At 70.7% G+C, this 115,343-nt stretch carries 98 protein-coding genes (1 of these 98 cut by a window edge); 64 read left to right on the forward strand and 34 right to left on the reverse strand.

Annotation, left to right across the window (positions count from 1 at the left end; genetic code table 11):
* Nucleotides 1-2,911, reverse strand: partial view of a DUF6531 domain-containing protein gene (locus ACGH7X_RS25045; protein WP_399888139.1) — the 5' portion only. 1,706 nt of this gene lie to the left of the window's left edge; 2,911 of the gene's 4,617 nt are visible here — the first part of the coding sequence; the start codon lies at nt 2,909-2,911; its stop codon lies beyond the left edge, outside the window.
* Between the two features lie 274 nt (nt 2,912-3,185).
* Between ACGH7X_RS25045 and ACGH7X_RS25050 the strand changes: the two genes are divergently transcribed.
* The 7 genes from ACGH7X_RS25050 to ACGH7X_RS25080 all read left to right on the forward strand — a co-directional run bounded on the left by ACGH7X_RS25050 (nt 3,186) and on the right by ACGH7X_RS25080 (nt 9,896).
* Nucleotides 3,186-3,851 (forward strand): hypothetical protein, encoded by a 666-nt coding sequence (locus ACGH7X_RS25050; RefSeq protein WP_399888141.1) that lies wholly within the window; start codon nt 3,186-3,188, stop codon nt 3,849-3,851.
* Entirely contained in the window at nt 3,839-4,876 is a 1,038-nt protein-coding gene (locus ACGH7X_RS25055; protein ID WP_399888143.1) for a hypothetical protein, read from the forward strand. The genes ACGH7X_RS25050 and ACGH7X_RS25055 overlap by 13 nt, the downstream gene beginning before the upstream one ends.
* A 131-nt stretch (nt 4,877-5,007) precedes the next feature.
* On the forward strand, nt 5,008-5,325 hold the full coding sequence (locus ACGH7X_RS25060) for a hypothetical protein (RefSeq protein ID WP_399888145.1): 318 nt from the start codon (nt 5,008-5,010) through the stop codon (nt 5,323-5,325).
* Nucleotides 5,322-6,677: a putative T7SS-secreted protein gene (locus ACGH7X_RS25065; RefSeq protein ID WP_399888147.1), complete on the forward strand. Its 1,356-nt coding sequence runs from the start codon at nt 5,322-5,324 to the stop codon at nt 6,675-6,677. Before ACGH7X_RS25060 ends, ACGH7X_RS25065 begins: the two co-directional genes overlap by 4 nt.
* 705 nt (nt 6,678-7,382) lie before the next feature.
* On the forward strand, nt 7,383-8,045 hold the full coding sequence (locus ACGH7X_RS25070; RefSeq protein ID WP_399888149.1) for a hypothetical protein: 663 nt from the start codon (nt 7,383-7,385) through the stop codon (nt 8,043-8,045).
* A 41-nt stretch (nt 8,046-8,086) separates the two neighbouring features.
* Nucleotides 8,087-8,962, forward strand: coding sequence for an LLM class flavin-dependent oxidoreductase (locus ACGH7X_RS25075; RefSeq protein ID WP_399888151.1), 876 nt, complete (start codon nt 8,087-8,089; stop codon nt 8,960-8,962).
* Between the two features lie 58 nt (nt 8,963-9,020).
* On the forward strand, nt 9,021-9,896 hold the full coding sequence (locus ACGH7X_RS25080; protein WP_399888153.1) for a class I SAM-dependent methyltransferase: 876 nt from the start codon (nt 9,021-9,023) through the stop codon (nt 9,894-9,896).
* A 21-nt stretch (nt 9,897-9,917) separates the two neighbouring features.
* On the opposite strand, the gene ACGH7X_RS25085 is transcribed toward ACGH7X_RS25080, so the two are convergent.
* Entirely contained in the window at nt 9,918-11,156 is a 1,239-nt protein-coding gene (locus tag ACGH7X_RS25085; RefSeq protein ID WP_399888155.1) for a winged helix DNA-binding domain-containing protein, read from the reverse strand.
* 936 nt (nt 11,157-12,092) lie between these two features.
* On the opposite strand from ACGH7X_RS25085, the gene ACGH7X_RS25090 reads away from it, so the two are divergent.
* The 3 genes from ACGH7X_RS25090 to ACGH7X_RS25100 all read left to right on the forward strand — a co-directional run bounded on the left by ACGH7X_RS25090 (nt 12,093) and on the right by ACGH7X_RS25100 (nt 16,103).
* A complete protein-coding gene (locus ACGH7X_RS25090) occupies nt 12,093-13,418 on the forward strand; it encodes a PhoH family protein (protein WP_399888157.1) in 1,326 nt (441 codons plus the stop codon).
* Nucleotides 13,419-13,856: 438 nt separating this feature from the next.
* On the forward strand, nt 13,857-14,552 hold the full coding sequence (locus tag ACGH7X_RS25095; RefSeq protein WP_399888159.1) for a transglycosylase SLT domain-containing protein: 696 nt from the start codon (nt 13,857-13,859) through the stop codon (nt 14,550-14,552).
* 153 nt (nt 14,553-14,705) lie between these two features.
* A complete protein-coding gene (locus ACGH7X_RS25100) occupies nt 14,706-16,103 on the forward strand; it encodes an AI-2E family transporter (RefSeq protein ID WP_399888161.1) in 1,398 nt (465 codons plus the stop codon).
* A 66-nt stretch (nt 16,104-16,169) separates the two neighbouring features.
* Here the strand turns inward: ACGH7X_RS25100 and ACGH7X_RS25105 are convergent, their stop codons facing one another.
* A complete protein-coding gene (locus ACGH7X_RS25105) occupies nt 16,170-16,706 on the reverse strand; it encodes an alkyl hydroperoxide reductase (protein ID WP_399888163.1) in 537 nt (178 codons plus the stop codon).
* A gap of 6 nt (nt 16,707-16,712) precedes the next feature.
* Nucleotides 16,713-17,267: a peroxiredoxin gene (locus tag ACGH7X_RS25110; protein ID WP_399888165.1), complete on the reverse strand. Its 555-nt coding sequence runs from the start codon at nt 17,265-17,267 to the stop codon at nt 16,713-16,715.
* Between the two features lie 138 nt (nt 17,268-17,405).
* Between ACGH7X_RS25110 and ACGH7X_RS25115 the strand changes: the two genes are divergently transcribed.
* Nucleotides 17,406-18,344 (forward strand): LysR substrate-binding domain-containing protein, encoded by a 939-nt coding sequence (locus ACGH7X_RS25115; RefSeq protein WP_399888167.1) that lies wholly within the window; start codon nt 17,406-17,408, stop codon nt 18,342-18,344.
* Nucleotides 18,345-19,492: 1,148 nt separating this feature from the next.
* On the opposite strand, the gene ACGH7X_RS25120 is transcribed toward ACGH7X_RS25115, so the two are convergent.
* The 5 genes from ACGH7X_RS25120 to ACGH7X_RS25140 form a co-directional block, all read right to left on the reverse strand.
* Nucleotides 19,493-21,835 (reverse strand): ABC transporter permease, encoded by a 2,343-nt coding sequence (locus ACGH7X_RS25120; protein WP_399888169.1) that lies wholly within the window; start codon nt 21,833-21,835, stop codon nt 19,493-19,495.
* The gene (locus tag ACGH7X_RS25125) at nt 21,832-22,521 is read right to left on the reverse strand and encodes an ABC transporter ATP-binding protein (protein ID WP_399888171.1); all 690 of its coding nucleotides are present in this window, start codon (nt 22,519-22,521) and stop codon (nt 21,832-21,834) included. The genes ACGH7X_RS25120 and ACGH7X_RS25125 overlap by 4 nt, the downstream gene beginning before the upstream one ends.
* On the reverse strand, nt 22,518-23,042 hold the full coding sequence (locus ACGH7X_RS25130; RefSeq protein WP_399888173.1) for a PadR family transcriptional regulator: 525 nt from the start codon (nt 23,040-23,042) through the stop codon (nt 22,518-22,520). The genes ACGH7X_RS25125 and ACGH7X_RS25130 overlap by 4 nt, the downstream gene beginning before the upstream one ends.
* A gap of 161 nt (nt 23,043-23,203) precedes the next feature.
* Nucleotides 23,204-23,479, reverse strand: a complete 276-nt coding sequence (locus ACGH7X_RS25135; RefSeq protein WP_399888175.1) for a hypothetical protein — start codon at nt 23,477-23,479, stop codon at nt 23,204-23,206.
* Complete coding sequence (locus tag ACGH7X_RS25140) at nt 23,476-24,414, reverse strand: SPFH domain-containing protein (protein ID WP_399888177.1); 939 nt, start codon at nt 24,412-24,414, stop codon at nt 23,476-23,478. Before ACGH7X_RS25140 ends, ACGH7X_RS25135 begins: the two co-directional genes overlap by 4 nt.
* Before the next feature lie 248 nt (nt 24,415-24,662).
* Here ACGH7X_RS25140 and ACGH7X_RS25145 point away from each other — a divergent pair, with 248 nt between their 5' ends.
* Nucleotides 24,663-26,984, forward strand: coding sequence for a transglycosylase domain-containing protein (locus tag ACGH7X_RS25145; protein WP_399888179.1), 2,322 nt, complete (start codon nt 24,663-24,665; stop codon nt 26,982-26,984).
* 78 nt (nt 26,985-27,062) lie between these two features.
* Here ACGH7X_RS25145 and ACGH7X_RS25150 read toward each other — a convergent pair whose 3' ends face one another.
* The 4 genes from ACGH7X_RS25150 to ACGH7X_RS25165 all read right to left on the reverse strand — a co-directional run bounded on the left by ACGH7X_RS25150 (nt 27,063) and on the right by ACGH7X_RS25165 (nt 33,408).
* Complete coding sequence (locus tag ACGH7X_RS25150; RefSeq protein ID WP_399888181.1) at nt 27,063-29,177, reverse strand: SpoIIE family protein phosphatase; 2,115 nt, start codon at nt 29,175-29,177, stop codon at nt 27,063-27,065.
* A gap of 297 nt (nt 29,178-29,474) precedes the next feature.
* Entirely contained in the window at nt 29,475-30,185 is a 711-nt protein-coding gene (locus ACGH7X_RS25155) for a DUF402 domain-containing protein (protein WP_399888183.1), read from the reverse strand.
* 76 nt (nt 30,186-30,261) lie between these two features.
* The gene (locus tag ACGH7X_RS25160) at nt 30,262-31,647 is read right to left on the reverse strand and encodes a class II fumarate hydratase (protein ID WP_399888185.1); all 1,386 of its coding nucleotides are present in this window, start codon (nt 31,645-31,647) and stop codon (nt 30,262-30,264) included.
* 93 nt (nt 31,648-31,740) lie between these two features.
* A complete protein-coding gene (locus ACGH7X_RS25165; RefSeq protein WP_399888187.1) occupies nt 31,741-33,408 on the reverse strand; it encodes a fumarate hydratase in 1,668 nt (555 codons plus the stop codon).
* Between the two features lie 189 nt (nt 33,409-33,597).
* Between ACGH7X_RS25165 and ACGH7X_RS25170 the strand changes: the two genes are divergently transcribed.
* Nucleotides 33,598-34,278, forward strand: coding sequence for a DUF1707 domain-containing protein (locus ACGH7X_RS25170; protein ID WP_399888188.1), 681 nt, complete (start codon nt 33,598-33,600; stop codon nt 34,276-34,278).
* Between the two features lie 104 nt (nt 34,279-34,382).
* Nucleotides 34,383-34,760 (forward strand): WhiB family transcriptional regulator, encoded by a 378-nt coding sequence (locus ACGH7X_RS25175; RefSeq protein ID WP_003973931.1) that lies wholly within the window; start codon nt 34,383-34,385, stop codon nt 34,758-34,760.
* A gap of 244 nt (nt 34,761-35,004) precedes the next feature.
* Here the strand turns inward: ACGH7X_RS25175 and glpX are convergent, their stop codons facing one another.
* Nucleotides 35,005-36,036: a class II fructose-bisphosphatase gene (glpX, locus tag ACGH7X_RS25180; RefSeq protein WP_399888190.1), complete on the reverse strand. Its 1,032-nt coding sequence runs from the start codon at nt 36,034-36,036 to the stop codon at nt 35,005-35,007.
* A gap of 125 nt (nt 36,037-36,161) precedes the next feature.
* Between glpX and ACGH7X_RS25185 the strand changes: the two genes are divergently transcribed.
* On the forward strand, nt 36,162-36,695 hold the full coding sequence (locus ACGH7X_RS25185; RefSeq protein ID WP_399888192.1) for a DUF4245 domain-containing protein: 534 nt from the start codon (nt 36,162-36,164) through the stop codon (nt 36,693-36,695).
* A gap of 67 nt (nt 36,696-36,762) precedes the next feature.
* Here the strand turns inward: ACGH7X_RS25185 and ACGH7X_RS25190 are convergent, their stop codons facing one another.
* Nucleotides 36,763-37,353: a malonic semialdehyde reductase gene (locus ACGH7X_RS25190; protein ID WP_399888194.1), complete on the reverse strand. Its 591-nt coding sequence runs from the start codon at nt 37,351-37,353 to the stop codon at nt 36,763-36,765.
* Nucleotides 37,354-37,617: 264 nt separating this feature from the next.
* Here ACGH7X_RS25190 and ACGH7X_RS25195 point away from each other — a divergent pair, with 264 nt between their 5' ends.
* Entirely contained in the window at nt 37,618-37,839 is a 222-nt protein-coding gene (locus ACGH7X_RS25195; protein WP_399888196.1) for a DUF4287 domain-containing protein, read from the forward strand.
* On the opposite strand, the gene ACGH7X_RS25200 is transcribed toward ACGH7X_RS25195, so the two are convergent.
* Genes ACGH7X_RS25200 through ACGH7X_RS25210 form a run of 3 tightly spaced genes read right to left on the reverse strand, consistent with a single transcriptional unit; the run spans nt 37,836 to nt 40,753 of the window.
* Nucleotides 37,836-38,096 (reverse strand): exodeoxyribonuclease VII small subunit, encoded by a 261-nt coding sequence (locus ACGH7X_RS25200; protein WP_399888198.1) that lies wholly within the window; start codon nt 38,094-38,096, stop codon nt 37,836-37,838. The two genes, ACGH7X_RS25195 and ACGH7X_RS25200, sit on opposite strands and share 4 nt — an antisense overlap.
* Nucleotides 38,097-38,105: 9 nt before the next feature.
* Nucleotides 38,106-39,314, reverse strand: a complete 1,209-nt coding sequence (xseA, locus tag ACGH7X_RS25205; protein WP_399888200.1) for an exodeoxyribonuclease VII large subunit — start codon at nt 39,312-39,314, stop codon at nt 38,106-38,108.
* Nucleotides 39,315-39,361: 47 nt separating this feature from the next.
* Entirely contained in the window at nt 39,362-40,753 is a 1,392-nt protein-coding gene (locus ACGH7X_RS25210; RefSeq protein WP_399888202.1) for an APC family permease, read from the reverse strand.
* Nucleotides 40,754-40,857: 104 nt separating this feature from the next.
* Between ACGH7X_RS25210 and ACGH7X_RS25215 the strand changes: the two genes are divergently transcribed.
* Together ACGH7X_RS25215 and ppgK are read left to right on the forward strand one after the other, a co-directional pair.
* Nucleotides 40,858-41,910 carry a 4-hydroxy-3-methylbut-2-enyl diphosphate reductase gene (locus ACGH7X_RS25215; protein ID WP_399888204.1) on the forward strand — a complete coding sequence of 351 codons (1,053 nt, stop codon included), beginning with the start codon at nt 40,858-40,860 and terminating at the stop codon, nt 41,908-41,910.
* A 29-nt stretch (nt 41,911-41,939) separates the two neighbouring features.
* A complete protein-coding gene (gene ppgK, locus ACGH7X_RS25220; RefSeq protein WP_399888206.1) occupies nt 41,940-42,680 on the forward strand; it encodes a polyphosphate--glucose phosphotransferase in 741 nt (246 codons plus the stop codon).
* 10 nt (nt 42,681-42,690) lie between these two features.
* On the opposite strand, the gene ACGH7X_RS25225 is transcribed toward ppgK, so the two are convergent.
* On the reverse strand, nt 42,691-43,290 hold the full coding sequence (locus ACGH7X_RS25225) for a DUF6542 domain-containing protein (protein ID WP_399888208.1): 600 nt from the start codon (nt 43,288-43,290) through the stop codon (nt 42,691-42,693).
* A 177-nt stretch (nt 43,291-43,467) separates the two neighbouring features.
* Here ACGH7X_RS25225 and ychF point away from each other — a divergent pair, with 177 nt between their 5' ends.
* Nucleotides 43,468-44,556: a redox-regulated ATPase YchF gene (gene ychF / locus ACGH7X_RS25230; protein WP_399888210.1), complete on the forward strand. Its 1,089-nt coding sequence runs from the start codon at nt 43,468-43,470 to the stop codon at nt 44,554-44,556.
* A gap of 449 nt (nt 44,557-45,005) precedes the next feature.
* Here the strand turns inward: ychF and ACGH7X_RS25235 are convergent, their stop codons facing one another.
* Both ACGH7X_RS25235 and ACGH7X_RS25240 read right to left on the reverse strand, forming a co-directional pair.
* Nucleotides 45,006-45,788, reverse strand: coding sequence for an NAD(P)-binding domain-containing protein (locus ACGH7X_RS25235; RefSeq protein ID WP_399888212.1), 783 nt, complete (start codon nt 45,786-45,788; stop codon nt 45,006-45,008).
* The gene (locus tag ACGH7X_RS25240; protein ID WP_399888214.1) at nt 45,785-46,756 is read right to left on the reverse strand and encodes an alpha/beta hydrolase; all 972 of its coding nucleotides are present in this window, start codon (nt 46,754-46,756) and stop codon (nt 45,785-45,787) included. The genes ACGH7X_RS25235 and ACGH7X_RS25240 overlap by 4 nt, the downstream gene beginning before the upstream one ends.
* Before the next feature lie 131 nt (nt 46,757-46,887).
* On the opposite strand from ACGH7X_RS25240, the gene ACGH7X_RS25245 reads away from it, so the two are divergent.
* Complete coding sequence (locus ACGH7X_RS25245) at nt 46,888-47,529, forward strand: TetR/AcrR family transcriptional regulator (RefSeq protein WP_399888216.1); 642 nt, start codon at nt 46,888-46,890, stop codon at nt 47,527-47,529.
* Here ACGH7X_RS25245 and ACGH7X_RS25250 read toward each other — a convergent pair.
* Entirely contained in the window at nt 47,508-48,092 is a 585-nt protein-coding gene (locus ACGH7X_RS25250; RefSeq protein WP_399888218.1) for a class I SAM-dependent methyltransferase, read from the reverse strand. The two genes, ACGH7X_RS25245 and ACGH7X_RS25250, sit on opposite strands and share 22 nt — an antisense overlap.
* A gap of 55 nt (nt 48,093-48,147) precedes the next feature.
* Here ACGH7X_RS25250 and ACGH7X_RS25255 point away from each other — a divergent pair, with 55 nt between their 5' ends.
* From ACGH7X_RS25255 to ACGH7X_RS25335, 17 genes are all read left to right on the forward strand, one after another.
* A complete protein-coding gene (locus ACGH7X_RS25255) occupies nt 48,148-48,936 on the forward strand; it encodes an AraC family transcriptional regulator (RefSeq protein ID WP_399888221.1) in 789 nt (262 codons plus the stop codon).
* Nucleotides 48,937-49,051: 115 nt separating this feature from the next.
* The gene (locus tag ACGH7X_RS25260; protein ID WP_399888224.1) at nt 49,052-50,026 is read left to right on the forward strand and encodes an alpha/beta hydrolase; all 975 of its coding nucleotides are present in this window, start codon (nt 49,052-49,054) and stop codon (nt 50,024-50,026) included.
* Entirely contained in the window at nt 50,026-51,273 is a 1,248-nt protein-coding gene (locus tag ACGH7X_RS25265; RefSeq protein ID WP_399888227.1) for an acyltransferase, read from the forward strand. The genes ACGH7X_RS25260 and ACGH7X_RS25265 overlap by 1 nt, the downstream gene beginning before the upstream one ends.
* A 104-nt stretch (nt 51,274-51,377) precedes the next feature.
* Nucleotides 51,378-52,445, forward strand: a complete 1,068-nt coding sequence (locus ACGH7X_RS25270; protein WP_399888231.1) for a fatty acid desaturase family protein — start codon at nt 51,378-51,380, stop codon at nt 52,443-52,445.
* A gap of 57 nt (nt 52,446-52,502) precedes the next feature.
* Nucleotides 52,503-53,741, forward strand: a complete 1,239-nt coding sequence (locus ACGH7X_RS25275) for a sensor histidine kinase (protein WP_399888235.1) — start codon at nt 52,503-52,505, stop codon at nt 53,739-53,741.
* On the forward strand, nt 53,738-54,412 hold the full coding sequence (locus ACGH7X_RS25280) for a response regulator (protein WP_399888238.1): 675 nt from the start codon (nt 53,738-53,740) through the stop codon (nt 54,410-54,412). Before ACGH7X_RS25275 ends, ACGH7X_RS25280 begins: the two co-directional genes overlap by 4 nt.
* Nucleotides 54,413-54,553: 141 nt before the next feature.
* Nucleotides 54,554-55,399 carry an ABC transporter ATP-binding protein gene (locus tag ACGH7X_RS25285; protein ID WP_399888241.1) on the forward strand — a complete coding sequence of 282 codons (846 nt, stop codon included), beginning with the start codon at nt 54,554-54,556 and terminating at the stop codon, nt 55,397-55,399.
* Complete coding sequence (locus ACGH7X_RS25290; protein WP_399888243.1) at nt 55,396-57,939, forward strand: FtsX-like permease family protein; 2,544 nt, start codon at nt 55,396-55,398, stop codon at nt 57,937-57,939. The genes ACGH7X_RS25285 and ACGH7X_RS25290 overlap by 4 nt, the downstream gene beginning before the upstream one ends.
* Before the next feature lie 189 nt (nt 57,940-58,128).
* Nucleotides 58,129-58,761, forward strand: a complete 633-nt coding sequence (locus tag ACGH7X_RS25295; RefSeq protein ID WP_399888246.1) for an RraA family protein — start codon at nt 58,129-58,131, stop codon at nt 58,759-58,761.
* Nucleotides 58,758-59,906 carry a pyridoxal phosphate-dependent aminotransferase gene (locus ACGH7X_RS25300; protein ID WP_399888249.1) on the forward strand — a complete coding sequence of 383 codons (1,149 nt, stop codon included), beginning with the start codon at nt 58,758-58,760 and terminating at the stop codon, nt 59,904-59,906. Before ACGH7X_RS25295 ends, ACGH7X_RS25300 begins: the two co-directional genes overlap by 4 nt.
* Nucleotides 59,907-60,030: 124 nt before the next feature.
* On the forward strand, nt 60,031-60,648 hold the full coding sequence (locus tag ACGH7X_RS25305) for a TetR/AcrR family transcriptional regulator (protein ID WP_399888252.1): 618 nt from the start codon (nt 60,031-60,033) through the stop codon (nt 60,646-60,648).
* Nucleotides 60,649-60,874: 226 nt separating this feature from the next.
* The gene (locus ACGH7X_RS25310) at nt 60,875-61,687 is read left to right on the forward strand and encodes an alpha/beta fold hydrolase (protein WP_399888255.1); all 813 of its coding nucleotides are present in this window, start codon (nt 60,875-60,877) and stop codon (nt 61,685-61,687) included.
* Nucleotides 61,684-62,808 carry a DUF3500 domain-containing protein gene (locus ACGH7X_RS25315; protein ID WP_399888258.1) on the forward strand — a complete coding sequence of 375 codons (1,125 nt, stop codon included), beginning with the start codon at nt 61,684-61,686 and terminating at the stop codon, nt 62,806-62,808. Before ACGH7X_RS25310 ends, ACGH7X_RS25315 begins: the two co-directional genes overlap by 4 nt.
* A gap of 70 nt (nt 62,809-62,878) precedes the next feature.
* On the forward strand, nt 62,879-64,690 hold the full coding sequence (locus tag ACGH7X_RS25320) for a gamma-glutamyltransferase family protein (protein WP_399888261.1): 1,812 nt from the start codon (nt 62,879-62,881) through the stop codon (nt 64,688-64,690).
* Nucleotides 64,687-65,475, forward strand: a complete 789-nt coding sequence (locus ACGH7X_RS25325) for a YoaK family protein (RefSeq protein ID WP_399888265.1) — start codon at nt 64,687-64,689, stop codon at nt 65,473-65,475. Before ACGH7X_RS25320 ends, ACGH7X_RS25325 begins: the two co-directional genes overlap by 4 nt.
* 13 nt (nt 65,476-65,488) lie before the next feature.
* Nucleotides 65,489-66,886 carry an MFS transporter gene (locus ACGH7X_RS25330; RefSeq protein ID WP_399888267.1) on the forward strand — a complete coding sequence of 466 codons (1,398 nt, stop codon included), beginning with the start codon at nt 65,489-65,491 and terminating at the stop codon, nt 66,884-66,886.
* Complete coding sequence (locus tag ACGH7X_RS25335; RefSeq protein WP_399888270.1) at nt 66,883-68,079, forward strand: FAD-dependent monooxygenase; 1,197 nt, start codon at nt 66,883-66,885, stop codon at nt 68,077-68,079. The genes ACGH7X_RS25330 and ACGH7X_RS25335 overlap by 4 nt, the downstream gene beginning before the upstream one ends.
* Nucleotides 68,080-68,155: 76 nt before the next feature.
* Here ACGH7X_RS25335 and ACGH7X_RS25340 read toward each other — a convergent pair whose 3' ends face one another.
* Together ACGH7X_RS25340 and ACGH7X_RS25345 are read right to left on the reverse strand one after the other, a co-directional pair.
* A complete protein-coding gene (locus ACGH7X_RS25340; RefSeq protein WP_399888273.1) occupies nt 68,156-68,665 on the reverse strand; it encodes a DinB family protein in 510 nt (169 codons plus the stop codon).
* Nucleotides 68,666-68,722: 57 nt separating this feature from the next.
* A complete protein-coding gene (locus ACGH7X_RS25345) occupies nt 68,723-69,349 on the reverse strand; it encodes a class I SAM-dependent methyltransferase (protein ID WP_399888276.1) in 627 nt (208 codons plus the stop codon).
* A 110-nt stretch (nt 69,350-69,459) separates the two neighbouring features.
* Here ACGH7X_RS25345 and ACGH7X_RS25350 point away from each other — a divergent pair, with 110 nt between their 5' ends.
* From ACGH7X_RS25350 to ACGH7X_RS25390, 9 genes are all read left to right on the forward strand, one after another.
* Nucleotides 69,460-70,032: a helix-turn-helix domain-containing protein gene (locus tag ACGH7X_RS25350; protein ID WP_399888279.1), complete on the forward strand. Its 573-nt coding sequence runs from the start codon at nt 69,460-69,462 to the stop codon at nt 70,030-70,032.
* 68 nt (nt 70,033-70,100) lie between these two features.
* The gene (locus tag ACGH7X_RS25355) at nt 70,101-72,284 is read left to right on the forward strand and encodes a DEAD/DEAH box helicase (protein WP_399888282.1); all 2,184 of its coding nucleotides are present in this window, start codon (nt 70,101-70,103) and stop codon (nt 72,282-72,284) included.
* A gap of 415 nt (nt 72,285-72,699) precedes the next feature.
* Nucleotides 72,700-73,881, forward strand: coding sequence for a DUF4190 domain-containing protein (locus tag ACGH7X_RS25360; protein ID WP_399888285.1), 1,182 nt, complete (start codon nt 72,700-72,702; stop codon nt 73,879-73,881).
* Nucleotides 73,882-74,028: 147 nt separating this feature from the next.
* Nucleotides 74,029-74,781 (forward strand): GntR family transcriptional regulator, encoded by a 753-nt coding sequence (locus ACGH7X_RS25365; RefSeq protein ID WP_399888288.1) that lies wholly within the window; start codon nt 74,029-74,031, stop codon nt 74,779-74,781.
* A gap of 374 nt (nt 74,782-75,155) precedes the next feature.
* Nucleotides 75,156-75,347 (forward strand): SPOR domain-containing protein, encoded by a 192-nt coding sequence (locus tag ACGH7X_RS25370; protein ID WP_399888291.1) that lies wholly within the window; start codon nt 75,156-75,158, stop codon nt 75,345-75,347.
* Nucleotides 75,348-75,386: 39 nt separating this feature from the next.
* Nucleotides 75,387-75,818, forward strand: a complete 432-nt coding sequence (locus tag ACGH7X_RS25375; protein WP_399888294.1) for a (deoxy)nucleoside triphosphate pyrophosphohydrolase — start codon at nt 75,387-75,389, stop codon at nt 75,816-75,818.
* 112 nt (nt 75,819-75,930) lie between these two features.
* Nucleotides 75,931-76,359 (forward strand): ATP-binding protein, encoded by a 429-nt coding sequence (locus tag ACGH7X_RS25380; RefSeq protein WP_399888297.1) that lies wholly within the window; start codon nt 75,931-75,933, stop codon nt 76,357-76,359.
* Between the two features lie 291 nt (nt 76,360-76,650).
* On the forward strand, nt 76,651-79,245 hold the full coding sequence (locus ACGH7X_RS25385; protein ID WP_399888300.1) for a SpoIIE family protein phosphatase: 2,595 nt from the start codon (nt 76,651-76,653) through the stop codon (nt 79,243-79,245).
* Nucleotides 79,246-79,486: 241 nt separating this feature from the next.
* Nucleotides 79,487-80,665, forward strand: coding sequence for a glycoside hydrolase family 18 protein (locus ACGH7X_RS25390; protein WP_399888304.1), 1,179 nt, complete (start codon nt 79,487-79,489; stop codon nt 80,663-80,665).
* Between the two features lie 15 nt (nt 80,666-80,680).
* On the opposite strand, the gene ACGH7X_RS25395 is transcribed toward ACGH7X_RS25390, so the two are convergent.
* From ACGH7X_RS25395 to ACGH7X_RS25410, 4 genes are read right to left on the reverse strand one after another with little or no spacing between them, the layout of a single operon-like run.
* Complete coding sequence (locus ACGH7X_RS25395) at nt 80,681-81,448, reverse strand: succinate dehydrogenase/fumarate reductase iron-sulfur subunit (protein WP_399888307.1); 768 nt, start codon at nt 81,446-81,448, stop codon at nt 80,681-80,683.
* Nucleotides 81,445-83,379 carry a fumarate reductase/succinate dehydrogenase flavoprotein subunit gene (locus tag ACGH7X_RS25400; RefSeq protein ID WP_399888309.1) on the reverse strand — a complete coding sequence of 645 codons (1,935 nt, stop codon included), beginning with the start codon at nt 83,377-83,379 and terminating at the stop codon, nt 81,445-81,447. The genes ACGH7X_RS25395 and ACGH7X_RS25400 overlap by 4 nt, the downstream gene beginning before the upstream one ends.
* Nucleotides 83,379-84,215, reverse strand: coding sequence for a hypothetical protein (locus tag ACGH7X_RS25405; RefSeq protein ID WP_399888312.1), 837 nt, complete (start codon nt 84,213-84,215; stop codon nt 83,379-83,381). The genes ACGH7X_RS25400 and ACGH7X_RS25405 overlap by 1 nt, the downstream gene beginning before the upstream one ends.
* A gap of 35 nt (nt 84,216-84,250) precedes the next feature.
* The gene (locus ACGH7X_RS25410) at nt 84,251-84,541 is read right to left on the reverse strand and encodes a hypothetical protein (RefSeq protein ID WP_399888314.1); all 291 of its coding nucleotides are present in this window, start codon (nt 84,539-84,541) and stop codon (nt 84,251-84,253) included.
* A gap of 334 nt (nt 84,542-84,875) precedes the next feature.
* Here ACGH7X_RS25410 and ACGH7X_RS25415 point away from each other — a divergent pair, with 334 nt between their 5' ends.
* The 12 genes from ACGH7X_RS25415 (at nt 84,876) to ACGH7X_RS25470 (ending at nt 102,288) form a co-directional block, all read left to right on the forward strand.
* A complete protein-coding gene (locus tag ACGH7X_RS25415; protein ID WP_399888317.1) occupies nt 84,876-87,119 on the forward strand; it encodes an ABC transporter family substrate-binding protein in 2,244 nt (747 codons plus the stop codon).
* Nucleotides 87,120-87,295: 176 nt separating this feature from the next.
* Nucleotides 87,296-89,203: a translational GTPase TypA gene (gene typA, locus ACGH7X_RS25420; RefSeq protein ID WP_399888319.1), complete on the forward strand. Its 1,908-nt coding sequence runs from the start codon at nt 87,296-87,298 to the stop codon at nt 89,201-89,203.
* Between the two features lie 930 nt (nt 89,204-90,133).
* On the forward strand, nt 90,134-91,165 hold the full coding sequence (locus ACGH7X_RS25425; protein WP_399888322.1) for an ABC transporter permease: 1,032 nt from the start codon (nt 90,134-90,136) through the stop codon (nt 91,163-91,165).
* 114 nt (nt 91,166-91,279) lie between these two features.
* Nucleotides 91,280-93,082, forward strand: a complete 1,803-nt coding sequence (locus tag ACGH7X_RS25430; protein WP_399888325.1) for an ABC transporter substrate-binding protein — start codon at nt 91,280-91,282, stop codon at nt 93,080-93,082.
* A 114-nt stretch (nt 93,083-93,196) separates the two neighbouring features.
* Nucleotides 93,197-94,174 carry an ABC transporter permease gene (locus tag ACGH7X_RS25435; RefSeq protein WP_399888328.1) on the forward strand — a complete coding sequence of 326 codons (978 nt, stop codon included), beginning with the start codon at nt 93,197-93,199 and terminating at the stop codon, nt 94,172-94,174.
* Between the two features lie 10 nt (nt 94,175-94,184).
* Nucleotides 94,185-95,246 (forward strand): ABC transporter ATP-binding protein, encoded by a 1,062-nt coding sequence (locus tag ACGH7X_RS25440; RefSeq protein ID WP_399888331.1) that lies wholly within the window; start codon nt 94,185-94,187, stop codon nt 95,244-95,246.
* A 27-nt stretch (nt 95,247-95,273) separates the two neighbouring features.
* Nucleotides 95,274-96,419: an ABC transporter ATP-binding protein gene (locus ACGH7X_RS25445; RefSeq protein WP_399888334.1), complete on the forward strand. Its 1,146-nt coding sequence runs from the start codon at nt 95,274-95,276 to the stop codon at nt 96,417-96,419.
* Nucleotides 96,420-96,661: 242 nt separating this feature from the next.
* Nucleotides 96,662-98,302, forward strand: a complete 1,641-nt coding sequence (locus tag ACGH7X_RS25450; RefSeq protein ID WP_399888337.1) for an ABC transporter substrate-binding protein — start codon at nt 96,662-96,664, stop codon at nt 98,300-98,302.
* Nucleotides 98,303-98,311: 9 nt separating this feature from the next.
* A complete protein-coding gene (locus ACGH7X_RS25455; protein ID WP_399888340.1) occupies nt 98,312-99,235 on the forward strand; it encodes an ABC transporter permease in 924 nt (307 codons plus the stop codon).
* Nucleotides 99,228-100,244, forward strand: a complete 1,017-nt coding sequence (locus tag ACGH7X_RS25460; protein WP_399888343.1) for an ABC transporter permease — start codon at nt 99,228-99,230, stop codon at nt 100,242-100,244. Before ACGH7X_RS25455 ends, ACGH7X_RS25460 begins: the two co-directional genes overlap by 8 nt.
* A 9-nt stretch (nt 100,245-100,253) precedes the next feature.
* Nucleotides 100,254-101,237: an ABC transporter ATP-binding protein gene (locus tag ACGH7X_RS25465; RefSeq protein WP_399888346.1), complete on the forward strand. Its 984-nt coding sequence runs from the start codon at nt 100,254-100,256 to the stop codon at nt 101,235-101,237.
* Nucleotides 101,230-102,288, forward strand: coding sequence for an ABC transporter ATP-binding protein (locus ACGH7X_RS25470; protein WP_399888349.1), 1,059 nt, complete (start codon nt 101,230-101,232; stop codon nt 102,286-102,288). The genes ACGH7X_RS25465 and ACGH7X_RS25470 overlap by 8 nt, the downstream gene beginning before the upstream one ends.
* 136 nt (nt 102,289-102,424) lie before the next feature.
* On the opposite strand, the gene ACGH7X_RS25475 is transcribed toward ACGH7X_RS25470, so the two are convergent.
* The gene (locus tag ACGH7X_RS25475; RefSeq protein WP_399888352.1) at nt 102,425-104,578 is read right to left on the reverse strand and encodes a prolyl oligopeptidase family serine peptidase; all 2,154 of its coding nucleotides are present in this window, start codon (nt 104,576-104,578) and stop codon (nt 102,425-102,427) included.
* A 186-nt stretch (nt 104,579-104,764) separates the two neighbouring features.
* On the opposite strand from ACGH7X_RS25475, the gene ACGH7X_RS25480 reads away from it, so the two are divergent.
* The 5 genes from ACGH7X_RS25480 to ACGH7X_RS25500 all read left to right on the forward strand — a co-directional run bounded on the left by ACGH7X_RS25480 (nt 104,765) and on the right by ACGH7X_RS25500 (nt 112,212).
* Nucleotides 104,765-104,959 carry a hypothetical protein gene (locus tag ACGH7X_RS25480; protein ID WP_121749054.1) on the forward strand — a complete coding sequence of 65 codons (195 nt, stop codon included), beginning with the start codon at nt 104,765-104,767 and terminating at the stop codon, nt 104,957-104,959.
* Between the two features lie 78 nt (nt 104,960-105,037).
* Entirely contained in the window at nt 105,038-105,448 is a 411-nt protein-coding gene (locus tag ACGH7X_RS25485; protein WP_399888355.1) for a DUF3592 domain-containing protein, read from the forward strand.
* Between the two features lie 124 nt (nt 105,449-105,572).
* Nucleotides 105,573-109,169, forward strand: coding sequence for a DEAD/DEAH box helicase family protein (locus ACGH7X_RS25490; protein ID WP_399888358.1), 3,597 nt, complete (start codon nt 105,573-105,575; stop codon nt 109,167-109,169).
* A gap of 158 nt (nt 109,170-109,327) precedes the next feature.
* On the forward strand, nt 109,328-110,617 hold the full coding sequence (locus ACGH7X_RS25495; RefSeq protein ID WP_399888361.1) for a restriction endonuclease subunit S: 1,290 nt from the start codon (nt 109,328-109,330) through the stop codon (nt 110,615-110,617).
* A complete protein-coding gene (locus tag ACGH7X_RS25500; protein WP_399888363.1) occupies nt 110,614-112,212 on the forward strand; it encodes an N-6 DNA methylase in 1,599 nt (532 codons plus the stop codon). Before ACGH7X_RS25495 ends, ACGH7X_RS25500 begins: the two co-directional genes overlap by 4 nt.
* A gap of 122 nt (nt 112,213-112,334) precedes the next feature.
* Here ACGH7X_RS25500 and ACGH7X_RS25505 read toward each other — a convergent pair whose 3' ends face one another.
* Both ACGH7X_RS25505 and ACGH7X_RS25510 read right to left on the reverse strand, forming a co-directional pair.
* Nucleotides 112,335-112,544: a DUF397 domain-containing protein gene (locus ACGH7X_RS25505; protein ID WP_399888366.1), complete on the reverse strand. Its 210-nt coding sequence runs from the start codon at nt 112,542-112,544 to the stop codon at nt 112,335-112,337.
* Nucleotides 112,541-113,425, reverse strand: a complete 885-nt coding sequence (locus ACGH7X_RS25510) for a helix-turn-helix domain-containing protein (RefSeq protein WP_399888369.1) — start codon at nt 113,423-113,425, stop codon at nt 112,541-112,543. The genes ACGH7X_RS25505 and ACGH7X_RS25510 overlap by 4 nt, the downstream gene beginning before the upstream one ends.
* 228 nt (nt 113,426-113,653) lie before the next feature.
* On the opposite strand from ACGH7X_RS25510, the gene ACGH7X_RS25515 reads away from it, so the two are divergent.
* Nucleotides 113,654-114,061, forward strand: coding sequence for an ATP-binding protein (locus ACGH7X_RS25515; protein ID WP_399897335.1), 408 nt, complete (start codon nt 113,654-113,656; stop codon nt 114,059-114,061).
* A gap of 111 nt (nt 114,062-114,172) precedes the next feature.
* Here ACGH7X_RS25515 and ACGH7X_RS25520 read toward each other — a convergent pair whose 3' ends face one another.
* From ACGH7X_RS25520 to ACGH7X_RS25530, 3 genes are read right to left on the reverse strand one after another with little or no spacing between them, the layout of a single operon-like run.
* A complete protein-coding gene (locus tag ACGH7X_RS25520; protein ID WP_399888371.1) occupies nt 114,173-114,496 on the reverse strand; it encodes a hypothetical protein in 324 nt (107 codons plus the stop codon).
* The gene (locus ACGH7X_RS25525) at nt 114,493-114,840 is read right to left on the reverse strand and encodes a hypothetical protein (RefSeq protein ID WP_037760336.1); all 348 of its coding nucleotides are present in this window, start codon (nt 114,838-114,840) and stop codon (nt 114,493-114,495) included. Before ACGH7X_RS25525 ends, ACGH7X_RS25520 begins: the two co-directional genes overlap by 4 nt.
* Nucleotides 114,841-114,870: 30 nt before the next feature.
* Nucleotides 114,871-115,206: a hypothetical protein gene (locus ACGH7X_RS25530; protein WP_399888374.1), complete on the reverse strand. Its 336-nt coding sequence runs from the start codon at nt 115,204-115,206 to the stop codon at nt 114,871-114,873.
* Between the last annotated feature and the right edge of the window lie 137 nt (nt 115,207-115,343).

A 115,343-nucleotide genomic window follows, 5' to 3' on the forward strand; every position in this document is an offset into this window, starting at 1 on the left:
CCAGCTGCACGCCGGGCCCCGCCACGTGGCGGACCTGGCCGATTGGGTCGTACGCGTAGCGGACGACCCCTTCCGACGCCCGCTGCTCGGTGATCCTGCCGAAGTCGTCGCGAACGTACTCGGTGGTCTCGTTCGCGCCGTTGGTCTGGCCGACGAGGCGACCGATCGCGTCGAAGCGGTAGCTCTGTACGCGCCCGGAGAAGTCCCGCTCCCGGACCATTCGGCCGGCCTGGTCGTAGAAGTACTCCCAAGCGGCGCCCTGCTGGTTGGTCACCGAGGTGACGCGCATCTGACCGTCATAGGTGAACCGCAGTCGTGAGCCATCGGGGTCAGTGCGGGACACGAGCAGGTCGAAGCCGCCGTACTCGAAGCGCGTCACCCGGCCTTGTGCGTCCGCGTGCTCGACGAGGTTGCCCTCGGGGTCGTACCGCCGCCGTTCAGTGGTGCCGTCCGGCAGGTCGAGCCCGAGCTGTCGGCCTTCCGGACTCCATATGAGCCGGGTGACCTGCCCCTCGGGGCTCGTGTGCGCGACAATCCTGCCGAACGCGTCGCGCGCGTAGCGGGTGACGCCGCCCTCGGCGTCGGTGGCCCCGAGGGGGAGCCCCGCTGCGTCGGGCTCCAGCAGAGCGGTGCGTTCGAGTGCGTCGGTGACCGCTAGGAGTGCGCCGTCATCGCGGTACCGGTAGCCGACACGGGCGCCTGTGGGGTCGGTCTCGGCGACCAGGTTGCCGCGACTGTCATACTCCGTGCGCCAGGTGTGGCCGTCGGCCTGCACAACCGCGACGGGCTGTCCCCACGCGTTGTTCTCGGCCGTCTCTCGCAGGCCGTCGGGCCGGACGACGGCGGTGGGCGCACCCAGGGAATCGTAGGAGTAGCGGGTCGTCCGGCCCCTCGCGTCGGTGCGGCTGAGTAGGCGGTCGTACCGGTCCCAGGTGGAGCGCGTGGTGTGACCGAGCGGGTCGGTGACGGCGATGAGCTGGTACAGCTCGTTCCACCGGTACGTCGTGGTGTTGCCGAGGGCGTCCGTGTAGCGGGTCTCCTGGCCTACGGTGTCGTACGCGACGCTGCACCGCAGCAAACCGTCGGTGCTCTCGCCGGCGACACAGCGGTCCTGGTCGTCGTAGGTGAAGCGGTACTGGTAGCCATTGCGATCGGTCCAGGAGGTAATGCGCCCGCGGTCGTCGTAATCGAAGCGCAGAGGCAAGCCGCTGGAGTCGCCGACGGCGACGAGGTCGCCATCGGGGCTGTAGTCGAAGCTTCTGATGAGTGTGCCGAGAGAGCCCTCGGCCGGATCACGCAGGCGCAGGGCGGTGACGCGTCCGCCGTCGGTGTCCACGTGGACGTGCCTGCCGCCGGCGTCCCGTACCGCGACCGGTGCCCCGTCGGTGTCGCGGTCGATGTCGACCCGATAGCCGTTGCGGTCTGTCAGGGCCACCAGGGGAAGGGTGAACGCCTGCTCGTCCTGGGCCGGTTGCCGCAAGGGAGCGAAGTGGCGGGTGACTCCGGTGAGCGGGTCGGTGATGCGGAGGGGCGCTCCGGGTGTGCCATCCCAGTCGAGGGGGAGGCGCGGCCCCTCCGTCGGCATCACGGACGTACCCGGAGACGGGACCGGGTACAGGAGGATCATGCCGTCCTCAACGGCGAAGGCGGCGCCCTCGTCGTCCAGAACGAGGCGTTCATCGAGCGTGGAGGCCCAGGAAGGGCCGAAGGAGCGCCCTGACCGGTAGGTCGACAAGTGGGTGCGTCTCAGTGTTAGGGGGAGCAGGCCCGGGAGTTCGACATCGGTCTCGGCCATGTACATCTCGCCGGAGACCATGTCGATGGGGTCGCCGTTCAGGCAGCGGCCCTTGCCCGGCTTGGCCGCCGCCAGGGCGTCGTCTGCCTCCCTGCGCAGGCCCTTCTTGCTCAGCCCCTTGGCCGTGGCTTTCAGGCCACCCGCACCCAGCGCCTTCGCACCCTTGGCGAGTCCGCCGAGGGTGGTCAGGCCCTTCATGCCGGGTATGCAGTCCAGGGCGGCCAGCCCCACGTCCCACAACGACGCTTGGCCCTTGCTGTATTTGTAGAGCGTGTCTGCGAGGACGACGAGGGCTGCGACGAGGACGATGGCGCCCAGGATCGGACCGCCGATGATCATTGCGACGATGCCGACGACGGCGACGACGACCTTGCAGACGGCGACGATGTTGTCCCAGTTGTCGGAGAACCAGTCGCCGACGTCCTCCCACCACGACCGGTTCTGAATGCCGGCGTCGGACGCCTCGTCGATCTTGTTCTTGGCCTCGCGGGCCGCGTCGTCACGCATCTTGCGCGCGTCCTCGGCCATCTTCTTCGCCGCGTCCAGCGCACCCTGCGCGGAGTCGACGGCCGACTGCGCATTCGTCTGCGCGGTCTTGGCGTGCTGGGCATCACGGGTGGCGGCGCGGACCTTCGCCTCGTCCGGCTTGTCCGCGTCCGACTTGCTGCCGGTCGGGTCGTCCTTGTACTTGTCCGCCTCCTTCGACGCCCGCGTCACCCACGAGTCCGCCGAGGACAGCTTCGACTGCGCCGAGGACAGGTCGGCCCGTGCCTCCCGCGCCTTGACCAGCGCCCTGTCCGCCAGGGCCTGCGCCCGCTCCAGCTTCGGCCAGAAGTCCGTGAGCGCGTCGCCGCACATCCCGTACGACTTCTCCAGCTTCTTCAAGTTCTTCGGAACGCCGGAGAACTCCTCCTTGAAGACGGTCGCCGACTTCCCCGCCCACTCCGCCAGCGTGCTCTCACCCGCCATGCCCTTCACCAGACGCAACGCCTCGGAGACGTCGTCGGCGAAGTCGTGCAGCGTCTTCGCGAGCGTGCGCACCCGCTGCGGATCACCCGGGGTCGGGTCCTTGTCCAGGTCCAGGACATGCCAGTCACTCGGCCTGTGGCCCACCATCCCGCAACCCCCGTCAGCCCACGCGCATCAACAACAACCCGTATGCACACGTGAACTTACAAGGCGCGGGCATTCGAAGAAAGGCGTGCCCGACAGGTACCGGACGATAGAAGACCGCCAGTTGTCGAGCAGTCGTAGTGGCCGAACAAGCCCGGTCCGCGCTAATTGAAGCCACAGGACACCGCACGCGACAGGCTTGGCACTGGTGTCCCTCGGCCCCGCTGGATAGCGTTGCTTCGCTGAAGAGAAGTCTCGCCCTCCCCAGGAGCTGACAGTGAATCGCTGCCGCCCCACCTTGCTCGCAGCGCTCACGCTGACCGCCGCTGCGGCCTTGACACTGTCCGCGTGCGGAAGCGACGACGACAGTTCCGGCGACAACGACAAGATCGCGGGGGCGGACACCGGCAGCGATCCGTCGGTCTCGCCGAGCCCGTCCCGCTCGAACACTGGAGCAGCCGACCGACCCGAGGTGGAGCTTCCGGCAGACCTGAAACTGACCTTCGAAGGTACTGAGACCGGAGACCCTGTGAAGGACGCTGTACTTGCCGACAGCGCGGAGCGGATGCGTGGCCTAGACGCCGCGATCGCCGGAACGGACCCCGAGAGCAAGGCGATCGGCTTCTACAACACAGGTAAGGCACTGGAAGCAGCCGTGTCGTGGGTCGGGCAGTTCGAACAGGCCAATGCCACTGTGACCGGTGAGGTTCGGTACTTCGATCGGAAGGTGACGCTCAAGGACAAGTCCTCTGCGGTCCTCACGTTCTGCGCGGATGAGAGCAAGGGCTTCAGCAAGGACAAGAAGACCGGCAAGGTCGCCAAGACGCCTGTCACAAAGAACAGCTACGTCCTGTACAACACCCGGCTCGACAAAAACGCCGACGGTGTCTGGCAGGCATCGCAAATCATCTCTACGAGGGGGGCGGCCCAGTGCCAGCCGTAGTGAGGGTGTCGGTGTGCGCGGCCGTGTTGGCGGGTGTCACGGTACTGGCCTCAGGCTCGACGGCTTGGGCCGACATCGTGCCGGGTGGCGAGGGCACGGGGTCTGAGACACAGGTGAGTGGAGGCAAGGAGAACCACGCGGTTTCGGCGACCGCCGGTGCTGTCGTTTGCGAGCGTTCCAAGAATGGCTCGGGAGAGTCCGTCGGCCCCGTGGCTGCTGCGACGGACTGGACGCCACCCGCTTGCTACTACGCGCCGAAGTACACCCCGGAGCAGCTCCGGAAGGTCAAGGAACCTGTCTGGGAGGCCGGGTCGACGGGCTACCAGTGGGATGCAGAGCAGCGCGACAAGTACGTGAACGGGCATCCGTACAAGGACTTCAACAAGGAGAAGGCCGGCGAGGGTTACTGGTGGGACTCCTATGTCGCCGTCGGACGGGAAGGTGACCCGGGGGCGCTCGACTGCACGAAGGAAACCTTCTGGGTGGACACCGGTGACGACCCCCCGGCGGACATTCCCGAGGCGATCACGCCGGAGGTTCTTGCCCAGCTCGCCTACGCCGAGATCCGCGTACCCACCACCGAGGTGGACCTGGCGCCCGAAGAAGCGACGAAGGTGAACCTCCCGACGTGGGCCTGGCTCGACGCGGCGACGTTCAAGCCCGTGTCGGTGACGGCTTCCGTGCCTCTCTTGGGAGTCGAGGCGACCACCACGGCGGAGCCGGTGTCGGTGAAGATCGACCCGGGTACGGCGGACGCCGAGACCTATCCGGCCGCCGGGGTGTGCGAGTTCGCGGACGGCAGCATCGGTGAGCCCTACGCGCAGGGAAAGGCCGACGAGACTCCGCCCTGCGGCGTGAAGTACCTCCGTTCGTCGGGCGATGGGTCGTACCAGCTCAAGGCCACGGTCACCTGGAAGATCCACTGGACGGGTACCGGCGTCGCGGGCGAGCAGTCGTTGCCCGAGGGTGACTTCGGCGGAGAGCAGGACGTCGTCGTCCAGGAGATTCAGGCCGTCAACCGCTGATCGGCGTCACCAGTCCTCCGTGCGGAATGTGATCCCCCGTAGAGGGGGCGGCAGCCGGACGCGCGCCACGAAAACCGGATGTCGTCGTTCCTCTCATCGGTGCAGGTGGACCGGTGAGAGGGGACGGGCACATGGCGGAGCGGCTTGCCGTTGACGGGGACGAACTCGGTCGGTTCATGAAGTCGCTGAAGGCGTCCTCGACTTCCCTCAGGGGTGTCCGGAAGGCCTTGTCGGACGCCACGATCGTCGGCCTCGGCACGGATGACCTCGACTCGGCGTGCGAGTCCTTCCAGAAGGACTGGAAGTACGGCTCCGAGGAGATCGGAAAGCAGACGGAGGACCTTGCCGACATCATCGGCAAGAGCAAGGACAGTTACCTCGAGGTCGACAAGGCGCTCGAGGCGGCGGTGCGGAAGTCGCGCGGGGCCGAAGCCGGCGGCGAGAAGTGACCGTCACGGCCGGCAACGACCAGTACGGTGCCGCTCTCGATCCGCGGTCGCGGGCCGATCTGGGGAAACCGCAGGGGCTCAAGTCGGCCCCGCCGATCCCGAACCCCGGGTATCCGCACCTCGGCTTCAATCCGGTGCCGGGGGACACGGAGAGCGTGCGGGGGCTGGAGAAGAAGCTCACTGGGTGCGCGAAGGTTCTCCAGGAGACGTACGACCTCGTCACCAAGCTTCTCGACGGCAGCTACTGGAAGGGCGACGCGGCCGTCGCCTTTCGCGAGCAACTCGACGGCGGCCCCTTGCCGCTGAACCTCAAGAACGCGGCGCACTCGATCCGCAAGGCTGCGAGGCAGTTGGACCGCTGGGAGGGCGAACTCGACGACTTCCAGCGGCGGGCCGGGAAGCTGGAGGCCGACGCGAAGGAGGCCCAGGCCGCGGTCGACCGCGCACAGGGGCGCGTGGACAAGGCGGGCGATGATCCCGGCCAGAAGGAAGGGGCCGATCACGACGCCGCGCAGAAGGCGCTCACGCGCGCGAACGGTGACCTGGAGGACGCCCGCGCCGAGCTGAAGAAGATCATCGGCAAGGCGAAGAGGCTGGCCGAGGAGCACGAGGAGAAGGCCGGGTACCGGGCGGGCAAGATTCGCGACGCCACGAAGAAGTTGGTGCCGCATGAGCCGGGGTGGTTCGACGAGGTACTCGACTGGCTGGGCGACAACCTGCCGGACATCCTCAGCTTCACGGCGGGGCTTATTGGGGTGGCGGCGCTTCTTCTGACTGGACCGCTGGGGTGGAGTATCGCGACGGGCGCCGCGCTCATGCTTACGGCTTCAGGGCTGAGTGCTGCAGCACTCCTGCTTCGGCTCAGCGATTCCGAGGTTCGCGCTTCACTCCTGGATGGCATTACCAAGGGTGAGTTCGATGCCGACTTCTGGAGCAATGCTGTCTCTGTGGGGGCGGATGCAGCAGGGGCGCTACCGGGTGTGGGAGCCGTAATCAAGGGCGGTGTCAAAGCTACCCGCACCATCCAGACAGGCGGTCACTCTCTTGATTTCTGGCAGAAGGCCGCCACGTACGGGTCGAAGTCCTTCGAGGAAGCTCAACTCATTGTCGGACTGGAGAATCAGTTGGTAGCGCGAGCCGTGCGTGGCTTCAGTGACCCTGTGAAAGCAGCAAGCGCCGTCGCTGTAAGTTCGGGTGTGACCGGGGTCGTCACTGGTGCTTACGGTCTGTACAACAAGGCGGTGGACGCAGAGGACGACGGCATCAAGGATGGAGCTGTCGCGGGCATTGATGGATCTCGCCTCATTCTCGACAACGGCGGAATCATTGGCCTCGTTCGGCACGTCTTCTGACGCTACGGAGAAGGAGCGAAGGACAGTGAACCCTGCCGTCTGCCCCACCGCGTGGGACCACGGTCGCACTCGACGGGCCTGGGCCTGTCACGTGGCCCTGAATGTCATGGGAGGTATCGGGTGGGCCGCCTGCTGGGTGCTTCTACTGGCTATGTCTACGTACACATCTCAATGGGCCGTATGGGTTTGCATGCCGTACTTTCTCTATGGCCCGTACCGGGTAGCCGCTCATGCGAAGATTGTCCTGACGGCATTTCTGATGAGGCGAATCCTTCGCACGTATCCCTGGCAAATCATGCACGATATTCCGCGAGGGATTATCGATCGTCCTGAGGTGGCTAGTAGTCAGTACGGTTGGTTCGAGTTTACCAACCCAGCCCGCCGGGACCATCGGCTGCCGCTTGTTTTCTCCTCCCATCTCGGCACGCTGTGGTGGGCGAGGCGTATGACTCCACGAGCCAAGCCCGATTTGAGAGCCCAGATCGAAACGGTCTGGTTTGCTGGTGACCCCCGTTTCATTGGAGTTGTTGCGGTGCCTACCCGGAAGGCTACGGCGCCTCGGCATATGCATGTCATTGAGCAGCGAATCGGGGAACGGAGTGGGCAAAGCTTCACTGACTGGTGTGCGACTCCTGACGACATCGAACGCGGCCGACGCGCAGGGGTTCGCCCCGTCCAACTCTGAGTTGAAGTGAGAGAAGTGTTGTGAGTACCCCAGCGATTCTGCTCCACGAGTCTGTTGATGATCCTGATGCAGAACTGTGGTTCGCCGAACCAGCCGGCTTCGTGTCGCTGCCGTTCGATGCGTTGCTTGCCCAACCTGGTTCTTCAGAGGCCGAAACGATGCGCGAGGCCTTCGCCCCGTTGCTCGCGGCGGCGCCCAGTGAAGTAGTGCGTCAGCGGGTTGTCGCGCAACTCGCCCAGGGGCAGCAGGTGCTTGGGGTACTGCGTGGTTTCGGCACGGTGCACTGCTCGGTCGGTCTGCATCGCGACGACATCGATGCGACGAGTGCACACCTGCTGTCCCTCTTCACCATCTCCTGGCGCGACACGAACGTCGCTCCACGTGGCGTCACCGCGGCCCGCGCCGCCACGCCGGCCAAGGGGCACACGCAGATCGCCTTCGAGGAGCTTCCCTGCGGCCCCGCGGTCCTCAGCGAGACCACCTTGCGTTTCGCCGCTGAGAGTGGGATGCCCCAGCTACCCCTCCTCCAGATCCATGCCCACCTTCCCCACCCCGACTGCAAGCGGATGGCCGTGTTCACGTTGAGTACTACGGCGGTGGCGCGTCGGGTGGAGTACCGGGCGATGGTGCGGCAGGTCGTCCGGACGGTGTGTTTTGAGGACCCTCTGGGGGCGGCGTCGTAATGGTGTTGTCCGGCGGGCCGGGGTGCGGGTAGGAAGAGGCCATGACTGGACTCGGCGCCGTGTTTCGTCCACAGCTTGCCCCCGAGCGGCTGCGTGCCGTGGCTCGGGTTGCCGATGAGGTGGGGCTCGAGGAGTTGTGGTTGTGGGAGGACTGCTTCCGGGAGGGCGGGATCTCCACCGCCGCCGCTGCCCTCGCGTGGACGGAGCGGGTGCGGGTCGGGGTCGGGCTGTTGCCCGTGCCGTTGCGGAACGTGGCCCTCACCGCGATGGAGGCCGCCACGCTGGACCGGATGTTCCCCGGCCGAGCCGTCCTCGGGGTGGGGCACGGGGTGCAGGACTGGATGGGGCAGGTCGGGGCGCGGGTCGAGTCGCCCGTCACGCTGTTGCGGGAGTATCTGGTGTCGCTGCGGGCTTTGCTGGGCGGGGAGCGCGTGACGACCGAGGGGCGCTACGTCCGGCTCGACGGCGTCGCGCTCGACTGGCCGCCGGAGCAGGCCGTCGAGGTGTTCGCCGGCGCCACCGGACCCCGTTCGCTGCGGCTGACCGGTGAGGTCGCCGACGGGACCGTTCTCACCGCGAACACTCCGCCCGACGGGGTGCGCCATGCCCGGCGGCTCATCGACGAAGGGCGCGCGGCGGCCAGGCGGACCGGGGCGCACAAGGTCGTCGTGTATCTCCTTGCCGCCACCGGGGCGGGCGCCCGTGAACGCCTTCGGGCCGAGCTGGTCGCCGAAGGTGTCGGGGCCGTGTCCGATCTCGGGGTCGCCGGGGACGCGGGGGCCGTCGCTGAGGCCGTGCGGCGGTTGGCCGACGCCGGGGCCGACACCGTGATTCTCCAGCCGACCGGCGACGAGCCCGATCCGGAGGGGTTCGTGCGGTTCGCCGCCGAGCAGGTCCGGCCCCTGGTAGTGGCCTGACTCGAGCCACTTCTCCAAGTTCGTTCGTCGTCCATTTCCTTGGATCGGATCCGCCCCCATGGCGCAGGCTCGCCCCAACCCCAACCCCAACCCCAACCCCAACCCCAAGCCCAGTTCCCGTTCCTTCGACGACCTCGTGGACGAAGGCGCCTCCGTTCCCACCGAAGGGTGGGACTTCTCCTGGTTCGAGGGGCGGGCCACCGAGGCGCGGCCGTCGTGGGGGTACGCGCGGTCCATGGCGGGGCGGCTGGGCGAAGCCACGGCTGTACTGGACGTGCAGACCGGGGGAGGGGAGGTGCTGGAGTTCGCCCTCGATGCCGCCGGTCCTCAGCGATCCCCTCTCGTCGTCGCCACCGAGGGCTGGGCGCCCAACGTCGACAAGGCCACCGGGCTGCTGCGCCGGCACGGCGTGCCGGTGGTCGCCTCGGCCGACGACGCGCCGCTTCCCTTCGCGGACGGCGCCTTCGACCTGGTCGTCAGCCGGCATCCGGTCGAGCCGCACTGGGGCGAGGTCGCCCGTGTGCTCGCGCCCGGCGGCACGTACTTCGCCCAGCACGTCGGGCCGGCCAGCGTCTTCGAGCTCATCGAGTACTTTCTCGGGCCGCTGCCGGAAACCAGTCACCACCAGCGGCATCCCGGGCGTGAGCGTGCCGACGCCGAAGCCGCCGGGCTCGAGGTCGTGGACCTGCGGGCGGAGCGGCTGCGGATGGAGTTCCGTGACGTCGGCGCCGTCGTCCATTTTCTGCGCAAGGTGGTGTGGATGGTTCCCGGGTTCACCGTCGAGGCGTACCGGGACCGGCTGCGTGCACTGCACGAGCGCATCGAGGCCGACGGACCCTTCGTCGCCCACAGCTCCCGTCACCTCTTCGACGTGCGTAAGCCCAAAGCCAAGCCCGAAGCCAAGCCCGACGCCAAGTCGGACCTCAAGCCATAACACCGTCGAGCGGCGTGCCCCTCACGCGTGCGCCCCCACCGTCACCTCCCCGATCACCAGCTCCGCCTCCGCCTCCAGTACGTCCCCCACCCGTTCCGCCCACGCCGTCAGTTCCCGTTCCTGCCGTGTCGTCAGGCGTCCCAGGGGCTCGGCCGTGACGGTCGTACGCCTGCCCCGGCGTCGCTGGTGCCAGACGCCCGCCACGACCCCGTCCACCAGGAGTACGGGGAAGTTGCCCGCCTGCCCGCCCGCCAGCGCCCGCTGGTAGGCGGCCCCCGGGAAGAGCAGCTCCCGAGGTTGCGCGGCGATGACGTACGCGTCGAAGTACGGCAGCAACCGCACCCCGCGCGTCAGCTCGTCCCGTTCCTGGCCGTCCGGGAAGTCGGTGTCGCCGGCCACCACCCACGCCGGCGTGCCCTCGAAGCGGACCTCCTCGATCTCGCCCGCGGCGGCCAGCTCGGCGTAGCGGGCCCTCGCCCAGCCGGGCGGGGCGGCCAGCCAGCGGGCGAAGTGCTGGGGTGTCGCGGGTCCGTAGGCGTGCAGGTAACGGCGTACGAGGAGCCGCGTCGCCTCCTCGGGCGGCAGCGGGGTGAAGTGGGGCGGGCGGGTGTACGTCACCTTGCGGCCGCGGTTCGGGCCGAAGGAGAGGGCGCCGCACTGGCCGGCCCGGTGGAGTACCTGTCGCCAGCGCGGCCACATGGTCTGGAACGCCGGCATCACCGGGTCGCCGGCCCAGGGACCGGTGCGGGCGACGACCTCCTCCCCGAGTTCGTCGATGGTCAGGAACGTGCCGTCGAGCGCGTCGCCGATGGCCGACACGACCTGCTCGGCCCGTTCTTCCGTGAGGCGTACGTCGGCCGGGAAGGCGGAGGTGCCGGTGGGGATCGCGGGCAGTGCGGCGCACCACATCGGCAGGTCGGAGGCCGGGAGCAGGTGCACCGTCCCGCGCGGGCCGTGCGTCTTCACCAGCGAGGGCGGTGGGGCTGCCGGGACCGGGGCCGCGGCAGCCCCGGTGGACGCGGTGGGCGCTGCGGGCGAAGCGGTCGGCCACAGGGCGCCGCGTACGTCCGCGCGGGTCACGCCGTCGGCCCGCAGGCCGACCGAGAGCTCGGCCGCCGACAGTACCTGGGCGTGGACGCCGAGCATCGCGGCGGCCACGTCGGCGACGGGCGTGCCCGTTCGGGCGGACATGGCCAGGAACTGTCGTTCGAAGCGTCGTGCGCTCGCCGCGGCCCAAGTGATCCCCGTTGTCCTCGTCATGAGATGACGTTAGGAGAGCAGTAGGTCAGATCAGGTCCTATTCATTGCCGGAGAGGGGATCTTCCGGGCGTAAGTGGCGCACCTTCGCAAATATTCGCGCGGGCGATGGCAGGGTGCGGAATCGCCCGGCAATCCTCACAGGGTTTCCACATCGTTATTCACCGTTGTCCTCTTCGGGTCGAACCAGCCCGCCTGGTCGCGTAAGTTCGGAGCCAGGTAATTCGCGTGAGCAAAGCTGCGCGTGCGGCACCGCGCAGCGGAGGGGGCTGCGCGGTGCCGGGTCAAGTGAGGGTGCGATGTCGGCGTCACTCGGATGGGGGAAGCGGGTTCGGCCGAGAGCCGGTCGCGAGTCCGGGAATCCGCTGTGATTTGGCCATGATTCAGGGCGGAATGAGGGCTTCCGTGGTCATCCGGGCGTTGCCGGACGACTTCGGAGAGTAGTTGTGGCACGCCGATGCACGCAGCATCACTTACAAAGGGTTATGGTGGAAACCCCCCCTCGGGCCGGTCCGTATCCCCCCCCCACGGACCGGCCCGTTTTTTCTGCCCGCTCGCGGACGCTCCCGCGCCGCAGCCTCCCGCGGTACGCCCGTAACGAGGAGTTCACCGGTGCGCCGTCCTGTGTCGTGGCATGGCGGCGCTTGTTCGAGGGCATAAGCCAAGCAGGTCGATGCCCGAACCACGGGTGTCGGATCTCAGCGGACGGCACGGAGCCGTCCGCCCGGGAGGCCCTTTGCACCAGCCCCACCGTGCGGTCACGGCACGGAAGACGCGGCGGAGGACCGGTCCACGGCCCGCGCCAGTGCAGGGCGGCCCCAGGGGCCTGTCTGACCCTTCCCGTCCGGCAGGCCGCAGACCGGTCGGCTCGTTACCGCCCTCCCGGCCCAGCGTCCACTCCGTCGCTCCCCGACCTCTTCCGAGGGGGTACGTCCTTCCGTGGTGACCAGCACAAAGCGCCACAAGCCCGATAGGCGCACCTACGTTCTCGACACCAGCGTCCTGCTGGCCGACCCGAACGCTCTGAACCGCTTCGACGAGCACGAGGTCGTGCTCCCGATCGTCGTGGTGACGGAGCTGGAGGCCAAACGGCACCATCCCGAACTCGGCTACTTCGCCCGGCAGGCCCTGCGCCTGCTAGACGAGTTCCGGGTACGGCACGGTCGCCTCGACGCCCCCATTCCGATCGGGGATCTCGGCGGGACCGTCCGTGTCGAGCTCAACCACTCGGACCCCAGCGTGCTGCCCAGCGGCTACCGCCTGGGGGACAACGACTCCCGCATCCTCGCGGTCGCCCGCAATCTGCAGGCGGAGGGATTCGACGTCACCGTCGTATCGAAGGACCTCCCGCTGCGGATCAAGGCGTCCTCCGTCGGCCTCCTCGCCGAGGAGTACCGCGCCGAGCTGGCCATCACGGACGCCTCCGGCTGGACCGGAATGTCCGAACTCACCCTGCCGGGTGAGCAGGTGGACGTGCTCTTCGAGGAGGGCCGGATCTACGTCCCCGAGGCCGCCGACCTGCCGGTGCACACCGGTCTGACCATCCAGTCGGAGCGCGGCAAGGCCCTCGGCCGGGTCACGCCCGACGGCAACGTCCGGCTGGTGCGCGGCGACCGGGAGGCGTTCGGCATCAAGGGCCGCAGCGCCGAGCAGCGGATCGCGCTCGACCTGCTCCTCGACCCGGACGTCGGCATCGTGTCGATGGGCGGCCGGGCCGGCACCGGCAAGTCGGCGCTGGCACTGTGCGCGGGGCTGGAGGCCGTGCTGGAACGCCGGCAGCACCAGAAGGTGATGGTCTTCCGGCCGCTGTACGCCGTGGGCGGGCAGGAGCTGGGCTATCTGCCGGGCTCCGAGGCGGAGAAGATGAGCCCCTGGGCGCAGGCGGTCTTCGACACCCTGTCGGCGGTCACCAGCCGGGAGGTCATCGAGGAGGTCACCGCCCGCGGCATGCTGGAGGTCCTTCCGCTCACCCACATCCGCGGCCGTTCGCTGCACGACGCGTTCGTGATCGTGGACGAGGCCCAGTCGCTCGAGCGGAACGTCCTGTTGACCGTGCTGTCCCGGATCGGGGCCAATTCACGGGTCGTACTCACCCATGACGTGGCACAGCGGGACAATCTGCGGGTGGGCAGGTACGACGGAGTGGTCGCTGTCGTCGAGAAGCTGAAGGGGCATCCGCTCTTCGCGCACGTCACCCTGACGCGCTCCGAGCGGTCCCAGATCGCGGCCCTCGTGACCGAAATGCTGGAGGACGGCCACATCTGACCCGTCTGTGACCCGTCCGAGAACTCCGACCCGACAAGGGCCGGTTACCCGACAGTCGGCGCCGTCCGGAAAGGCCAAGAGCCTAGCCGGGCGGCGCCTCGGCGTGTGCGGGTTTCCGTGAATCCCCTGGACCAAACGGGATGTGAGCTTTCACACGCAACACAGAATTGCCTCACCCCGCAGGGTTACGGCAGAGTCTCAGTCCTGTCAGGCCCCGCATACGACGCATGTGTACCCCCAGCGGTACGGCACCACAGAAGCACCAGAGCCAACTCCATAGCCGAGTCGTATGCCGCCCGAGCACCACGCGGCGCTCCCCGCTGGGGAGTTGTCCACCGGGCCCGTGTCTCCCGTGACCCGTAGTTGGGGAGGCCAGTGCCAGGGGCACGATTGCGTCCGCGAGGGTCACCGAAGCGGGCGATGCTGGAAGGAAACCGTGTGAGCCGGATCTCGGTCCGGGGATTCGCAGTGGCCTCGGCCACGGCGGTCACCGCTGTCGGAAGCGTCGTCGGAGTTGCCTCGGGCAGCGTCGCGCAGAACAACGACGCGGAGGCCACTGCAGCAGGCACGACGCTGCTTGCGGACATCCCCATGGGCGAGCAGGCGCAGGTGCAGACCGCGTCCCTGACGCAGCAGGCCGACGTACAGGCCATCGCCGCGGACGCGAGCGCCAAGAAGGACGCCGAGGCGGCGGCCCGCAAGGCAGCGGCCGACACCGCCGTGGCCAAGCAGGAGAAGGCCAAGCAGGCGGCCGCGGAGGCCAAGAAGCGCGAGGCGGCGAAGCAAGCGGCCAGCCGCGACGCCCAGCGCGACTCCACCAGCTTCGCCGTCCAGAGCTCCTACAGCACCGGCCAGATCCAGGCGATGGCCCGTCAGATGGTGCCCAGCGGCCAGTTCCAGTGCTTCAGCAACATCGTGGACCACGAGTCCAGCTGGAACTACCAGGCCGTCAACGCCTCCTCCGGCGCCTACGGCCTCTTCCAGGCGCTGCCGGCCGGCAAGTACGCCTCGGCGGGCGCCGACTGGCGGACCAACCCGGCCACCCAGATCAAGTGGGGCCTCAGCTACATGGACAACCGCTACGGCAGCCCGTGCGAGGCCTGGGGCTTCTGGCAGGCCAACCACTGGTACTGAGCCCGCCGTCCGCCCGGCGCGGTCCACCGCTCAACCTCGCGAAGCCCCTCACCGTCCTACGGTGAGGGGCTTTCGTGCTCCCGCCATGTACGGTCGGACCCGAAACGGCTCCAGGGGGGAGTGGTGGGGAAAGACGGGGGAAGAGGACGGATCATGTCGCGAGTGCCAGGGTGGCTCGGCCGGCTCGGCGCCGGACTGACGCAGATGAGCGAGCGGTTGGACCAGCGTCGCGAAGCGGCGCGGCGGGACGACGCCGACGACGGACCGACGCCGCCCTCCGACCACGTGCCGCGGGCCCTGGAGGACACGGGCACGGACACGGCACCTGAACACGCCTCCGCGCAGCAGCACCCGGTCGCGGTCCACAACCGCCCCGACCCGGCACAGGCCGTGCCCTGGGGAGTACGGGTCGCCGCGGAGGCCGGATGGCGGCTGCTGGTGCTCGCGGGCACCGTGTGGGTGCTCATGCGGGTCATCAGCGCCGTACAGCTGGTGGTGCTGGCGTTCGTGGCCGCGCTGCTGATCACGGCGCTGCTCCAGCCGACCGTGGCCTGGCTGCGCCGGCACGGGGTGCCGCGGGGACCGGCCACCGCCCTGACCGCGATCCTCGGGTTCGTGGTGATGGGGCTGATCGGCTGGTTCGTCACCTGGCAGGTCATGGAGAACATCGACAATCTCTCCGACCAGGTCCAGGACGGCATCGACGAGCTGCGCAACTGGCTGCTCAACAGCCCCTTCCACGTCACCGACAAGCAGATCAACGAGATCGCCAAGAGCCTGCGCGACGCGGTCGGCGCCAACACCGACCAGATAACGTCCGCCGGCCTCGAAGGCGTCACGGTCGTCGTCGAGGCGCTCACCGGCATCCTGCTGGCCGCCTTCTCCACGCTCTTCCTGCTCTACGACGGCAAGCGCATCTGGCAGTGGTCGCTGAAGCTGGTGCCGGCGGCCGCCCGGCCGGGCGTGGCCGGTGCGGGCCCGCGCGCGTGGCGGACGCTGACCGCCTATGTGCGCGGCACGGTGATAGTCGCGCTGATCGACGCCATCTTCATCGGCCTCGGCATCTACTTCCTGGACGTGCCGATGGCCGTCCCGCTGGCCGTGTTCATCTTCCTGTTCGCCTTCATCCCGCTCGTCGGCGCGGTCGTGTCGGGCGCGCTCGCGGTGGTCGTGGCACTGGTGACGCAGGGCATGTTCGCGGCGGTCATGACGCTCGTGGTGGTGCTGGTGGTGCAGCAGATCGAGGGCCACATCCTGCAACCGTTCATCCTGGGGCGCGCGGTGCGGGTCCATCCGCTGGCGGTGGTGCTGTCGGTGGCCGCCGGCGGCATGGTGGCCGGCATCGGCGGCGCGGTTGTCGCCGTACCGCTGGTGGCGGTGACCAACACCGTCGTGGGCTATCTGCGGGCGTACTCCCGCGAGGCCGCCGTACGGCATACGCCGAGGCCGCACGGTGCCACGTCCACGGACGCCTCACCGGCGATCGATCCGCCGCCGGAGCCGCCCCGGCCGCCGGAGGCCGATCCGCCGTCCGACACCTCCCCGGCGTGACGACGCGAAGGGCCCCGCTCACCTCTCGGTGGGCGGGGCCCTTCGCGTCGTGTGAACGGGAGTCGCCTACTCGGCGGCCAGGACCGCCTCGGCGTCCAGCGTGACGCCGACGGCCTCGACCACGGCGGCGATCTTGAACGCCTCCTGGACGGTCTCGCGGTCGACACCGGCCTTGCGGAGCACCTGCTCGTGCGAGTCCAGGCACATGCCGCAGCCGTTGACGGCGGACACCGCGAAGGACCACAGCTCGAAGTCGACCTTGTCGACGCCCGGGTTGCCGATGACGTTCATCCGCAGGCCGGCGCGCAGGGTGCCGTACTCGTGGTCCGACAGCAGGTGCCGGGTGCGGTAGAAGACGTTGTTCATCGCCATGACGGCGGCGGCCGACTTGGCGGCCTTGTACGCCTCGGGTGTGAGGTTGGCCTTCGCCTCGGGCTCCAGTTCGCGCAGCACGATGGGGGAGCGGGAGGCGATGGCGGTCGCCAGCACGGTGCCCCACAGCTGCTGGGCCGGGAGGTCGGAGTTGCCGATGACCGAGCCCAGGTTGAGCTTCAGGTCCTTGGCGTAGTCCGGTACGGCGGACTTCAGGGAGTCGAGGGACATGTCAGCTCACTCTCCCGAGAGCAGCGCGACCGGGTCGAGGGTCTCGTCGCCCTTGCTCCAGTTGCACGGGCAGAGCTCGTCGGTCTGCAGGGCGTCGAGGACCCGCAGGACCTCCTTGGGGTTACGGCCGACCGAGCCTGCGGTCACCATGGTGAACTGGATCTCGTTGTTCTGGTCCACGATGAACACGGCGCGCTTGGCGAAGCCGTCCTCGCCCTCGATGCCGAGGTCGCGCATCAGCTCGTGCCGGGAGTCCGCCATCATCGGGAACGGCAGGTCGGTCAGGTCGGGGTGGTCCTTGCGCCACGCGTGGTGGACGAACTCGGAGTCGCCGGAGAAGCCGAGGACCTGGGCGTCACGGTCGGCGAACTCGTCGTTCAGCTTGCCGAAGGCGGCGATCTCGGTCGGGCACACGAAGGTGAAGTCCTTGGGCCATGCGAAGACGACCTTCCACTGACCCTCGTAGGTCTTGTGGTTGATCTGCTCGAACTCCTTGCCCTTCTCCAGCGAGACACAGGCGGTCAGATCGAACTCGGGGAACTTGTCACCGACAGTGAGCACGCGCTCTCCAAAAAGTGCAGCGAGGAAACACCCGGATTGCGGGCGTTTCCCACGGGTTGGACGTTAATGATGTTGGCACAGGGTGCATTGATTAGTGAAATAGCTACACTCGGTCGAGTTGATCGGAGGTGGCTATTAGTGACAGGTAGGAAGAGGCAGCCCAGCCTCGCCCAGCTGCGGGCTTTCGACGCGGTCGCCGAGCATCTGCATTTCCGCGATGCCGCAGCCGCGATCGGGATGAGCCAGCCGGCGCTCTCGGGCGCCGTTTCCGCCCTGGAGGAGGCACTGGGTGTCACCCTCCTGGAGCGTACGACGCGCAAGGTGCTGCTCTCGCCGGCCGGTGCACGGCTCGCGGTGCGGACCAAGGCGGTACTGGCGGAGGTGGGCGCGCTGCTGGAGGAGGCGGAGGCGGTACGGGCGCCGTTCACCGGGGCGCTGCGGCTCGGGGTCATCCCGACGGTGGCGCCGTACCTGCTGCCCAGCGTGCTGCGCCTGGTCCACGACCGCTATCCGGACCTGGACCTCCAGGTCCACGAGGAGCAGACCGCGAGCCTCCTCGACGGCCTCACGAGCGGCCGCCTGGACCTGCTCCTGCTGGCGGTGCCTCTGGGCGTGCATGGAGTGACGGAACTCCCGCTCTTCGACGAGGACTTCGTCCTCGTCACCCCGCTCGACCACCGGCTCGGCGGCCGGGAGGGCCTCTCGCGTACGGTGCTGCGCGAGCTGAAGCTGCTGCTGCTCGACGAGGGGCACTGCCTGCGCGACCAGGCGCTCGACATCTGCCGGGAGGCGGGCCGCGCGGGTGTTCCGGCGACGACCACGGCCGCCGGGCTGTCGACGCTGGTGCAGTTGGTCGCCGGCGGCCTCGGCGTGACGCTGCTGCCGCGCACCGCGGTCCGCGTGGAGACCTCCCGCTCCAGCCAACTCCTCACCGCTTCCTTCGCCGACCCGGCCCCCACCCGCCGCATCGCCCTCGCCATGCGCACGGGCGCGGCCCGCTCGGCCGAGTACGAGGAACTGGCCTCTGCTCTGCGAGAGGCGATGCGGGACCTCCCGGTCCGCACCATCCCCGACTGACCGCCCCGTCACGCCGGGCCCGGGCCGGACCGCCCTGTCACGCCGGGCCCGGGCCGGACCGTCCTGTCACGCCGGGCCCGGGCCGGAGCGTCCGGGCTGCCGGGGCCCGGGCCCGGTCCCCGGGCTCACGCCCCCGGGCCCGTGCCCCGCCCCGGCTTTCGGGCCTCGGTGCCCCCGGCCTTCGGGTCGCCGCCTGCGGTCTCCGAGCGCCGGTCCCGGCGTCCGAGCGTCGGCCCCCGGCCTTCGTGCCCCCGGCTTTCGGGTTCCCCGGCCTCCGTGCCCCCGGCCTTCGGGCTCCCCGGCCCCCGGCCTTCGGCCCACGGCCTCCGTGCCGCCGGCTTTTGGGTCGCCGCCTGCGGTCTCCGAGCGTCGGCCCCGGCCTGCGGCGTCCGGTTCAAGGCGTGTGGGGTCCCTTGCCACCGCATGGCCCGGGGCGCCCCGGCCTCCGAGTCGCCGGCTTCCGGGTTCCCCGGCCTCCGTGCCCCCGGCCTTCGGGCTCCCCGGCCCCCGGCCTTCGGCCCACGGCCTCCGTGCCGCCGGCTTTTGGGTCGCCGCCTGCGGTCTCCGAGCGTCGGCCCCGGCCTGCGGCGTCCGGTTCAAGGCGTGTGGGGTCCCTTGCCACCGCATGGCCCGGGGCGCCCCGGCCTCCGAGTCGCCGGCTTCCGGGTTCCCCGGCCTCCGTGCCCCCGGCCTTCGGGCTCCCCGGCCCCCGGCCTTCGGCCCACGGCCTCCGTGCCGCCGGCTTTTGGGTCGCCGCCTGCGGTCTCCGAGCGTCGGCCCCGGTCTGCGGCGTCCGGTTCAAGGCGCGTGGGGTCCCTTGCCACCGCTTGGCCCGGGGCGCCCCGACCTCCGAGCCGCCGGCTTCCGGGTCCCCGGATCCCTGCTCCAAGTCCCTGGCCTCCGGGCTTCCGGGTTCCTGGTCTCCGGCCTCATCTCCGGGTCCCTGATCTTCGGGCCCGGCCTCGGGTTTCCGGGCCTCCCGCCCCCGGCCTCCCCGCCACCTGCCCCGGTCTCCGTCCGTACGTGCCCCCCACGCGTCTCCGCCCGGCCGGGGTGAGGGACCGGCCCTGTGGGCGGTGGTCCGGTGCCTCGGTCGGGCGGAGAGGGTGGAGGGCTGTGGGGTGGGGGCCCGGCGTGTGGCTGCGGAGTTACTCCGTGCGCAGGCCCTCCGCTCGCATCAGCCGGAGCAGGGGCGGGAGGCTGCACAGGGTCACGACCAGGACGACCGCGGCGCCGATGCCGGTCATGGACAGGACGCCGGTCCAGTCGACGTGGACCGGGGTGCCCGTCATCTTCAGGAGCACCGTGCCCAGGGTCAGCCCCACCACCGAGGCCAGCAACAGGCCCAGCACGATGGGGATCGCCGTCTGCCACAGGACCGACAGGCTCAGCGTGCGGCGCCGGGTGCCGAAGGCGACCAGGGCCGACAGCAGCTTCTTCCGCTCACGCAACTGCTCCAGCTGCGAGACCAGCAGACTGGCGCCGATCAGCGCCAGCACACAGGCCGCCCCGACGAACAGGCCGGTGCGGATGGCGTCGAACCTGTCGGTCCGCTCGGTCTCCGCCCAGGTCACGGCGTCCGCCAGCGGGTCGATGGCCACCGTGGTGTTCCGGACCAGGTCGTGCACGTCCGGCACCGACTCGTCCAGTTGGAGGTAGGCGTGCCCGTCCAGCGCCGGCGCGAGCGCCTCCGGCATCGCCTTTCGCGTGATCAGGAAGCCGCCCCGGTCGGTATCGGCCAGCAGACCGGTACGCGGCTTCGCGGCCTTGACGCCCTCCGGCACCGTCCAGGAGATCTCCGGGTTCTTGGGGCCGCCCTCGTAGGACGGGTCCACGTAGAGCTTCCGGCCCGGCGTGGCCAGCTTCGACACGTCCTCCCCGGCGTCCCACTCGGCGCCGTGGACGGCGAACACGTCCCCGTCGGCGCACGAGGGCAGGTTGGCGATCTCCCGCAGCGACGCGCATTCGCCCACGGTCACCGTCGTGCCGTGGTCCGGGTCCTGCGGACGGTCGCCGAGCCAGCCCTCGGAGTAGCCGAAGACCGCCTTCACGCCCTTCGTGTCGCGGAACTTCTCGACCGCCGGGGCCATCGGGACCCCGCTCGACAGTTGCGCCTCCATCTGCGCCTGCGACACGTCCTGACCGGTGGGCTTGGTGTAGTCGTCGTCCACGCCGGCGAACAGCATCTGCAGCGCGATCGCCCCGGCGACGGCCACCGCGATGCCGTTGACCATCCGGGCCGCCGTGCCGCTGCTCAGCTGCAGCCTGCGCACGGCCAGCTGCCAGGCCACGCCGCCGGAGCCGAGCCGTGCGACGACGGCCTCCACGATCCACGGCAGCAGCGCGGTCACGCCCACCAGGAGCAGGACGACGCCGCCGGTCACCAGGTACTGGTTGAAGTCGCCGTTCTCCCGCCCGTTGCCGATCATCGGGTAGAGCATGGCCAGTCCGGCCAGCGGCAGCAGCAGCCGCCACCACAGCCGGCGCCGCGCCGGACGCCCGGCACGCACCACACCGAGGGGCTCGATGACGACCCCGCGCAGCGCGAACAGCGTCACCAGCACCGCCGCCGCCGGCACCGCGACCGCGACCAGCAGGGCCAGCAGCGGCGAGGGGTTGAGATAGCTGGGGAACACGCTGATGCGGAACACCTCGGCGGAACCCGCCAGTTGCCGCCCGACCATGAAGAACCCGGCGCCGAAGACCAGGCCCAGGACCGAGCCGGCCAGAGCCTCACCGGCGGCGATGCGCCGGGTCATGCGGCTGTCGGAGCCCACCAGCCGCAGCGCCGCGAGCCGCCGGTCCCGTCGCTCGCCACCGAACCGTACGGCGGCGGCGATGAACACCGCGACCGGCATCAGCAGCACCACGAAGACGACGAGGATCAGCAGGAGCAGCACCGGGTCGGACTGCTCCTCTCCCGGATCCGGGTCGCCGAACCGGTCGATACGCTCGATCCGGCCCGCGGTGATGTGCTCCGCGAGACCCTCCGCGCCCCGGTAGTAGGCGAGTTCGGCCGAGCCGATCAGCCCGTCCTCCGCGATCGTGCCGACGATCCGGTCCGGCAGCCGCTCGCGCAGCAGCGCGCCGGAGTCCGAGTCCAGCAGCTCCTTCAGCGCGGGGGAGACCACCATCTCGCCCACCGCGGGGAACTTCTCCACCCCCGGCGGCAGCGGTGCCCGCGGCCCCTCGGGCTCCAGGGCCCGGCCCCGGACGTCGTCGTCGCGGAAGTCCTCGTCGACGTCGGCGATCACGAGCGTGTCGTTCGCCTTCGGCATCGGGTCGGTCGAGAAGGTGATGTCGGAGCGCGCCGCCTCCCGGTCGTGCCGGACGGTGAGCGCGTTGGGCAGCGCCGTCGTCAGCAGCAGCAGCGCCACGCCGAGCCCGACGCCGATGGCCGTCAGTACGGCCCGCGTCCAGCCCTCGCGCCCGCCGGTGAAGGCGAAGCGGACGCCCAGTGTCAGGTCGGCGGTCCACTGGCGGACGTTCATACGACCCGCTCCATGTCCCTGGACTTGCCGTCGCGTACGACGATCTCGCGGTCGGAGTAGGCGGCCACCCGTGCCTCGTGGGTGACCAGGACGACGGCCGCGTTGGTGGAGCGGGCGGCGTCCGTGAGGAGTTCCATGACGCGCTCCCCGTTGAGGGAGTCCAGCGCGCCGGTCGGCTCGTCGGCGAAGAGCACACGCGGGTTGGTGACCAGCGAGCGCGCCACCGCGACCCGCTGGCCCTGACCGCCCGAGACCTCGCTGGGCCGCTTCTTCCTCAGGTCGTCGACCTCGAGGCGCTCCATCCACGTCAGCGCGGCCCGCTCGGCCTCCTTGCGGGAGGTGCCGTTCAGCCGCAGCGGCAGGGCGACGTTCTCGACGCAGGTCAGCTCCGGCACGAGCTGGCCGAACTGGAAGACGAACCCGAAGTCCGAGCGGCGCAGCGCACTGCGCTGGGCGTCGCTCATGGCGGACAGCTCACGCCCGTTGTACGTGATCGTCCCCGAGTCGGGCGGGACGATGCCTGCGAGGCAGTGCAGCAGCGTCGACTTGCCGGACCCCGAGGGGCCCATGACGGCGACGACCTCGCCGGGGTGGATGGAGAACTCGGCGCCGTCGAGGGCGAGAGTGGGGCCGTAGGCCTTGCGCAGCTGCTCGGCCGCGAGCAGCGAACCAGCGGGAGGAGTCATCGGGTTACCGCCTCACGGAGCTTGTCGAGGCGCGCGGCGGTGAGTTCCAGCCAGCGCAGGTCGGCCTCGAGATGGAACAGGGCGTGGTCGCAGATGAGCTGGTCGGCGAGGTCGCCCTTGCGCTTGCGGTCGGTGAGGATGCGCATGCTGCGCAGATGCTCCGAGCGCTGGGTGTCGAGGATGTCGGCGGCGTCGCGGTGGGTGAGCAGCGCCAGGACGACCTTGGTGTAGAGCGTCGACTGGAGGTACGGCTCGGGCTTCTCCGGCGTGGCGAGCCACCGCTGTACGTCGGTGATCCCGTCGTCGGTGATCGCGTACCGCTTGCGCTCGGGACCGCCGCCCGTCTCTATGCCGTCGACGACGACGAGGCCGTTCTTCAGCAGGCGGGACATCGTCGAGTAGACCTGGCCGTAGTGCAGCGGCCGGTCGTGACCGAACTTCTCGTCGAAGGCGCGCTTGAGGTCGTAACCGTGGCGCGGCCCGGACTCCAGGAGTCCCAGGAGGGTGTGACCGATGGACATGCGGAGCACTCTACACACGGTGTATACCCGGTATGTATACGCGATGTGCAGAGATCATGGCGGCGCGTACGGGATCGCAGGTCGGGCGCGGTTGTCACGGTTCCGCTACGACGGAAGCCGCGCCTGCGCGAAGGCGGCGGCGCGGCTTCCGTCCGGCTCCGCTACGTCGGTGGCGCGGCCCCCGGGCCGCCCCTCGGCGGGCGTCCCCGGCGCGGCAGCGGTCCGGTGTCGCCGGGCAGGCGGCCGGCCTCCGCCAGGGCTCTGCGGAGCAGGAACTCGATCTGGGCGTTGGCCGAGCGCAGTTCGTCGCCGGCCCAGCGGGCCAGCGCCTCGTACACCTGTGGGTCCAGCCGCAGCAGCACCTGCTTGCGCTGCTGCGGCCGACGCTTCGGGGCCGGACCCTCGGGCGGGACCGAACCCTCGGACGGGGTCGTCACTGGTAGAGCGTCCCCGTGTTCAGGACCGGCTGGGCGGCGCGGTCCCCGCAGAGCACGACCATCAGGTTGGACACCATCGCCGCCTTGCGCTCGTCGTCCATCTCCACGATGCCCTGCTCGCTGATCCGGGCGAGCGCCGCCTCGACCATGCCGACCGCGCCGTCCACGATCTGGCGGCGGGCCGCGACGACCGCGCCGGCCTGCTGCCGCTGGAGCATCGCCGAGGCGATCTCCGGCGCGTACGCGAGGTGGGTGAAGCGGGACTCGATGATCTGCACGCCGGCCGCCTCCACGCGCGCGTGCAGCTCGACGGCGAGCTTCTCGGTGATCTCCTCGGCGTTGCCCCGCAGCGAGAGGCCGTCCTCGTCGTGGGCGTCGTAGGGGTACTCGATGGCGATGTGCCGCACGGCCGCCTCGGTCTGGGTGGAGACGAACTCGATGTAGTCGTCCACCTCGAAGGTGGCCTGCGCGGTGTCCTCCACCCGCCACACCACGACGGCGGCCAGCTCGATCGGGTTGCCGTAGGCGTCGTTCACCTTCAGGACGGCCGTCTCGTGGTTGCGCACCCGCGTCGAGATCTTGGTGCGCGAGGTGAAGGGGTTCACCCAGCGCAGTCCGTCCTGCCGGATCGTCCCCCGGTACCGCCCGAAGAGCTGCACCACGCGGGCCTCGCCCGGCGCGACCATGTTCAGCCCGCACATCGCGAGGAACGCGGCCAGGGCGATCAGGATGCCGCCGATGATCAGGACGGCCTTGCCGCCCGTCGAGGCGACCGCCGTGGCGGTGACGATCAGGCCGGCGCCGACGAGCAACCCGACCAGTCCGAGCAGCAGCGCGAAACCGCCGCCGATGCTGTGTGCCTGGTTCTCGCGCACCCGCGGCGCGGGCATCTCGGGCACATCCGCGGTGACCTGGGGGGCATCGTGCGTGGACATAGGTGGTTCCCCGTTCTCTCTTTGCTTGCTAAGTGATATCACTTTACCCGCAAATGACAACCCTGCACCCCTCTCGTACGTCGGTTCCTGTGGAACGGGTGCTGATTCTCACGTCCGTACAAGGCTGGATCAGTTGCCGTTTGTCACATCTCCCGGTGTTAGCTTTCTGAGCTGACCTGAGCGACGAACCTGTGCGACGCGTGAGCGAGACGCGCCCACAGATGACCGAAGCGGAGCGGATCGGACCCATGGGGCGAGCGGAAGAGAGAAAAGCGCGACAGCGCGGTGGACGCCGCGCGGCGCCCAAACGCCGCCGTTCGTCGGGCGCGGGCGGCGACGCGGGCGGGAAGAGCCGCATACGCCGGCTGTTCACCTGGAAGAAGATCCTCGGGACGATCTTCGGGCTCTGCCTGCTCGGCATGGGTGCCTTCATCGTGCTGTACATGGTGATCGAGATCCCCGAGGGCAACCCCGAGGCCGACCTCCAGAGCAACGTCTACAAGTACAGCGACGGCAGCGTCATGGCCCGCACCGGCGAACGCAACCGTGAGATCGTCGACTTGGCCAAGGTGCCCAAGGACGTCCAGCGCGCCTTCGTCGCCGCGGAGAACAAGACCTTCTACAAGGACGCCGGCGTCGACCTCAAGGGCACCACGCGCGGTGTGCTCAACACCCTCTCCGGCAAGGGCGCGCAGGGCGGTTCGACGATCACCCAGCAGTACGTCAAGAACTACTACCTGAGCCAGGAACAGACGGTCACGCGCAAGCTGAAGGAACTGGTCATCTCCCTGAAGCTGGACCGGGAGAAGTCCAAGGACTACATCCTCGCCGGCTACATCAACACCAGCTACTACGGCCGCGGCGCCTACGGCATCCAGGCCGCCGCGCAGGCCTACTACCGCGTCGACGCCGAGGACCTGACGGTCGAACAGGGCGCGTACCTCTCCGCGCTGCTCCAGGCGCCCAACCAGTACGACTGGGCGATCGCCAGCGAGACCGGCAAGAAGCTCGTCCAGGATCGCTGGAACTACGTCCTGGACAACATGGTCGAGCAGAAGTGGCTGAGCGCGACCGACCGGCAGGGCATGAAGTTCGCGGTGCCCAAGGAGCCCAAGGCCGCCGCCGGCATGGAGGGCCAGACCGGCTACCTCGTGGACGCGGCCAACTTCGCGCTCAAGAAGCAACTCGTCGCCCAGGGCACCGCCGAGGACATGGAACAGGCCAAGGCCCTGGTGGACCTCGGCGGCTACACCGTCACCCTCAACATCGACAAGAAGAAGCAGGCCGCGCTGGAGAAGTCGGTCAAGGCCAAGCTCACCAGCAAGCTGGACCCCGGCGAGCGCAAGGTCGACGCGGACGTCCAGGCCGGTGCCGTCTCCGTCGACCCGAAGACCGGCTCCGTGGTGGCCATGTACGGCGGCGTGGACTACCTGAAGCACTTCACGAACAACGCCACCCGTGACGACTACCAGCCCGCCTCCACCTTCAAGCCGGTGATCCTCGCCGCCGCCGTCGACCAGGACGCCGAGACCCAGGACGGCGTGCCGATCACGGACAAGGCCGTCTACGACGGCGACAGCGAGCGCCCCGTGATGGACGGCGACCAGGAGGTCGGCTTCGCGCCGCCCAACGAGGACGACACGGACTACGGCGACATCGACGTCCAGGAGGCGATGAACAAGTCCGTCAACTCCGTGTTCGCGCAGATGGGCATCGACGTCGGCATGACCGAGGTCATGAAGGTCGCGGGCGAACTCGGCATGGACACCGAGGGCGAGCAGGCCGTGCCCGCGCAGACCCTGGGCAGTATGGGCGCGAGCCCGCTGGAGATGGCCGGCGTCTACGCCACCTTCGACAACCACGGCAAGAAGGTCACCCCGGCGGTCGTGAAGTCGGTCGAGCACAAGGACCGCACCATCGAGATGCCCGACCCCATCGGCGGGGAGATCATCAGCCGGGAGGCCGCCGACACGGTGACCTCCGTGCTCACCGGCGTGGTCGACGACGGTACGGCCAAGACGTCCGTGCGGGAGAACCCGCTGCGCGACGGCCAGGAGGTGGCCGGCAAGACCGGTACGTCGGACAACAACAAGTCGGCCTGGTTCACCGGCTTCACTCCCGACCTGGTCACCTCGGTCGGCCTGTTCGGCGAGGACGACAAGGCGCCGCACCCGCAGGTCCCGATGTACAAGGCGGGCGGCGTCGACTACCGCGTCAACGGTGGTGGCTTCCCCGCGGAGATCTGGGCCGCCTACACCTTCGGCGTCATGGACGAGGTCACCGAGTTCGACCTGGATACCAAGCAGGGCGCCGCGGTGAAGCCGAGCAAGTCGCCGTCGGCCCCCGAGTCGCCGACCCAGTCGCCGTCCCAGGAGGAGACCACCGAGCCGCCTCCCTCCAACGACCCGACGACCGAGGCACCCCCGTCGAACGACCCGACGACCGAGGATCCTCCGGAGTCCCCGTCGAACTCGCCGTCGAACAGCCCGTCCACCGAACCACCGCCGGACGGCGGCGGGTCCACCGAGCCGGAGGACCCGGACTTCCCCGGCGGGGACTGGGAGCCGTAGACCCGCGGCGGTCGCGGGACCACGCGAAGGGGCGCCCGGTGCTCACCGGGCGCCCCTTCGCGTACGTCTCGGGCCGTTTCAGCCCCGGTTCAGCTCGAACCAGACCACCTTGCCGGTGCTCAGCCGGGTCGCGCCCCAGCGCCGGGCCAGCCGGTTCACCAGGTAGAGACCGCGCCCGCCCTCGTCCGTCGCCCGCGCCTGCCGCAGCCGGGGCAGTTGCGGCACGTCGTCGCCCACCTCGCAGCGCAGCACGTCCGTGCGCAGCAGGCGCAGGGTGACCGGCTTCGAGGCGTAGCGCACCGCGTTGGTCACGACCTCGCTGACGAGCAGCTCCACGGAGTCCGTGAGGTCCTCCATGCCCCAGCGGGCGAGCGCGCGCCGGGCCAGGCGACGGGCACGGCCGGGGGCCGCGTCCTCGGGCTCCAGGAACCAGTACGCCACGTCGCTGGGCGCGATGCCGTCGAAGCGGGCGGCGAGCAGCGCGATGTCGTCGTCCCGGTCGCCCGGACCGAGCATGTCCAGCACCTCGTCGCACAGGGCTTCCAGGGGCGGCGGATGGTCAGGACCGGTCAGCTGCGCGGTCGCCGCGAGGCGCTCCCGCAGCTGCTCTATGCCGGTCCACACGTCGCGCAGCCGGGACTCGACCAGCCCGTCCGTGTACAGGAGCAGGGTCGCGCCCGCGGGGGCGTCCAGCTCCACGGCCTCGAAGTCCACGCCGCCCACCCCGATCGGGGCGCCCGCAGGCACCCGCAGCACCTCGGCATGACCGCCCAGGTGCAGCAGGACGGGCGGCGGGTGCCCCGCGTTGGCGACGGTGATGCGGTGCGATACCGGGTCGTACACGGCGTACAGGCAGGTCGCCATGCGGTCGGTGCCCAGGCGCTGGGCCTGTTCGTCGAGGTGGTGCAGCACCTCCTGCGGCGGCAGGTCGAGCCCGGCCAGGGTCTGCGCCGTGGTCCGCAGCTGGCCCATGATGGCCGCCGACGTCATGGAGTGGCCCATGACGTCTCCGACGACCAGCGCGACCCGGCTGCCGGGCAGCGGGATGGCGTCGTACCAGTCGCCGCCGACCCGCGCGGTCTCGGCGGCCGGGAGATATCGCGAGGCCAGCCGCACGCCGGTGCAGCGCGGCAGGTTCTCCGGGAGCATCGTGCGCTGCAACTCGTCGGCGATGTACGCCTCACGCCCGTACAGCACCGCCTTGTCGATGCCGAGGGCGCTGTGCGTGGCGAGCTGGGCGGCGACCAGCAGGTCGTCGGCCTCGAAGGCGACGCGCTCCGGGCCGCGCAGGAACAGCGCCGCACCGATCACCCGGCGCCGGCCGCGCAGCGGGGCGAGAATCGCCCGCCGGCCGTCGGGCACGGCGAAGTCGCGTTCCTCGCCGAGCAGTTCCGGCAGCGCGGCGCGGGCGGCCGGGGTGTCCGTGAAGACCGGGCGCACTCCGCGCAGCACCTCGGCCAGCGCACTGCCCGGCCGCACCTCGCACAGCTCGGAGCCGACCGACTCCAGCTCGGAGGGCTCGGGCTGGGCCGCGGGCGTGAAGCCGCTCTCGGTGTCCCGCTCGGCCGGTATCCGGTCGGTGCGCCGCAGCCGCAGCACCAGAGGGCCGGTGGGCCGCTCGTCGCCGACCGGCAGCGGCTCGCGCAGGTAGACGAGGATCGCGTCCGCGAACGTCGGCACGGTGGCCCGGCACAGCCCCATCACGATCTCGTCGAGGTCCATGCCCCGGGCGATCCGCCGGGTCGCGGCGCCCACGAACCGCAGCCGGTCCCCGTCCCGCCGCATGGGCGTGGGCTGTCCGGGCGCGGTGAGCTGCCCGGTACGCCGCTCCGGCTCGGGCGGCGCGCCACGGCGCTCCGCCGCGCCGGCCGGCGCCGCGGCACCGGACTGCGTGCCGCCGGACTGCACACCGCCGGACTGCACGCCGCCCGGCTGCACCGGGACGCCCTCGGACGCGGGCCGCGGACGGTGCGTGTCGGGCTCGGCGGCCTGCTCGGCACCCGGCTGGGAGTGCTCGAAGGCGCCGGGGGAGTCCGCGCCCGCGGTGGGCGGCGTCTCCCCGGTACGCCCCTGTGCCGATAACCCGGACCCGGAGGCGCGCGGTGGCACGGGGGTACGCAGGAGCGCCCCGCGGGGATCCGTGGGGTCGGCGCCCGTCGAGGGGCGGTCGAAGGAGGTCGGGTGCTCCGTCACGCGTGTCGAATCCGTCCGTCCGGGACTGCGCGCGGCGCGTGCAGTTCGTCCCGCAGAAATCCCGATACCCGCAATACCTGCCCAAGGAACGGGATTCCCGCGTGGTCAGAGGCTGTTCCTGTGTCACCGGCGGACCGTCTGCGGCCCGTCTCCGTGTTGCCCTCGTACCCCTCGCTCACGTCCTGCCGCCCCTCGGTGACGATCGGTCAAGCACAGCGCACGCTCCGCCGGTTGCCGCTGCCGCGCTCCTTGCGGAGGACGATCCTACGTTTCCTGCCCGGGGGCACATCAAGGGTCTCATGAGGACACGTGCGCGGGCGTGCGATCCCAGTCCCCCGGCAGCGACGGTACCGCCCACGCCGGATCGGGTCGCCAGTCCTCCCAGCCGTCGGCGAACGGCGACCCCCAGGAACGGATCCCCGAGACCGCGGCACGGCCCGCGGAGCGCACCCGCTCGGCGAGGCCCGCGTCCATCAGCCGGTCCCGCTGGGCCTGTGCGAACTCGTCCTCGTCCCGCCAGTGCCAGGTGCGGTCCGGGTGGACGGTGATGTCCAGAAAATGATCCTCGGAATCGACCCCGCCCTCCCAACGGGTCAGCGGCTCCTCGAGATTCACGTACCAGTTCTTGAACCGCCAGCCCGGATCCCAGAACAGCCACACCGACCAGGGCTCGCCGGGCCGCGCCAGCTTCAGCACGCCCGTGCCGAACCACCGGTCGCGCTGCACGGTACGCGGCTTGGTGTAGCGCGTGGCCAGCGGTTCCAGATGCACGGGCGTACCGTCGGCGAGCACCGGCTTGACGCACTCGGTGCCGGGCGCCAGCCACACGGCGAGCAACTCGGTGTCGTCGCGTACGACGGTGACGGGGCGGGCGATGTGCAAGTGCGGGCCGCCGTTCTCCCGGTACCGCCACAGGATGTGGCTCCCGGGCGCCCAGAAGCCCACCGGGTCCGCCGGACCGTCCGCTCCCGGCCCCGTCGCCGCGCTCACCGCTTCACCGTCTGCCATGGACAGATATTAGGTGCCATGGCCACACGACGCGCCGGTGATCGCGAGAGCATACGCCGGAGTGGACCGGGGTCCGTCACGGGCGGGTCATCCGCAGCACGTCCAGCGCCTCGTCCAGCTGCTCGTGCGTGAGGTCGCCGCGCTCGACGTACCCGCCCTCCAGCACGACCTCACGGATCGTCTTCTGTTCGGCCAGCGCCTTCTTGGCGACCTTCGCGGCCTCCTCGTACCCGATGTACTTGTTGAGCGGCGTGACGACGGACGGCGAGGACTCGGCGTACTCGCGGGCCCGTTCGCGGTGGGCGACGACGCCGTCGACGGTCCGGTCGGCCAGCAGCCGGGAGACGTTCGCGAGCAGCCGCACCGACTCCAGTACGTTCTTGGCGATCACCGGCAGCATGACGTTCAGCTCGAAGTTGCCGGCCGCCCCCGCGGCGGCGACCGTCGCGTCGTTGCCGGTGACCTGGGCGGCGACCATGAGGACGGCCTCGGGGATCACCGGGTTGACCTTGCCGGGCATGATGGACGAGCCGGGCTGGAGGTCGGGCAGCGAGATCTCCGCGAGCCCGGTGCGCGGCCCGGACGCCATCCAGCGCAGGTCGTTCGCGATCTTCGTCAGCCCGACGCCGATGGTCCGCAGCTGCCCGCTCGTCTCGACGATGCCGTCCCGGGCGCCCTGCGCCTCGAAGTGGTCGCGCGCCTCGGTCAGCGGCAGCCCGGTCACGCGGGCCACCTCCTCGATGACGGCGGCGGAGAAGCCGGGCGGGGTGTTGATCCCGGTGCCGACGGCGGTGCCGCCCAGCGGCAGTTCGGCCAGACGCGGCAGGGACGCCTCCAGCCGCTCGATGCCGTACCGCACCTGCGCGGCGTACCCGCCGAACTCCTGGCCCAGGGTGACGGGCGTGGCGTCCATGAGGTGCGTACGCCCGGACTTCACGACGTCGGCGAACTCCTCCGCCTTGCGCTCCAGGGCCTCGGCGAGGTGGTCCAGGGCCGGGATCAGGTCGTGGGTGACGGCGGCGGTGGCGGCGATGTGGATCGAGGACGGGAAGACGTCGTTGGACGACTGGGAGGCGTTGACGTGGTCGTTGGGGTGCACGTCGCGGCCGAGCCGCTCACCGGCCAGGGTCGCGACGACCTCGTTGGTGTTCATGTTGGACGAGGTCCCCGACCCCGTCTGGAACACGTCCACGGGGAAGTGCTCGTCCCACTTCCCCTCGGCGACCTCCCCGGCCGCCTCCTGGATCGCGCCGGCGACGTCCTTGTCGAGCACGCCCAGCTCGGCGTTGACCTTGGCCGCCGCGCCCTTGATCCGCGCCAGCGCCTCGATGTGGGCGCGCTCGATGCGCTGCCCGGAGACGGGGAAGTTCTCCACGGCACGCTGCGTCTGCGCCCGCCACTTGGCGTGCGCGGGGACGCGGACCTCGCCCATGGAGTCGTGCTCGATGCGGTATTCGCTCATACCGGGTACAGCGTGCGGGGCGCTGCGGATGTTCCGGGGCGGGGCCGTCCGCGGGTGTGTTCCGCCCCCGAGAGACGTCCCGCCCCGGACGGGCTACGCCAGCCCGGGCCCGCGCACCGGAATCGTCGTGAACGTCGGGGCGGGTGCCGGGTCCTGGAAGAAGTCGTTGCCCTTGTCGTCCACCACGACGAACGCCGGGAAGTCCTCGACCTCGATCTTCCAGACCGCCTCCATGCCGAGCTCCTCGTACTCGACGACCTCGACCTTCTTGATGCAGTCCTGCGCGAGCCGCGCCGCCGGTCCGCCGATGGAGCCGAGGTAGAAGCCGCCGTGGCTGTCGCACGCGTCGGTGACCTGCTTGCTCCGGTTGCCCTTGGCCAGCATCACCTTGGAGCCGCCCGCCGCCTGGAACTGCTCCACGTAGGAGTCCATGCGCCCGGCGGTGGTCGGACCGAAGGACCCGGAGGCGTAGCCCTCGGGCGTCTTGGCCGGACCCGCGTAGTACACCGGGTGGTCCTTGAGGTACTGCGGCATCTCCTCGCCCGCGTCCAGCCGCTCCTTGATCTTGGCGTGCGCGATGTCGCGGGCCACGACCAGCGGACCGGTCAGGGACAGCCGGGTCTTGACCGGGTGCCTGGTCAGCTCGGCGAGGATGTCGTCCATCGGCTGGTTGAGGTCGACCTTGACGACGTCGCCCTCCTCCGCCAGCTGCTCGTCCGTCGTCTCCGGCAGGAACCGCGCCGGGTCGGTCTCCAGCTGCTCCAGGAAGACGCCCTCGGCGGTGATCTTCGCGACCGCCTGCCGGTCGGCCGAGCAGGACACGGCGATGGCGACCGGGCAGGAGGCACCGTGCCGGGGCAGGCGCACCACGCGCACGTCGTGGCAGAAGTACTTGCCGCCGAACTGCGCGCCGATGCCGATCTTCTGGGTCAGCTCGAAGACCTTCTCCTCCAGCTCCTTGTCCCGGAAGCCGTGCCCGAGCGCCGAACCCTCGGCCGGGATCTCGTCCAGGTAGTGCGCGGAGGCGTACTTCGCGGTCTTCAGCGCGTACTCGGCCGAGGTGCCGCCGACGACGATCGCCAGGTGGTACGGCGGGCAGGCGGCCGTGCCGAGCGAGCGGATCTTCTCCTCCAGGAACTTCATCATGGAGGACTCGTTCAGGACGGCCTTCGTCTCCTGGTAGAGGAACGACTTGTTGGCCGAGCCGCCGCCCTTGGCCATGAACAGGAACTTGTAGGCGCCGCCGTCGGTCGCGTACAGCTCGATCTGGGCCGGGAGGTTGGAGCCGGTGTTCTTCTCCTCCCACATCGTCAGCGGAGCCATCTGCGAGTAGCGCAGGTTCAGGTTCTTGTACGCGTCGTAGATGCCCCGGCTCAGGGCCTCCTCGTCGCCGCCCGCGGTGAGCACGTTCTGTCCGCGCTTGCCCATGACGATCGCCGTGCCGGTGTCCTGGCACATCGGCAGCACGCCCGCCGCCGCGATGTTCGCGTTCTTCAGCAGGTCCAGGGCCACGAACTTGTCGTTGCCGGACGCCTCGGGGTCGTCGATGATGCGGCGCAGCTGCGCCAGGTGGGCCGGGCGCAGGTAGTGCTGGATGTCGTGAATGGCCTCCTCGGCCAGCTTGCGCAGCGCCTGCGGCTCCACCTTGAGGAAGGTCCGCCCGTCGGCCTCGAAGGTGGAGACACCCTCGGCGGTCACCAGCCGGTACGGAGTGGTGTCCTCGCCCTGGGGGAGCAGATCGGTGTACGCGAACTCAGGCATCTCGCCCATTCCTCACTCGGCATCACGCGCGGCTGGATTCCTCAGCAACGACGGCTGGCCTCCATCGGCAGCGCCAACCAGCGTAAAACCTGCCCACGGTGCCGAGCTTGTGAGGTAAGGCTCAGTTGGCCGCGACAAGGTTGCCCCCAGGGGTAGTCGCGATCTATCGCGTTTCGGTACGCTGCTGCCGTGGACCTTCAGAAGCACGCCCAACCCGCACCGCGCACCTCCGAGCTGCGCGCCTCGGACGCCGACCGCGACCGCGTCGCCGACATGCTGCGCGAAGCCCTCGCCGAGGGGCGGCTCACCGCCGACGAGCACGCCGAGCGCGTCGAGGGCGTGCTGGCCGCCAAGACCGTCGGCGAGCTGGACGTCTTCGTGCGGGACCTGCCCTCCGGACACCGCGCCCGGGACACCGGCGCCCCGGCTCCCAGCCGCCCCACCCCCGGCGCCATCCCGGCGGAGCCCGACGAGAACGTGGTGGCGGTGTTCAGCAGCGCCGTCCGCAAGGGCCGCTGGCGGGCGAACCGCCGCATCCACGCGTACGCGGTCTTCGGCAGCGTCGAGATAGACCTCAGCGAGGCGGTCTTCGAGTACCAGCAGGTCGTCATCAAGGCGTTCTCCGTCTTCGGCAGCGTCGATGTGCGCGTCCCGGAGAACGTGTCGGTGCGCGGTGCGGGCGGCTGCGTGCTCGGCAGCTTCGAGGTCCACACCCTCGACTCCGCCGAGCCCGACGCCCCCGTCATCTACGTGGACGGCTGGGCCGTGCTGGGCAGCGTCGAGGCGCGTCCCAAGCGCGGCAAGTTCGTCGCGGACATCCTCGAGCGGGTGCACCGCAGGGTCGAGAAGGGGTTGGGCAAACACCTGTAGCGCGGCACCGGCAGCGGTGGGGAACCCAGTGCATAGGCGCGCGTACAACGGGTAAGCCTTGACGCATCGTCTCTCGCTCGCGAAGCCGTCGTCAGGAGTAGACCGTGCTGCAACCGCCGCATTCGTCCCTGCAGGTCGCTGCCGTTCCGGCCCAGCGGGTGCCCGTGCGGGACAGGGACCAAGACGCTCCCTGGCACACCGAGGCGGTGTGCCGGCGCGACGAGGCCGGACTGTTCTTCGCCCCCTCCAAAGAACCGACCGCCGCCCGGCTCTCCCGCGAAGAGGCCGCCAAGCGGGTCTGCGCGCGCTGTCCGGTCATGGTCGAGTGCCGGGAGCACGCCCTGCTGCAACCCGAGCCCTACGGCGTCTGGGGCGGCCTCACCGCCGCCGAACGCCGCGTGGTCCTCGCCAGGCGCCGCCGCCGCGACGTGGAGCTGAAGAACGCGGCCCGCACGACGGGCCGCATAGCGGCGGCAGGCTAGAACCCAGGCACACAAAAGGGCACCCTCTCCGCACAGAGGGTGCCCTTCTGCCGCCGGGATGACTCATGCCGCCGGACGCGACAGCGACCGCGCCTTCCGACGCCGCGAGCCGCAGCCAACCAGGGGCGCGGGGCTGTGTCCGATCTGCGGCTCCGCCGCGCGGGCGCGACAAGCCACGACGCACCGGCACCCGCCACCCAACAGGCACTCCCGATTCAATAGGCGCCCCGCACCACCGACGGAGTCACTTCGCCCGGTCGAAGTCGATCGCGCTGTACGCCCGCAGCTTGCTCAGCCGGTGCTCGGAGTCGATCCGCCGCACCGTGCCCGACTTGGACCGCATCACGATCGAGTCGGTCGTGGCCGTCTCGGACCGGTACCGCACCCCGCGCAGCAGTTCGCCGTCGGTGATGCCGGTCGCCACGAAGAAGACGTTGTCCCCGGAGACCAGGTCGTCGGTGGTCAGCACCCGCTCCAGGTCGTGCCCGGCGTCGACCGCGCGCTGCCGCTCCTCGTCGTCCTTGGGCCACAGCTTGCCCTGGATGGTGCCGCCCAGGCACTTCACGGCGCAGGCCGAGATGATGCCCTCCGGCGTGCCCCCGACACCGAGCAGCAGGTCGATGCCGGTGCCCTCGCGCAGGGCCAGGATGGAGCCGGCCACGTCGCCGTCGGAGATCAGCTTGATGCGGGCGCCGGTCTCCCGGACCTCCTTGATGAGGCTCTGGTGCCGGGGCCGGTCGAGGATGACGACGGTGACGTCCTCGGGGGTGCGGCGCTTGGCCTTGGCGATCCGGCGGATGTTCACGGACACCGGGGCGTTGATGTCGACGAAGTCGGCGGCTTCCGGACCCGTGACCAGCTTGTCCATGTAGAAGACGGCGGACGGGTCGAACATGGAGCCGCGCTCGGCCGCGGCCAGTACCGCGATCGCGTTGGTCATGCCGTTGGCGGTCAGCGTGGTGCCGTCGATCGGGTCGACGGCGATGTCGACCTCGGCCCCGGTCCCGTCGCCGACCTGCTCCCCGTTGAAGAGCATGGGGGCCTCGTCCTTCTCCCCTTCTCCGATGACGACGACGCCGTTCATCGAGACGGTCTGGACGAGGGCACGCATGGCGCGCACCGCGGCACCGTCGGCGCCGTTCTTGTCACCGCGTCCGACCCAGCGGCCGCCGGCCATGGCCGCGGCTTCGGTGACCCGCACCAGCTCCATGGCGAGGTTGCGGTCGGGGGCCTCCGAGGGGACGTCCAGCTCGGACGGCAGATGATGATCGGTCATCGGAACGCACCTTTCTGATACGACGACGGCCGGATGAGGGTGTGTCCAGACTCTATCGTCAGTCCGACAAAATGAGCAGGGGACCCCACGTATGAGCGGAGCAGGCACCTGCGACGATAGGGGGCGTGGCAGGTATGAAAGGCAAGCAGAAGTCGGCCCGGGACATGATTCTCTCGCTCGGGCTCATCGTCCTCGCTGCCGGCGTGATCTGGATCTTCATTCCGCACGACGAAAGCGAACCGGACATGAAGCGGGTCGACTACCGGGTCGAGCTGCTCACCGCGCAGCGCGCCGCGTCGTACCCGGTGGCCGCGCCGGACGGTCTGACCGAGGACTGGAAGCCGACCTCCGTCCGCTTCCGGGGTGACGACGCCGACGCCTGGCACCTGGGCTTCCGCGCCCCGGACGGCGAGTACGTGGCGATCGAGCAGTCCACGAAGAAGCCGTCCGCGTTCATCGACGACGCCAGCCAGGGGGCGCGGGCGACCGAGCAGACCGAGGAGATCGGCGGCCGGACGTGGACGCGGTACACGGGCGGCCGGTACGACGCGCTGGTGCTGCCGGGGGCCGGGGACATGAAGGGCGCGACGACGGTCGTGGCCGGGACCGGGTCCTTCGAGCAGCTCGGCAAGATGGCGGCGGCGCTGAAGCTGACGTGAGGGATGACGGTGACGAAGCCCCCGGCGAGACGCCGGGGGCTTCGTCGTGTGTGCGCCGCGGCGCGGCTCAGACCGTGGTGACGACCTGGTCGTACGCCAGGCGCGGAGAGCGCGGGAACCAGGCGTCCGGGCCCGGGCGGCCGATGTTGACGACCATCAGCGGGGTGTGGTCGTCGTCCAGGAACTCCTTGCGGACGCCCTCGAAGTCGACGCCGGTCATCGGGCCGGCGGCCAGACCGGCGGCGCGGACGCCGACGATGAAGTACGCGGCCTGGAGGGACGCGTTGAGTGTCGCGGCACCCTCGCGGACCGGGCGCTCGCTGAAGAAGGCGTCCTTGACCTGGGGCGCGTGCGGGAAGAGGTCCGGCAGCTCCTCGTGGAACTCGTTGTCCGCCGACAGGATCGCGACCAGCGGGGCCGTGGCCGTCTTGGGCCGGTTGCCCTCGGACATGTGCGGGACGAGACGCTCGCGGGCCTCGGCGGAGCGGACCAGCGTGATGCGCAGCGGCGACTGGTTGAAGGCGGTCGGGCCGTACTTGACCAGGTCGTAGATCGCCTGCACCTGCGCGTCGGTCACCGGCTCGTCGGTGAAGGTGTTCGCGGTACGGGCCTCGCGGAACAGCAGGTCCTGGGCGGCAGGGTCAAGAACGAGAGACATGCGTGATCTTCCTTGGGGGGATGCGTCGGCTCCACGTGGGTCGGCCCGGAGCCGTTGACGGCGACGACACTACGCCGGAGAAGTTCAAGATTCAACCAAAAGGGGAACGTAGTGATCCACTTCACGGAGGCGGACCCGCGGCGCTCGTTGTGCCGCACTGAAAATCAAGTGACGCGGATCACGCTCGCACGGGAATCACTTCGCCGGCCGGTCGAGGTCCTACAGAGCGGTACACCGCCACTCGTACACAGGGAGCGCATCGACATGACCGCCACAGTGAAGGGCCCCGCCTCCTACTTCCCGGCGATCGAGAAGAAGTACGGCCGCCCGGTCGCGGAGTGGAAGGACCTCATCCGCTCCTCGCCGCTCACCAAGCACATGGAACTCGTCGCCTGGCTCAAGACGGAGCACGGCCTCGGCCACGGGCACGCCAACGCGCTCGTCGCGCACACACTGGCCGAGGGCTCGGCGAAGGGGGAGAGCTAGACGGTCGTCCCGCCTTCGGTCTCCTCGTCCGGGTCGGCCTCCTCGGCCAGCGCCGCGTCCAGGCGGGCCCGGGCGCCGTCCAGCCGGCGACGGCAGACCTTCGCCAGCTCCTCGCCCCGCTCCCACAGGGCGAGGGACTCCTCCAGCGTCGTACCACCGGCCTCCAGCCGCCGGACGACCTCGATCAGCTCGTCCCGCGCCTGCTCGTACCCGAGCGCCTCGGAAATCGCCGTCGGCTGCTCCACCTCGCTGGTCATCCACCCACCCTATGCGTCGACTCGTACGGAGAAATCGCCCTCGGACACGCGGGCCCGCAGGGTCTCGCCCGGCTCCACCTCGCCGGGATCGCGGACCGCGTGACCGTCGGCCCGCTGGAGCACGGCGTACCCGCGCTTGAGGGTCGCGGCGGGGGAGAGGGCCACCACGCGCGCGTGCGTGTGGGTCAGCTCGGAGTCGGCCCGGTCGAGGTGGTGCCGCAGCGAACGGCGGCCCCGCTCCAGCAGGGCCGTCACCTGCTCGGCCCGCTCGTCGATCATCCGGTGCGGATCCTGTATCGACGGCCGGGCCAGCGCGTGGGCCAGCCCCCGCTCCTCGCGGTCGACGAACGCCGCCACACAGCGCCGGGCACGGTCCCGCAGCAGCCGTACCCGCTCGTACTCCTCGCCGACGTCCGGCACCACCTTCTTCGCGGCGTCGGTCGGCGTGGAGGCGCGCAGGTCGGCGACCAGGTCGAGCAGGGGACTGTCCGGCTCGTGGCCGATCGCCGAGACGACCGGCGTACGGCACTGGGCGACCGCCCGCACCAACTGCTCGTCGGAGAACGGCAGCAGATCCTCCACGCTGCCGCCACCGCGCGCGACGACGATCACGTCCACGTCGTCCCTCGCGTCCAGCTCCTTCACCGCCTGCACCACCTGCGGCACCGCGTGCACACCCTGCACGGGGACGTTGCGCACCTCGAAGCGGACGGCGGGCCAGCGGTGCCGGGCGTTCTCCAGGACGTCACGCTCGGCCGCCGAGGCCCGCCCGCACACCAGTCCGATCAGCTGCGGCAGGAACGGCAGGGGCTTCTTGCGCTCCGCCGCGAACAGCCCCTCGCGCGCGAGCGCCTTCTTCAGCTGCTCCAGCCGCGCCAGCAGCTCCCCGACGCCCACCGGCTTGATCTCGGCGGCCCGCAGCGACAGCTGCCCCCGCGGCGCATACCACTCCGGTTTGGCGTGCACGACCACCCGAGCGCCCTCGCCGACCACGTCCGCGACGGCGTCGAACACCTGCCGGTAGCAGGTCACGCTCACCGAGATGTCGTACGACGGGTCGCGCAGCGTCAGGAACACCACACCGGCGCCCGGCCGCCGCGACAGCTGCGTGATCTGCCCCTCGACCCAGACCGCGCCGAGCCGGTCGATCCAGCCCCCGATCAGCCGTGACACCTCGCCCACGGGCAGCGGACTTTCGGGAGTCGAGTTGGCAGCCATGCGCCCGAGCGTAACGGCCGGGTCCGACAACCCGACCCGCCCCTGTCTCACGCCTTCGGGGTGTCGGTTTCCTGCTGGCCTCGTCGCCCCCACCACTGCACCGCCAGCACCACCAGGCCCACCGCCAGCCAGATCGCCCCGACCACCTGCGCGGTTCCCGACGCCTCCACGATCACCGCGACCGTGATCGCCGCGCCCAGCACCGGGATCAGCAGGTGCCGCCACCAGCTCACCGCGCCCGATCCGCGCCGGACCACGAACCAGCCCACCACGCTCGCGTGGAGCAGCGTGAACGCGGTCAGCGCACCCACGTTGACCACCGAGACCAGATGGTCGAGACCGTCGTCCCGGCGTGCCGCCCACACCGCCGCCGCCATCGTGATCACGGCCGACACCAGCAGCGCCACCCGCGGCACCCCCGAATCCGTCCGCGACAGCGCCCCCAGCAGCCGCCGGTCGCGGCCCATCGCGAACAGCAGCCGCCCGGCCGCCGCCTGCCCCGCCAGCGCCGCGAACGCCGCGCCGATCGCCTTGCTCACCGCCACCAGATCGTGCAGCCACGTGCCCACCGACGCGTCCACGGCGTCGTAGAACGCCGAGCCCTGCCGCTCCGGCTCCGCCGCCAGCCGCGCCGACGACACCGGCTCCAGCAGCGCCACCAGGTACGTCTGCGCCACGAACAGCACACCGGCCAGCGCCAGGCAGAACAGCAGCGCCCGCGCGACCTTCGCCGAACCCCCGGTGACCTCCTCCGCGAACGTCGCGATCGCGTCGAAGCCCAGGTACGACAGCACTGCCACCGACACCGCGCCGACCACCGCCGACAGCGCGAACGCCCCCTGCGTGCCGTCCCCGGACAGCGGTGACAGCCAGTCGCGCGTGGCGCCGTCCTGCGCCAGGACCACGATCGCCGTGGCCACGAACACCACCAGGACCACGATCTCCATCGCGAGCACCAGGAAGCCCACCCGGGCCGCCGCGCGCACCCCCCACAGGTTCAGCAGGGTCGTGACGACCACCGCGATCGCCGTCCACACCCACCGGGACACCTCGGGGACCAGCGCCTCCATCGCGATGCCGGAGAACAGGTAGGCCACCGCCGGGATGAGGACGTAGTCCAGCATCGCCATCCAGCCGGCGACGAAACCGGCCCCGTTGCCGAGCCCCGCGCGCGCGTAGGCGAACACCGACCCCGCCTGGGGGACGACCCGCACCATCTGGGCGTAGCTGAATGCGGTGAACGCCATCGCGATCGTGGCGACGACGTAGACGAGGGCCACCGCCCCGTGCGACTTGGCGTCCAGGGTGCCGAACACCCCGACCGGCGCCATGGGCGCGATGAACAGCAGCCCGTAGACGACCAGATCCCTGAAGCCGAGACTGCGCCTCAGCTGCTGTTCCTCACCGGCCCCCGGGGCCGTCGTACCCGTCTGCGACATCGTGCCTCCGCCAGCGCCTCGGACTCTGCCTCGCAACGTTCCCGCCAGTCTCCCCGGCAACGCCGCACCCACGCGATCTTTGACCCGCCGAACGCGGCCTTACGATGGGTGCCATGACTGCTTCGCCTGGCCGCCGTGTCCTGCTCGCCGCCCCCCGTGGCTACTGCGCGGGTGTGGACCGCGCCGTGATCGCCGTCGAGAAAGCCCTGGAGCAGTACGGGGCTCCGGTGTACGTCCGGCACGAGATCGTCCACAACAAGTACGTCGTCCAGACGCTGGAGAAGAAGGGCGCCGTCTTCGTCGAGCGGACGGAGGAGGTCCCCGAGGGGAACATCGTGATGTTCTCCGCGCACGGCGTGGCCCCCGTCGTCCACGAGGAGGCCGAGCGCGGCCGCCTCGCCACCATCGACGCCACCTGCCCGCTCGTCACCAAGGTGCACAAGGAAGCCGTCCGCTTCGCGAACGACGACTACGACATCCTCCTGATCGGCCACGAGGGCCACGAGGAGGTCATCGGCACCTCCGGCGAGGCCCCGGACCACATCCAGCTCGTCGACGGCCCCGAAGACGCGGCGAAGGTGGAGGTCCGCGACCCGTCGAAGGTGGTGTGGCTGTCGCAGACCACCCTCTCCGTCGACGAGACGATGGAGACCGTCGACGCCCTCAAGGACAAGTTCCCGCAGCTCATCTCCCCGCCGAGCGACGACATCTGCTACGCCACGCAGAACCGCCAGCTCGCGGTCAAGCAGATGGGCGCCGAGGCCGACCTGGTGATCGTCGTCGGCTCCCGCAACTCCTCCAACTCGAAGCGGCTCGTCGAGGTCGCCAAGCAGGCGGGTGCCCGCGACGCCCACCTCGTGGACTTCGCGGACGAGATCGACGCGGCCTGGCTGGACGGCGTCACCACGGTCGGCGTCACCTCCGGCGCCTCCGTCCCGGACGTCCTGGTCGAACAGGTCCTGGAGTGGCTGTCGCAGCGCGGCTTCGAGGACGTGGAGATCGTCAAGGCCGCCGAGGAGTCGATCATCTTCTCGCTGCCCAAGGAACTGCGCCGCGACCTGCGCGAGGAGGCGGCGTCCCTGGTGGCCGAGCGGGGCGGCTCGGGCGCGGCGGGTACGGCGGGTACGGCCGGTACCGCGGGTACGGCGGGGGAGTGACCGTCAGTCCTCCGTCGTAACGTAGGGCCATGCAGATCTTCGGCGTGGACATCGGCGGATCCGGGATCAAGGGCGCCCCTGTGGACCTCGACAGGGGCGAGCTGGCCCAGGAGCGCTGCAAGGTGCTGACCCCGCACCCGGCGACCCCCGACGGCGTGGCCGACGGGGTCAAGCAGGTCGTGGAGCACTTCGGCTGGACCGGCCCGGTCGGGCTCACCTTCCCGGGCGTGGTGACGGGCGGCGCCACGGTGCGCACCGCGGCCAACGTCGACAAGAGCTGGGTCGACACCGACGCGCGGGCCCTGTTCGCGCAGCGGCTGGGCGGACTGGACGTGACGGTCGTCAACGACGCGGACGCCGCGGGCGTCGCCGAGATGCACTTCGGCGCCGGTCGCGGCCGCAAGGGCACCGTCATCCTGCTCACCTTCGGCACCGGCATCGGCAGCGCCGTCTTCACCGACGGCGTCCTCGTCCCCAACAGCGAGCTGGGTCACCTGGAGCTGGACGGGCACGACGCGGAGAAGCGCGCCTCCAGCAAGGTCAAGGACGACCACGACATGTCGTGGGAGCACTGGGCCCACCGCGTCCAGAAGTACCTCGCCCACGTCGAGATGCTGTTCTCGCCGGAACTGTTCATCATCGGCGGCGGGGTCAGCCGGAAGTCACAGAAGTTCCTGCACTACATCGAGGGCATCCAGGCGGAGATCGTCCCCGCGCAGCTCCAGAACAACGCCGGGATCGTGGGGGCGGCGATGCGGGCGGCCGGCTGAGCGGGGCCGGTCAGGCCGGGGGCCGGTTGCGGGCGGCGGCGGCCCGTCGCCGCATCAGCCGGATCCGGCGGACGATCACGGTCGACCCGGCGACCAGCGTCCCGCCGTACAGCCATCCCGCCTCGGTGGCCAGCGCCGTCACGAGTCCCATCAGCCGACCGCCGATCCCCTCGCCGCTCTCGGCCACGGGCACCAGCCCCACGGCGAAGGCGATCGGCACGACGACCGGCGCGGTCAGCAGGTCGCCCCTGCGCACCCAGAGCGCGGTGAGCAGGCTCACCGGCACGAACAGCACGCCGTACACCGTCAGGGACGCGCCGAACAGAAGCTCGTCGAGGAAGGCGAGCACGAGCATCACGGCCGCGCAGAACAGGCCGCTGCCCAGGCCCGTCAGCCGGGGGTTGGGCAGCGCGCGCAGGGCACGCACCCCCCGCGCGACGGGTGAACCGGACGGCGTGGCCGGCCGCACCGCCACCGCGCGGCGCGGCCCCGCGCCCGCACGAGGCACCGCAGGCCGGGCGACAGCGGCCCCGCCCCGCCCCTGTGGGGGCAGCGGCGCCCGGCTTCGTCGCGGTACGTACTGCGGGGGTCGCGTCCTGTGTTGCTCCACTGGACCAACTTAGGTCGGTTTATGTGCCGAATAGGCCGACAGACACGCCGTCGGTCGCAGCCTGGGCAAGCGTTCGACTCGTCGCGGGTGCGGTACCGGCCACCCCGTAGACTGGTGGATCGGCCCATGCCTGGCCCGCCCCACCCCTCCGCATCCTCACGTACGGGAAGTCGCAACGTGTCGCTCACGATCGGAATCGTCGGTCTGCCGAATGTCGGCAAGTCGACCCTGTTCAACGCCCTGACCAAGAACGACGTGCTCGCGGCCAACTACCCGTTCGCCACGATCGAGCCCAACGTCGGCGTCGTGGGCGTCCCCGACCCCCGCCTGACGAAACTGGCCGAGATCTTCTCCTCCGACAAGATCCTCCCGGCCACGGTCGACTTCGTCGACATCGCGGGCATCGTGCGCGGCGCGAGCGAGGGCGAGGGCCTGGGCAACAAGTTCCTGGCCAACATCCGCGAGTCCGACGCGATCTGCCAGGTCATCCGCGCCTTCAAGGACGAGAACGTCGTGCACGTCGACGGCAAGGTCTCGCCCAAGGACGACATCGAGACGATCAACACCGAGCTGATCCTCGCCGACCTGCAGACCATCGAGAAGGCCCTGCCGCGCCTCCAGAAGGAGTCGCGGATCAAGAAGGACGTCCAGCCCAAGGTCAAGGCGATCGAGGAGGCCAAGGAGATCCTGGACAAGGGCGACACCCTCTCCTCCCGGGGCATCCTCCAGGGCACGGAGCGCGCGGAACTCCTCCACGACCTCCACCTCCTCACGACGAAGCCCTTCCTCTACGTCTTCAACGTCGACGAGGACGAGCTGACCGACGACGACTTCAAGAACGAGCAGCGGGCCCTGGTCGCCCCCGCCGAGGCGATCTTCCTCAACGCCAAGCTGGAGTCGGACCTCGCCGAGCTGGACGAGGACGAGGCTCTCGAACTCCTCCAGTCCGTCGGCCAGGAGGAGCCCGGCCTCGCCACCCTCGCCCACGTCGGCTTCCGCACCCTCGGCCTCCAGACCTACCTGACGGCCGGCCCCAAGGAATCCCGCGCCTGGACCATCAAGAAGGGCGCCACCGCCCCCGAGGCCGCCGGTGTCATCCACACCGACTTCCAGAAGGGCTTCATCAAGGCCGAGGTCATCTCCTTCGACGACCTCGTCGAGACCGGTTCGGTGACCGAGGCCCGCGCCAAGGGCAAGGCGCGGATGGAGGGCAAGGAGTACGTGATGCGGGACGGGGACGTGGTGGAGTTCCGCTTCAACGTGTAGCGGCTGACGTGTCACCACGTCGGCGATCTGGCAAAAATGCAGGTCAGAGAGGGCCCGGCTCTTCGGAGTCGGGCCCTTGGGTTTTCCCGTGGGGGATGGTGCTGGGATGGGACGAAGGTTCACCTGGGGCAGCCGGCCTTCGCCTGTTCTGGTCGCGCTGATCCTCGCCGCCCTCGCGTTGGGCCTGTTCGTGCGCCGCCAGTCGAAGCTGAGGCCGGGCACGCCCTGGTCCCGGTGGCCATCGGCAGCTTTGTCGCCGGCGGGGTCAGTTTTGGGATGGCTGCCAAGGCCTCGCCGCTGATCCAGCTGCGCATCGGCCTTGCACTCGAACTGGCGGCACCGCATCGGCACCGAGCCGCCCTCGCCGGCGAATCCGTTCCCGTCGCGGGGGACGGCGGTTGCCGATTGCCGAGCGCGCGAGCAGGCCGTGGAGGCTGCGGAGAAGTCCCTCAGGTCTCGGTCCCCGGCTGCCGCAGGTCGGTGAGGAGGTCGTCGAGCGTGCTGCCGAGGGCGGCGGCGTTGGCGTGGTCGAACCATGTGGTCCGGATGCGTTCGTTGTTGCCCTTGGGGGTTTCGTGGTCGGCGGCGAGTTGTTGCAGGGAGCGGGACTCGTCGCCCAGGGTGCGGCCGATGCCCTGGAAGAGGCCCCGCACATGGCGTTCCGCGTCGTCGGCGGGGATGCCGTGTCGGGCGGCCCACGAGGTGAGTGCGGTGAGGTACGCGTAGTGGGTGGTCAGCGTTCCGGTCAGTGCGGAGAAGACGTCGAAGGCTGCCTCGTCCGTGACCGGCAGCGCCCCGCCGAGCTGCTCGAAGAAGGCGTCGACGGCCGGGTGTGAGGGGTACGTCACGGTGACGGAGCGGCGTTCGCGCACGGAGGGGAGCGGGATGGCCCGCACCAGGGGGACGTCGGTGGCGAGTATGCCGCGCAGGTCGTCGTTCGGGACCCCTGCCATCACGTTGACCACCACCCTGGCGCCGTCCACCCGCAGACCGTTCAACGCCTCGTGCCGGTCCTGGCGGCGCACGGCGACGATGACCAACTCGGCGCAGTCCACGACCTGTTGGTTGTCGGCGCAGACGCGGACGCCGTCGTAGCGGTCCAAGAGTCCGCGGGCGGTGCGGGCGCCGCGTGGCGAGAGGAACACCTCGGGCGTCGGGCCGCCCGCCTCGCACAGGCCCTCCACCAGGGCCCGTCCGATCTCCCCCACCCCGATGATGCCGACGCGTTTCACGGTGTCGTCCTCCCTCGCTCCGTCAGGGTCGCGCGGAGGAATTCGAGGATCTCCGCGCGGGCGGGCTCGGCCTGCGACTGTACCTCCGGCAGGCTGAGGAAGGCGTGCACCGCCTCCGGGTATTCGGTGAGCCGCACCGTCGTCCCCGCCGCACTCAGCCGCTCCGCGTAGCGGCGCCCGTGATCGGCCACCGCGTCATGGGTCGGCACCACCACAAGCGCCGGGGCGACCGAGCCCAGGTCCTCGATGTGCAGCGGGGAGACCGTGCGTGCGTCGGTTCCCGGTGGCACGGCGAGGCGCTGGAACAGCCTCAGCTGGGCGACGGTGAGTCCCGGTCCGCCTCCGTACTCGGCCATCGAGGCGTGCGCGTACATCGTCCCGGTCACATCGGCCGCGGGGTTGACCAGCACCTGCGCCACGAGGGCCAGGCCGGCTTCCCTGGCCCGGACCGCCGACAGGGCGCTGATCAGCGCGCCGCAGCTCTCGCCGAACACGGCCACCCGGGCTGGGTCGACACCCCACCTCTCGGCGTTCCGCACCACGTCCTGGAGCACCCCCCAGCCGTCGTCGGTGGCCGCGGAAAGCGGGGTCTCCCGGTCGAGGAGCCGGTGCTCGACCGAGACGACCAGCGCGGGCAGCCGGGCGGCGAGGTGGCTGTTGGCCCAGTCGCACTGGGCCGCCGTGCCCACGAACCCGCCTCCGTGCACGTGCAGGACGAGGGGGAGCGGGGCCTGGGAGGCGCCGCTGGGCCGGTACACGCGCACCGGAACGTCACGGCCGGGCAGCGTCACCCGCTGCCAGTCGATCGTGGCGCCCGGATCGGGCTGCCCCAGGATCGACCGTGCCGCGCCGGACGCCCGCCAGTGGTTCTCCGCGACGCGGTAGGCGGCCAGGCTCTCGGCCGTCACCGACGACCAGTCCGGCTGGGGCGGCCGTGCCCCGGTAGTGATCATGCTCGTCTCGCTCATCTCTCTCCTCGGTCTCCTGCGTGCCGCTCGGTGGGCGATCGTGAAACCTACGCCGTAGGTTTCGCTGGGCACGCTAGGTTCTACGACGTAGGTTTGGCAAGGGGGATCGGGACGGGCGGGTAGGAGCGGATGTGGGCAGGCGCGCACGGGGAAACTCGGCGGGGCTCGATCGGGAGCGGATCGCCGCCGCGGCCGTCGCGCTCGTGGATCGCGACGGCCTCGAACGTTTCGGGGTACGGCGACTGGCCGAGGAGCTGGGGGTCGATCCGATGTCGATCTACCACCACGTCAAGGGCAAGGCCGCGCTGCTCGACGTGATCTCCGAGGCCGTGATCTCCGAGGTGGTGGCCGCTCCCGACGGCGCGCCGCACGACTGGGAGGACGTCGCCCGGCGGACGGCCCACTCCTACCGGGACATGGCTTACCGGCATCCTCGGGTGTTCCCGCTGCTGGTCACCCGTGCTCAGACCTCGCCGGTCGCCATTGCCGCCCTGGAGCGCCTGGTTGCCGCCATGCGTGCGGCCGGGTTGCCCGACCGAGTGGCCGCGGACGCCCCGATGCTGCTGTTCGGCTTTCTCAACGGGCACCTGCTGGCACGCACCGGCAGTGGCCCCGACGGGCCTGCTCCCGTGCCCGAGTTCGACCCCCGCACGTACCCGGGCATGGCCGCTCTGGTGCCCCGGTGGGCCGACTTCGGTTCCGTCGCGGAGTTCGACCGGATGCTCGACGTCGTGCTCGACGGGATCAGGAGTCAGGCGGCCCGCTCGGTCTGAGCCGGAGGCTTGTGTGCGGAGAACGTCAGCCGGCTGCCCACGCTCAGTGTGATGTCGACGTAGCCCAGCGTCTGAAGGCGTACGAGGAGTGCGGCCGGCTCCACCGGGTTGTAGGTGTCGCCCTCGTGGAAGGCGTGCAGCGACTGGCTCGGCAGGCTGTCGGCGCCGACCAGGACCCCGCCCGGCCTGAGCACCCGGAAGACCTCCGAGAGGAGGAGGTTCTGGAGAGCCGCGGTCGGGATGTGATGCAGCATCGTGAACGACGCCGCCGAGTCGAAGGAGTCGTCGGCGAACTCCAGGGCGGTACCGCTGCCTTGGCGGACCTCCACGTTCGTCCCGGCGAATCGGGCGGCCAGGAGCGACGCCGCCTCGGCCTCGAGCTCCACGGCCACCATGCGGTCGACCTTGGTCCGCAGCCATTCGGTCGCCGCTCCCGGACCGGGGCCGACTTCGAGCAGCTCCTTCCCGAGATCGGCCCGCTCGACGGCCAACGGCAGTACCTCGTTGTGGAGGTGGGCGGCCCACTCCGGGCTCGCGCACAGTTCCGCGTGATCGGTGTTCATGACGACCACGCTAGGCAGCGACGCCGCTGTCCAGAAGGACGTAACCTTCCAACCCATGTCGAGAAACGGACAGGACGGTGCGCTGGTCTCCATCGGGACGTTCCCCATGCCGGGGGGAACGCGGTTCACCCGGCACACCCACCGGACACATCAACTGGCCTGGGCCTCCCGTGGCACCTTGACGGTCGAGGTGGCCTCCCGGCGCTGGGTGCTGCCCACCACACGTGCCCTGTGGATCCCGTCCGGGGTGCCGCACGAGGTCGTGGTGGCCAGTCACACCACGATGACCTCGCTCTATCTGCCGAGGTCGCCGACTGGTGGTCCGGGGCGGTGGGACACGGTCCAGCCAGTCCAAGTTCCCGTGCTGCTCGCCGAGTTGATCGGCTACCTGGATGATCCGGACCTCGGCGCCGTGCGCCGGGCGCACGGTGAGGCGTTGCTCCTCGACCTGCTCCGGCCGGTGACGGCCACGGCACTCGAGACTCCGCTGCCCGCCGACCCGCGCGCCCGACGGGTCGCCCGGGAGCTGCTCGACGATCCGGCCAGTGCGCTCACGGTGGATGCGTGGGGGCGCCGGGTCGGTACCTCAGGGCGCACCCTCGCCAGGCTGTTCCTCGCCGACACCGGCATGTCGTTCGGCCGCTGGCGCACCCTCGTCCGCCTCCAGGCGGCGCTGCCCGCCCTGGCCGCCGGTGAGCCGCTCCGGCGCGTTTCAAGCGGCGTCGGCTACGAGACGGTCAGCGCGTTCGTCGCGGCGTTCCGACGCGAGACCGGCACCACCCCGGGCGCGTACTTCGGTGCGCGCGGACACCGGCATTCCTCCCCACCGCAGGCCCGCGCCTGACCCACCCCCTACCGGGGTATCACTGCGGCTTGGCTCCCCGGTGTGACGCGTCGGCCCTCACCGGCTCCCTACTTTCTGCTCGTCACCACGGACGAGACGGAGGGAGACGGTCGGAATGCGCCGCTTCAGGACGTTGCTGACCACCGCCGTACTGACCACGCTGCTGGTCGGTGGCGCGGCGGGCGGGGCCTCGGCGAGCAGTGAGAGCGCGCCGAGCGGCCCGCTGCCCGGTACCGCCGCCTGGCTGGCGGACGACACCCTGGGCAGGGAGCTGCCGGACCCCGCCACGGCCACCCCGTCGGAGGTGGCGGCCTTCTTCGCCGGTCTCACCGGGGCTCAGCGGCAGCGGCTCGTCGAGGACCACCCCACGGTGGTGGGCAACCTCGACGGCGCCCCCGTGCAGCTCCGCTACGAGGCCAACGCCCCGGCCGGCGACCATGTCCTGGCGTACGACCCGCGTGGCCGCGGCCTGATCGCGCGGGTCGCCGGTGACCTGGAGAACGCCGACCACGTCGCGGTGATCGTCCCCGGCTCGGACATCGACGTCTCGACGTTCGAGCGCACGGTTCAGCGCGCCGCCGACCTTCAGGACGAGGCGGGTGACGACACGGCCGTCATCGCCTGGGCCGGCTACACCACCCCCTCCGGTATCGGCCTGGATCTGGCGACGGGCCGGCTCGCCGAGGCGGGCGCCGAGCGGCTGACCCGTTTCACCGAGGGCCTGGACGCCGCCGGACTGCCCGACCCCTCCCTCTTCTGCCACAGCTACGGCTCGGTGGTCTGCGGCCTCGCCGCCGCCGACACCGACGCGAGCGACATCGTCGTGATGGGCTCGCCCGGCATGCGTGCGGACAGCGTCAACGCGCTCGGCACCGATGCGCACGTCTGGGCGGCGAAGTCCCCGGCCGACTGGATCGACCGCGTCCCCAACGTCGAGTTCCTGGGCCTGGGCCACGGCGCGGACCCCACCTCGCCCGGCTTCGGCGCGCGGGTCCTGCCCGCCGACGACGTCCCGGCGCACGACGAGTACTTCACGCCCGGCACCTCCACCCTGACCGCGTTCGCGGCGATCGCCGACGGAGACCAGTGATGAAGACCCTCAAGACCTTCAAGACCTCCAAGACCCTCAAGCCCCCCGCGAAGCTCGCGAAGCTCAGCGCGAAGATCGACGCCCGGACCCCCGCCCACCGCGACCGCGCCGTCGACGGGCTGCGCGCGCTGGCGCTCCTGGCCGTGCCGACCGGCCACTGGCTGGTCGGGGGCTTCACCCTGGACACCGGCGGCGGCCTGCACAACGCCAGCCCGCTGGTCACGTTCGACGCGCTGGCGCCGGCCAGCTGGCTCCTGCAGATGCTGGGCATCTTCTTCCTGGTCGGCGGCTACTCCTCGTACCTCTCCCATCAGCGCCGCAAGGGCTCGACCCGCCAGTGGATCACCGGCCGGCTGACCCGCCTGGGCCGCCCGGTCCTGGGCGCCACCGCCGTGTGCGCGCTGCTGCTGCCGACCCTGCACTACGGCTTCGGTGTCCCCACCGCCACCTTGCACACCGCGTCGACGCTGGTCGTCCAGCCCTTGTGGTTCGTCGGCGTCTACGCCGTGATCACGGCCCTCACGCCGTACTGCGTCCGCGCGTCCAGACGCCTGGGCTTCTGGGCCGCCGCCCCGCTGCTCGGCTCCGTCGCGGTGGTCGACTTCCTGCGTTACGGGCCGTACGCGGACGCGATGCCGTCCTGGCTGAGTCTGCTCAACCTGCTTCCCGGCTGGATGTTCGCCTACCAGCTCGGCGTGTCCTGGGCGGACAGGCGGCTGGGCCGGCGCGAGGCGTGGCTGCTGCTCGCCGGCGGCGCGGCCCTGTTCGCCACCCTGCTGCTCGCCTTCCACTACCCGATGTCGATGGTGGGGGTGCCCGGCGAGGCCCGTACCAACTCCCACCCGCCGTCCCTGCTGGTCCTGGCGCTCGCGGCCGCCCAGTCCGGCGCGGCGATCCTGCTGCGCGACCGGCTGGCCCGGCTGCTGCGCCGCCCCGTCCTGTGGACCCCGGTGGTGATCATCAACCTGTCCGCGATGACGATCCTGTGCTGGCACCAGGTGGGGATGCTCGCCGCCGCGGTCCCCGCCTCGTACGTCGGGGAGATCCCCGGGCTGACCGCGGCGCCGGACACGGCCGGATGGGTCCTCGCGCGGCTCGCCTGGATGCCGCTCTTCGCGGGACTGCTCGTGGTGATCGCGAAGTTCGCCCGGCCCCTGGAGAGCCCGTGGGCGCGCGCCGGCACGGTCCGTCGGGCGGCTGCGGGCGTCCTGGCGGCGGGCTTCGGCTACTTCGCGCTGGCGGCCTGAGGGACGGCCCCCGCCGCCGTATCCCTCCCGGACGGGCCACGCGCCCCGCGTCCACGCCGTCCACCACTCACCGTTCACCACCCACCGAACACAGGAGTACACCCATGTCCCCGGTCGGCGAAACCGCTCTGCCGCACCCCGAGAACGCCACCGCGACGCAGCCCCCACCGGACCCGGGCAGCGAGTTCACGCCGCTGCTGCGCGACGTCAAGGGACAGGGGCTGCTCGACCGGCGCCGCGGCTGGTACGCGCGCATGATCACGCTCAACGCACTCGGTCTGGCCGCCGTCGTCACCGGCATGGCGCTCGTCGGCGGCTCCTGGTGGGTCCTCGCGCTGGCCCCCGTCCTTGCCGTCCTGTGTGCCCGCACGGCGTTCGTCGGCCACGACGCGGGCCATGCCCAGATCAGCGACAGCCGTGCCACCAACCGCCGCATCCAGCTCATCCACGGCAACCTGCTGCTCGGCATGAGCAGCGCGTGGTGGAACGACAAGCACAACCGCCACCACGCCAACCCCAACCACATCGACAAGGACCCCGACGTCGCCGCCGACGTCCTCGTCTTCACCAGCGGGCAGGCCGTCTCCCGCACGGGCTTTCGCGGCTGGCTCACCCGCCACCAGGCATGGCTGTTCTTCCCCCTGACCCTCCTCGAAGGGCTCGCCCTGAAGCTCTACGGCTTCCAGGACCTGCGCCGTCAGACCGGCCGCGAGCGCCTGGTCGAGGGCGCGCTCCTCGTCGCCCACGTCGCCGGGTACGTGACCCTGCTCCTGACGACCATGCCGCTCACGCACGCCCTCGTCTTCGCCGCGCTCCACCAGGTTCTGTTCGGGCTGCACCTGGGTATGGCCTTCGCGCCCAACCACAAGGGGATGGACATGCCCGACCCCGACGGCGAGAAGTGGGGGCACCTGCGCCGCCAGGTCCTCACGTCCCGCAACGTCAGGGGCAGCTTCCTCACCGACTGGTTCCTCGGCGGTCTGAACTACCAGATCGAGCACCACCTGTTCCCCAGCATGCCCCGCCCGCACCTCGGGCTCGCCCAGTCCATGGTGAAGGCGCGCTGCCGCGACCTCGGCATCCCCTACGCGGAGACCGGCCTCGTCGACTCCTACCGGCAGGCGCTGCGGCACATGCACAAAGTGGGAGAACCGCTGCGTGCCGACATCTGAGGAGCCGTCGCCTTGCGCTTGTCCGGACGGCGTCGCGGCGCACATAGGCTGGTGCGCATGACCTCAGTGGAGGAGGAACGCCCGCGCGCGCTGCTCGCGGGGGCGTCGCGGCGGTGGGTGCGGCTGCTGCCGTGGGCCGTGGCGTTCGTGCTGTGCGTCGCCCTGCTGCCCACGACCATCGTCGTCCTCACCGCCGACTACGGCCTGAACGGCAGTGTCGCCGCCGGGCTGGCCGTCGCGCAGGCCGCGCCGCTGCTGCTCGCCGTCGTACGGCCGCTGCAGGCCTGGTACGTGGTCTTCGTGGCGGACGTGGCCGGCGCGCTCGCCCTGCTCGGCGTCGACTTCGAGGAGCGGCTGCTGTGGCCGTTCCCGCCCATGGAGCTCGTCGGGTACGTCGGCCTCTGCCTCGCCCTGGGCCTGCGCGAGCGGCGCCGGACGCTGCTGCTGGTGTGGCTGGCCACGGCGGCCGCGAACGTGGCCCTGGGCTTCGTCGAGCCCCACAGCTCCGGCGCCAAGGGCCTGCTGTTCACCATCCTCGGGGGCGTCGCGCTCCTGCTGGGCGGTGCGCTGCGTGAGCGGTCCGAGGTGCAGCGCAGGCTGGTCGAGCAGGAGACGATCAGCGAGGCCGAGCGCGGGCGTCGGACGCTCCTTGAGGAGCGCGCCCGGATCGCCCGCGAGCTGCACGACGTGGTGGCGCACCACATGTCCGTCATCACGGTGCAGGCGGACACCGCGGAGTACCGCCTCGACACGCTGCCGCCCGACGTACGGGAGGAGTTCACCTCCATCGCGGCGACCGCGCGCGAGTCGCTCGGCGAGATGCGACGCCTTCTCGGCGTGCTGCGCAACGAGGAGGCGCACGGCGAGCTGGTGCCCCAGCCGGGCCTGGCGCAGATCGGGCAGCTGGTGGAGGCGACGGCGAGGGCGGGCGGGTCGGTGGAGTTCACCCCCTGCGACGTCGAGGTGCCCGAGGCGGTCGGCCTGTCCGCGTACCGGATCGTCCAGGAGGCCCTCGCGAACGTCGTGCGGCACGCGCCGGGAGCACGCACGCAGGTGTCGCTGTCGGTGTCGGAGCCCGGCCCGGAGGCGGGCGCGCGGCTGATCGTGCTGGTCGTCAACGGGCCGCCGCCGGAGCCGCCCGCCGGGCCCCTCGAATCGAGCGGCACCGGGCACGGCCTCGTCGGCATGCGCGAGCGGGTACGGATCATCGGCGGCACCCTCGACACGGGGCCGCTGCCGGACGGCGGATTCCGGGTCGCCGCCCAACTTCCCCTTATCGAAAAGGACTTCACGTGACGACGCGCGTCATCATCGTCGACGACCAGGCCATGGTGCGGGCCGGTTTCGCCGCGCTGCTGGCCGCCCAGAGCGACATCGACGTGGTGGGCGAGGCCCCCGACGGCGTGCAGGGCGTCGAGCTGAGCCGCCGTACCCATCCCGACGTCGTGCTGATGGACGTCCGGATGCCCGAGATGGACGGCCTGGAGGCCGCGCGCCGCCTCCTGGACCCGCCGCCGGGCGTCACCCACCGGCCGCGCGTCCTGATGCTCACCACCTTCGACGTCGACGACTACGTCTACGAGGCGCTGCGGGCGGGCGCGAGCGGCTTCCTGCTCAAGGACGCGCCGCCGGCCGACCTCATTGCGGCGGTCCGTGTCGTGGCCTCGGGCGACGCGCTGCTCGCCCCCTCCGTCACGCGCCGCCTCATCGCGGACTTCGCCAAGCAGCGTCCCGCCGCCCGGGGCAAGCCGGCGCTGCGCCTCAAGGGCCTGACCGAACGCGAGACCGAGGTCCTCACCCTGGTCGCGCGCGGTCAGTCGAACGGGGAGATCGCCCAGACGCTGGTGCTGGCCGAGCAGACGGTGAAGACGCACGTCAGCCGCGTCCTCACCAAGCTCGACCTGCGCGACCGCGCCCAGGCGGTGGTCTTCGCCTACGAGTCGGGGCTGGTCGCACCGGGCGAGTAGGAGCCGCCGCCCCCACCCTTCCTGCTCCACCCCCTACCGCGGTAGCACCTCCACATTGGCTCCCCGGTATGACGCCCGGCGCACAGCCGTCCCCGCACTCTTCACCCGTCACAGAAAGTGCGCGTAAGAGGGAGTCGGGACATGAGGCTACGCAAGGGCAAGCGGCAGAAGGCGGACGACCGGCCGGAGGTGGACAACCGGCCCGGGGTTCCGGCCGCCACGCCCGGTCTCGCCGTCGAACTGCGCGACGTCCGGCGGCAGTACGGCCGCGGAGCGGGCACGGTGCACGCCCTCGCGGGCGTCGACCTCGCCCTCCCGCGCGGCACGTTCACCGCGGTCATGGGCCCGTCCGGGTCCGGCAAGTCCACCTTCCTGCAGTGCGCCGCCGGGCTCGACCGGCCGACCGCGGGATCCGTGTTCCTGGGCGGCACGGAGATCACCGGCATGAGCGAGAACGAGCTGACCGAGCTGCGCCGCAGCCGCCTCGGCTTCGTCTTCCAGGCGTTCAACCTGCTGCCGTCGCTGACCGTCGAGCAGAACGTGCTGCTGCCCATGCGCCTGGCCGGGCAGCGCCAGGACCGCCGCCAGGCGCAGGCGGTGCTCGCCCAGGTCGGGCTCGCCGACAAGGCGAAGCGCCGGCCCGGCGAGCTCTCCGGCGGCCAGCAGCAGCGCGTGGCCGTCGCCCGCGCCCTGGTCACCAGCCCCGACGTGATCTTCGCGGACGAGCCCACCGGCGCCCTCGACACCGGCACCGCCGCCGAGGTCCTCGGCCTGCTGCGCAACGCGGTGGACACCCTCGGCGCCACCGTCGTCATGGTCACGCACGACCCGGCCGCGGCCTCCTGGGCCGACCGGGTGCTGTTCCTCGCCGACGGCGCCTTCGCCGACCATCTCGAGCGCGGTTCGGCGGAGCAGATCGCGGCACGGATGGCCGTGCTCACCTCCCGCGCCTCCCGCTCCGGTGCGATGACGGGGGTTGCGGCATGAGGCGCCCCAACGGACTCGCCCGTGAGGCCGTCCGCTTCAAGCCCGCGTCCTTCGCGGGGACCTTCCTCGCGCTGCTGATGTCCGCCCTGATCGTCTCGGCCTGCGGCATCCTGCTCGAGACCAGCCTGCGCGCCTCGGTGCCGCCGGAACGCTACGCGAACGCGCCGGTCGTCGCGGCGGCGGATCAGAACGAGTACGTCGTCACCGGCAGCGGCGAGGACCGTGAGAAGGAGGCGACGCCGCTGCCGGACACGGCACGGATGGACGCCGGTCTCGCGGCGAAGGCCGCCCGGGCGCCGGGCGTGGCCACCGCCGTCGCGGACTTCACCTTCCCGGTGCACGCGACGGACGGCGGCGCCGGTTCCGGCGCCCGTGAACTGCCCGTCGAGGGCGGTGTGCTCACCGCGCACGGCTGGGGTTCGCACACCTTCACCGGCACCTCGCTGACCAGCGGCTCAGCGCCCCGCGAGGGCGAGGTCGTGCTCGACGCGGGTACGGCCCGCGCCGCGCACGCCGCCGTCGGCGACACCGTCGTACTGGAGACCGCCGCCGGGCAGCAGGACTTCCGCGTCTCCGGCGTCGCCGAGGTCTCGGCCGCGGACACCGACCGCGACACCGGCGAGGCGGGCGCCCTGACCTGGTTCGCCGACGCCCAGGCCCCCACGCTCGCCGGGCACCCCGGCAAGGCCGACGCCGTCGTCGTGATGGCGGAGCACGGCACGGACACCGGCGCCCTCGCCGACGCCGTGAAGCAGGCCCTGGCCGGCTCCGGCGTCCAGGTCCACACCGGCGACGACCGCGGTGCCGTCGAGGACCCGGGCCTCGGGTATGCCAAGGTGACGCTCTTCGGCATCGGCGGCTCCTTCGGCGGGATCGCCGCCATCGTCGCGGTCTTCACCGCCGCCGGGACCGTCGCGCTCTCGGTCGGCCAGCGGGCCCGCGAGTTCGCCCTGCTGCGCGCCGTCGGCGCCACCCCGCGGCAGGTCCGCCGCGCCGTCGCCTCCGAGGCACTGCTCGTCGCGCCGTTGGCCGGGATCATCGGCTGCCTGCCCGGCATCGGGCTCGCGCACTGGTGGTTCGGGCAGCTCCAGGACCGCGGCGCCATCCCGCAGGCCGTGGACCTGCACGTCTCCGGGCTTCCGCTGCTCGCCGCCGTCGTCATGGGGCTGCTCACCGCGCTCGGCGCCGGCTGGATGGCCGGACGCCGGCCCGCGAAGATCAAGCCGGGACAGGCGCTGTCGGAGGCGTCGGTGGAGCGGCTGCGGCCGGGTCTGGTCCGTACCCTCCTCGGCGTCGGCGCCCTCGTCGGCGGCGCGATCCTCACCGGCGTGTCCGCCCGCTCAGCCGGGGACGACGCGGCCGGTGCCGCCCTCGGCGTCGTCATGCTCTTCATGCTCGCCGTCGGGCTGCTCGGCCCGCTGGTGGCGCGGCTGTGCGCCGGTCTGTTCGGCCTCCCGCTGCGCGGCGCGGGCCCGGCCGCCGGGCTCGCGGCCGCCAACTCCCGTACCAACGCCCGCCGCCTCGCCTCCGCGATCACTCCGATCGTGCTGGCCGTGGCCTTCTCCTCGACCCTCGTGTTCATGCACACGAGCGAGACCCACGCCGCCGACAAGCAGCTGCGCGCGGGCATCACCGCGGACCACGTGGTGACGGACCCGGCCGGGCTCCCGGTGGACGCGGCGGCTCGCGCCGCCAGCGCGCCGGGCGTGGAGGCGGCCGTCGGGCTGCTGAACACACAGGTGCTGGTGCCGACCGGCTCCGGCGAGTTCAAGTCGCTCCAGGGCGCGGCCACCCAGGGCGTCACCGGCACCGGCGCCGAGCTGGCGAAGGTGCAGGACCTGGACGTGCGCGAGGGCAGCCTGGACCGGCTCGGCGAGGGCCGTATCGCCATCGACAAGACCCTGGCGACCTCGGCGGACGCCGGTGTCGGCGACCGGCTCCCGCTCTACCTCCCCGACGGCACCGAGGTCAGCCCCGAGATCGTCGCGGTCTACGGCCGCGGTCTCGGCCTGTCCACGGTGACCATGGACCGGGCGTCCCTGGCCGGGCATGTCACCTCCGCCTTCGACAGCACGCTGCTGGTACGGGGCGGCTCGGAGAAGTCGCTCACCGCCCTGGGCGAGGTCACCGACGCCTCCGGCTACGCCACCGAGCAGAACGTCGACGCGAAGCTGGGCGCCTGGATGAACAACACCATGGCCGCGGTCCTCGGCGGCTTCGCGGCCGTCGCCGCCGTCAACACCCTGGTGATGACGGTCATGGACCGCCGCCGCGAGCTGGGCACGCTGCGCCTGGTCGGCTCCACCCGGCGTCAGGTGATGACGATGCTGCGCTGGGAGGGACTGCTGGTCGCGGGGGTGGGCCTGGTCCTCGGCTCCGCGATCGCCGCGGCCACGCTGATCCCGATGATGAGCGGCGTGACCGGTGACATGCCGTACGTGCCCCCGCTGGTGTACGGATCCTTCGCGGTCGCCGCCGGCGGCCTGGCACTGCTCGCGGTCACCCTGCCGGCCCGGGCGGCCCTGCGCCGCTGGTCGTAGCGCGGGCGCGGGGGCGGGAGCCGGTCGATGACGCCGGTTCCCGCCCCTTTCGCATGCGATCGGCCGGGCATCGGGGCGGCTCGAACCGTTGTAGCCGGACGCCCGGACGGCTATGGTCGTTCTATCTGAGATAGTCCTCTTATTTAAGAACGAGGTGTCATTGTGTTCATTGCCGCGGCGACGGACAGCGTGTCCATCGCTCCGAGCTGGGACCGCACAACGGCGGCGGAGGCCCGCCGACTGGGGGAGGTGCCGGCCGCCAACGTCGGTGACGCGCTGGAGCGGATGACCGTGATGGACGGCGGCATCCGGCTGCTCACCGGACGCTCCGCGCTCCTGGGCAACGCCCTGACGGTGGACGTGCGGTCGGGCGACAACCTGGCCGTCCACCGGGCGCTCGACGAAGCCAGGCCGGGCGACGTCCTGGTCGTCAACGGGCACGGCGACATGACCCGGGCGCTGATCGGCGACCTCATCGGCGAGATCATGGTGAACGCCGGGGTGGCGGGCGCCGTCGTGGACGGTGCGGTCCGCGACGTCCAGGCGCTGTCCGAGATGGGCCTGGCCGTCTACGCGCGGGCGATCACCCCCGCCGGACCGTTCAAGGACGGCCCCGGCGCCGTCGGCCTCCCGGTGGCGGTCGGCGGCGTGGTGGTGGCGCCGGGCGACGTGCTCGTCGGCGACTTCGACGGCGTCGTCGTCGTCCCGCGGCACCGCGTGCGGGAGGTCGTCGAGGCGGTCGACGGGATCGGCGAGAAGGAGGAGGCGCTGAGGCAGCGCATCCTCGCGGCACGCCCCGACCAGGCGGCGGTGGCCCGATGACCGCCGCGTCGCCCGCCTTCCGGATCGAGGAACTGCGCCGCCTCTCGCGCCGCCCCGCCCTCGCGCCGGCCCCGCCGGGCGCCGTCTCCCTCGCCATGGGCGAGCCGGACTTCCCGACCCCGCCGCCGGTGATCGAGGCCGCCGTGGCCGCCCTGCGCCAGGGGCACACCCACTACGCCGACCAGAAGGGCCTGCGGGAACTGCGCGCCGCGCTCGCGTCCCGGCTGCCGGCGCACCCCGGCCGGACGTGGAGCGCGGACGACGTCGTGGTCACCCACGGCGCCACCGCCGCGCTGGCCGCAGTCGTGTTCGCGACGGTCGGCCCCGGCGACCGGGTGGTCGTCCCGGAGCCCGCCTACTCGCTCTACGCCGACCTGGTCGTCCTCGCCGGCGGCACCGTGGACTTCGTCCCGCTCGGCCCCGATCTGCACTGGGACCTCGACGCGCTGGCGGCCGCGCTGCCCGGCGCCGCGATGGTGATCTTCTCCAACCCGTCGAACCCGACCGGCATCGTCCACGGCGAGCAGGAGCTCAAGGCCCTCGGAGACCTCCTCGACGGCTCCGACGTGCTGGTCGTCAGCGACGAGGCGTACCACCGGCTGGTCTACCCGGGGCACGAGCTGACCTCGGCACTCGCGGTCGAATCGCTGCGGGACCGGACGGTGTACGTGCAGACGTTCTCCAAGACGTACGCGATGACCGGCTGGCGGGTCGGGTACCTGACCGGGCCGCGCGAGGTGGTGGACGCGGCGGCCCACGTGCACCGGACCCTCAACGGCTCGTTGAACACGGCGGTCCAGCACGCGGCCCTGGCCGCCCTCGAACTGCCGGACGGCGTCGTGGACGCCATGGTCGACAGGTACCGCGGGCGTCGCGAGCTGGTGGTCGAGCACCTGTCGGACGTCCCCGGCCTGCACCTGGTCCCGCCCGAGGGGGCGTTCTACGGCTTCGTCCGCTACGACGCCGACCTGACCTCCGAGGCGGTCGCCCGCGAGCTGGCCGAACGGAAGGTGATGGTGCGGGCCGGCGCCGAGTACGGACCCTCGGGCGAGGGGCACATCCGGATCTCGTTCGCGGCCAGTGAGGACGACCTGCGGACCGGGCTCGCCCGCATCGTCCGTCACCTGGGCGTCCAGGGAACCTGACGGAGGCCGGGCGTGCTGATCGCGAACCGCGTACCGCGCACGGCCGTACGCATCCGAGCGGTCGGACGTGCCGCACCCGGAGGCGATACCCTTTGCCTGCACTTCTACGAGGCGGAGGAGGCCCGTGAGCGATCAGCAGGCCGCCCCGCGTGGGGGGCGCAAGCTGCGCAGCGACACCCGCCGCAACCGCCGGCGCCTCCTCGAGGCCGTCGGCGAGCTGGCCCGGGAGACGCCCGACGAGCTCACCATGCAGGCGGTCGCGTCCCGCGCGGAGATCGGCCCGGCCACCGCCTACCGCTACTACTCCTCGATGGACGACGTGCTCGAGGCCTATGTGCTCAGCGTCGTCGAGGAGCTCCGGGACTTCAGCGAGACGTCGACCGCCCAGGGCAGGCCACTGTTCGACGCCGTCGTGGACAAGTGGGTGGACCTCCTCGCCGAGCACGGCCCGGCGTTGGTGCAGCTCCGGTCCCGACGGGGCTACCTGGAGCGGCTCCACGCCGGCAACGAGATCATCGTCGCCATGCGGGACGCCTGGAGCGGGCCGGTGCGGGGACTGCTCGACGACCTCGGACTCCCGCAGGAGATGCTCGAGTACGCCCTGTTCCTCGGCAACATGATCTTCGACCCGCGCGAGATCCAGGACCTCTCGCGGGAGACGCGCCTGTCCCGCCGGGAGGCCGTCACCCGGCTGTCCGAGGCGTACCGCGGCGCGTTGCGCGGCTGGGCGCGCGCGGGCTGATCGCCTCGCCCCCACACCCCCTACCGGGGTAGCACTTCCACATTGGCTCCCGGGTATGACGCCCGGCGCGCAGGCGTCCCCGCACACTCCCTCTTGTCCGGCCCCGGGACCACACGACAGGGGCATTCCGCGCAGGATTCAGCGCAGGATTCTGCGGCCCATCAAGTGATAACCTCATCTCAAATTGGATGAGCGTCTACGTACCGCATCGACAAGGAGATCAGCGGTGACAACGCAACGGGACATGCACGAACCCGCCGAACCGGTCAGCTCGACCGTACGAGCGGGGGATCTCGAGGTCGGCTTCATCGACGAGGGCGACGGTGTGCCCCTCGTGCTCGTACACGGCGGCGAGAGCGACCGCACCCAGTTCGCCACCCTCCGCGCTCGACTCGGCGCGGGGATCAGGGCGGTCTCCTACGACCAACGTGACTCGGGGATCACCGTGAACCCCCCGGTCCCCTACACGCTGGGCGTCCTCGCCGACGACCTCGTCGCCCTGCTGGACGCGCTGGGACTGGGCAGCGCGCACCTGCTGGGCACCTCCTTCGGCGGTGCCGTCGCACAGCACGTGGCGCTCCGCCATCCCGAACGGGTCGCGTCCCTCGTCCTGGTCGCCACCACGCCGAGCTTCGCGATGGGCAGCGAGGCGATCGACGAGCTTCTGTACATGTCCCACGAGGAACGGCAGAACGCGGTCGGGGACTTCTTCTTCACCCCCGAGGGCCAGGCCGAGCAGCGCGCCCGGCCCGTCCGGACGCTCACCGCCCGCACTCCCGAGCAGGGCGTCCGCCGCCACGACGTCGCCCGGCAGCACGAGGTCCGCGACCGCCTCGGGGAGATCGCCGCACCCACCCTCATCGTGCACGGCACACAGGACCGGCTGGCGCCCTACGCCGGCGCCGTCCTGATGGAGCGACGCATCCCGAACGCCGAACTGCGTTCGATCGAGGGCGGGCGACACGGCATCGCGGTGGAGTTCGCGGACACGATCGCCCGCTGGGTGCGCGAGTTCCTCCTCACCCCCGCAAGGCCATGACCGACCCGGCCCGCGAGGCCGCCGACCGGATGGCCGAGGCAGCCCAGGAGTGGCTGGACTCCCTGGACGCCGGCCAGCGCGGAGCGGCGGTCGGACCGGCACCGGGCGCCGACGGCGAGGCCGAGGCCGAACGCACCCGCTGGTTCTACACCCCCACCGACCACGGCGGCCTGACCTTCCACCAGCAGCGCCCCGCCCAGCACCGGTTGGTGATGCGACTGGTCGCGAGCGGACTGTCCGAGGCCGGGTACACCACGGTCGCCACCGTCCTCGGCCTGGAGAACGTACTCGACCGCACCGAGGGCTTCTCGGTGAACTGGGGGCGGGAACGGACCCGTGATCCCAGCATGTACTACCTGCGGGTCTTCGGGGTTCCCGGCGGACCGCGGCCGTGGGGGTGGCGGTTCGGCGGCCACCACGTCTCGCTCAACAACCTCGTGGTAAACGGGCGGGTGGCCGCCACCACGCCGTGCTTCCTGGGCGCGGACCCGGCCGGGTCACCCCTGCTGGGCGGCGCGACACTGCGCCCGCTGGGGACCGCCGAGGACCTGGCCCGGGAGCTGGTCCGCTCCCTGCGCCCCGGGTCCGCCGCCCGCGCGGTACTGCTGCCCCGCGCCCCGAACGACATCGTGGCCGGCAACAGCACCCGGATCGACGACCGCGTGGTGAGGCGAGCCGACCTGTGGCGCCCCGGCTCGCACGTCCCGGACCGGGCCGAGCACCCGGCCACCGGCCTCGACGGCGCGAACCGGCGGGCGCTGGCCCTCACCCCGACGCCCAAGGGCGTGCCGGGCGCCGAACTCGACGCCGCCCAGCGGGAGCTGCTGCGGGCCCTGCTCGGCACCTACCTCGACCGCGTTCCGCCCGGGGTCTCCCCGCTGGCCCGCTACGACGACCCGGCGGCGCTGGACGCCGTCCACCTCGCCTGGGCCGGCTCGACCACCGCGGGCGAACCGCACTACTACCGCCTGCAAGGCCCGCGACTGCTCATCGAGTGGACCAACATCCACCGCAGCGCCAACCACGCCCACGCCGTGTGGCGGGATCCGGCGACCGACTTCGGCGGCGACGTCCTGGCCGCCCACCACGCCGCGCACCACGCCGCGCACCACGCGCCGTAAGCCGCACGCGCGCTCCACGCCCGCACGCGCCATAAGCCACCACGCGCCACCGGAACGGAATGTGACATACATGGCCGGTCAACAACCGTCACCGCCCGATGCTCCCCCTCACAAGACCCGCCCCACGCTGCACGGCTCGTTCGGCATGTGCGCGTCCACGCACTGGCTGGCGTCCGCGACGGCCCAGTCCGTGCTGGAGCGGGGCGGCAACGCCTTCGACGCGGCCACGGCGGGCGCCTTCGTGCTGCACGTGGCCGAACCCCACCTCAACGGTCCCGGCGGTGATCTCGTCGCCGTGCTCGCCACCGCGGCCGGCTCCTCACCGCTCGTGCTGGCGGGGCAGGGCCACGCCCCACGCGGGGCCACGATCGAGCACTTCCGGGCCGAGGGCCTGGACCACGTCCCCGGCGCGGGCGCCCTGGCCGCCGCCGTCCCGGGCGCCGTCGACTCCTGGCTGTGGCTGCTCGCCCAGTTCGGCACCTGGGAGATCGCCGACATCCTGGCGTACGCGATCCACTACGCCGAGCGCGGAGTCCCCGTCGTGCCCCAACTGGCGCGGGTCCTGGCCACGGTCGAGGATCTCTTCCGCACGCACTGGCCCACGTCGTACGCGCTGTGGATGCCCGAAGGACGAGCCCCGCGGCCGCACACCACCCTCCTGAACCCCGCCTACGCCCGGACCCTGCGCCGACTGGGCGCCGCGGGTGCCGGCGAGAGCAGAACGGGACGGATCGAAGCCGCCCGACGCGCCTGGCGAACGGGGTTCGTGGCAGACGCCGTGGCCGATTTCGCCGCCGTACCGCACCGGCACTCCTCGGGCGGGGACCACGCCGGAGTGATCACCGCCGCCGACTTCACCGACTTCGTGCCCTCCCTCGAGCCCGCGGTCACCGCGCGGTTCCGGGGGACCACGGTGGCGAAGGCGGGCCTGTGGTCCCAGGGCCCGGTGCTGCTGCAGGCCCTCACCATGCTCGACCACTTCGACGACGAACGGATCGACCCGTCGACCGCCGAGGGCGTCCACACGATCACCGAGGCCCTGAAACTGGCGATGGCCGACCGGGAGGCGTACTACGGGCATCTGGATCCGGCGGACGCGGAGGTCGTGCTGCGCCGCCTGCTGTCGCCCCGGTACAGCAAGGAGCGCGCCGGCCTGATCGGCACGGCCGCGTCGGCCGCCTTCAAGCCCGGCGACATCGGCGTCCGGCCCTACATACCGCCGCTGGTCACCGCCCGGCCCGCCCTCCGGGCCGACGGCGTGGGCGAACCCACCGTGCAACAGACCGGCGACACCCGGGGCGACACCTGCCACATCGACGTCGTCGACCGCTGGGGGAACATCATCTCCGCCACCCCGTCGGGAGGTTGGCTCCAGTCCTCGCCCGCCGTGCCGGAACTCGGCTTCGCGCTCGGCACCCGGCTCCAGATGACATGGCTCGACCCGGCCGCGCCCTCGCGCCTGGCGCCGGGCCGGCGGCCCCGTACGACACTGACCCCGGCCCTGCTGCTGCGCGACGGCGTTCCCGTGGCCGCGCTCGGCACCCCCGGGGGCGACCAGCAGGACCAGTGGCAACTGCTCTACCTGGTGCGCACGCTCGCTCTCGGCATGGACCCGCAGGAGGCGATCGACGCACCCGCGTTCCACACCACCGCGGTGCCGAGCTCGTTCTGGCCGCGTACCTGGACACCGGGCGGACTGGTGATCGAGGAACGAGCGGGCGGGACAGTCGTCGACGAGCTGCGCGAACGCGGCCACGACGTGACCGTCTCCGGACCCTGGAGCCAGGGCCGCCTGTCCGTCGTCACCCGTGATCCGGACAGCGGCGTGCTGCGGGCGGCGGCGAACCCGCGCGGCGCCCAGGGATACGCGGCGGGGCGATGAACGGCGGCGCGGCCGGCACCCGCACTCGCACCCGCACCGGCACCCGCACCCGGGGCCGGCTGGTGCGACGGCGTGTGACGCCGCCCGGCCTGATGCTCGCGCTCACCTTCGCGACCGGCGTCGTCGACGCCGTCGGATACCTGCGCCTCGACCAGGTGTTCGCGGGCAACATGACCGGCAACGTGGTCATCCTCGGGATGGCCGCCACGGGCAGTACGGACCTGCCGGTGCTCGGCCCGGCCGTGGCACTGGTGTCCTTCCTCGCCGGCGCGGCCCTGGCCGGACGGGTACTGCGCACCGCCGCCCCGGGCTGGAGCCGCCGGTGCACGGGTCTGCTGGGCGGCGTCGGACTGACCCTGGCCGCCACGGCACTCGCTCTGGCCCTCGTCGGCGCCGACACCTCCGGCGCCCGCGCGTGGATGGCGTCGTCGCTCGCCCTGGCCATGGGGGCGCAGGCGGCGACGGCCCGCCACCTGGCGGTGAAGGACGTCACCACGGTGGTCGTGACCTCCACGCTGACCGGCCTCGCGGCGGACTCCCGGCTGGGAGCGGCCCGCGGCCAGGGCGCCCTGCGCAGGGCCGCCGCCGTCACGCTCATCGTCGTCGGAGCCGCCACCGGTGCGGTGCTGTGCCAGGCGCACGAAGGCCTCGCGGCGGCGGCGGCAGCCTGCGTCGTACTGGCCGTGACCGCCCTCGGCCACGCGTCTGCCCGCGCCGACGACCACGCCGCGGCAGCCACCACCGGATCGACCGCCACGGGATCGACCGCCCTCACTCGGCAATGACGGAAGGACGCTCATGACCACAACCCTGGCCCCCTCACCCACGATCGGGAAGGCAGCTGTCGGGGCACTCGGCTTCCTGGCGCTGTCCACCGGTGCCCTGGAGTCGGTGGTGTCACCGACGATCCCGCTTCTCGAACGCGAACTGGACATGAGCCAGTCCGAATCGGCCCTGCTCAGCATCGTGCTCCTGATCACCGGCGCGCTCATCACACCGCTGGCGGGCAAGTTCGGCGACCGCTACGGCGGGAAGAAGATCCTGATCCGGCTGATGGCGGTGGTCTCGCTCGGCGGCACGGTGTCCGCCCTGGCCCCGAACCTGCCCGTGCTGCTGGTCGGCCAGGTGTTGCAGGGCGCGATGATCGGCGCACTGCCCCTGTCGTTCATCATGGTCCGCAAACACCTCCCCGCCGAGGAGTCCAAGGTGGCCATCGGCGTGGTCAGCGGACTCTTCGTCGGCGGGTCGATGGTCGGCCTGCTGTCGGCCGGGCCGGTGGCGGAACAGCTCTCCCGGCACTGGATGTTCGCGCTGCCGACGATCGCGGTCATCGGGGGCACCCTGCTCGTGAACAGGCTGATGCCGGCCGATGTGCCGCACCGGTCGGACGGCTCCGGGATCGACTGGCCCGGCCTGCTGCTCCTGAGCGGGATACTGGTCACGCTCATGCTCGTCCTCGCACTGGCTCCCGAAGCCGGTTCCGCACCACTCGTACTCGTCGCCCTCGTCGCCCTGCTGGCCGTCTTCGTCATGGGATGGGTGAGGGTCGAACGGCGTGCGGCCGCGCCGATGATCGACCTGCGCATGCTGGCACGGCCCGCGATATGGAAGGCGTGCGTGCTGACGTTCGTCATCTGCCTCGGCACCACGATGGCGGTCTATCTCATCCCGCAACTGCTCGACGAGCGCGGCGACGGGTACGGATTCAGGGCCAGCGCGACCAAGATCGGCTTCATCCTGCTGCCCGGCGCCATCGCCGCGACGCTGGCCGGGCCGCTCGGCGGAATGGGCGACCGGCGTTTCGGCTCGCGTGCCGTGGTCAACACCGGCGTCGTCATGATGGCCGTCGGCCTGTTCGCCGTGGCAGCCGTACACACCGAGATCTGGCACATCGCCGTCGGCAAGGTGCTGATCTCGCTGGCCAACGGCCTGTGCGTTACGGCGATGATGACCAGCACCGCCACCGCCGTCGACAAGGACGACACCGGCATCGCCACCAGCCTGATCCTGGTGAGCCGCGTGGTCGGCTCCGCCGTGGGCGGGCAGCTCGGCGGTGCGCTGCTCACCGCCGGAACCCCTTCCGGGTCGGAGGTCGCGGCCGAATCGTCCTACGTCACCGGGTTCCTCATAGCCGGCGTCGTCGTGTCGCTGGCCCTGTTCGTCACCCGCACCATGAGCAAAGGAGTCAAAGCATGACCCGCACCGCACCGAGGCGCAAGGTACTGATCTCCGGGGCCAGCATCGCCGGTCCCACCCTGGCCTTCTGGCTCAACCGCTACGGATACGAGGTCACCGTGGTGGAGAAGGCCGGCACACTCCGCAGCGGCGGCTACCCCATCGACGTACGCGGCACCGCACTCGACGTCGTGGAGAGGATGGGGATCCTGCCGCGACTGCGGGACGCGCACATCGACCTGAGCCGGCTGACCTTCCTCGACGGGGACGGCGCCGAGGTGACCTCCCTGCACCCCCACGCCGTCACCGGCGGCGTCGCGGGACGGGACCTGGAGGTGCGGCGCGGGGACCTGACCGACGCCCTCTACACGGCGGTCCGTGACGACGTGGAGTTCCTGTTCAACGACTCCGTCGACACCCTCGACCAGACCGGCCACGGGGTCGACGTCACCTTCCGCGGGGGCGAAAGCCGTACGTTCGACATGGTGTTCGGTGCGGACGGCATGCACTCACGAACGCGGGAGTTGCTGTTCGGCCCCGAGGAGCAGTTCCACCGCTACCTCGGCTACTGCTTCGCCGTGTTCACCATGCGCAACACCTTCGGGCTCTCCCACGAGACCGTGATGTGGAACACCCCGGGCAGGGCCGCGGCGCTCTACGCCGTGGGGGACGACGACGAGGTGCACGCCTTCTTGAACTTCGCCCAGCCGGAGCCGCCCATGGCCGCGTTCCGCGACCCGGAGGCCCAACGCGACCTGGTCGCCAAGGTCTTCGCCGACGCGGGATGGGAGGTCCCGGGCATGCTGGCCGCCCTGCGCGACACGGACGACCTGTTCTTCGACGGGGTCAGCCAGATCCGTATGCCCCGCTGGACCAGCGGCAGGATCGCGCTGGTGGGCGACGCGGGGTACGCACCCTCGTTCCTCACCGGGCAGGGCACCAGCCTCGCGCTCGTCGGCGCGTACATGCTCGCCGGGTCCCTCGCGGACCGGGGCCACATCGCGGGCTTCGCCGCCTACGAACGCGACACCCGAGAGTTCGTCACCCTGAACCAGGGGCTGGTCGGCCAGGGCGGCGCCACCCTCTTCCCGACCACGGCCCGGGACCTGGAGCAGCGCAACGCCAGACTGCGCGGCCTCAGCGCCATCCCCGCCCCGGCGGGACGACCGGCCCATTCGGCCCTCGCGCTGCCCACGTTCACGACCATGCCCTGAGCCCGGCGCCGCGTCGCGCCGCGCCGCGCCGCCGGACGAGAGCGCGCTCACCCCGGGCTGCGCAGCGCGCATGTTGTCAACGCCCCGTCTCCCTGTCGATCAGCTCGCGGAGGATGTCCGCGTGCCCGGCGTGCCGGCCGGTCTCCTCGATCATGTGGGTGAGTGCCCAGCGGACACTGGGCGCGGGGCGGCCCGGTCGCGGCCGGGGGACCGGTTCGCCGAGGTCGGTGCACGCGTCGAGCACCCGGTTCGCGCGCGCGACGGCCTCCCGGTAACGGGCGACCACCTCGGCCACGCCGTCCTGCGGCGCCGCCCGGAACGTCGCCTGCCAGTCGCTCACCTCCTCACCCAGGAACAGCGCGCGCTCGACGTGCGTGAGGTGGTTGAGGAGGCCGAGCAGGTTGGTGCCGGACGGCACCGCGGCCGTACGGACCCGGGGCTCCGGGGCGCCGTCGACCTTGCCGGCGACCGAGGTCCGGAGGTAGTCGAGGAACCCGCGCAGGGTCTCGGCCTCGCTGCCCCCGGTCCTCGGCGGTGGGGTGTCCCGGCGGCGGGTGCGGCCGGTGCGGCGGGTGCTGTTGGGCATGGTGACCTCCTTGCGGGCGGGGGCGCAGGCGCTGGCTCAGGCGCGGGCGCGGGCCCTTCAGGCCGTGCGGCGTACGAGCAGGACGTGGTCGACGACCTCGGCGGTGCGCCCGCCCGGGCCGGTCGCGATCCGGTGCGGGGCGTCGGCCCGCTCCACCGCCCACGTCGCCGGGTCGAGGCCGATGCCCGCCGCGACCTCACGGGGACTCGGGTGGCGGACGTCGGGGTCCTGGTCCCACGACCACGGCGCGGTCGAGCCGTGGTCGACGACCAGCAGCCGCCCGCCCGGGCGCAGCGCGTGCGCGGCCGTCCGCAGGACCGTCGACCGGTCCAGGCCGAAGGGAGTGTGGAGGTAGTGCGCGCAGACCAGGTCGAACCGGCCCTCGGGGAAGGACTCGCCCAGGTCGTGCCGCTCTGCCCGGACCAGGTCGCCGAGGCCGTGGGAGCGGGCGTGCCCGGCGAGCCGTTCGGCCGCCACGGCCGAGATGTCGACGGCGGTGACCCGCCATCCCCGGCGGGCCAGCCACAGTGCGTCACCGCCCTCGCCGCACCCCAGGTCCAGCGCGTCGCCGGGAGACAGCTCCGCGACCGTCTCGACGAGACGCTCGTTCGGCCGGGGCTCGGCGGCCGCCGGCCGGGCGGCGTGGACACCGTCCCAGAAGGTGACCGCGTCGGTGGCGCTCATCGCAACTCCATCTGTAGGGGTGAGGGCTGTAGGCGTGAGGGGCTGCGCCCAGTCTCACCAGGACCGGCACGATGTGGCACGGAATCTTGCTGTTGTGGCAAGGTGGCCCGATGGACGCCGGAACGGACGACGTAGTCGACGCCGTGGGCCCACGACTGCGCGCGCTGCGCCGCGAGCGCGGCATCACCCTCGCCCACCTCTCGGCGGCGACCGGGGTGTCCGAGAGCACCCTGTCGCGGCTGGAGAGCGGACAGCGCCGGGCGACCCTGGAGCTGCTGCTGCCGCTCGCCCGGATCTACGACGTCCCCCTGGACGACCTCGTCGGTGCGCCGCGCACGGGGGACCCCCGCATCCACCTGAAGCCGATCCGGAAGTTCGGAATGGTCTTCGTACCCCTGTCCAGGCGGCCGGGCGGGACCCAGGCCTTCAAAATGATCATCCCGAGCCGTCCTGAACCGCTCGAACCGACCCCGCAGACCCACGAGGGCTTCGAATGGCTGTACGTGCTCGGTGGCCGTCTGCGCCTGCTGGTCGGCGAGCGCGACCTGACGCTGTCCCCGGGGGAGGCGGCCGAGTTCGACACGTCCCTGCCGCACTGGCTGGGCAGCGCCGACGGCGGCACGGTCGAACTCCTCGTCCTGTTCGGCCTGCAAGGGGTGCGGGCGCATGTGCGCGGTGACTGAGCGGCGGCCACTCGAAGGGGCGGGGCGGCGGCCCGGCCCGAGGCGACCGGGAGGAGGCGCGGCACCCGATGGGACGCGCTGAGCGCGAGGCCGTCGCACACGGTGCGCGGCTGCACGAGGCCGCGTCGGCCCTCGCCGGTGACCACGAACGGGCCGTCGACGCCGTCCGGGCAGCCCTGAAGCCCCTGCACGACACAGCCGTGGCACAGGCCCTCGACGCCATCCCCGTGGCCCGGCTGCAGGACGTCACCGACGGGCGGTTGCGGCTGGGGGTCGTCGAGAAGAGCGGCCTCGGCACGGTCCGGGCCGTACTCGACGCCGGTCCCTACCGGCTGCGGCAGATACCGGGTGTGGGGCAGCGGACCGTCGACCAGATCGTCGCCGCCGCACGGCAGTTGGCGGAGGCGGCGGGCGAGACGGCCGCCGTGCACCTGGACGTGGACCGGCCCGAGCCGCGCACCACCGCGCTGGTCGTGGCCCTGCACGTGCTGGCGCAGGCGGGTCCGGAGGCGCGCCGCGCCCTCGACGCGGCGACCGCGCTCACCCGGCGGCTCGAACCGCTGCTGGTGGACGCCCGCCCGGCCGCCGGGCGGACCGGACTGCTGCTGGCCGGACGGGCCAGGAAGACCCGTGCGCTGGAGGCCGTCGCGGCGATCCGGTCCCTCACCGACGAGGCCGAGCGGGCGGGCACCCCCGAACTCCTCGCCCAGGCCTCGGTGGACCTGTTGCGCGGACCAGCGGGAGACCTCGCGGCCTGGACGGACTTCGAACTGCGCTCCGCCGAGTACTACGGCCTGCTCGGCGAGATCGCCGGACGGGCCCCCGACACCGCGGTCGCCGAGGGGTTCCTGCCCGACGACATCGCCGAGCGGGTGCGCGGCCTGCGCCTCGACGACTCCCACCGCCGGGTGTCCCTGCGCGGATACCAGGCGTTCGGCGCGCGGTTCGCCCTGGCGCTCGGCCGGGTGATGCTGGGCGACGAGATGGGCCTGGGCAAGACCATCCAGGCCATCGCCGCCCTGGCACACCTGGCGGCCGGCGGGCGGACCCACTTCCTGGTGGTGTGCCCGGCGAGCGTCCTGGTCAACTGGACGCGCGAGATCGAGGCCCGCAGCACCCTGCGGGCCCTGCCGCTGCACGGCCCCGACCGGCAGGACGCCTTCACCGACTGGCGGGAGCGGGGCGGGGTCGCGGTGACCACCTTCGAATCCCTGCGCGGCTTCCCGGCACCGGACGGGGGAGAACTCGCGATGCTGGTGGTCGACGAGGCGCACTCCGTGAAGAATCCGCAGGCCCTGCGGTCGCAGGCGGTCGACCGGTGGGCCGCCCACGGCGAGCACGTGCTGTTCATGACGGGTACGCCGATGGAGAACCGGGTCGCCGAGTTCCGCAACCTGGTCCGGATGCTCGACCCGGGCGTGGCCGACCGTCTCGAGGACGGCACCGGACTGGCCGGCTCGGTGGCCTTCCGCAAGGCGGTCGCCCCCGTCTACCTGCGCCGCAACCAGGCGGACGTCCTCACCGAACTGCCCAGCCTCCAGCACACGGACGAGTGGGAGGAGCTGAGCGCCGACGACGAGGAGGCCTACCGCGCTGCCGTGGCCGGCGGCAACTTCATGGCGATGCGCAGGGCGGCGTACGCGCGCCCCGAGAAGTCCGCCAAGCTCGGGCGGCTGAGGGAGATCGTGCGGGAGGCAGGGGAGAACGGTCTCAAGGTCGTCGTCTTCTCCCACTTCCGGGACGTCCTGAGCGTGGTCGAGGACGCCTTGGACACCGCCGGACCCGGTCCGCACGGCCGCGTGTTCGGGCCGCTCACCGGGGGCGTGCCGCCCGCCCGCAGGCAGCTGCTCGTCGACGGCTTCACCGCCGAGTCCGGACCGGCGGTGCTGCTCGCGCAGATCCAGGCGGCCGGCGTCGGGCTCAACCTCCAGGCCGCCTCGGTGGTGATCCTGTGCGAGCCCCAGATCAAGCCCACCATCGAGCACCAGGCCATCGCCCGCGCCCACCGCATGGGCCAGGTCCGACCGGTCCGCGTGCACCGGCTCCTGGCCACCGGCGGAGTGGACGAGCGGATGGTGCGGATGCTGGAGAGGAAGGCCCGCCTCTTCGACGCCTACGCCCGGCGCAGCGCCGTGGCCGAGTCGACACCGGACGCCGTGGACGTGTCGGACACCGACCTGGCCCGCCGGATCGTCGAGGAGGAACAGGCCCGCCTCGGCCTGGCTGACGGACGCCACGCGCCGGCGCCCTGAGCCGAAGCGCCCACGGCGCCCGGCAGCGGGCGGGGCCCAGGGCCGTCTCCGGGCCGCCCACGGAGCCCAGCCGCGCGGGCAGTTCACGGGCCGCCCCGGCCGCCCGGTCGGAGGGCAGGCCCACCGCCTCCTCCAGCTCGGCCCGCACCGTGCCGGCCGCGCCGGCCGCGAGGAGGGCCAGCAGGGGCCACACGCCCACCGCGGAGAACACCGTGGCGCCGCTCGTGGTGGCCGCCCAGCGCGCGGTGAGGCCGTTCACGGCGCGAATCGTCGCCTTCGTGGCCCGCATAGCGCCCCCGCCCCGTCGCGCGCTTACCATGCGCTCAGTGATCGGCCGGCCACCCGCGAGGCCCGGCCGCCGTCTCGCGGCGCCTCCGCGTCCCCGCCCGAAGCCTGAAACAGGAGCACGGTACACGTGTCCATACCGCCGCCGGGGCCCCAAGGGCCCTACTCCCAGGGGCCGTACCCGCCGGGACAGCAGCCGCCGCAGGGGCCGTACCCCCCGCAGGGCCCGTATCCGGGTGTCTGGGGGCAGCCCTACGGGGTGTACCCCCAACAGGCGCCCCTCAACGGGCTCGCCATCGCCGCGTTCGTGCTCGGTGTCCTGTGCTTCGTGCCGGCGGTCGGGCTCGTGCTGGGACTGATCGCGCTGGCCCGGATCCGCAGGCGGGGGGAGCGGGGCAAGGGGTTCGCGGTGGCCGGGTGCGTGCTGTCCTCCGTGGGGCTCGCGCTGTGGGTGGTGTCGCTCTCCACGGGTGCCGTCGCCGGCTTCTGGGACGGCTTCCGGGACGCCGCGCGCGGCGAGGGCACCGCCTACTCCCTCGAGAAGGGCCAGTGCTTCACCACTCCGGGCGGCTCCCTCCAGGGCGTGACGTACGACGTCGACCAGGTGCCCTGCGAAGAGGAACACGACGGCGAGGTGTTCGCCTCCTTCGAGCTGCCGGGCGGTTCCTACCCGGGCGACGCGGAGCTCACACGGGCCGCCGACGACCGGTGCTACGCCCTCCAGGACGCCTACGCGATGGACCGGTGGGCGCTGCCGGCCGACGTCGACGTGTACTACCTGACCCCGACCTCCGGGAGCTGGCGGACCGGCGACCGCGAGATCACCTGCCTGTTCGGGAACACGGACGAGCGCTCCACGCTGACCGGCTCACTGCGCAACGACGTCGCGCGGCTCGACCCGGACCAGCACACGTACCTGCTGGCGGAGGGTCACCTGAACCGGGCCATGGACGAGGTGCCCGAAGCCGAGACCGTCGAGGACGACTTCGCGGGCTACCGGGTCTGGGCGGGGCAGGTGTCGGAGGCGCTCAGGGGCGAGGTCACGATGCTGGAGCGGCACAGCTGGCCCGCCGGCGCCGAGCGCCCGGTCGCCGCGCTGGTCGAGGACCTGAGGACGGCGCAGAAGGAGTGGGGCCTGGCCGCGAAGGCCACCGGTCCCGACGCCTTCTACGAGCACTACGGCAAGGGCTACGACCTCGTCGTGGCGGACACCACGGTCACCGCCCGCAAGGCTCTGGGCCTGGCCACCACGCCGCCCGACCACGAGGGGGGCGGCGACGGCGGGGGAGACGACCCGGGCCTTGAGGTGTGACGGCGGCCATAGCGGGGAGAAAGTGCCTGCGTAAAGCCCTCGGGCCCCGCAAGTCATCACATCGAGTGATTCTTTGGCCTTTGCTTGCCTGGTACAACCTACGGTTGCCACGCTGTTGCTGTCTGTACAACCTGATGGGAGCGGCCAGTGACATTCGGTGAGCAGCCGGCGTATCTGCGTGTCGCGGGTGATCTCCGCAAGAAGATCGCCGACGGCCTGCTGCCGCCCCATACCCGCCTTCCGTCCCAGGCGCGGATCCGCGAGGAGTACGGCGTCTCGGACACCGTCGCCCTGGAGGCGCGCAAGGTGCTGATGGCCGAGGGCCTGGTCGAGGGCCGCTCCGGTTCCGGCACCTACGTGCGCGAGCGCCCCGTCCCCCGCCGCGTCGCCCGCTCCGGGTACCGGCCGGCCGGCGGTGCCACGCCCTTCCGGCAGGAGCAGGCCGACGGCGACGCGCGCGGCACCTGGGAGTCGCGCAGCGAGCAGGCCGAGGCGAGCGGAGCCGTGGCCGAGCGGCTCGGGATCAAGCCCGGCGACCGGGTGATGTGCACGCGGTACGTCTTCCGGGAGGCCGGCGAGGCCGTCATGCTCTCCACCTCGTGGGAGCCGCTGGACCTCACCGGCCGCACGCCGGTGATGCTGCCCGAGGAGGGACCGCTGGGCGGCATGGGCGTCGTCGAGCGGATGGCCGCCATCGACGTCGTCGTCGACAACGTCACGGAGGAGGTCGGCGCCCGCCCCGGCCTCGCCGAGGAGTTGCTCGCCCTGGGCGGCGTACCGGGGCACGTGGTCGTGGTCATCCAGCGCACGTTCTACGCCTCGGGACGCGCGGTCGAGACGGCCGACGTGGTCGTCCCGGCCGACCGGTACCGGGTGGCGTACCACCTGCCCGTCAAGTAGCGGCGCCGCCGGGGGAGTTCACGCGCTCTTGCGTGGTGTGAGATGGCGCACGCCCGTCGTGCGCCGCCCACGCCCCTTTCCTCCGCTCGCACATAGGTCCGCGGCGCGTGCCGTCGTCCGCGCGGCGCCGGAATCCGGTCGTTCCCGCAGGTCGCCTCCCTCGGCCCCGTCATGCCCGTGACTGGAGGCATCGGCGCGCGGGGACGGCGCGTTCTGCATCGTGCGCCCCCTGCGTTCTGGCTGGTTGCGTACCTCTTTGTGCAAAGCCGTATTCGCTCCGTGAAGGTTGGGCGTAGGCTCGGGCATATGCGGATTGCGGTTTCCTTGGCGGGCGGGGCGCGGTGCAAGCCGCGGGCGGGAAGTGGAGGGTCGCGATGAACGACAGTACGGTCGCTCTTCCCTGGTTGGTCTTCCGGCAGGACGACAACGGCAATCGCTACCGCGTGGGCAGGTACGCGACCCGGGCCGAGGCCGAGAAGATCGCGGACACCCTCGACGGCCGCGGACACCGGCAGCTCTACTGGGTCGAGAAGCTCGGCGCGAGCGGCACGGGCACGGCGGGCTGACCGTGCCGGGCGCCCCGGACGGGCCGTAGGCTCCGGCGCATGACGGAACGGATCGTGGTGGGCGCCGCCCTGGTCGACGGCGGGCGCCTGCTCGCCGCGCGCCGCAGCGCCCCGGCCGAACTGGCCGGACGGTGGGAGCTGCCCGGCGGCAAGGTCGAGGCGGGCGAGACGCCCGAGGCGGCCCTCGTGCGCGAACTGCGCGAGGAACTCGGGGTGGCGGCCGAGCCCGGTGAGCGCGTCCCGGGGCAGTGGCCCCTGAGGGCGCCGTTCGTCCTGCACGTGTGGACCGCGCGCCTGCTCCCCGGCTCCGCCGCTCCCGCACCCCTCGAGGACCACGACGACCTGCGCTGGCTGACCCCCGCCCAGGTGTGGGACGTGCCCTGGCTCGACCAGGATGTACCGGCCGTCGAGCGGGCGCTCGCACACCTGGGGCTCGGGGCGAGGGGCGCGACGGACGCGCGGGGTGCCTGAACGGACCGGTCCGGGCGCCCTCCCACGCCGCTTGTGCCACAGTGCGCCCTCCGGGCGGTATCGAGCCCGGATAAAGGGTATGTGGCCATTAACCCCACGAAACCGGACAGGCGTGGGGTCGCCGGCCGGGGAAGTGAGCGGCGTGATCGACAGCGAGGGCGGCTGTGCCGAGTGGGTCTTTCCCGCGGCGCCGGACGCCGTGCGCACCGCCCGCTCCCTGGTCCGCCGCACCCTGGACGAGTGGGACCTCGACAGCGTCGGCGACATCGCCGCCCTGCTGGTCAGCGAACTGGTCACCAACGCCCTGCGGCACGCCACCGGACCCATCGGCGTCCGCCTGGTCCGCCGCCCCGCCGGAGTGGCCGGGATCCTGCTGGTGGAGGTCTCCGACCCGCTGCCCGACCCGCCCCGCGAGCGCGTCGCCCACCCCGAGGACGAGGACGGCCGGGGTCTGCAGTTGGTGGCGGCCGCCACCCGCCGCTGGGGCACCCGGCCCGGCGAGGCGGGCAAGACGGTGTGGTTCGAACTCACGGTGCCCTGACAGCGCGACAGTAGTGTGACGCACTGTTACCACCGGGGTGAAATGTCTCAATATCGACCCCCACTCCGACGGTCAACCGGTTCAGGCCACTGGCAGTTGTCGAACTCCGTGATTCGATGCCGTGTCCGCTGGTTAGAAGACTGGAAGTGTTGTCACGGTCCGGACCGAAAACCATCGGGACCGTGCTGTGATCGTGAACACCGTGTTGTGCGGCGCCGTAGTGCTGGATACTGCGGGCAGCCGCCCCCGGTGACCGGTGCCGGACGCGGTGAGCTGGAGGGGACGGTTCGCGTGAGCGAGATACCAGCGAGGGCCACGGAGTCCACGGAGTCCGAGGGCCCGTCGGAGGACGCGCCGCTCGGTGACGCGGTGTGGCAGAGCAGCCCGCCCGGCTCCATCTACGACTACATCAAGGTCGCGTCCTTCTCCATCGGCCCCGACGGACTCGTCGACCAGTGGAGCCTGCGCGCGGAGCAATTGCTCGGCATTCCCGCCGAACACGCCGTGGGCACCGACCCCATCGACGCCTTCGTCGATCCCGACCTGCGCGAGCGCGGCCAGCGCAAGATGGCCGAGATCCTCGACGGCCGGGAGTGGACCGGCGTCGTCCCCTTCCGCGCACCGGACGCCTCCACCGCACCCGGGGAGCGCGGACGCGGACAGCGCGGGCTCGCCGAGGTGTACGTCATGCCGACGCGCACGGAGGACGGGGAGAAGGCCGCCGTCTGCATCGTCGTCGACGTCCGCGTCCTGCGCAGCATCGAGACCGACCTCGCCGCCTCGCAGGCCATATTCGGCCAGTCTCCCTTCGGCTTCCTGCTGATCGACCCCGACCTGCGGGTGCGCCGCGCCAACCAGCGGTTCGCCTCCACCTTCGGCGGCACCCCCGACGACCACCGCGGCAAGGGCGTCCACGACTACCTGCCGCGCGCCGAGGGCGACCGGGTCACCGCGACCCTGCGCCGGGTGCTGGAGACCGGCGACTCCATCACGGACATGCACGTCACGGGCTTCGTGCCGGGTACCGAGGAACGCCGGCACTGGTCCGTCAACCTCTACCGCGTGCACAGCGGTTCCGGCCGGCCCATCGGCGTCGCCTGGCTCGGAACCGACATCACCGCCCGCCGCCAGGCCGCCCGCGAGGCCGCCGCCGCCCGCCGCAACCTCGCCCTCCTCAACGACGCCGGCGCCCGCATCGGCAACTCCCTCGACCTGGAGACCACCGCCCGCGAACTCCTCGACGTCGTCGTCCCCGGCTTCTGCGACCTGGCCACCGTCGACCTCTACCAGGGGCTGCTGGTGGGCGACGAGACCCCGCCCGGCCTCGCCGACGGCAGCGCGGAACTGCGCCGCGTCGCCTTCTCCAGCGCCGTCTCCGACGCCCCCTTCCACGGTGTCGGCGAGCGCGTCCAGCTCGGCGCCGTCCACCACTACCCGTTCAACTCGCCCTGCGCGGACGCCCTGCGCACGGCCCGGCCCCGCACCGTCCCCGCCGAGGACGGTGGCCTCGTGCAGTCCACGCTGGCCGTGCCGATGGTCGCCCACGACACGGTCGTCGGACTCGTCCAGTTCGCCCGCACCAAGGGCAGCGAGCCGTTCGGCGACCGCGACCGCGCCCTCGCCGTGGAGCTGGCCGCGCGCGCCGCCGTCTGCATCGACAACGCCCGCCTCTACCGGCGCGAACACGAACGCGCGTTGATACTGCAGCGCTCCCTGCTCCCGCCCGGCGACCCGGAGGCCTCAGGACTCGACATCGCCTGCCGCTACCTGCCCGGCGAAGCGGCCACCGGCCGGGCCAGCGAGGTCGGCGGCGACTGGTTCGACGTCATCGAACTCCCCGGCCACCGCACCGCCCTGGTCGTCGGCGACGTCATGGGCCGCGGCCTGCGCGCCGCCGTCGCGATGGGCGAACTGCGCACCGCGGTGCGCACCCTGGCCCAGCTCGACCTCGAACCGGCCGAGGTGCTCTCCCAGCTGGACGAGATCGCGCGCGGACTCGGCGCCCCCTCGGGCGTCCAGCAGGCCACCCGGGCCGCCCGCCGCCCCCGCGAGGCCGACCTCTCCGAGGTCTACCTGGCGACCTGCGTGTACGCCGTCTACGACTCGGTCACCAGGCGCTGCACCTTCGCCAACGCGGGCCACCTGCCCCCCGTCCTGGTCGAGCCCGGCGAGTCCGCCCTGATGCTCGACGTACCCCCGGGCCTGCCGCTCGGCGTCGGCGGGGAGCCCTTCGAGGAGGTGGAGGTCGAGCTGCCCGAGGGTGCCCTGCTCGCGCTCTACACCGACGGCCTGGTCGAGAGCCGCGACCACCCCCTCGACGAGGGCCTCCAGGCCTTCGTCGGCGCCCTCACGGACCCCACCCAGCCCCTCGAGGACGTCTGCGACCAGGTCCTCAACACCCTCGACAGCCACCACGGCGAGGACGACATCGCGCTGCTGATGGCCCGCGTCCAGGGACTGCCCAGCGACAGCGTCGGCGACTGGACCCTGCCGCGCGAGCCGCGCAGCGTCGGCCGGGCCCGCGAGTACGCCCGCGCCCAGCTGCTCGCCTGGGACATGGAGCCGCTGGTCGACACCACGGAACTGCTCGTCAGCGAACTCGTCACCAACGCCCTGCGGTACGGCGAGGGCGAGATCAGGCTCCGCCTCCTCCTCGACCGCACCCTGGTCTGCGAGGTCTGGGACTCCGGCCTGGTCCAGCCCCGCCGGCGCCGGGCCCGGGACACCGACGAGGGCGGTCGCGGCCTGCAACTGGTCGGCCTGCTCAGCGCCGCCTGGGGCTCACGCCGTACGCCGCGCGGCAAGACGGTCTGGTTCGAACTGCCCCTGCCGGGGGCCGACACCCAGCTCACGGACCCGGCGGAGGCACTGCTGAGCCTCTTCTGACCCGCCCCGGTGTCGTCCGGGTCCGGGCCCGCCGGGTGCGGCGCACATGGCCGTACCCGGCCAGCAACAGCGCCGCCCCGGCCGTGACCAGGGGCGGCACCAGATCGGCGGAGATCATCGCCGCACACCCCTGACCGCAACCGGAACACCGGTTCGACTCGTCCCCGCTGGCAACACGCTCGGAGCGTATGCGTCCCAACCGGCCACCGCGACCGGGGACGGGCCACAGGGAGGGGACACCATGGAGAACACGGAGCCGAGAGAAGCCGAACCGAAAGCTGAACCGGCAGCCGCCGACGGCGAGGGCGCCCCACCGGGGTCACCCGCACCCGACAACGAGAGCAGCACGGACGGTGCGGGTGGGAACCGGGACGCCGAAGGCGAAGCCGAGGCGACCGCAGCAACCCGCACCCGCACCCGCAACCGCCGCATCCGCCGAACGGCCCTCGCCCTCCTCCTGATCCTGCTCGTCCCCCTCCTCACCGCCGAGACGGCCCTGCGCGTCAACTACATGGGCGACCCCGCCGACGGCACCTACACCAGGAACCGCGACGCGATCTGGCTCGGCCACGCCTGGGTCGACGGCCGCAAGGACGACGCGGACCTCGCCGCCTTCGCCCGCCGCGTCAAGGCGACCGGCATCCGCGACCTGTACGTCCACACCGGCCCGATGGAGCACGACGGCACGCTGCCGAAGTCCCTTTACCCCAAGGCCCGCTGGCTGATCGACGCCGTGCACCAAGAGCTGCCCGGCGTCCGCGTCCAGGCATTCCTCGGCGACGTCCTCGCCACCGAAGGCCCCGACGGCATGCGCCTGGCGAACGCCGCCACCCGCGCCGCCGTCGTCGACTCGGCCCGCCAGGTCCTGGACGCGGGCTACGACGGAGTCCACCTCGACCTGGAACCGCTGCACTCGGGCGACCGCGACTACCTCTCCCTCCTGGACGACGTACGCGCCGTCACCCGGCCCCGGGACGCGCAACTCTCGGTCGCCGCCCACCAGATCGACCCGCTCCCGGCCCTGCACTCCGTCTTCGGCCTGTTCACCAAGCACCCCAAGTGGTGGTCGCAGGAGTTCTTCGGCCAGGTCGCCCGACGCGTCGACCAGATCGCCGTGATGTCGTACGACACCGCGCAGCCGCTCGAGGGCACCTACGGCGGCTACGTGGCCCAGCAGACCTCGCTCGCCCTGGAGGTCACGCCGCCCACGACCCACCTGCTGATGGGCCTGCCCTTCTACTACGAGAGCAACTTCGACCACTGGGGCCACGCCGAGACCGTCGCCGCCGCCGTACGCGGCGTCCGCCTCGGACTGTCCCGGACGGACGCCGACCGGGAGCTCTTCGGCGTCGCCCCGTACATCGACTTCGCGGCGACGGAGACGAACTGGGACGAGTACCGCGAGGGCTGGGTCCGCTAGGGCCTGTCCGGCCCTCTAGGACCGGCGCCGGATCTTCGACCCCAGCCACACCAGCGGGTCGTACTTGCGGTCGACGGCCCGTTCCTTCAGCGGGATCAGCGCGTTGTCCGTGATCTTGATGCCCTCGGGGCAGACCTCCGTGCAGCACTTCGTGATGTTGCAGTAGCCGAGTCCGTGCTCGTCCTGGGCCGTGCGCCCGCGGTCCAGGCCGGTGTCGCCGGCCGCGTCCAGCGGGTGCATGTCCAGCTCGGCGACGCGCATGAGGAAGCGCGGGCCCGCGAAGGCGGGCTTGTTCTCCTCGTGGTCGCGCACGACATGGCAGGTGTCCTGGCACAGGAAGCACTCGATGCACTTGCGGAACTCCTGCGAGCGGTCCACGTCCTCCTGCATCATCCGGTACTCGCCGGGACCGAGGTCGGCCGGCGGCACGAAGGCCGGGACCTCGCGCGCCTTGGTGTAGTTGAAGCCGACGTCCGTCACCAGGTCGCGCACGATGGGGAAGGCGCGCAGCGGCGTGACGGTGATCGTCTCCTCGCGGGTGAACACGGACATGCGGGTCATGCACAGCAGCCGCGGCCGCCCGTTGACCTCAGCCGAGCACGAACCGCACTTGCCCGCCTTGCAGTTCCAGCGCACCGCGAGATCGGGGGCCTGGGTGGCCTGGAGGCGGTGGATGATGTCGAGGACCACCTCGCCCTCGTTCACCTCGACGGTGAAGTCCTCCAGACCGCCGCCCTCCACGTCACCGCGCCACACCTTGAAGCGGGCCTCGTAGCCGCTCATTCGGACAGCTCCTCCTCGGCGAGGTACTTCACCAGCTCCTCCTTCTCGAAGAGGGCGAGCAGGTCGGGTCGGATGGGCTCGGTGGTCTGCCGCTCCAGGCTGATCCGGCCGCGTTCCTCGTCGGCCGCCGCGTCGCCCGTCGGATCGGCGAGCGAGCACAGCAGGTTGGCCGGGCGCCAGCGCCGGTCCATCGTCGGATGGTCCTCGCGGGTGTGCCCGCCGCGCGACTCGGTGCGCTCCAGCGCGGCCCGCGCCACGCACTCGCTGACCAGCAGCATGTTGCGCAGGTCCAGGGCGAGGTGCCAGCCCGGGTTGAACTGCCGGTGCCCCTCCACGCCGGCCCGGCGGGCCCGCGCCCGCAGCTCCGCCAGCTTCTCCAGGGCCTGCTTCATCTCCGGCTCGCGGCGGATGATGCCGACCAGGTCGTTCATCGTCTGCTGGAGTTCCTGGTGGAGCGTGTACGGGTTCTCCGGCGGCCCGGCGTCCGGCTCCTGCGTCTCGGCGGAGAACGGCCGCAGCGCCTCCGCGGCGGCGTCGTCGACCTGGGCGTCGTCGGCCCGGGCCCGCGCCCCCTCCGCCCGCCCCGCCGCGTACTCGGCCGCGTACCGGCCGGCCCGGCGCCCGAACACCAGCAGGTCGGACAGCGAGTTGCCGCCCAGCCGGTTGGAGCCGTGCATGCCGCCGGCCACCTCACCGGCCGCGTACAGCCCCGGCACCCCGCGCGCGGCGGCCGTGTCGGAGTCGACCGCGATGCCGCCCATCACGTAGTGGCAGGTGGGCCCGACCTCCATGGCCTCGGCCGTGATGTCGACGTCCGCCAGCTCCTTGAACTGGTGGTACATGGAGGGCAGCCGGCGCCGGATCACCTCGGCGGGCATCCGGGTCGACACGTCGAGGAAGACCCCGCCGTGCGGCGAGCCCCGGCCCTCCTTCACCTCGGCGTTGATCGCGCGCGCGACCTCGTCCCGGGGGAGCAGCTCGGGGGGCCGCCGGTTGTGGTCCGGGTCGTCGTACCAGCGGTCGCCCTCCTCCTCCGTCACCGCGTACTTGTCCTTGAAGACGTCGGGGACGTAGTCGAACATGAACCGCTTGCCCTCGGAGTTCCTGAGCACCCCGCCGTCGCCGCGCACCGACTCGGTCACGAGGATGCCCTTCACCGACGGCGGCCAGACCATGCCCGTCGGGTGGAACTGCACGAACTCCATGTTCAGCAGCGGGGCCCCGGCCAGCAGCGCCAGCGCGTGGCCGTCCCCGGTGTACTCCCACGAGTTCGACGTCACCTTGAAGGACTTGCCGATGCCGCCGGTGGCGATCACCACCGAGGGCGCCTCGAGCACGAAGAAGCGGCCGCTCTCGCGCTCGTAGCCGAAGACGCCCGAGACCTCCCGGCCCTCCTGGAGCACGCGGGTGACCGTGCACTCCTGGAAGACCTTGAGCCGGGACTCGTAGTCCCCGGTCTCGCGGAAGTCCTCCTGCTGGAGCGAGACGATCTTCTGCTGGAGGGTGCGGATCAGCTCCAGACCGGTGCGGTCGCCGACGTGGGCGAGGCGCGGGTACTCGTGGCCGCCGAAGTTGCGCTGCGAGATCCGGCCGTCCTTCGTACGGTCGAACAGCGCGCCCCAGGTCTCCAGTTCCCACACCCGCTGCGGGGCCTCCTGGGCGTGCAGCTCGGCCATCCGCCACTGGTTGAGGAACTTGCCGCCGCGCATGGTGTCGCGGAAGTGGACCTGCCAGTCGTCGCCGGAGTTGACGTTGCCCATGGCGGCGGCGATGCCGCCCTCGGCCATCACGGTGTGCGCCTTGCCGAACAGGGACTTGCAGATCACGGCCGTACGGGCGCCGCGCTCGCGGGCCTCGACGGCGGCGCGCAGCCCGGCACCGCCCGCGCCCACCACGACGACGTCCCACTCCTGCCGGTCGACCACGGACATCAGAACAACCTCGGATCGTCGAAGACACCGGACGCGACCAGGTACACGTAGAAGTCGGCGAGCGCCACGCTCACCAGCGACGCCCAGGCGAGCTGCATGTGCCGGGCGTTGAGCTTGCCGACCAGCTGCCACATCCGGTAGCGCACGGGGTGCCGCGAGAAGTGCTTGAGCTTGCCGCCGACGATGTGCCGGCAGGAGTGGCAGGAGAGGGTGTACGCCCAGATCAGCGCGATGTTGGCGAGGAACACCAGGGTGCCGAGGCCCATGTGGCCCCACGCGTAGTCCTCGTCGCGGAAGGCGAGCACGGTGTCGTAGGTGAGGATGCCCGCGACCAGGAGCGCCGCGTAGAAGAAGTACCGGTGGACGTTCTGCAGGATCAGCGGGAAGCGGGTCTCGCCGGTGTACTTCTGGTGCGGCTCGGCGACCGCGCAGGCCGGCGGGGACGCCCAGAAGCCGCGGTAGTAGGCCTTGCGGTAGTAGTAGCAGGTCAGGCGGAAGCCGAGCGGGAAGATCAGGATGATGATCGCGGGGGAGATGCCCCACCAGCCGCCGAAGATCTCCCAGTTGGGCCCCGACCGCATCGGCTCGCAGTTCTCCGCCAGACAGGGGGAGTAGAAGGGCGAGACGTAGGGGGCCGCGTAGTAGTCGGATCCCGCGAAGGCCCGCCAGGTCGAGTAGACGACGAAGGCCAGCAGACCCGCGGCGGTGGCGGCCGGTGCCAGCCACCAGCGGTCGGTGCGCAGGTGCGGGGCGCGGATGGCGGCGCGCGTCCGGGTGTGGACGCCACCGCCCGGGGGATGGGCTTCGGTGGCTGGCGGTTCCGTACCAGTGGCCACTGGGCGACTCCGGTCGGTCGGGTTGAGGGCCTGTTCTAGGGAGCGCGGCGGTCGCGGGCGCCGAGGCCCTCGTCGTCCGAGTCCGTCCACAGGGAGCCGTCGTACGGCGTGTCGGGGATCGGGACGAGGTCCGGACGCTTGGGGGCGTCCGGCGCGGCTTCCGCCGCCCGCAGCAGCGCGACGCTCTCGCGCAGGTGTTCGGCGTCGGTGCGGACCCGGCGGACGTCCAGGCCGCCGCTGCCCAGCCGCTGTTCCAGCCGGGTCACCGTCCGCGTCAGCTCGTCCAGGCTGCGCTGCATCGATGACAGGTCGTCGTGCACGGACATGACGTGACCTCACTTCCGTCGGACACGGCACGGGGCCGGCTCTGGGTGGCGACGTTCATGCGCCTGAGAGTGTCGCGCGTCACACCTGTCGCTGTGAAGGGATGTGCAGCGATTGGCCGGGGCGTATCGGTGCACCGCGGGTGGCGTTGCGCCGCACGGGTGGCCTTGCGTACCGCCGTCGCCGTGTCTCCCGGCGTCGCCGAACCGTTTCCTCTTCAGTGGCCGCATCCCCGTCCGGATACAAATGATCAACTTGAATACCGCATATCAGGCGTATAACGCATATGCCGACCCGAGCGATCACCATGACCGCGGCCTTCCGGAGGTAGCAGAGATGTCCCACGTCGGCGTCGCACCGCGCGCGGTCATGCGCTCGGTCGCCTTCCTCACCGCGGGCGTCCTCGCGGTCCCCGCGCTGGCCGGCTGCACCTCGAAGGACCCGTCGGGCAAGCCGCTGGCCGAGCAGGACGTCGCCGCCGCGGCCCGCGCCCGGATCTCCGACGGCGGCACCCTGCGCTGGGCCGTGGACTCCGTACCGGACACGCTGAACGCCTTCCAGTCGGACGCCGACGCCACCACCACCCGCGTCGCGCAGGCCGTGCTGCCCTCGATGTACCGGATGGACGAGACGGGCCGCCCGGTGCGCAACCCCGACTACCTGGAGTCCGCCGAGGTCGTCGACACCGAGCCCAAGCAGGTCGTCGTCTACAAGCTGAACCAGCAGGCGGTGTGGAGCGACGGCCGGGAGATCGGCGCCGCGGACTTCGCCGCCCAGTGGCGCGCCCTGTCCGGCAAGGACAGCGCCTACTGGACCGCCCGCAACGCCGGGTACGACCGCATCGAGAAGATCGAGCGCGGCGCGAGCGACCTGGAGGTCAAGGTCACCTTCAGCCGTCCCTACGCCGACTGGCAGGCCCTGTTCACGCCGCTGTACCCGAAGGACGTCATGGGCACCCCCGACGCCTTCAACGACGGCGCGCGGCGTGCGCTCGAGGTCACCGCGGGCCCCTTCGCCGTGAAGAAGGTCGACACCAAGGCCGACCAGGTCGTCCTCGCCGGCAGCCCGCGCTGGTGGGGCGAGCCGGCGAAGCTGGACCAGATCGTGCTGCGCGCCGTCCCCCGCGACAAGCGGGTCTCCGAGCTGGTCGCCGGCAAGCTCGACCTGGCGGAGATCGACCCCGACACCGCCGAGCAGGTCACCCTGGCCGCCGGCCCCCGGGACGCCGCCACCGGCACCCCGCTCATGGGCCCGTCCGGCACCCCGGCCGCGGGCTCGGGCGGCGCACCGGCCCAGGGCCCGCAGGGCAGGTCCGCCGCCCAGGCGCTGCGCTCCTGGGCCATCGCCAACGGCTCCGACGAGGACGCCGCCGAGGAGGAGGTCCTCGCCCGCGAGAAGCGGCGCGAGGCTCAGGCGAAGCTCGAACGCCGGCAGAAGGCCCTGAGCGGCTTCGAGGTCCGCAAGTCGCTGGAGCCCGCCTACACCCAGCTCGCCCTCAACGGCGCCGAGGGCCCGCTCGCCGACGAACGCGTCCGCCGGGCCGTGGCCCGCGCCCTGGACCGCGAGAAGCTGGCCGAGGCGGTGCTGAAGCCGCTGGGCCTGCCCGCCGAACCCGTCGGCAGCCACCTCGCGCTGTCCGGCCAGCCCGCCTACGCCGACGGCAGCGGCGCACTCGGCGAGCAGAACGCCAAGGAGGCCCGGGCCCTGCTCGCGGACGCCGGGTGGGTCCCCGGCGGCCCGGTGAAGAAGACGGAGGAGGAGAAGGCGGCCGGCGCCGAGAAGGACAAGGGCGAGAAGAGCGACAAAGAAGAGAAGGACGCAAAGGACGAGAAGAAGTCCGAGGGCGACGACGGCACGTACATCGTCGGCGAGGACGAGAAGAACCCCGGCACCGACCAGGAGAGCGGCGAGAAGCACAGCAGCGGCAAGAACACCGCGCAGGGCGGCGCACCCGGCGCCTACGCGCCCAAGGGCACCGCGGCCCCGGCCGGTTCGGTGACGGCCCCGCTCGCCAAGGACGGCAAGGCCCTCACCCTGCGCTTCGTCCTCCCCTCCGGTCCCGGGTCCGACGCGCTGCGCACCGTGGCGGACCGCGTCTCGGACATGCTGAAGGAGATCGGCATCGGCACCGAGATCACCAAGGTGCCGGACGAGAGCTACTTCAAGGACCACATCGCCTCCGGCGAGTACGACCTGGCGCTCTACTCCTGGCCCGCCTCCGCCTTCCCCGCCACCGACGCCCGGCCCATCTACGCCAAGCCCGTCCCGGCCGCCGACGGCTCCCTGAACGTCGCGCAGAACTACACCCGGGTCGGCACCGACCAGGTCGACCAGCTCTTCGACCGGGCCATGGGCACCCTGGACCAGAAGGAGGCCCGTGACCTGCTGCGCAAGGCCGACTCCCGGATCTGGGCGGCGGCCGGCTCCATCCCGCTCTACCAGCGCCCCCAGCTGATGGCGGCCCGCAAGAACCTCGCCAACGCGGGAGCCTTCGGTTTCGAGACGCCGGTCTACGAGGACATGGGCTTCCTGAAGAAGGGCGCCCAGGGCTCCAGGCCGTCCACCTCGCCCTCGTCCTGACCCCTCCCGACCTGCCCGGACCGGGCCTTTCCGGTCCGGGCGGGCCGTACCCGGCAAACCGCAGCCCCCGGAGCCCCGTACCATTGGGTGAGGCCGTGGCATGTACCGCCCGGCAGGCCCGCGTGACACGGACGTCCGCGAGGGCCGTCCACACACCCTCCGGGAGTACGCCTCTTATGGCCACGCGCCACGACATCCGCAACGTCGCCATCGTCGCCCACGTCGACCACGGCAAGACCACCATCGTCGACGGCATGCTGAAGCAGGCCGGCGCCTTCGCCGCGCACCAGCTCGAAGGCGTCGACGACCGCATGATGGACTCGAACGACCTGGAGCGTGAGAAGGGCATCACGATCCTCGCCAAGAACACGGCGGTGAAGTACCACCCGAAGGATGGCGGCGACGTCATCACCATCAACATCATCGACACCCCCGGCCACGCCGACTTCGGCGGCGAGGTCGAGCGCGGTCTGTCGATGGTCGACGGTGTCGTGCTGCTCGTGGACGCCTCCGAGGGCCCGCTGCCGCAGACCCGCTTCGTGCTGCGCAAGGCGCTGAGCCAGCGGCTGCCGATCATCCTCTGCATCAACAAGACGGACCGCCCGGACGCCCGCATCGACGAGGTGGTCAACGAGACGTACGACCTCTTCCTCGACCTGGACGCCGACGAGGAGCAGATCGAGTTCCCGATCGTCTACGCGTGCGGCCGGGACGGCGTCGCCTCCCTCACCAAGCCCGAGGACGGCACGGTCCCCTCCGACTCCACCAGCCTGGAGCCGTTCTTCTCGACGATCCTGGACTACATCCCGGCTCCGACCTACGACGAGGGTGCCCCGCTCCAGGCGCACGTGACCAACCTGGACGCCGACAACTTCCTCGGCCGCATCGCCCTGCTCCGCGTCCACCAGGGCGAGCTGAAGAAGGGCCAGACGGTCACCTGGATGAAGCGCGACGGGTCCGTGCAGAACGTGCGGATCTCCGAGCTGATGATGACCGAGGCGCTCACCCGCAAGCCCGCCGAGAAGGCCGGCCCCGGTGACATCTGCGCGGTCGCCGGCATCCCGGACATCATGATCGGCGAGACCCTGGCCGACCAGGAGAACCCGGTCCCGCTGCCGCTGATCACGGTGGACGAGCCCGCGATCTCCATGACCATCGGCACCAACACCTCCCCGCTGGTCGGCCGCGGCGCCACCGGCAAGGGCGCGGACAACAAGGCGGCCGTCAAGGACCGCAAGGTCACCGCCCGCCAGGTCAAGGACCGCCTGGACCGCGAGCTGATCGGCAACGTCTCGCTCCGCGTCCTGGACACCGAGCGTCCGGACGCCTGGGAGGTACAGGGCCGCGGTGAGCTGGCGCTGGCCATCCTGGTCGAGCAGATGCGCCGCGAGGGCTTCGAGCTGACCATCGGCAAGCCCCAGGTCGTCACCAAGGACGTCGAGGGCAAGACGTACGAGCCCGTCGAGCGCATGACGGTCGACGTGCCCGAGGAGCACATGGGCGCGGTCACGCAGGTCATGGGCGTGCGCAAGGGCCGGATGGACAACATGTCCAACCACGGCTCCGGCTGGGTCCGGATGGAGTTCGTGGTCCCCTCCCGCGGCCTGATCGGATTCCGGACGGAGTTCCTCACCCAGACCCGCGGCACCGGCATCGCCCACTCCATCCACGAGGGCCACGAGCCCTGGTTCGGCACCCTCACGACCCGTAACAACGGCTCGCTGGTCGCCGACCGCTCCGGCGCCGTCACCGCGTTCGCGATGACCAACCTCCAGGAGCGCGGGGTGCTCTTCACGGACCCCGGCACCGAGGTGTACGAGGGCATGATCGTCGGCGAGAACTCCCGCGCCGACGACATGGACGTGAACATCACCAAGGAGAAGAAGCTCACCAACATGCGGTCGGCCGCGGCCGATTCGTTCGAGGCGATCGTCCCGCCGCGCAAGCTGTCGCTGGAGCAGTCGCTGGAGTTCTGCCGCGACGACGAGTGCGTCGAGGTGACCCCGGAGGCGGTGCGCATCCGCAAGGTGAACCTGGACGCCCGCGAGCGCGCCCGCGCCGCGAGCCGCGCCAAGCACGGCTGACCCGCCGCGGGACACGGACGGCGCCGGACACCACGGTTGACGTGGTGTCCGGCGCCGTCCGGCGTGATGGGGGCGCGGGTGCGGCGCGCGCACGGCTCGTTCACGGCGCACGTATAGGGAAAACCCTAGATTTGCCGGCGGGCCCGCGCCGGGCGGTCCCGCCCGCACTAACCTGCGCGGGAGCACTCCGCCCGGAGCGCCGGCGGGCCGCCGCATCCGGGGGCTCCGCGGCCGGCGCCGACGGATGTGCCGGACGCGAGACAGACCTGCGGGTCAGCTTGCACCGAGTGCACGCTACGCGCAATCAATTTCTGTCGCGGAGACGTCCGGTATACGGACGGTCACCTCCGTTAGATGTGTAACAAGTCCGTTTCGCAGCGATCTCGTACCAAACCCTTTGTCCGGATTTTGAAAGATCTGGCCCCTATCTGTGATCGAACCGAGACCTCGAACCAGTGGTTCGTTCCCCGGAGGATGGCAGATAGTTAGGCGCGTAGAGCTCGGATAAACGGGTCACGCGCTGACGGGGCGCAGGCTCGCGAGCGTGAGGGTGTCCGACGATCTCATCACCGGCCGGTGGCCGGAATGTGTCGCGTGCTCCTCTTTGCGGTGAACCAGCGGATTCATGAGGAGGAACCCATGCGAGGTGCCACAAGCGCCATATGGGTCGTGTCGTCCCCGATGGCAGGTGTAGGCCCCGCGGGTGCGTTCAGTGCCGTCACGGTTGATACGGCAGCGGCCCGGCGTCGCGAACTTCCTTGACGTCGTGTGCCGTCGGTCGGTAGTTCCGACCGCGAGCCAGGGTTCTCCGGGGGCGGTGTCGCCCCTCCGTCGTTGTTCCCCTCGCGCGCTGCGAAAAGACGTACGCCGTGCGAAGGCCGTCGGCCCCGTGCACTCCCGACGACCTCCAACCTGTGAAATGGACGAATCATGACGAGTCCAATCGAGATTGAGGGTGCTGAAGCCTCTTCCGTCTTGGACAAAGAGAGCGCGCCGCAAGGTGACGCCCCGAAGCCCAAGGAGCCGGAAGGGCGCAAGCCCGGACAGTTGATGTGGGCGCGCTTCAAGCGCGACCGGGCCGGTGTGATCTCTGCCTTCGTCGTCCTGTTCTTCTTCGTGATCGCCGCGGCGGCGCCGCTGATCTCGAAGGTCTACGGCAAGGACCCGTACACGCTGTACGGGCAGGAGAACCCCGACCTCCTGGACATGTTCACGATGCCCGCCGCGCCCTTCGGCGGCATCGACGGCGACTTCTGGTTCGGCATCGAACCGGGCCTGGGCCGCGACGTGTTCACCCAGCTGCTGTACGGGATGCGCAACTCGATGGCCACCGCGCTGGCGGCGACCATCATCATGACGGTGCTGGGTGTCCTGATCGGCCTCGCCGGCGGCTACTTCGGCGGGAAGATCGACTACTGGCTCGGCCGGATCACCGACTTCTTCATGGCCCTGCCCAGCCAGCTGTTCTTCGTCGCCGCGATGCCCGTCATCACCACGGTGTTCGTCGCCCCCGACAAGGAGACGCCCACCTATGTGCGTGCCTGCGCGATCATCATCGTGCTGGCCTTCCTGGGCTGGATGAGCATGTCCCGCATCGTCCGGGGCGCCACGATGTCCCTGCGCGACCGGGAGTTCATCGAGGCGGCGCGCATCTCCGGGGCCTCGCCCTGGCGCATCATCCGCAAGGAACTGCTGCCCAACATCGTCACCCCGACGCTGGTACAGGCGACGCTCACGCTGCCGAGCACCATCCTGAACATCGCCTTCCTGTCCTTCGTGGGCGTGGGATACGTCGAGCCCACCCCGGACTGGGGACGGATGTTCGCCATCGGCGCCAACATCGTGGAGCAGGATCCGTACTACATGCTCTTCCCCGGAGTGGCCATGGTGATCTTCATCGTGTCCTTCAACCTCCTCGGTGACTCGGTGCGGGACGCCTTCGACCCCAAGGGAAACCGCTGAGGTCCAGGGGAAACACGCCCCCCACATCTCGCCCGGCCGGTTCGGTGCCGCTCAGCCCGGTCCCGGCCACGTACCAGCAGTGCTCACTACTCACAGGCAGGTGGATTCGTCCCTATGAGCATTCTCCGTAACCGCACCGCCACGGCCGCCATAGTCGCGGTCGCGGCAGGCGCCCTGACCCTCACCGCCTGCGGTGGCGGCGACAGCGGCGGCTCGTCCAAGGACAACAGCAAGCAGAAAGAGGACGCCAAGTCGCAGTCGAAGCCGGTCCAGATCGGTGACGCGCAGGCGTCCACCGGCCCGGCCCCCGACGTCGAGGGTGCCCAGCCGGGCGGCGTCGCGACCGTCTACCAGGAGGCGGACTTCTCCCACCTGGACCCGGGCCAGATCTACGTCTCGGACGGCAAGCTGCTCAGCCGTCTCATCTTCCGCGGTCTGACCCAGTACGACGAGGACGAGAACGGCAACCTGACCGTCGTGGGCGACCTCGCCACCGACGCCGGCAAGGCGTCCGACGGCGGCAAGACCTGGACGTACACCCTCAAGGACAACCTGAAGGACGCGAACGGGAACCCGATCAACGCGGCGGACATCCGCAACACGGTCGAGCGCCTGTACTCCAACTACATCACCGACGGCCCGACCTTCCTCCAGCAGTGGCTGTCCGGTGACGGCACCACCTACCGCGACGCCTACGCGGGTCCGGACAAGGGCAAGCACCTGCCCGACAACGTCCTGGAGACGCCGGACGAGAAGACGATCGTCTTCCACTTCAAGACCGCCCGCCCCGACGTCCCGCAGATGCTGACCATGCCCGGTTACAGCGTCGTGCCGGAGGAGACGGACACCAAGGCGAAGTACGACAACGCCCCCGTGGCGGTCGGTCCGTACAAGATCGCCGACTTCAAGCCGGGCAAGTCGATGAAGCTGGTCAAGAACGCCCAGTGGGACCCGAAGTCCGACTCGGTGCGTCACCAGTACGTCGACGGCTTCAACATCGAGATGAACCACGACGACGAGGACCAGACCAAGACCCTCCTCGCCGACCAGGGTGGCGCCAAGAACGCCATGATGTTCACGGGCCAGGTCGCCACCACGCAGCTGCAGAAGGTCGTCGGCGACAAGCAGGCGATGCAGAACCGCACGATCCAGGGCTACGCCCCCTACGTGTGGCAGCTCAACTTCAACCTGGACCGCATCAAGGACAAGAAGCTCCGTGACGCGATCACCCTGGCGCTGCCCTCCCAGGCGGTCTTCAAGGCCGACGGCGGTGCCTACGGCGGTGAGGTCGCCAACTCGCTGATGTCGCCCACGACCCCGGGCTACGACGGCAAGTTCGACCCGTTCAACCGTCTCAAGAAGCCCAACGGTGACATCGAGGCCGCCAAGAAGCTGATCAAGGAAGGCGGCTTCGAGGGCAAGAGCCTCGTCTACGCCTACGGCAACACGCCGGTCCGTCAGCAGCAGGCCGTCCTGATCGCCGACGCGCTGGAAAAGATCGGTCTCGACATCCAGAAGAAGGAGATCGACTCCGCCACCTGGTACGAGCAGGTCGGCAAGGTCAAGAACGGCTACGACCTGTACATGACCGGCTGGGGCCAGGACTGGCCGTCCGCCTCCACGGTCATCCCGCCGGTGTACGACGGGACGCAGATCCAGGACGGCGCGTCGAACTACTCGCACATCAACGACGACCACGTGAACTCCGAGATCAAGCGCATCCAGCAGATCACGGACACGGAGGAGGCCACCAAGGCCTGGGCCGAGCTGAACGAGTACATCTCCAAGGAGGTCAACCCGGCCGCCCCGATCTACTACACGAAGGTCTTCCAGATCTTCGGTTCGAACATCGGCGGCATCCGCTACAGCTCCGACTCGAGCTACGTGGACGTGACCCGGGTCTTCCTCAAGAAGTAGTCCGTTCGGTCGGGAAACCGGTGGTGGGCGCGCGGCGGAGCGCCCACCACCGGGCCCGGATCCCCTCCAGCCCTCCCCATCCGACTGCCGCAGTCCTGAGAGCAGCTGTCTGCCATGCTTCAATTCCTCATTCGCCGGTCCTTCGGCGCGGTGCTGATCCTGGTGTTGATCAGTGCCTTCACCTTCTTCATGTTCTTCGCGATCCCGCAGGACCCGGCCCTGCTGGCCTGTGGCAAGAACTGCACTCCGGACGCGCTGGAGATCATCCACAAGAACCTGGGCCTCGACCAGCCGGTCACCGTCCAGTACTGGAACTTCCTGGTCGGCATCTTCGCCGGCCGTGACTTCGCCGTCGGGCACTGCGACGCCCCCTGCTTCGGCGTCTCCTTCGCCAACAACCAGAACGTCTGGGACACGATCCTCGACCGCTTCCCGCTGACCGTCTCGCTGACCGTCGGCAGCCTGATCGTCTTCCTCATCGTCGGCCTCGGCGCCGGCCTGCTGGCCGCCAAGTACCGCGGCTCCTGGGTCGACAAGGTGTTCACCTCGGGTTCGCTGATCATCAGCTCCCTGCAGATCTACTTCCTCGGCCCGCTCGTGCTGCTCCTCTTCGTCTACAGCACCGGCTGGCTCGAGAAGCCGAAGTACGTGCCGTTCTCCGAGGACCTGGGCGGCTGGTTCATGGGTCTGCTGATCCCATGGCTGGTCATGGCGACCATCTTCACTGCCCAATACACCCGGATGGGCCGCTCGTCGATGATCGAGCAACTCCAGGAAGAGCATGTGAAGGCGGCCCGCGCCAAGGGCATGTCGGGCAACTACACCTTCTTCCGCTACGCCTGGCGCGGCTCCCTCGTCCCCATCGTCACCATCCTCGGCATCGACCTGTCCTCGCTCATGGGCGGCGGCATGGTGACCGAGCTGACGTTCGGCCTGGCCGGTATCGGCCGGCTCGCGCTGGACTCCGTCACCAACAAGGACCTGCCGATGCTGATGGGCGTCATGCTGGTCAGTGCCGCGCTCATCATCTTCTTCAACCTGATCGTGGACGCCATGTACGCCGTCATCGACCCGCGCGTGCGCCTGTCCTAGGAGAACCACCGTGACCACTCAGACCAAGCCCGAAGAGGCCCCGGCCGCCGCCGCGGGGGACGCGTTTCTCTCGGTGCGCGACCTCAAGGTCCACTTCTCCACCGAGGGCGGCGTCGTCAAGGCGGTGGACGGACTCTCCTTCGACCTGGAGCGAGGGAAGACCCTCGGCATCGTCGGCGAGTCCGGCTCCGGCAAGTCGGTGACCAACCTGGCCGTCCTCGGCCTGCACGACCGCCGCAAGACCGCCGTCGACGGATCGATCACGCTGGACGGCCAGGAGCTGACCGACGCCAGTGAGAAGCAGCTGGAGAAGCTGCGCGGCAAGAAGATGGCGATGATCTTCCAGGACGCGCTCACCGCGCTGTCGCCGTACTACACGGTCGGCCGGCAGATCGCCGAGCCGTTCATGAAGCACAACGGCGCGTCCAAGCGGGACGCCCGGGTGCGCGCCATCGACCTGCTCCAGAAGGTCGGCATCCCGCACCCGCAGCAGCGGGTCGACGACTACCCGCACCAGTTCTCCGGCGGTATGCGGCAGCGAGCCATGATCGCCATGGCGCTCTCCTGCAACCCGGACCTGCTCATCGCCGACGAGCCGACCACGGCGCTCGACGTGACCGTGCAGGCGCAGATCCTCGACCTGCTCAAGGACCTCCAGCAGGAGTTCGGCTCCGCGATCATCATGATCACCCACGACCTGGGCGTGGTCGGCAACATGGCCGACGACATCATGGTCATGTACGCGGGCCGGGCCGTCGAGCGGGGCACGGTGCGCGAGGTGCTCAAGGCGCCCCAGCACCCGTACACCTGGGGACTGCTGGGCTCGATGCCGAACCTCTCGTCCGACGTCAACGAGCCGCTGATGCCGATCCCGGGATCGCCGCCCTCCCTGATGAACCCGCCCTCGGGATGCGCGTTCCACCCGCGGTGCGGCTTCACCGACCTGGTGTCCGGCGGCCGTTGCTCGGGCGAGCGTCCGGTGCTTCCCCAGGGACGCGCCGCCGCCTGTCACCTGACGGGAGACCAGCGGCAGCAGGTGTTCATCGACAAGATTCAGCCCCGGCTGGGCTGAGCGGAAACCGGCGACTGGGGCATCACCATGAGCGACAAGAGCAAGACCACCACGGCGGTCGCCGACTCCTTCCCGCAGCAGCGGGACGGCGACGGCACACCGCTCCTCAAGGTCAGCGGTCTGACGAAGCACTTCCCGATCAAGGGCGGCTTCCCGATCAAACGCACCGTCGGCCACGTCAAGGCCGTCGACGGCGTCGACCTCGAGGTCTACCCGGGCGAGAGCCTCGGCCTCGTCGGCGAGTCCGGCTGCGGCAAGTCGACCACCGGCCGGCTGCTGACCCGCCTGTACGAGCCCACCCAGGGCGTCATCGAGTACAAGGGCCAGGACATCACCCGCGCCAACCGGCGACAGCTGGCGCCGATCAGGTCCGAGATCCAGATGATCTTCCAGGACCCGTACGCGTCGCTGAACCCGCGGCAGACCGTCGGCACGATCATCTCGGGCCCGATGGAGATCAACGGGATCAACCCGCCCGGCGGCCGGGAGAAGCGCGTCCGCGAGCTCCTGGAGATCGTCGGTCTCAACCCGGAGCACTACAACCGCTTCCCGCACGAGTTCTCCGGCGGCCAGCGCCAGCGCATCGGCGTCGCCCGTGCCGTCGCCCTCCAGCCGAAGCTGATCGTCGCCGACGAGCCGGTCTCGGCCCTCGACGTGTCGATTCAGGCCCAGGTGGTGAACCTGCTGCAGGAGGTGCAGCGGGAGATGGGGATCGCCTTCGTCTTCATCGCCCACGACCTGGCGATCGTGCGGCACTTCTCGCAGCGCGTCGCGGTGATGTACCTGGGCAAGGTCGTGGAGATCGCGGACCGCGACTCGCTCTACGAGCGCCCCCGTCACCCGTACACGCACGCCCTCCTGTCGGCCGTGCCCGAGGCGGACATCGACGCCGACAAGAGGGAGCGGATCCGGCTCGAGGGCGACGTGCCCTCGCCGATCTCGCCGCCCTCCGGCTGCCGGTTCCGCACCCGGTGCTGGAAGGCGCAGGACAAGTGCGCGACCCAGGAGCCGCCCCTCGTGCAGCTCTCCGGCAACCGTGAGGGCCACCTGACGGCCTGCCACTTCCCGGAGGACCCCACGACGGAGGCCAGGGCCCAGGACATCGTCATGGACCCGGGCCTGAAGGCGCTGGAGGACGACGCCGACGGCGGCGCCGCGGTCTCGAAGGGCTGAGCCGAACCGGAGGGCGGCGGCGGAAGGAAGACTTCCGCCGCCGCCCTCCGGCATGCCGGAACCCGACCCCGCTCCTCGCCCGCTCGCTCCCCCCGCTCCTCGCCCCGCCCTCCCGCCCCCGGCACCCGTCCGGAGGACATCCGCAACCCGTACGGACCGTACGGGTGTGCGCCGCGCCGTACGCCCCCGGAAGCTGGCCGGGAACGGACCAGCGGAAGAGTCAGGGCACGAGGAGGCACTCCATGCGCGGAGCCACGCACGCCAGATGGGCCGCCTGCGCGGCGGCGGTAGCCCTCGCGGCGACGGCCTGCGGAGGCGGGGGCGGGGACAGCGGCGGGGACAGCGGCGCGGTGCTCAGCTCCTCCTGGGGCGATCCCCAGAACCCACTGGAGCCGGCCAACACCAACGAGGTGCAGGGCGGCAAGGTGCTGGACATGATCTTCCGGGGGCTGAAGAAGTACGACCCCGAGACCGGCGAGGCGCAGAACATGCTCGCCGAGAAGATCGACACCTCCGACTCGCAGAACTTCACCGTCACCGTCAAGGACGGCTGGACCTTCAGCAACGGCGAGAAGATCACCGCGCAGTCCTTCGTGGACGCCTGGAACTACGGCGCGAGCCTCAAGAACAACCAGCGCAACGCGTACTTCTTCGCGTACATCGACGGCTACGACAAGGTGCACCCCGAAGACGGGGGGGACGGGGGCGAGCAGAGCGCCGACACGCTCTCCGGGCTGAAGGTCACCGGCCCCCGCACCTTCACCGTCAAGCTCAGCCAGAAGTTCTCGACGTTCCCCGACACCCTCGGCTACCCGGCCTTCGCCCCGCTGCCCAAGGCGTTCTTCGACGACCACGACGCCTGGCTGAAGAAGCCGATCGGCAACGGCCCGTACCAGGTCGACAACTACACCCGCGGCTCGCAGATGTCCCTGCGCAAGTGGGAGGAGTACCCGGGTGACGACAAGGCCCAGAACGGGGGCGTGGACCTCAAGGTCTACACCGACAACAACACCGCCTACACCGACCTGATCGCCGGCAACCTCGACCTCGTCGACGACGTCCCCGCCGCCCAGCTCAAGAACGTCAAGAACGACCTCGGCGACCGGTACATCAACACCCCCGCCGGCATCATCCAGACCCTCGCCTTCCCGTTCTACGACAACGACTGGAACAAGTCCGGCTCCGAGAAGGTCCGCAAGGGCCTGTCCATGGCGATCGACCGCAAGCAGATCACCGACACGATCTTCCAGGACACCCGCACCCCGGCCACCGACTGGACCTCACCCGTCCTCGGCGAGGACGGTGGCTACAAGGCGGGGCTGTGCGGGGACGCCTGCGAGTACAACCCCGAGGAAGCCAAGAAGCTGGTCAAGGAGGGCGGCGGACTGCCCGGCGGCCAGGTCAAGATCACCTACAACGCCGACACCGGCTCCCACGGGCAGTGGGTCGACGCGGTCTGCAACTCCATCAACAACGCCCTGGACAACGACCGCGCCTGCGCCGGCAACCCGGTCGGCACCTTCGCCGACTTCCGCAACCAGATCACCGACAAGAAGATGAGCGGCCCCTTCCGGGCCGGCTGGCAGATGGACTACCCGCTCATCCAGAACTTCCTCCAGCCGCTCTACTACACCAACGCCTCCTCCAACGACGGCAAGTGGTCCAACAAGAAGTTCGACGACCTCGTCGACCAGGCGAACGCCGAGACGGACACGGCCAAGGCCGTCGGCCTCTTCCAGCAGGCCGAGGAGGTCCTCAGGGACGACATGGGCGCCATCCCGCTCTGGTACCAGAACGGCAGCGCCGGCTACTCGGACCGGCTCTCCAACGTGAAGCTCAACCCGTTCAGCGTCCCGGTCTACAACGAGATCAAGGTCGGCTGAGGAGGCGCCATGGGACGCTATGTCGTCCGGCGGCTGCTCCAGATGATCCCGGTCTTCATCGGGGCCACGCTGCTGATCTTCCTGATGGTCAACGTGATGGGCGATCCCATCGCGGGCCTGTGCGGCGACCGGGAGTGCGACCCGGCGACGGCCGCCCAGCTGAGAAGGGAGTTCGGCCTCGACAAGCCCGTGTGGCAGCAATACCTGACCTACATGGGCAACGTCTTCACCGGCGACTTCGGCACCGCGTTCAACGGCCAGCCGGTCACCGAACTGATGGGGACGGCGTTCCCGGTCACCATCCGCCTGACGATCGTGGCGATCCTCTTCGAGATCGTCGTCGGCATCATCCTCGGCGTCGTCACCGGCCTGCGCCGCGGCCGCCCCGTCGACACCGGGGTCCTGCTGCTCACCCTGGTCGTCATCTCCGTCCCCACCTTCGTCACCGGCCTGCTGCTCCAGCTGCTGCTCGGCGTCAAGTGGGGCTGGATCGACCCGGCCGTCTCCTCCGACGCGCTCTTCGGCGAGCTGATCGTCCCGGGCCTGGTGCTCGCCTCGGTCTCCCTGGCGTACGTCACCCGGCTGACCCGCACCTCCATCGCGGAGAACCGGCGCTCCGACTACGTCCGCACCGCCATCGCCAAGGGCCTGCCGCGCCACCGGGTCATCACCCGGCACCTGCTGCGCAACTCCCTCATCCCCGTCGTCACCTTCATCGGCACCGACATCGGCGCGCTGATGGGCGGCGCCATCGTCACCGAGCGGATCTTCAACATCCACGGCGTCGGCTACCAGCTCTACCAGGGCATCCTGCGCCAGAACACCCAGACCGTGGTGGGCTTCGTCACCGTCCTGGTCCTCGTCTTCCTCGTCGCCAACCTCGTCGTCGACCTCCTGTATGCCGTACTCGACCCGAGGATCCGCTATGCCTGAACAGGAGTCCTACGACCCCGAACATCTGCGGGGGTCCGGGGGTCGTCCCCCAGAAGGCGGCAGTATCGCCGGCACCGGCATGGGCGGCACGATGGACCTGGGCGCGAGCGAGGCCCTCACGCTGGAGGAGCCGCCGGGACCGGACGGGGGCGACCCGCGGGACAAGCCGCGCAGCCTGTGGTCCGACGCCTGGCACGACCTGCGCCGCAACCCCGTCTTCATCATCTCCGCCCTGGTGATCCTCTTCCTGATCGTCATCTCCCTGTGGCCGTCCCTGATCGCCTCCGGCAGCCCGCTGAAGTGCGACCTAGCCAAGGCCCAGGAGGGCTCCCAGTCCGGCCACCCCTTCGGCTTCAACGGCCAGGGCTGCGACGTCTACACCCGCACCGTCTACGGCGCCCGCACCTCCGTGGCGGTCGGCATCCTCGCCACGCTCGGCGTCGCCGTCCTCGGCAGCGTCCTCGGCGGGCTCGCCGGGTTCTTCGGCGGCGCGGGGGACGCGGTCCTGTCCCGGATCACCGACGTCTTCTTCGCCATCCCGGTCGTCCTCGGCGGTCTCGTCCTGCTCTCCGTCATCACCAGCAACACCGTCTGGCCGGTCATCGGCTTCATCGTGCTGCTCGGCTGGCCGCAGCTCTCCCGCATCGCCCGCGGTTCCGTCATCACCGCCAAACAGAACGACTACGTCCAGGCCGCGCGTGCCCTCGGCGCCTCCAACTCCCGGCTCCTGCTCCGCCACATCGCGCCCAACGCGATCGCACCCGTCATCGTCGTGGCGACCATCGCGCTCGGCACGTACATCTCCCTGGAGGCGACCCTGTCCTTCCTCGGCGTCGGCCTGAAGCCGCCCAGCGTGTCCTGGGGCATCGACATCTCCGCCGCCGCCCCCTACGTCCGCAACGCCCCGCACGCGCTGCTGTGGCCGTCCGGGGCGCTCGCCATCACGGTGCTGGCGTTCATCATGCTCGGCGACGCGGTGCGCGACGCCCTCGACCCGAAGCTGAGGTGAGCCGCCGCCATGCTGCTCGAAGTGCGCGACCTGCACGTGGAGTTCCACACCCGCGACGGCGTGGCCAAGGCCGTCAACGGTGTCAGCTACGGCGTGGACGCGGGCGAGACCCTCGCGGTGCTCGGCGAGTCCGGCTCCGGCAAGTCCGTCACCGCCCAGACCGTCATGGGCATCCTCGACGTCCCGCCGGGCCGCATCACCGCGGGCGAGGTGGTCTTCGAGGGCCGGGACCTGCTGAAACTGAAGGAGGGGGAACGCCGGAAGGTCCGCGGGGCCGAGATGGCGATGATCTTCCAGGACGCGCTGTCGTCGCTGAACCCCGTCCTGACCGTCGGCGCCCAGCTCGCCGAGATGTTCACCGTGCACCGCGGCATGTCCCGCAAGGACGCCCACGCCAAGGCCGTGGAGCTGATGGACCGCGTCCGCATCCCGGCCGCCAAGGAGCGGGTGCGGCAGTACCCGCACCAGTTCTCCGGCGGTATGCGCCAGCGCATCATGATCGCGATGGCGATGGCCCTGGAACCCAAGCTGATCATCGCCGACGAACCGACCACCGCCCTGGATGTCACCGTCCAGGCCCAGGTCATGGACCTGCTCGCGGAACTCCAGCGTGAGCTGCACATGGGCCTGATCCTCATCACCCACGACCTCGGTGTGGTCGCCGACGTCGCCGACAAGATCGCCGTCATGTACGCGGGCCGGATCGTGGAGACCGCCCCGGTCCACGACATCTACAAGAACCCCGCCCACCCGTACACCCGCGGCCTGCTGGAGTCGATCCCGCGCCTGGACCAGAAGGGCCGGGAGCTGTACGCCATCAAGGGCCTGCCGCCCAACCTCACCCGCATCCCGTCCGGCTGCGCCTTCCACCCCCGCTGCCCGATGGCCCAGGACGTCTGCCGTACCGACGTACCGCCCCTCTACGACGTCACGGAGTCCGACGCGGAGCGGGGCAGCGCCTGCCACTTCTGGAGGGAGTGCCTGCATGGCTGACACCACGGAGCCGATCCTCGAAGTCCGCGGCCTGGTCAAGCACTACCCGCTGACCTCCGGCATCCTCTTCAAGAAGCAGGTCGGAGCGGTGAAGGCCGTCGACGGCGTCGACTTCCACCTCGACCGCGGCGAAACGCTGGGCATCGTCGGCGAGTCCGGCTGCGGCAAGTCCACGGTCGCCAAGATGCTGGTCAACCTGGAGAAGCCGACGGCCGGCGAGATCCGCTACAAGGGCGAGGACATCACCCGCCTGTCGGGGAAGGCCCTGAAGGCCGTACGCCGCAACATCCAGATGGTCTTCCAGGACCCCTACACCTCCCTCAACCCCCGCATGACGGTGGGCGACATCATCGGCGAGGCGTACGACATCCACCCGGAGGTCGCGCCGAAGGGCGACCGGCGCGGACGCGTCCAGCAACTCCTGGACGTGGTCGGCCTGAACCCGGAGTACATCAACCGCTATCCCCACCAGTTCTCCGGCGGCCAGCGCCAGCGCATCGGCATCGCGCGCGGCCTGGCGCTGCGCCCGGAGATCATCGTCGCCGACGAGCCGGTCTCGGCCCTCGACGTGTCGGTGCAGGCGCAGGTGATCAACCTGATGGCCCGGCTCCAGGACGAGTTCGACCTCTCCTACATCTTCATCGCCCACGACCTGTCGATCGTGCGGCACATCTCGGACCGGGTCGGCGTGATGTACCTCGGCCGCATCGTGGAGACGGGCAGGGACGCGGAGATCTACGACCACCCCACGCATCCCTACACGCAGGCGCTGCTGTCCGCCGTACCGGTGCCCGACCCGGAGGCCCGGGAGCACCGCGAGCGGATCATCCTCGCCGGTGACGTCCCCTCGCCGACCAACATCCCCTCCGGCTGCCGCTTCCGCACCCGCTGCTGGAAGGCCCGGGAGCGCTGCGCCCTGGAGGTGCCCGCCCTGGCCGTCCCCGCCGAGTTCCGCACGGTCTCCGGCCCCGCGGCCCACGACTCGGCGTGCCACTTCGCGGAGGAGAAGCAGGTGGTGCCGCCGGAGGGAGAGGGCAGCGGGCCGGGGTGACATGGCGCTCCCCGGCCCGCTTACGGCACCCGCACGGCCGTACGCCGATCAGTCTCGCGCGTCCGTATATCGGTACCGCTTCGGCGAAGTTGCCTGCCTGTTAAAGCGGTTGGTGCGCGCGGGTGGCGTGGTGCCGTTACCCCAGCGATCGCTTCAGGAAGTCCACCTGGAGCAGCAGCAGGTTCTCGGCGACCGACTCCTGCGGAGTCATGTGGGTGACGCCGGACAGCGGCAGCACCTCGTGCGGGCGGCCAGCCGCCAGCAGGGCCGAGGACAGGCGCAGGGAGTGGGCGACGACCACGTTGTCGTCCGCCAGCCCGTGGATGACCATCATGGGCCGGTGCGGCTCGGCGGCGTCGACCAGTCCGGTGTCGTCGATCACCGAATTGCGGCGGTAGACGTCGGGCTGCTCATCGGGGTGACCGATGTACCTCTCCTGATAGTGGGTGTCGTAGAGCCGCAGGTCGGTGACCGGGGCGCCCACGACCGCGGCGTGGAAGACGTCGGGCCGGCGCAGCGCGGCCAGGGCGGCGAGATAGCCACCGAAGGACCACCCCCGGATGGCGACGCGGTTCAGGTCCAGCGGGAAGTCGTCGGCGAGGGCGTGCAGCGCGTCGACCTGGTCCTGGAGGACGATCGCGGCCACGTCGTCCTTGATGGACTTCTCCCAGGCGGGGGAGCGCCCCGGAGTGCCCCGCCCGTCGGCGACGACCACCGCGAACCCCTGGTCGGCGAACCACTGCGAGGTGAGGTGCGCGTTGTGCGCGGCCACCACCCGCTGACCGTGCGGGCCACCGTACGGGTCCAGGAGGACGGGGAGGAGGGTGTCACCGTGGTAGTCCGTTGGCATAAGCACGGCGCACGGGACACGTCGTGCGCCCCCTTGCGTAAGCGTCACGCGCGGGGACAAACCGGGGTCTTCGGTGTACGAGGCGATGACCGCCGTCGTCTCCCAGCCTCCGGCCGGGGGTGCCCCCGTCTCCCTTCGGTCGCCGTCCCGCAGCACCTGGGCCCGCGCCCCCGCCCGGTCGAGGGTGGCGGAGACGAGAACGATCACGCCCCCCGCGCGCACCGCCGAGTGCACGCCGGGCTCCTGCGAGACGCGCTCCACGCCGAGTTCGTTCACCCGGTACACGTGCACCTCGCCGGTCTCCGGGTCGGCCGCCTCCTCGCCCGCCGACGCGGAAACCAGCACGTCGTCGGCGGACACGTCCAGCACCGCCCGCAGGTGCAACTGGGCGCCGGTGAGCAGGCGTTCACCGACCGCCAGGACGCGCGCACCGCCCTCGTCGGCGATCCGCACGAGCTGCCCGGAGGGGCTCCAGCAGGGCACGCCGGGGAAGAGTTCCAGCCAAATTGGATCTTCGTCGGCGTGCACCATCCGGGTCGTCCCGGACTCGGTGTCCACGGCCAGGAACAGCTGGCTGCGCTGGTCGCGCGCCTGTACGAGCAGGAGTGGCGCACCCGCCGCTGACCAGTGCACTCGCGCCAGATACGGATACCGGGCCCGGTCCCAAAGGACCTCCGTGCGCCCCCCGTCGAGGCCGACCACGAACAGTCGTACCTCCGCGTTGGGAGTGCCCGCCGCCGGGTACGGCACGTGTTGTGGATCACGTCCGGGGTGGGCCGGGTCGGAGATCCACCAGCGCTGGACCGGCGTGTCGTCCACCCGGGCCACCAGCAGCCGGTCCGACTCCGGGCTCCACCAAAAACCCCGGCTGCGCGCCATCTCCTCGGCGGCGACGAACTCGGCGAGCCCGTACGTGACGCCCTCGCCGTCCGGCTCGGCCAGCGCCCTGTCCCCGTCCCCCTCGGCGCCCACGACCCGCAGGGCGCCCTGGGCGACGTAGGCGACGTGCCGGCCGTCGGGGGAGGGGCGGGGGTCGATCACCGGTCCCGGGGTGGGCAGTTCGCGCGCTGTACCGACCCGCAGTTCGGCCGCGAAGAGCCGCCCCGACAAGGCGAAGGAGGCAAGCTCGACCGCCGAGTCGGTGGCATACCCGACGATGCCGGCGCCGCCCTCGCGGCTGCGTTCACGCCGCGCCCGCTCCTGGGGCGACAGGCGCTCCTGGGCCCCGCCCAGAAGGGCGCGCGGGTCGGCGGCGACGCGTTCCTCGCCCGTCCCGGTGTCGAGGGTCCAGAGCGAATTGGCCCGGTCCGTACCGGTACCGGAGCGCAGGAAGGCGACCCGTGAACCATCGGGTGCCACGGTGAACGAACGCGGCGCGCCGAGCGTGAACCGCTGGGTGCGCGCGTGCCGTTTGGGGAAGGAGTCGGGCTCGGTCGTCATGCCTTGACCATATTGGCCATGCGCCCCCTTGTGCGGCCGTGCGCCGAGAGATGCGCGCGCACGGATAGTTATGATCACTAGCGCATAGTGGGTATCAACCAGGTGCTCGCTGCGTGGATTTATCTGCCCCAAGCTCCGACTGCGACCGACCCCCCATGTCCCTGGGCTTATTGGAGGTGAGCCGCCGTGGCACTCTCGATTTCGGCGGTTGTGCTGCTGGCGATCATCGTCTTCCTGCTGGTCAAGAAGTCAGGCCTGAAGGCGGGACATGCGGTGGTCTGCATGCTCCTCGGCTTCTACCTGGCCTCCTCGACCGTCGCGCCCACGATCAGTGAGCTGACGACGAACCTCGCGGGGATGATCGGAAGCATCAATTTCTGAGTCCGCAACCGACCGCCGGTTCATCGGCGTCCCTGTACCCGGAGCGCAGAGAACCCCGGGAGACGGAGGCGCCGACAGATGACGAACACCGTGCTGGGCATCCTGGTGTGCGGCCTGGTCGGAACGCTGCTCCTGTGGGCCGCGCTGCACGACGCCGCACGGGTACGCCGACTGCGCCGGCACGGGGTCCTCGCCCCCGGCACGGTGGTCGACAACGTACGGGTGCGCGGCGCTCAGGGCAGTCCCTCGTGGGCGCCGATCATCGCCTTCGCCGACCAGCGCGGCTACCGCGTGGAGTTCACGCCGAGCATGCGCGGGTCCGGGATGGGGCTCGCGACCGGCCGCGAGGTCACGGTGATCTATCTTCCCCAGGACCCGCAGGCGGCCCGCGTGTTCATGCGGCGTCACATGACCGGCCCGGTGTACTTCGTGCTGGCCGTGGCCCTGGTCTTCCTGGGCATCGGCGCGGTGATCGCCGCGACGGCCTGACGGCCCGGGTTTGCAGATGCCGCAGGGCTGGCCGTGGGGCCTCTGTCGGCCTGTTCTGCTGCCTCTCCGTGCTCCACCTCCGTAAGGTGGAGCCATCGGGGCAGGCGAGGATCCAGGGGCGGGCGTGGACGACGACAGCGTGGACAGAAGACTGCGTGAACTGGCTAAGGCCTCGCCCAACTTCGGTCGCCTGTACGGGTATCAGCCGCTGCTAGCCATCTACGGTTCCCAGGCCGAGCTGGCCGTCCTGACCAACCCCAACGCCGCCTACGTCAGTGCCGGACAGTTCGGCGAGGTGCTGGCCGAGGAGTTCGTCACCCGCACGGGCACGCGCGTCGAGGGCACCCGCCAGATCGACCGCATCGAGGCGCTCACCCGGGCGGATGTCCTCGTCGGCTGGAGTCGCGACGCCTTCCACAAGCTCCGCCGGGGCCGCAACGAAGCCGCGCACCAGCATCTCTTCGACACCACGATGGCCCTGGAAGCCCTCAAGCTCTGCTGGCAGCTGGGCGACCTCTTCGACCGGGCCATGGGAGGCACCCGCGCGGTGACGGCCTTCGTCCCGCCGACGCTCCCCGACCGGACGCCAGAGATCGACCCCGAGGAGATCGCGGAGCTGCGTGAGGCGCTGGCGGGGCACCAACGCACCCTCGCCGAGTCCCGCGTGAAGCTCTCGGAGGTCGGCGACCGCCTGGAGGCCGAACGCCGGGCCCGTGCCGAGGCCGAGCACATGATCGCCAACGCGGAGCGGGCCAAGGCCACGTACGCCGCCCAACTCGACGAACTGCGCGCCAAGATCACCGAGCTGCGCGCGGCACACCAGCAGCGGTACGACCGCGACCGGCTCAAGCCCCGCCCCGTCGCCTCCGCCACCCGCGACCTCATTGTGGAGCGAGCCCAGAGCCCCGCCCCGCTCAACGAGGTGCAGGCCCGCGAGAAGATCGACGCGATGCTCAGGAGCGCGGGCTGGCGCATCCAGGACAAGGCCGACGCCAACCCGCTGGCGGACACGGGTGTGGCGGTGCGGGAGTTCACCCTTGCCAGCGGCCGCGCCGACTACGTCCTCTACGTCGCCGGGACGATCGTCGGCGTCATCGAGGCCAAGCGCGAGGGCACCCCGCTGGCCGGGGCCCTCGCCCAGAACGAGCGGTACGCGGCGGGCGTGCTGAGGGAACACGCCATGGCGGTGTGGCGTCGCGACGAGCCGTTCGCCTTCCGCTACGCCACCACCGGCACCGAGACCTACTTCCTCAACCGGATCGACCCGGACGCCCGCTCCCGCGAGGTCTTCGCCTTCCACCGCCCCGAGACGCTGGCCGCGTGGATGCGGCACGCCGACGAGCATCCGGGCGCCCCCACCTTCCGGGCGGCGCTGCGCACCGCCATGCCGCTGCTGGAGACCCACGGCCTGCGCATGGCCCAGGTCGAGGCGATCACCGGTCTGGAGTCCTCCCTGGCCGCCGACCAGCCACGCGCCCTGATCCAGATGGCGACGGGCGCCGGGAAGACCTTCACGGCGGTCACCGAGACCTACCGCCTGCTCCGCCACGCGGGCGCCCGACGGGTCCTCTTCCTCGTCGACCGCAACAACCTCGGCCGCCAGGCCCGCGCGGAGTTCGACAAGTACCGCACCCCGGACGAGAACCGGAAGTTCACCGACCTCTACAACGTCGACATGCTGGGCCGCGGCGGCCTCCAGGAGACCTCCTCGGTGGTCATCTCGACGATCCAGCGGATGTACGCCCTGCTCAAGGGCGACCCCCTGGACGACTCCCCGGCGGTCGAGGACCGCGAGGACAGGACGACCTCGCCTCTCAACGACGCCTATGTGACGGACGAGCCGATCACGGTCGAGTACAACCCCAACGTCCCCGTCGAGTCGTTCGACGTGATCGTCGTCGACGAGTGCCACCGCTCCATCTACGGCCTGTGGCGCGGGGTCCTGGACTACTTCGACGCCCACCTTGTCGGCCTCACCGCCACGCCCACCCGGCAGACCAAAGGCTTCTTCGACCACAACGAGGTCTCCCGCTACACCTTCGAACAGGCCGTCGCCGACGGCGTCAACGTCGACTTCGACATCGCGCGGATCGTGACCGACCTGCGGGACGGGGACGTCGTCGCGAAGATCGAGGCCGGTACGACGGTCCGGATCCGCGACCGCCAGACCCGCGCCCAGCGGTACGAGGAACTCGACGAGGACTTCACCTACACCGCCCCGCAGATCGGCCGCACGGTCATCACGGAGGACGAGGTCCGCGCGGTCCTGACGGTCTACCGCGACAACTGGAAGCGATGGTTCCCCGGTCGCGCCGACCTCCCCAAGACCCTGATCTTCGCCGGCCCGTACGACGATCACGCCGACGAAGTGCTCAAGCAGGTCAAGCAGATCTTCGGCCGGGGCGACGAGTTCGCCAAGAAGATCACCTACCGGTCCCGGGACAACGGCGACGACCCCGAGAAACTCATCAACGACCTGCGCAACTCGCCCCGCCTGCGGGTCGCCGTCACCGTCGACATGATCGCCACCGGCACGGACGTGAAGCCGCTGGAGTGCGTGATCTTCCTGCGGTCGGTGAAGAGCCCGGTGATGTTCGAGCAGATGAAGGGGCGCGGCGCCCGTTCCATCGACGCGGACGAGCTGAAGGCGGTCACCCCGGAGGCGGCGCCCGACCTCAAGAAGGACCGTTTCGTCCTCGTCGACGCGGTCGGCATCACCGACTCCCCGCTGGTCGACGCCCGGCCGCTGATCCCGGCGGGCGCGCAGCGCGGCATCCCGCTGGCCAAGCTCCTCGACAAGGCGGGCACCCGGTCCCTCACCGCCGACGAGGCGGAGACCCTGGCCCGGCGCCTGGCCCGCATCGACCGCCAGCTAGGCAAGGAGGAGCGGGACCTTCTCGCCGAGGCGTCCGGTGGAGCGAGCCTCGCCGATCTGTCCCGCCGCATCACGGACGCGGTTGACGTCGACACGCAGGACCGCGCCCGGCACGAGGGCGGCCCCGAACTGGCACAGCAGCTCGTCCACGACGCGATCGCCCCGCTCACCACCCGGCCCCAGCTGCGCAAGCTGATCCTGGAGATCCGCCACCAGCAGGACCTGACGTACGACGAGACCACCGAGGTGACGGTCACCGAGGTGCGCGAGATCCCCATGGAGGAGCGGGCGACCAAGGAACTCGCCGAGTGGAACTCCCTGCTGGAGCGGGAGCAACGGGACGAGAACGCGGCGATCCGGATCGCGCTGGGCAGCGGCACCCGGGTCGCGCCGCGCGAGGCACGGGCCGCGCTCAGGGAACTCGCCGGTCGTATCCGGGCGACGAATCGTTCCTGGACGACGGGGGTCCTGTGGGACCTGTACGAACAGGTCGGCAGAGCGGCGGCGGGCCCCGGCAAGGAAGCGGGCCTGGGCGATCTGGTGCGGCTCGTCCGGTTCGAGCTGGGCGCGGACGACGAGCTGAGGCCGTACCGTACGGTGGTCGAGCAGCGCTTCGAGGGCTGGCTGCTGCGGCAGCGACAGGCGGGCGTGGAGTTCACCGAGGAGCAGCTGTGGTGGCTGGAGCGGATAAAGAACGCCATCGCCGTCGACGTCGGCATGGAGCCCGCCGACTTCGAGGTCGCCCCGTTCCCGGAGCGCGGTGGCGGCAGGGGTTTCATGCGGGCGTTCGGGGACAAGAACCGGGCGTTGGAATTGCTGGATGAGCTGAATCAGGAACTGGCTTGAGCGGGAACGGTGGCGTGAGCGGGGAGCGGGAGCTTCCGGCGGGGTGGGTTTGGACCGAGCTGGGGGACTTGCTTCACCGTATTGAAGCCGGTAAGTCCTTCACCTGCGAGCCGCGCCCTGCCCTACCTGATGAGTGGGGCATCGTCAAGGTAAGCGCCATGACGTGGGGCGCCTTCAATCCGGATGAGAATAAGGCCGTCCCGTCAGGGCGTGAGGTCAATCCCGCCTATGAAATCTCATCGGGCGATCTCCTGGTGAGCAGGGCCAACACCAAGGCATATGTGGGCGCGCCTGTTCTCGTGGGGGCTTGTCGCCCGAAGTTGTTGCTGTCGGACAAGAGCTTGCGGCTGGTACCGCGTGACTGCCTCAGCAAACGCTGGCTCGTGCACTTCTTGCGCTCTCCCGAGGCACGCTCCTACGTGGAGGCAAAGGCCAGCGGCACCAAGGACGCCATGCGCAACCTGTCGCAGGACGCGTTGCGACGGATGCCGGTGGCGTTGCCGCCGCTCGCGGAGCAGCATCGGATCGTCGAGGCGCTGGAAGAGCAGTTGTCGCGCATCGATTCGGGTGCCGCCACGCTGCGGCAGGCGCGTCGTCGCCTTGAAGGGCTGCGGAAGAGAGTCCTGGTCTCAACGGTGCCCGATGAGGTGCCGGAATCCTGGCGGATGACGACCGTGGAAAGTGCGGGAACCCTTGAGCTCGGGCGTGCGCGACACCCTGACTGGCATCACGGCCCCGACGTGCGCCCGTACCTGCGAGTCGCCAACGTCTTCGAAGACCGGATCGACACCACGGATGTCATGGAGATGGACTTCTCCGGGATCTGGGAGAGGTACCGCCTAGAGCCCGGGGATGTTCTGCTCAATGAGGGGCAGAGCCCACACCTCGTAGGGCGGCCGGCTCTCTATCGAGGAATCCCCGAGGGCGTTGCGTTCACCAACAGCCTGCTGCGTTTCAAAGCCAATGCTGACGTTCTCCCGGAATGGGCTCTGCTTGTTTTCCGACGGCATCTGCACGCAAAGCGGTTCATGCGTGAGGTGCGCATTACGACGAACATCGCGCACCTGTCCGCCAAGCGCTTGAAGAAGGTCGAGTTCCCGGTGCCGCCGTTGGACGTGCAGAAGCGGCTTATCCAGCGCTGCGACGAACTGTTGAGCGGCATCGCGGCCATGGACCAGCAGGTCGGAACCGGCTTGAAGCGTGGTGATGCCTTGAGGGCGGCCCTGCTACGGCGAGCTTTCACCGGGGGACTGGTCCCGCAGGACCCCGCAGAGGAGCCCATTGCCGTGCTTCTGGACCGCATTGCGGCCGAGAGGGCAGCGACCCCCAAGCCCAAGCGCACACGCAAGGCCGCGACCAAGGCCCCCGCCCCGCGAGCCGCCGACGTGGTCGCCCCCAAACCGACATCCTCCCCCGTCCTCGCCGTACAGCAGGAGTTCGAGCTGTGACCGCCGCCCCCGTAGACGCCCAGCAGCCTGCCCCCGAGCCTGACAAGACGGCCAAGGCGGTCGCGCAGACCAACACGCTTGTCGCCAAGCTCTGGAACTACTGCAACGTCCTCCGGGACAACGGCATGTCCACCATCGAGTACGTTGAGCAGCTCTCCTACCTGCTCTTCCTCAAGATGGTCGACGAGATCGAGAACGACCCGTGGGCAGGGCGCGACTTGAGCGCCGTCGTCCCCGCCGACTACAACTGGCAGTCCCTCGTCACAAAGCGCGGCCCCGACCTCGAGAAGCACTACCGAGCCGTCCTCGAAAATCTCGGCAGCCGACCCGAGACGACCATCGGGACCATCTTCGACGAGGCCCAGAACCGGATCACCAAGCCCGCGCTCCTCGAAAGGCTCGTCGTCGAGTTGATCGGCCGCGAGGACTGGACCGTCACCGGCACCGACCTCAAGGGCGACGCCTATGAGGGCCTGCTCGCCAAGGGCGCCTCGGACACCAAGACCGGCGCCGGCCAGTACTTCACGCCCCGGCCCCTCATCGACGCCATGGTCGACGTCATGCAGCCTGGCCCGGACGACACGATCACCGACCCGGCCTGCGGTACCGGTGGCTTCCTCATCGCGGCCCACACCTACATCCGCGACCACCACATGCAGAGCATGTCGCTCGACGACCGCAGGGCATATGGCGAGGGCCGCAAGATCTGGGGCAACGAACTCGTCACGGGCACCGCACGCCTCGCTGCGATGAACATGCTCCTCCACGGCATCGGTACGAGCGACGGCCCGAGCCTGATCACGGTCGGCGACGCCCTCGCCGACAAGCCCAGTGGCAAGCACGCCACCCTCGTCCTCGCGAACCCGCCCTTCGGCCGCAAGTCCGCGATCACCGTGATCGGACAGGACGGCGAGGCGGAGAAGCAGGACACCGAGTACGACCGTGACGACTTCACGGCCACGACCACCAACAAGCAGCTCAACTTCCTGCAACACATCATGTCGCTCACGGCGGTTGGCGGGCGCGCCGCAGTCGTCCTCCCCGACAACGTCCTCTTCGAGGGCGGCGCGGGCGAGAAGGTCCGCCGGAAGCTGCTGGACGAGTTCGACCTGCACACCATCCTGCGGCTGCCCACCGGAATCTTCTACGCGGGCGGCGTCAAGGCGAACGTGCTGTTCTTCGAGAAGAAGCCCCCGCGCGCCGACGGCAAGCCCCACACCACCGAGACGTGGGTCTACGACTTCCGCACCGGCCAGCACTTCACGCTCAAGCAGCGCCCGCTCACCCGTGCCCACCTGGACGACTTCGTAGCGGCCTACCGCGTGGGCGAGTCCCGCTCCTCCCGCGTCGAATCCCAGGACGAGAACGGCCCCTTCAGGAAATTCAGTTACGACGAACTGATCGCCCGCGACAAGGTCAACCTCGACATCACGTGGATGAACGACCCCGCCCTCGACGACGCCGACAGCGGCCTGCCGCCCGAGGTGATCGCCGAGGAGATCGTCCGCGACCTCCAGTCCGCCCTGAACGAGTTCACGGCCATCGCCCGCTCCCTGGGCGGTGACGTGGACGTGCCGGAGGCCGAGATCGAGTAGGGGACGGACCGGGGGTCTCCTGCAAACACGTGAGCACTCCCGCCCTTACTGTCATCCGGGTGCTCACCTGAGCGTCTGGATGACAGTAAGATGCCGCTTGCTCACGCTTTCGGAAGCGTGTCTCAGTCCTCGACCGCGTACGGCAGGAATCCGGCCCACGCGGCGGGGGCGAAGGCGAGCTGGGGGCCGTCGAGGTTCTTGGAGTCGCGGACGTGCACGGTGGCGGGGGCGGTGGCGATCTCGACGCAGGAGTCGCCTTCGCTGCTGCTGCTGTAGCTGCTCTTGAACCACGCCAGGCCACGGGCATCCCCGGACAAGGTCTTGCGGCTCATGTCTCCCCCAGCAGTTGCTCGATGAATGAGGCTGTCTCACGCGGCGTGAGGGCCTGGGTGCGGATGATGCCATACCGGAGTTCCAGGATACGGAGCTGCCTTGGCTCGGTAACTGGTCGGCCGTTGGCAACCGCCTGTGAGCGCCCCACCATCGAGCCGTCCTCGAACTTCAGCACCTCGATACCGCCTGCCAGACCAGCGTGCTCCTCGTGATCCATCGGCATCACCTGAAGCTCGACGTTGCGCAACTTCCCTAGTTCCAGTAGATGTTCCAGTTGCTGACGCAACCTCGCCCTTCCGCCCAGCGGACGTCGAAGCGTCCACTCCTCCAGGACGAAGCTCAAGTCTGGAGCAGAGTCCTTGTCGAAGACCGCCTTGCGAGCCACACGCGCGGAGATGAACCGCTCCACCTCCTCCGCCAAATAGGCGGGACGCCTCATGAGGAGCAGCCCACGTGCGTAATCGGGCGTCTGCAAGAGCCCATGGATGTTCAAGGGGTCGTAGAGCTGAAGCTCAACCGCCCGCCCCTCCAACTGTGCGAGATCCCGAACCTTCTTCGGATACCGGACCTTCTTGACGTCCTCCCGCATTGCCGAGATGAGCCCACCGGCGCCCAGCACCTCGTCCGCCTTGTCCAAGTACTCGGGCCTGGGGATCCGCTTCCCCGTCTCGATCTTGTACACGAGGTCCGCCCCGTACCCGGCGGCCACCGCGAAGTCGCCGACCCGCAGGCCGGCCGCCTCCCGGCGAAGCCTCAACTGCCGTCCCACCGTGGCCACAACGGCCAGCGCCCAGTCGTCGTCCGGGTCCACCTCCCAGCCCGGCTCTTCCGTCTGGTCAGACTCCGTCCCGGCCCGCGCCGCCTCATCGCTCACCGACATGTGTGCCCCTCCTTGTGGCGCGACGTACTGTTCCGGTCTGTTCGCGGGAGCCGCTTCGACAGCTTGGACAAGACCCGCCGAACCTTGGACCGTAGCTCTACGTAACGGACCAATGACCCGATTCAGTATGGTCGGTCGGCCACGCTCGGTGACGTGAATCAGCGAACCCAGGGAATCTCCGCACACGAGTCACGACCCGAACACGACGGTGTCGTCCGGAACTTCAGCATGCTGCTGTCGTCCACCCCGCGCGGTGCCCGCCTGGCCCGCCTGCTCGCCGTGGACACGCTCCGGAGCTGGGGGCTCCCGCACGAGCGGGCGAGCCATGTCGTCGCGGAGCTGGCCGCCAACGCGGCCACCCACGGCCGCCTGCCCGGCCGCAGCTTCCGGCTCACGCTCTACGTGATCGGTACGAGACTCCGCATTGAGGTCACGGACACGCGCGGTGACCGGCTGCCCGAGCCGCAAGTGACGGACGCGGGTGCCGAGTCGGGGAGGGGCCTGCTGCTCGTCGAGGCTCTGGCGGACCGGTGGGGCGTGACCGAGGAGCGGTTCCCGCGCAAAACCGTCTGGGCCGAACTGGGCCTGTCGTCGCCGGAGCCCGAGTCCCCGTGCTCCGGTGTCGGCGGTGGCTGAAGACCAAGGAACTCCGGGGAAGCACCCCAACCGAACCCGGCCCTCCCGCCCGCCGCGCGGATCCGCCCGTCAACGGATGGCGGGCGCTGCGCCGTCGGCCGCCCATTGACGTCACCGCCAGAAGCACTCGTCGATGATGATCTGCGGGTCGGTGACGCGCGGTGAGAAGTGGTAGCGCAGCCAGCCCCGGCCGTGGCCGAAGTAGAGGACGTGTTCGCCGCCGGGACGGGTCGACTGGACGGGCTCCACGCTCATGCCCGGCGGCAGGTCCCGGTCCGTGTCGATGCCCCGGAAGTAGGGGTCGTGCGCGGTGACGAGTTCGGCGCGGGCGGCGTCCACCAGATCGCGGCCCTCGTCGGGCAGGGCGTTGCGGTTGTCCTCGGCTTCCTGGGTCCAGTCAGCCTGCCAGGGCGGGCCCATGAAGTCGTCGGTCACTGGCCGGGCTCCGCCTTGGCGGCGGCGCGGCGGATGCGTCCGGCTTCCTCGATCATCGCCTTCGCGCGGGTGTAGTCGGGTTCCTGCGCCGCATCGTCCTCCAGGCGGTGGACATGCGCCTCCAGCGCGGAATCACGGCAGAGGGCGTACTCGCCCCACCAGCGGGCCATGAAGGCGGGGACGGGGGCCAGGTCGTAGGCGTCGGCGATGTCGCGGCGCCAGTGCCGGTCGAAGTCGACCAGGAGCTGCGGCGCGTGCTGCGCGATGGCGGCCCGTAGGGCCTTCGGGGTCCGTTCGGGCATGGGGGGGACGGACGATCCGCTGTTCAGGGATGCGGTGGTCATGAGGAGCGATGTTTCCCTTCGGCTCGCCGGTCAGGCGGCGGTGCGGAGCACGGACGGCTCGACTGCTTCCGGCGTGGCCCGCTGTGACGGTCGTCCGGCCCGGGTCCGGCGAGCCGCGGTCGCGGCGCGGATCTTGGCCACACGGTCGCGCTTGACGCCGAGGAGTCGTGCGACGTGCTCGATGCGGCCGTACGGAATCGGATGGTCGGGGGTGCTGGAGGTGGCCGCGCATACGAGTTCGGCGAGCCTTTCCCGCTCCCGGCGCACGTCCTGCTCAAGCTGTCGGACCACCTCCTGCTGATGGGCGACGGCCGTCAGCGCCGGCGTCTTGAGATCGCGTGTGTATCGCAGGTCCTCGGCACTCATGCGTCCGAGGATTGCACACGAGCAACACACCCAACAGTCAATCTCGGGAGGATGCACTCTCGTACGCCTGTCTCTGTGCCATCGCATGCCACGGGAGCAGGAAACGGCGGCCAGGACCTGGCGGGCACCAAGGCCGT

This window comes from Streptomyces sp. BBFR51 (assembly GCF_044591655.1).
Taxonomy (GTDB): Bacteria; Actinomycetota; Actinomycetes; order Streptomycetales; family Streptomycetaceae; genus Streptomyces.

What these genes read in the sequence shown, in the direction of transcription:
- ACGH7X_RS25060 (WP_399888145.1), top strand. Translation starts at nt 5,008, where the DNA reads ATGGCGGAGCGGCTTGCCGTTGACGGGGACGAACTCGGTCGGTTCATG.
- ACGH7X_RS25075 (WP_399888151.1), top strand. Translation starts at nt 8,087, where the DNA reads ATGACTGGACTCGGCGCCGTGTTTCGTCCACAGCTTGCCCCCGAGCGG.
- ACGH7X_RS25080 (WP_399888153.1), top strand. Translation starts at nt 9,021, where the DNA reads ATGGCGCAGGCTCGCCCCAACCCCAACCCCAACCCCAACCCCAACCCC.
- ACGH7X_RS25085 (WP_399888155.1), bottom strand. Translation starts at nt 11,156, where the DNA reads ATGACGAGGACAACGGGGATCACTTGGGCCGCGGCGAGCGCACGACGC.
- ACGH7X_RS25100 (WP_399888161.1), top strand. Translation starts at nt 14,706, where the DNA reads ATGTCGCGAGTGCCAGGGTGGCTCGGCCGGCTCGGCGCCGGACTGACG.
- ACGH7X_RS25105 (WP_399888163.1), bottom strand. Translation starts at nt 16,706, where the DNA reads ATGTCCCTCGACTCCCTGAAGTCCGCCGTACCGGACTACGCCAAGGAC.
- ACGH7X_RS25120 (WP_399888169.1), bottom strand. Translation starts at nt 21,835, where the DNA reads ATGAACGTCCGCCAGTGGACCGCCGACCTGACACTGGGCGTCCGCTTC.
- ACGH7X_RS25125 (WP_399888171.1), bottom strand. Translation starts at nt 22,521, where the DNA reads ATGACTCCTCCCGCTGGTTCGCTGCTCGCGGCCGAGCAGCTGCGCAAG.
- ACGH7X_RS25130 (WP_399888173.1), bottom strand. Translation starts at nt 23,042, where the DNA reads ATGTCCATCGGTCACACCCTCCTGGGACTCCTGGAGTCCGGGCCGCGC.
- ACGH7X_RS25140 (WP_399888177.1), bottom strand. Translation starts at nt 24,414, where the DNA reads ATGTCCACGCACGATGCCCCCCAGGTCACCGCGGATGTGCCCGAGATG.
- ACGH7X_RS25145 (WP_399888179.1), top strand. Translation starts at nt 24,663, where the DNA reads ATGGGGCGAGCGGAAGAGAGAAAAGCGCGACAGCGCGGTGGACGCCGC.
- ACGH7X_RS25155 (WP_399888183.1), bottom strand. Translation starts at nt 30,185, where the DNA reads ATGGCAGACGGTGAAGCGGTGAGCGCGGCGACGGGGCCGGGAGCGGAC.
- ACGH7X_RS25160 (WP_399888185.1), bottom strand. Translation starts at nt 31,647, where the DNA reads ATGAGCGAATACCGCATCGAGCACGACTCCATGGGCGAGGTCCGCGTC.
- ACGH7X_RS25165 (WP_399888187.1), bottom strand. Translation starts at nt 33,408, where the DNA reads ATGCCTGAGTTCGCGTACACCGATCTGCTCCCCCAGGGCGAGGACACC.
- glpX (WP_399888190.1), bottom strand. Translation starts at nt 36,036, where the DNA reads ATGACCGATCATCATCTGCCGTCCGAGCTGGACGTCCCCTCGGAGGCC.
- ACGH7X_RS25190 (WP_399888194.1), bottom strand. Translation starts at nt 37,353, where the DNA reads ATGTCTCTCGTTCTTGACCCTGCCGCCCAGGACCTGCTGTTCCGCGAG.
- ACGH7X_RS25195 (WP_399888196.1), top strand. Translation starts at nt 37,618, where the DNA reads ATGACCGCCACAGTGAAGGGCCCCGCCTCCTACTTCCCGGCGATCGAG.
- ACGH7X_RS25200 (WP_399888198.1), bottom strand. Translation starts at nt 38,096, where the DNA reads ATGACCAGCGAGGTGGAGCAGCCGACGGCGATTTCCGAGGCGCTCGGG.
- xseA (WP_399888200.1), bottom strand. Translation starts at nt 39,314, where the DNA reads ATGGCTGCCAACTCGACTCCCGAAAGTCCGCTGCCCGTGGGCGAGGTG.
- ACGH7X_RS25210 (WP_399888202.1), bottom strand. Translation starts at nt 40,753, where the DNA reads ATGTCGCAGACGGGTACGACGGCCCCGGGGGCCGGTGAGGAACAGCAG.
- ACGH7X_RS25215 (WP_399888204.1), top strand. Translation starts at nt 40,858, where the DNA reads ATGGGTGCCATGACTGCTTCGCCTGGCCGCCGTGTCCTGCTCGCCGCC.
- ppgK (WP_399888206.1), top strand. Translation starts at nt 41,940, where the DNA reads ATGCAGATCTTCGGCGTGGACATCGGCGGATCCGGGATCAAGGGCGCC.
- ACGH7X_RS25240 (WP_399888214.1), bottom strand. Translation starts at nt 46,756, where the DNA reads ATGAGCGAGACGAGCATGATCACTACCGGGGCACGGCCGCCCCAGCCG.
- ACGH7X_RS25250 (WP_399888218.1), bottom strand. Translation starts at nt 48,092, where the DNA reads ATGAACACCGATCACGCGGAACTGTGCGCGAGCCCGGAGTGGGCCGCC.
- ACGH7X_RS25255 (WP_399888221.1), top strand. Translation starts at nt 48,148, where the DNA reads ATGTCGAGAAACGGACAGGACGGTGCGCTGGTCTCCATCGGGACGTTC.
- ACGH7X_RS25260 (WP_399888224.1), top strand. Translation starts at nt 49,052, where the DNA reads ATGCGCCGCTTCAGGACGTTGCTGACCACCGCCGTACTGACCACGCTG.
- ACGH7X_RS25265 (WP_399888227.1), top strand. Translation starts at nt 50,026, where the DNA reads ATGAAGACCCTCAAGACCTTCAAGACCTCCAAGACCCTCAAGCCCCCC.
- ACGH7X_RS25270 (WP_399888231.1), top strand. Translation starts at nt 51,378, where the DNA reads ATGTCCCCGGTCGGCGAAACCGCTCTGCCGCACCCCGAGAACGCCACC.
- ACGH7X_RS25275 (WP_399888235.1), top strand. Translation starts at nt 52,503, where the DNA reads ATGACCTCAGTGGAGGAGGAACGCCCGCGCGCGCTGCTCGCGGGGGCG.
- ACGH7X_RS25285 (WP_399888241.1), top strand. Translation starts at nt 54,554, where the DNA reads ATGAGGCTACGCAAGGGCAAGCGGCAGAAGGCGGACGACCGGCCGGAG.
- ACGH7X_RS25290 (WP_399888243.1), top strand. Translation starts at nt 55,396, where the DNA reads ATGAGGCGCCCCAACGGACTCGCCCGTGAGGCCGTCCGCTTCAAGCCC.
- ACGH7X_RS25300 (WP_399888249.1), top strand. Translation starts at nt 58,758, where the DNA reads ATGACCGCCGCGTCGCCCGCCTTCCGGATCGAGGAACTGCGCCGCCTC.
- ACGH7X_RS25315 (WP_399888258.1), top strand. Translation starts at nt 61,684, where the DNA reads ATGACCGACCCGGCCCGCGAGGCCGCCGACCGGATGGCCGAGGCAGCC.
- ACGH7X_RS25320 (WP_399888261.1), top strand. Translation starts at nt 62,879, where the DNA reads ATGGCCGGTCAACAACCGTCACCGCCCGATGCTCCCCCTCACAAGACC.
- ACGH7X_RS25325 (WP_399888265.1), top strand. Translation starts at nt 64,687, where the DNA reads ATGAACGGCGGCGCGGCCGGCACCCGCACTCGCACCCGCACCGGCACC.
- ACGH7X_RS25330 (WP_399888267.1), top strand. Translation starts at nt 65,489, where the DNA reads ATGACCACAACCCTGGCCCCCTCACCCACGATCGGGAAGGCAGCTGTC.
- ACGH7X_RS25335 (WP_399888270.1), top strand. Translation starts at nt 66,883, where the DNA reads ATGACCCGCACCGCACCGAGGCGCAAGGTACTGATCTCCGGGGCCAGC.
- ACGH7X_RS25340 (WP_399888273.1), bottom strand. Translation starts at nt 68,665, where the DNA reads ATGCCCAACAGCACCCGCCGCACCGGCCGCACCCGCCGCCGGGACACC.
- ACGH7X_RS25345 (WP_399888276.1), bottom strand. Translation starts at nt 69,349, where the DNA reads ATGAGCGCCACCGACGCGGTCACCTTCTGGGACGGTGTCCACGCCGCC.
- ACGH7X_RS25350 (WP_399888279.1), top strand. Translation starts at nt 69,460, where the DNA reads ATGGACGCCGGAACGGACGACGTAGTCGACGCCGTGGGCCCACGACTG.
- ACGH7X_RS25355 (WP_399888282.1), top strand. Translation starts at nt 70,101, where the DNA reads ATGGGACGCGCTGAGCGCGAGGCCGTCGCACACGGTGCGCGGCTGCAC.
- ACGH7X_RS25370 (WP_399888291.1), top strand. Translation starts at nt 75,156, where the DNA reads ATGAACGACAGTACGGTCGCTCTTCCCTGGTTGGTCTTCCGGCAGGAC.
- ACGH7X_RS25375 (WP_399888294.1), top strand. Translation starts at nt 75,387, where the DNA reads ATGACGGAACGGATCGTGGTGGGCGCCGCCCTGGTCGACGGCGGGCGC.
- ACGH7X_RS25390 (WP_399888304.1), top strand. Translation starts at nt 79,487, where the DNA reads ATGGAGAACACGGAGCCGAGAGAAGCCGAACCGAAAGCTGAACCGGCA.
- ACGH7X_RS25395 (WP_399888307.1), bottom strand. Translation starts at nt 81,448, where the DNA reads ATGAGCGGCTACGAGGCCCGCTTCAAGGTGTGGCGCGGTGACGTGGAG.
- ACGH7X_RS25400 (WP_399888309.1), bottom strand. Translation starts at nt 83,379, where the DNA reads ATGTCCGTGGTCGACCGGCAGGAGTGGGACGTCGTCGTGGTGGGCGCG.
- ACGH7X_RS25410 (WP_399888314.1), bottom strand. Translation starts at nt 84,541, where the DNA reads ATGTCCGTGCACGACGACCTGTCATCGATGCAGCGCAGCCTGGACGAG.
- ACGH7X_RS25415 (WP_399888317.1), top strand. Translation starts at nt 84,876, where the DNA reads ATGTCCCACGTCGGCGTCGCACCGCGCGCGGTCATGCGCTCGGTCGCC.
- typA (WP_399888319.1), top strand. Translation starts at nt 87,296, where the DNA reads ATGGCCACGCGCCACGACATCCGCAACGTCGCCATCGTCGCCCACGTC.
- ACGH7X_RS25425 (WP_399888322.1), top strand. Translation starts at nt 90,134, where the DNA reads ATGACGAGTCCAATCGAGATTGAGGGTGCTGAAGCCTCTTCCGTCTTG.
- ACGH7X_RS25430 (WP_399888325.1), top strand. Translation starts at nt 91,280, where the DNA reads ATGAGCATTCTCCGTAACCGCACCGCCACGGCCGCCATAGTCGCGGTC.
- ACGH7X_RS25435 (WP_399888328.1), top strand. Translation starts at nt 93,197, where the DNA reads ATGCTTCAATTCCTCATTCGCCGGTCCTTCGGCGCGGTGCTGATCCTG.
- ACGH7X_RS25445 (WP_399888334.1), top strand. Translation starts at nt 95,274, where the DNA reads ATGAGCGACAAGAGCAAGACCACCACGGCGGTCGCCGACTCCTTCCCG.
- ACGH7X_RS25450 (WP_399888337.1), top strand. Translation starts at nt 96,662, where the DNA reads ATGCGCGGAGCCACGCACGCCAGATGGGCCGCCTGCGCGGCGGCGGTA.
- ACGH7X_RS25455 (WP_399888340.1), top strand. Translation starts at nt 98,312, where the DNA reads ATGGGACGCTATGTCGTCCGGCGGCTGCTCCAGATGATCCCGGTCTTC.
- ACGH7X_RS25460 (WP_399888343.1), top strand. Translation starts at nt 99,228, where the DNA reads ATGCCTGAACAGGAGTCCTACGACCCCGAACATCTGCGGGGGTCCGGG.
- ACGH7X_RS25465 (WP_399888346.1), top strand. Translation starts at nt 100,254, where the DNA reads ATGCTGCTCGAAGTGCGCGACCTGCACGTGGAGTTCCACACCCGCGAC.
- ACGH7X_RS25470 (WP_399888349.1), top strand. Translation starts at nt 101,230, where the DNA reads ATGGCTGACACCACGGAGCCGATCCTCGAAGTCCGCGGCCTGGTCAAG.
- ACGH7X_RS25475 (WP_399888352.1), bottom strand. Translation starts at nt 104,578, where the DNA reads ATGACGACCGAGCCCGACTCCTTCCCCAAACGGCACGCGCGCACCCAG.
- ACGH7X_RS25485 (WP_399888355.1), top strand. Translation starts at nt 105,038, where the DNA reads ATGACGAACACCGTGCTGGGCATCCTGGTGTGCGGCCTGGTCGGAACG.
- ACGH7X_RS25495 (WP_399888361.1), top strand. Translation starts at nt 109,328, where the DNA reads ATGACGTGGGGCGCCTTCAATCCGGATGAGAATAAGGCCGTCCCGTCA.
- ACGH7X_RS25505 (WP_399888366.1), bottom strand. Translation starts at nt 112,544, where the DNA reads ATGAGCCGCAAGACCTTGTCCGGGGATGCCCGTGGCCTGGCGTGGTTC.
- ACGH7X_RS25510 (WP_399888369.1), bottom strand. Translation starts at nt 113,425, where the DNA reads ATGTCGGTGAGCGATGAGGCGGCGCGGGCCGGGACGGAGTCTGACCAG.
- ACGH7X_RS25515 (WP_399897335.1), top strand. Translation starts at nt 113,654, where the DNA reads ATGCTGCTGTCGTCCACCCCGCGCGGTGCCCGCCTGGCCCGCCTGCTC.
- ACGH7X_RS25525 (WP_037760336.1), bottom strand. Translation starts at nt 114,840, where the DNA reads ATGACCACCGCATCCCTGAACAGCGGATCGTCCGTCCCCCCCATGCCC.
- ACGH7X_RS25530 (WP_399888374.1), bottom strand. Translation starts at nt 115,206, where the DNA reads ATGAGTGCCGAGGACCTGCGATACACACGCGATCTCAAGACGCCGGCG.